The sequence below is a fragment of the Seonamhaeicola sp. genome (assembly GCF_028281565.1).
In the GTDB taxonomy this organism is placed as follows: Bacteria; Bacteroidota; Bacteroidia; order Flavobacteriales; family Flavobacteriaceae; genus Seonamhaeicola.
Genome location: NZ_JANQJQ010000005.1, coordinates 57,672 through 173,014, shown reverse-complemented (window position 1 = coordinate 173,014; position 115,343 = coordinate 57,672). Strand labels below are relative to the sequence as shown.

Annotated in this window: 87 protein-coding genes, 1 CRISPR repeat array and 1 riboswitch (2 of these 89 cut by a window edge); of the genes, 35 read left to right on the top strand and 52 right to left on the bottom strand. The window is 37.6% G+C overall.

The genetic code is table 11. From position 1 onward, the window contains the following. On the bottom strand, positions 1-552 hold the 5' end (the start) of the coding sequence (locus Q0983_RS01765; protein ID WP_299547835.1) for a hydrogenase small subunit. Its footprint begins 573 nt before the window's first position; the window shows 552 of its 1,125 coding nt (coding positions 1-552); it begins with the start codon at positions 550-552; its stop codon lies off the left edge, out of view. A gap of 169 nt (positions 553-721) precedes the next feature. Between Q0983_RS01765 and hypA the strand changes: the two genes are divergently transcribed. The 10 genes from hypA to Q0983_RS01715 all read left to right on the top strand — a co-directional run bounded on the left by hypA (position 722) and on the right by Q0983_RS01715 (position 12,110). Beyond that, positions 722-1,063, top strand: coding sequence for a hydrogenase maturation nickel metallochaperone HypA (hypA, locus tag Q0983_RS01760; protein ID WP_299547832.1), 342 nt, complete (start codon positions 722-724; stop codon positions 1,061-1,063). Between the two features lie 169 nt (positions 1,064-1,232). Beyond that, entirely contained in the window at positions 1,233-3,056 is a 1,824-nt protein-coding gene (locus Q0983_RS01755) for an NAD(P)H-dependent oxidoreductase subunit E (protein ID WP_299547829.1), read from the top strand. Then, positions 3,049-4,314, top strand: a complete 1,266-nt coding sequence (locus Q0983_RS01750; RefSeq protein ID WP_299547826.1) for a 2Fe-2S iron-sulfur cluster-binding protein — start codon at positions 3,049-3,051, stop codon at positions 4,312-4,314. The genes Q0983_RS01755 and Q0983_RS01750 overlap by 8 nt, the downstream gene beginning before the upstream one ends. Positions 4,315-4,325: 11 nt before the next feature. Beyond that, entirely contained in the window at positions 4,326-5,774 is a 1,449-nt protein-coding gene (locus tag Q0983_RS01745; protein WP_299547823.1) for a Ni/Fe hydrogenase subunit alpha, read from the top strand. A 314-nt stretch (positions 5,775-6,088) separates the two neighbouring features. After that, the gene (locus tag Q0983_RS01740) at positions 6,089-7,816 is read left to right on the top strand and encodes an NAD(P)H-dependent oxidoreductase subunit E (RefSeq protein WP_299547821.1); all 1,728 of its coding nucleotides are present in this window, start codon (positions 6,089-6,091) and stop codon (positions 7,814-7,816) included. Between the two features lie 17 nt (positions 7,817-7,833). Further along, positions 7,834-9,096, top strand: a complete 1,263-nt coding sequence (locus Q0983_RS01735) for a 2Fe-2S iron-sulfur cluster-binding protein (RefSeq protein ID WP_299547818.1) — start codon at positions 7,834-7,836, stop codon at positions 9,094-9,096. Between the two features lie 16 nt (positions 9,097-9,112). Continuing rightward, a complete protein-coding gene (locus tag Q0983_RS01730) occupies positions 9,113-10,564 on the top strand; it encodes a Ni/Fe hydrogenase subunit alpha (protein WP_299547815.1) in 1,452 nt (483 codons plus the stop codon). Then, positions 10,548-11,003: a hydrogenase maturation protease gene (locus tag Q0983_RS01725; protein WP_299547812.1), complete on the top strand. Its 456-nt coding sequence runs from the start codon at positions 10,548-10,550 to the stop codon at positions 11,001-11,003. Before Q0983_RS01730 ends, Q0983_RS01725 begins: the two co-directional genes overlap by 17 nt. 19 nt (positions 11,004-11,022) lie before the next feature. Continuing rightward, entirely contained in the window at positions 11,023-11,841 is an 819-nt protein-coding gene (hypB, locus tag Q0983_RS01720; protein ID WP_299547809.1) for a hydrogenase nickel incorporation protein HypB, read from the top strand. A 5-nt stretch (positions 11,842-11,846) separates the two neighbouring features. Further along, positions 11,847-12,110, top strand: coding sequence for a HypC/HybG/HupF family hydrogenase formation chaperone (locus tag Q0983_RS01715; RefSeq protein ID WP_299547806.1), 264 nt, complete (start codon positions 11,847-11,849; stop codon positions 12,108-12,110). 264 nt (positions 12,111-12,374) lie between these two features. On the opposite strand, the gene Q0983_RS01710 is transcribed toward Q0983_RS01715, so the two are convergent. From Q0983_RS01710 to Q0983_RS01665, 10 genes are all read right to left on the bottom strand, one after another. Beyond that, positions 12,375-12,632 carry a hypothetical protein gene (locus tag Q0983_RS01710; protein WP_299547803.1) on the bottom strand — a complete coding sequence of 86 codons (258 nt, stop codon included), beginning with the start codon at positions 12,630-12,632 and terminating at the stop codon, positions 12,375-12,377. A gap of 46 nt (positions 12,633-12,678) precedes the next feature. Continuing rightward, positions 12,679-14,073 carry an FAD-binding protein gene (locus tag Q0983_RS01705; protein ID WP_299547800.1) on the bottom strand — a complete coding sequence of 465 codons (1,395 nt, stop codon included), beginning with the start codon at positions 14,071-14,073 and terminating at the stop codon, positions 12,679-12,681. A gap of 191 nt (positions 14,074-14,264) precedes the next feature. Then, complete coding sequence (locus Q0983_RS01700) at positions 14,265-15,512, bottom strand: Nramp family divalent metal transporter (RefSeq protein WP_299547797.1); 1,248 nt, start codon at positions 15,510-15,512, stop codon at positions 14,265-14,267. Between the two features lie 113 nt (positions 15,513-15,625). Continuing rightward, positions 15,626-17,587: a hypothetical protein gene (locus Q0983_RS01695; RefSeq protein WP_299547795.1), complete on the bottom strand. Its 1,962-nt coding sequence runs from the start codon at positions 17,585-17,587 to the stop codon at positions 15,626-15,628. Beyond that, a complete protein-coding gene (locus tag Q0983_RS01690) occupies positions 17,587-18,381 on the bottom strand; it encodes an SDR family NAD(P)-dependent oxidoreductase (RefSeq protein WP_299547792.1) in 795 nt (264 codons plus the stop codon). The genes Q0983_RS01695 and Q0983_RS01690 overlap by 1 nt, the downstream gene beginning before the upstream one ends. A 1-nt stretch (position 18,382) precedes the next feature. Next, a complete protein-coding gene (gene kduI / locus Q0983_RS01685) occupies positions 18,383-19,228 on the bottom strand; it encodes a 5-dehydro-4-deoxy-D-glucuronate isomerase (protein ID WP_299547789.1) in 846 nt (281 codons plus the stop codon). 9 nt (positions 19,229-19,237) lie between these two features. Continuing rightward, positions 19,238-20,344, bottom strand: a complete 1,107-nt coding sequence (locus tag Q0983_RS01680; protein WP_299547786.1) for a glycoside hydrolase family 88 protein — start codon at positions 20,342-20,344, stop codon at positions 19,238-19,240. A 174-nt stretch (positions 20,345-20,518) separates the two neighbouring features. Beyond that, entirely contained in the window at positions 20,519-22,198 is a 1,680-nt protein-coding gene (locus Q0983_RS01675) for a RagB/SusD family nutrient uptake outer membrane protein (protein WP_299547783.1), read from the bottom strand. A 12-nt stretch (positions 22,199-22,210) separates the two neighbouring features. Continuing rightward, positions 22,211-25,339 carry a TonB-dependent receptor gene (locus Q0983_RS01670; RefSeq protein ID WP_299547780.1) on the bottom strand — a complete coding sequence of 1,043 codons (3,129 nt, stop codon included), beginning with the start codon at positions 25,337-25,339 and terminating at the stop codon, positions 22,211-22,213. A 538-nt stretch (positions 25,340-25,877) separates the two neighbouring features. Continuing rightward, on the bottom strand, positions 25,878-26,771 hold the full coding sequence (locus Q0983_RS01665) for an AraC family transcriptional regulator (protein WP_299547777.1): 894 nt from the start codon (positions 26,769-26,771) through the stop codon (positions 25,878-25,880). 121 nt (positions 26,772-26,892) lie between these two features. Here Q0983_RS01665 and Q0983_RS01660 point away from each other — a divergent pair, with 121 nt between their 5' ends. Then, positions 26,893-28,104 (top strand): DUF4861 family protein, encoded by a 1,212-nt coding sequence (locus Q0983_RS01660; protein ID WP_299547774.1) that lies wholly within the window; start codon positions 26,893-26,895, stop codon positions 28,102-28,104. 4 nt (positions 28,105-28,108) lie between these two features. Next, a complete protein-coding gene (locus Q0983_RS01655) occupies positions 28,109-28,795 on the top strand; it encodes an RraA family protein (RefSeq protein WP_299547771.1) in 687 nt (228 codons plus the stop codon). A gap of 94 nt (positions 28,796-28,889) precedes the next feature. On the opposite strand, the gene mnmE is transcribed toward Q0983_RS01655, so the two are convergent. Further along, positions 28,890-30,287, bottom strand: coding sequence for a tRNA uridine-5-carboxymethylaminomethyl(34) synthesis GTPase MnmE (gene mnmE, locus Q0983_RS01650; RefSeq protein WP_299547769.1), 1,398 nt, complete (start codon positions 30,285-30,287; stop codon positions 28,890-28,892). A 129-nt stretch (positions 30,288-30,416) separates the two neighbouring features. Here mnmE and Q0983_RS01645 point away from each other — a divergent pair, with 129 nt between their 5' ends. Then, positions 30,417-31,595 (top strand): HYR domain-containing protein, encoded by a 1,179-nt coding sequence (locus Q0983_RS01645; protein WP_299547766.1) that lies wholly within the window; start codon positions 30,417-30,419, stop codon positions 31,593-31,595. A 144-nt stretch (positions 31,596-31,739) separates the two neighbouring features. Here the strand turns inward: Q0983_RS01645 and Q0983_RS01640 are convergent, their stop codons facing one another. From Q0983_RS01640 to Q0983_RS01620, 5 genes are all read right to left on the bottom strand, one after another. Further along, positions 31,740-32,576: a S1-like domain-containing RNA-binding protein gene (locus Q0983_RS01640; protein WP_299547763.1), complete on the bottom strand. Its 837-nt coding sequence runs from the start codon at positions 32,574-32,576 to the stop codon at positions 31,740-31,742. Between the two features lie 202 nt (positions 32,577-32,778). Continuing rightward, on the bottom strand, positions 32,779-33,117 hold the full coding sequence (locus Q0983_RS01635; protein WP_299547760.1) for a DUF2853 family protein: 339 nt from the start codon (positions 33,115-33,117) through the stop codon (positions 32,779-32,781). A 95-nt stretch (positions 33,118-33,212) separates the two neighbouring features. Then, entirely contained in the window at positions 33,213-34,970 is a 1,758-nt protein-coding gene (locus tag Q0983_RS01630; RefSeq protein ID WP_299547757.1) for a thiamine pyrophosphate-binding protein, read from the bottom strand. A gap of 412 nt (positions 34,971-35,382) precedes the next feature. Next, positions 35,383-36,522 carry a chorismate-binding protein gene (locus Q0983_RS01625; RefSeq protein ID WP_299547754.1) on the bottom strand — a complete coding sequence of 380 codons (1,140 nt, stop codon included), beginning with the start codon at positions 36,520-36,522 and terminating at the stop codon, positions 35,383-35,385. Between the two features lie 5 nt (positions 36,523-36,527). Further along, positions 36,528-36,953: a hotdog fold thioesterase gene (locus tag Q0983_RS01620; protein ID WP_299547751.1), complete on the bottom strand. Its 426-nt coding sequence runs from the start codon at positions 36,951-36,953 to the stop codon at positions 36,528-36,530. Between the two features lie 190 nt (positions 36,954-37,143). On the opposite strand from Q0983_RS01620, the gene Q0983_RS01615 reads away from it, so the two are divergent. Further along, positions 37,144-37,716: a GNAT family N-acetyltransferase gene (locus Q0983_RS01615; protein ID WP_299547749.1), complete on the top strand. Its 573-nt coding sequence runs from the start codon at positions 37,144-37,146 to the stop codon at positions 37,714-37,716. A 20-nt stretch (positions 37,717-37,736) separates the two neighbouring features. Here the strand turns inward: Q0983_RS01615 and Q0983_RS01610 are convergent, their stop codons facing one another. The 5 genes from Q0983_RS01610 to Q0983_RS01590 form a co-directional block, all read right to left on the bottom strand. Next, positions 37,737-38,630: a M48 family metallopeptidase gene (locus Q0983_RS01610; RefSeq protein WP_299547747.1), complete on the bottom strand. Its 894-nt coding sequence runs from the start codon at positions 38,628-38,630 to the stop codon at positions 37,737-37,739. Positions 38,631-38,832: 202 nt separating this feature from the next. Further along, a complete protein-coding gene (locus tag Q0983_RS01605) occupies positions 38,833-40,590 on the bottom strand; it encodes a serine hydrolase (RefSeq protein WP_299547744.1) in 1,758 nt (585 codons plus the stop codon). A 130-nt stretch (positions 40,591-40,720) separates the two neighbouring features. Next, positions 40,721-41,362: a DUF1080 domain-containing protein gene (locus Q0983_RS01600; RefSeq protein ID WP_299547741.1), complete on the bottom strand. Its 642-nt coding sequence runs from the start codon at positions 41,360-41,362 to the stop codon at positions 40,721-40,723. Positions 41,363-41,386: 24 nt separating this feature from the next. Then, positions 41,387-42,694 (bottom strand): hypothetical protein, encoded by a 1,308-nt coding sequence (locus tag Q0983_RS01595; protein WP_299547738.1) that lies wholly within the window; start codon positions 42,692-42,694, stop codon positions 41,387-41,389. After that, positions 42,669-44,447, bottom strand: a complete 1,779-nt coding sequence (locus Q0983_RS01590; RefSeq protein ID WP_299547735.1) for a DUF885 family protein — start codon at positions 44,445-44,447, stop codon at positions 42,669-42,671. The genes Q0983_RS01595 and Q0983_RS01590 overlap by 26 nt, the downstream gene beginning before the upstream one ends. A gap of 121 nt (positions 44,448-44,568) precedes the next feature. On the opposite strand from Q0983_RS01590, the gene Q0983_RS01585 reads away from it, so the two are divergent. Continuing rightward, complete coding sequence (locus Q0983_RS01585) at positions 44,569-45,429, top strand: AraC family transcriptional regulator (protein ID WP_299547732.1); 861 nt, start codon at positions 44,569-44,571, stop codon at positions 45,427-45,429. A gap of 77 nt (positions 45,430-45,506) precedes the next feature. On the opposite strand, the gene Q0983_RS01580 is transcribed toward Q0983_RS01585, so the two are convergent. Next, positions 45,507-45,995 carry a PAS domain-containing protein gene (locus tag Q0983_RS01580; protein ID WP_299547729.1) on the bottom strand — a complete coding sequence of 163 codons (489 nt, stop codon included), beginning with the start codon at positions 45,993-45,995 and terminating at the stop codon, positions 45,507-45,509. 109 nt (positions 45,996-46,104) lie between these two features. Beyond that, a riboswitch (cobalamin riboswitch) is annotated at positions 46,105-46,233 on the bottom strand. A 172-nt stretch (positions 46,234-46,405) separates the two neighbouring features. On the opposite strand from Q0983_RS01580, the gene Q0983_RS01575 reads away from it, so the two are divergent. Together Q0983_RS01575 and Q0983_RS01570 are read left to right on the top strand one after the other, a co-directional pair. After that, positions 46,406-48,472, top strand: a complete 2,067-nt coding sequence (locus Q0983_RS01575) for a DUF3857 and transglutaminase domain-containing protein (protein WP_299547726.1) — start codon at positions 46,406-46,408, stop codon at positions 48,470-48,472. Between the two features lie 126 nt (positions 48,473-48,598). After that, complete coding sequence (locus Q0983_RS01570) at positions 48,599-48,955, top strand: hypothetical protein (RefSeq protein ID WP_299547722.1); 357 nt, start codon at positions 48,599-48,601, stop codon at positions 48,953-48,955. On the opposite strand, the gene Q0983_RS01565 is transcribed toward Q0983_RS01570, so the two are convergent. Next, on the bottom strand, positions 48,944-49,891 hold the full coding sequence (locus Q0983_RS01565; RefSeq protein ID WP_299547719.1) for a nitronate monooxygenase: 948 nt from the start codon (positions 49,889-49,891) through the stop codon (positions 48,944-48,946). The two genes, Q0983_RS01570 and Q0983_RS01565, sit on opposite strands and share 12 nt — an antisense overlap. 180 nt (positions 49,892-50,071) lie before the next feature. Between Q0983_RS01565 and Q0983_RS01560 the strand changes: the two genes are divergently transcribed. Beyond that, positions 50,072-50,572, top strand: coding sequence for a nicotinate-nucleotide adenylyltransferase (locus Q0983_RS01560; protein WP_299547716.1), 501 nt, complete (start codon positions 50,072-50,074; stop codon positions 50,570-50,572). Here the strand turns inward: Q0983_RS01560 and Q0983_RS01555 are convergent. The 7 genes from Q0983_RS01555 to Q0983_RS01525 are packed head-to-tail and all read right to left on the bottom strand — an operon-like array spanning position 50,569 to position 57,343. Next, complete coding sequence (locus Q0983_RS01555; protein WP_366140978.1) at positions 50,569-51,789, bottom strand: class I SAM-dependent rRNA methyltransferase; 1,221 nt, start codon at positions 51,787-51,789, stop codon at positions 50,569-50,571. The two genes, Q0983_RS01560 and Q0983_RS01555, sit on opposite strands and share 4 nt — an antisense overlap. A 2-nt stretch (positions 51,790-51,791) precedes the next feature. Continuing rightward, positions 51,792-52,859 (bottom strand): AMP-binding protein, encoded by a 1,068-nt coding sequence (locus tag Q0983_RS01550; protein ID WP_299547713.1) that lies wholly within the window; start codon positions 52,857-52,859, stop codon positions 51,792-51,794. Next, the gene (locus Q0983_RS01545) at positions 52,849-53,823 is read right to left on the bottom strand and encodes a CPBP family intramembrane glutamic endopeptidase (protein WP_299547710.1); all 975 of its coding nucleotides are present in this window, start codon (positions 53,821-53,823) and stop codon (positions 52,849-52,851) included. Before Q0983_RS01545 ends, Q0983_RS01550 begins: the two co-directional genes overlap by 11 nt. 10 nt (positions 53,824-53,833) lie before the next feature. After that, entirely contained in the window at positions 53,834-54,877 is a 1,044-nt protein-coding gene (locus Q0983_RS01540; RefSeq protein ID WP_299547707.1) for an o-succinylbenzoate synthase, read from the bottom strand. Continuing rightward, the gene (locus Q0983_RS01535; RefSeq protein ID WP_299547704.1) at positions 54,878-55,555 is read right to left on the bottom strand and encodes a metal-dependent hydrolase; all 678 of its coding nucleotides are present in this window, start codon (positions 55,553-55,555) and stop codon (positions 54,878-54,880) included. A 44-nt stretch (positions 55,556-55,599) separates the two neighbouring features. After that, a complete protein-coding gene (gene menA / locus Q0983_RS01530) occupies positions 55,600-56,502 on the bottom strand; it encodes a 1,4-dihydroxy-2-naphthoate octaprenyltransferase (RefSeq protein WP_299547701.1) in 903 nt (300 codons plus the stop codon). A gap of 1 nt (position 56,503) precedes the next feature. Continuing rightward, complete coding sequence (locus tag Q0983_RS01525) at positions 56,504-57,343, bottom strand: 1,4-dihydroxy-2-naphthoyl-CoA synthase (RefSeq protein ID WP_299547698.1); 840 nt, start codon at positions 57,341-57,343, stop codon at positions 56,504-56,506. Positions 57,344-57,606: 263 nt separating this feature from the next. Here Q0983_RS01525 and Q0983_RS01520 point away from each other — a divergent pair, with 263 nt between their 5' ends. After that, complete coding sequence (locus Q0983_RS01520; protein WP_299547695.1) at positions 57,607-57,786, top strand: hypothetical protein; 180 nt, start codon at positions 57,607-57,609, stop codon at positions 57,784-57,786. Positions 57,787-57,807: 21 nt separating this feature from the next. On the opposite strand, the gene ung is transcribed toward Q0983_RS01520, so the two are convergent. Next, positions 57,808-58,473: a uracil-DNA glycosylase gene (ung, locus tag Q0983_RS01515; RefSeq protein ID WP_299547692.1), complete on the bottom strand. Its 666-nt coding sequence runs from the start codon at positions 58,471-58,473 to the stop codon at positions 57,808-57,810. A gap of 73 nt (positions 58,474-58,546) precedes the next feature. Between ung and Q0983_RS01510 the strand changes: the two genes are divergently transcribed. After that, the gene (locus Q0983_RS01510) at positions 58,547-60,040 is read left to right on the top strand and encodes a YfcC family protein (protein ID WP_299547689.1); all 1,494 of its coding nucleotides are present in this window, start codon (positions 58,547-58,549) and stop codon (positions 60,038-60,040) included. A 4-nt stretch (positions 60,041-60,044) separates the two neighbouring features. On the opposite strand, the gene holA is transcribed toward Q0983_RS01510, so the two are convergent. Then, positions 60,045-61,049: a DNA polymerase III subunit delta gene (gene holA / locus Q0983_RS01505; protein WP_299547686.1), complete on the bottom strand. Its 1,005-nt coding sequence runs from the start codon at positions 61,047-61,049 to the stop codon at positions 60,045-60,047. A gap of 129 nt (positions 61,050-61,178) precedes the next feature. Between holA and Q0983_RS01500 the strand changes: the two genes are divergently transcribed. The 3 genes from Q0983_RS01500 to Q0983_RS01490 all read left to right on the top strand — a co-directional run bounded on the left by Q0983_RS01500 (position 61,179) and on the right by Q0983_RS01490 (position 63,555). Continuing rightward, positions 61,179-61,625, top strand: coding sequence for a type I restriction enzyme HsdR N-terminal domain-containing protein (locus tag Q0983_RS01500; protein WP_299547683.1), 447 nt, complete (start codon positions 61,179-61,181; stop codon positions 61,623-61,625). Then, entirely contained in the window at positions 61,622-62,611 is a 990-nt protein-coding gene (locus Q0983_RS01495; protein WP_299547681.1) for a glycosyltransferase family 2 protein, read from the top strand. The genes Q0983_RS01500 and Q0983_RS01495 overlap by 4 nt, the downstream gene beginning before the upstream one ends. Before the next feature lie 104 nt (positions 62,612-62,715). Next, complete coding sequence (locus Q0983_RS01490) at positions 62,716-63,555, top strand: OmpA family protein (protein ID WP_299547678.1); 840 nt, start codon at positions 62,716-62,718, stop codon at positions 63,553-63,555. Positions 63,556-63,649: 94 nt separating this feature from the next. On the opposite strand, the gene Q0983_RS01485 is transcribed toward Q0983_RS01490, so the two are convergent. The 8 genes from Q0983_RS01485 to Q0983_RS01450 all read right to left on the bottom strand — a co-directional run bounded on the left by Q0983_RS01485 (position 63,650) and on the right by Q0983_RS01450 (position 80,732). After that, positions 63,650-65,569 carry an OmpA family protein gene (locus tag Q0983_RS01485; protein WP_299547675.1) on the bottom strand — a complete coding sequence of 640 codons (1,920 nt, stop codon included), beginning with the start codon at positions 65,567-65,569 and terminating at the stop codon, positions 63,650-63,652. A 29-nt stretch (positions 65,570-65,598) separates the two neighbouring features. Beyond that, the gene (locus Q0983_RS01480) at positions 65,599-66,513 is read right to left on the bottom strand and encodes a type IX secretion system membrane protein PorP/SprF (protein WP_299547672.1); all 915 of its coding nucleotides are present in this window, start codon (positions 66,511-66,513) and stop codon (positions 65,599-65,601) included. A gap of 36 nt (positions 66,514-66,549) precedes the next feature. Continuing rightward, on the bottom strand, positions 66,550-67,821 hold the full coding sequence (locus Q0983_RS01475; RefSeq protein WP_299547669.1) for a gliding motility-associated C-terminal domain-containing protein: 1,272 nt from the start codon (positions 67,819-67,821) through the stop codon (positions 66,550-66,552). A gap of 4 nt (positions 67,822-67,825) precedes the next feature. Continuing rightward, positions 67,826-71,242, bottom strand: a complete 3,417-nt coding sequence (locus Q0983_RS01470; RefSeq protein ID WP_299547666.1) for a hypothetical protein — start codon at positions 71,240-71,242, stop codon at positions 67,826-67,828. A 780-nt stretch (positions 71,243-72,022) separates the two neighbouring features. Then, a CRISPR array of direct repeats spans positions 72,023-73,879; the repeat unit is 36 nt; unit sequence GTTGTGAATTGCTTTCAGTTCCTTAATTTTATGGAT. A gap of 118 nt (positions 73,880-73,997) precedes the next feature. Next, entirely contained in the window at positions 73,998-74,342 is a 345-nt protein-coding gene (cas2, locus tag Q0983_RS01465) for a CRISPR-associated endonuclease Cas2 (RefSeq protein ID WP_299547663.1), read from the bottom strand. Positions 74,343-74,356: 14 nt separating this feature from the next. Continuing rightward, positions 74,357-75,277, bottom strand: a complete 921-nt coding sequence (cas1, locus tag Q0983_RS01460) for a type II CRISPR-associated endonuclease Cas1 (protein ID WP_299547660.1) — start codon at positions 75,275-75,277, stop codon at positions 74,357-74,359. Further along, positions 75,274-79,590 (bottom strand): type II CRISPR RNA-guided endonuclease Cas9, encoded by a 4,317-nt coding sequence (gene cas9 / locus Q0983_RS01455; RefSeq protein WP_299547657.1) that lies wholly within the window; start codon positions 79,588-79,590, stop codon positions 75,274-75,276. Before cas9 ends, cas1 begins: the two co-directional genes overlap by 4 nt. A 521-nt stretch (positions 79,591-80,111) precedes the next feature. After that, a complete protein-coding gene (locus tag Q0983_RS01450) occupies positions 80,112-80,732 on the bottom strand; it encodes an L-threonylcarbamoyladenylate synthase (protein ID WP_299547654.1) in 621 nt (206 codons plus the stop codon). Positions 80,733-80,778: 46 nt separating this feature from the next. Here Q0983_RS01450 and Q0983_RS01445 point away from each other — a divergent pair, with 46 nt between their 5' ends. From Q0983_RS01445 to Q0983_RS01435, 3 genes are read left to right on the top strand one after another with little or no spacing between them, the layout of a single operon-like run. Further along, the gene (locus tag Q0983_RS01445) at positions 80,779-81,651 is read left to right on the top strand and encodes an alpha/beta hydrolase (RefSeq protein ID WP_299547651.1); all 873 of its coding nucleotides are present in this window, start codon (positions 80,779-80,781) and stop codon (positions 81,649-81,651) included. Between the two features lie 44 nt (positions 81,652-81,695). Continuing rightward, complete coding sequence (locus Q0983_RS01440; protein WP_299547648.1) at positions 81,696-82,658, top strand: hypothetical protein; 963 nt, start codon at positions 81,696-81,698, stop codon at positions 82,656-82,658. Positions 82,659-82,666: 8 nt separating this feature from the next. Beyond that, a complete protein-coding gene (locus Q0983_RS01435) occupies positions 82,667-83,623 on the top strand; it encodes a hypothetical protein (RefSeq protein ID WP_299547645.1) in 957 nt (318 codons plus the stop codon). Between the two features lie 211 nt (positions 83,624-83,834). Here Q0983_RS01435 and Q0983_RS01430 read toward each other — a convergent pair whose 3' ends face one another. After that, positions 83,835-86,165: a UvrD-helicase domain-containing protein gene (locus tag Q0983_RS01430; RefSeq protein ID WP_299547642.1), complete on the bottom strand. Its 2,331-nt coding sequence runs from the start codon at positions 86,163-86,165 to the stop codon at positions 83,835-83,837. 148 nt (positions 86,166-86,313) lie between these two features. Here Q0983_RS01430 and Q0983_RS01425 point away from each other — a divergent pair, with 148 nt between their 5' ends. Both Q0983_RS01425 and Q0983_RS01420 read left to right on the top strand, forming a co-directional pair. Continuing rightward, on the top strand, positions 86,314-87,888 hold the full coding sequence (locus Q0983_RS01425) for an FMN-binding glutamate synthase family protein (protein ID WP_299547639.1): 1,575 nt from the start codon (positions 86,314-86,316) through the stop codon (positions 87,886-87,888). Between the two features lie 5 nt (positions 87,889-87,893). Then, positions 87,894-88,415 carry a hypothetical protein gene (locus Q0983_RS01420; protein ID WP_299547636.1) on the top strand — a complete coding sequence of 174 codons (522 nt, stop codon included), beginning with the start codon at positions 87,894-87,896 and terminating at the stop codon, positions 88,413-88,415. A gap of 135 nt (positions 88,416-88,550) precedes the next feature. Here the strand turns inward: Q0983_RS01420 and Q0983_RS01415 are convergent, their stop codons facing one another. After that, positions 88,551-89,465: a patatin-like phospholipase family protein gene (locus Q0983_RS01415; protein WP_299547633.1), complete on the bottom strand. Its 915-nt coding sequence runs from the start codon at positions 89,463-89,465 to the stop codon at positions 88,551-88,553. Positions 89,466-89,650: 185 nt separating this feature from the next. Here Q0983_RS01415 and Q0983_RS01410 point away from each other — a divergent pair, with 185 nt between their 5' ends. Together Q0983_RS01410 and Q0983_RS01405 are read left to right on the top strand one after the other, a co-directional pair. Continuing rightward, positions 89,651-95,731, top strand: a complete 6,081-nt coding sequence (locus Q0983_RS01410; RefSeq protein ID WP_299547630.1) for a PKD domain-containing protein — start codon at positions 89,651-89,653, stop codon at positions 95,729-95,731. Between the two features lie 5 nt (positions 95,732-95,736). Then, the gene (locus Q0983_RS01405) at positions 95,737-96,735 is read left to right on the top strand and encodes a PorP/SprF family type IX secretion system membrane protein (protein ID WP_299547627.1); all 999 of its coding nucleotides are present in this window, start codon (positions 95,737-95,739) and stop codon (positions 96,733-96,735) included. 153 nt (positions 96,736-96,888) lie between these two features. Here Q0983_RS01405 and Q0983_RS01400 read toward each other — a convergent pair whose 3' ends face one another. The 5 genes from Q0983_RS01400 to Q0983_RS01380 all read right to left on the bottom strand — a co-directional run bounded on the left by Q0983_RS01400 (position 96,889) and on the right by Q0983_RS01380 (position 102,754). Beyond that, entirely contained in the window at positions 96,889-98,865 is a 1,977-nt protein-coding gene (locus tag Q0983_RS01400) for a M1 family metallopeptidase (RefSeq protein WP_299547624.1), read from the bottom strand. A 216-nt stretch (positions 98,866-99,081) separates the two neighbouring features. Beyond that, entirely contained in the window at positions 99,082-99,246 is a 165-nt protein-coding gene (locus tag Q0983_RS01395) for a hypothetical protein (RefSeq protein ID WP_299547621.1), read from the bottom strand. A 97-nt stretch (positions 99,247-99,343) separates the two neighbouring features. Further along, positions 99,344-99,841 carry a hypothetical protein gene (locus tag Q0983_RS01390; RefSeq protein ID WP_299547618.1) on the bottom strand — a complete coding sequence of 166 codons (498 nt, stop codon included), beginning with the start codon at positions 99,839-99,841 and terminating at the stop codon, positions 99,344-99,346. Positions 99,842-100,091: 250 nt separating this feature from the next. After that, positions 100,092-100,658, bottom strand: a complete 567-nt coding sequence (locus Q0983_RS01385; protein ID WP_299547615.1) for a response regulator transcription factor — start codon at positions 100,656-100,658, stop codon at positions 100,092-100,094. Positions 100,659-100,666: 8 nt separating this feature from the next. Continuing rightward, positions 100,667-102,754 carry a histidine kinase gene (locus Q0983_RS01380; RefSeq protein WP_299547612.1) on the bottom strand — a complete coding sequence of 696 codons (2,088 nt, stop codon included), beginning with the start codon at positions 102,752-102,754 and terminating at the stop codon, positions 100,667-100,669. Between the two features lie 191 nt (positions 102,755-102,945). Between Q0983_RS01380 and recG the strand changes: the two genes are divergently transcribed. Beyond that, positions 102,946-105,051 carry an ATP-dependent DNA helicase RecG gene (gene recG, locus Q0983_RS01375; RefSeq protein ID WP_299547609.1) on the top strand — a complete coding sequence of 702 codons (2,106 nt, stop codon included), beginning with the start codon at positions 102,946-102,948 and terminating at the stop codon, positions 105,049-105,051. Positions 105,052-105,120: 69 nt separating this feature from the next. On the opposite strand, the gene Q0983_RS01370 is transcribed toward recG, so the two are convergent. After that, positions 105,121-106,224 (bottom strand): DUF2911 domain-containing protein, encoded by a 1,104-nt coding sequence (locus Q0983_RS01370; protein ID WP_299547606.1) that lies wholly within the window; start codon positions 106,222-106,224, stop codon positions 105,121-105,123. 176 nt (positions 106,225-106,400) lie between these two features. On the opposite strand from Q0983_RS01370, the gene Q0983_RS01365 reads away from it, so the two are divergent. Further along, a complete protein-coding gene (locus tag Q0983_RS01365) occupies positions 106,401-108,557 on the top strand; it encodes a DNA mismatch repair protein MutS (protein WP_299547603.1) in 2,157 nt (718 codons plus the stop codon). A gap of 12 nt (positions 108,558-108,569) precedes the next feature. On the opposite strand, the gene Q0983_RS01360 is transcribed toward Q0983_RS01365, so the two are convergent. Both Q0983_RS01360 and Q0983_RS01355 read right to left on the bottom strand, forming a co-directional pair. Beyond that, positions 108,570-109,490 (bottom strand): leucine-rich repeat domain-containing protein, encoded by a 921-nt coding sequence (locus Q0983_RS01360; protein WP_299547600.1) that lies wholly within the window; start codon positions 109,488-109,490, stop codon positions 108,570-108,572. Positions 109,491-109,628: 138 nt separating this feature from the next. Continuing rightward, a complete protein-coding gene (locus tag Q0983_RS01355) occupies positions 109,629-111,206 on the bottom strand; it encodes a thiol-activated cytolysin family protein (RefSeq protein ID WP_299547597.1) in 1,578 nt (525 codons plus the stop codon). Between the two features lie 308 nt (positions 111,207-111,514). Between Q0983_RS01355 and Q0983_RS01350 the strand changes: the two genes are divergently transcribed. From Q0983_RS01350 to Q0983_RS01340, 3 genes are all read left to right on the top strand, one after another. Continuing rightward, positions 111,515-113,404 carry a tetratricopeptide repeat protein gene (locus Q0983_RS01350; protein ID WP_299547594.1) on the top strand — a complete coding sequence of 630 codons (1,890 nt, stop codon included), beginning with the start codon at positions 111,515-111,517 and terminating at the stop codon, positions 113,402-113,404. An 18-nt stretch (positions 113,405-113,422) separates the two neighbouring features. After that, complete coding sequence (locus Q0983_RS01345) at positions 113,423-113,842, top strand: DCC1-like thiol-disulfide oxidoreductase family protein (protein ID WP_299547591.1); 420 nt, start codon at positions 113,423-113,425, stop codon at positions 113,840-113,842. Between the two features lie 139 nt (positions 113,843-113,981). Continuing rightward, positions 113,982-115,202 carry a tRNA modification GTPase gene (locus Q0983_RS01340; RefSeq protein ID WP_299547587.1) on the top strand — a complete coding sequence of 407 codons (1,221 nt, stop codon included), beginning with the start codon at positions 113,982-113,984 and terminating at the stop codon, positions 115,200-115,202. On the opposite strand, the gene Q0983_RS01335 is transcribed toward Q0983_RS01340, so the two are convergent. Next, a protein-coding gene (locus Q0983_RS01335) for a tyrosine/phenylalanine carboxypeptidase domain-containing protein (RefSeq protein WP_299547585.1) crosses the window boundary here: on the bottom strand, positions 115,194-115,343 show its end. The gene runs 1,011 nt beyond the window's last position; only the last 150 of its 1,161 coding nucleotides appear in the window; the start codon falls outside the window, past its right edge; the stop codon is at positions 115,194-115,196. The two genes, Q0983_RS01340 and Q0983_RS01335, sit on opposite strands and share 9 nt — an antisense overlap.

Genomic DNA, 115,343 nt, shown 5'->3' with positions numbered 1-115,343 from the left:
ATGTATTGGAGTTGCATTGGTAGGATTTGGTTTTGCTGATTGCACACACCCACTGGAAGCACAACTTCCCCAAGCAATAATGGCCTTGGCGCCTTCAGCTGCCTCTAACAAAATATCCTTGGCAGAACGTCCGGCTATACAACAGTAATTACCATCATCTCCTAACGGAACAGATCCTTCTACACAAAGTATATATTCCCCTTTATTTTCTTCCATGGTCTTGTGCTTGGCGGCTTCGGCCTGATGACCAGAGGCTGCCATTAATGTCAAGGTATAATCCAATGAAATCTTGTCTAGAATAATATCTGCCACAATGGGGTGATCAGATCTAATGAACGATTCGCTACAACAGGTACATTCCTGGAAATGTTCCCAGATAACTGGTAATCGTTTGGTGGTCTCAAGAGCATTAGCAACTTGAGCAACCATAGTAGATTCCAATCCCATATAGGCCGCAATAAAAGCGGCAAACTTCATAAAATCTCTACGACTGTGCCCCTGCTTTATGATACTCTCATAATAGGTTTCTGTTGACTTGTTATTAGAATTCATAACTGGAAATATATTTCTGTGTTATTTGGTAAGTATTGCACTTTTATTTAGAAAAAGTACTAGCTTTAAAGATAGAAGATGCGCCTCAGTGTAAACATGAGAAATGTCATGTTTGAAAATCAACAAAATTCATATATTTATTAATTAGTTTTATGTCACTTTTCAATATATGCACGAATTGTCCATCGCATTAGGAATCGTTAAAATTGCTGAAGATGAAGCAGTTAAAGCTAAAGCTTCTACAGTTGAATCCATTGAGTTAGAGATTGGTATGCTTTCAGGAGTGGAGTTGGATTCGCTGGAATTTGTATGGCCTTCTGCAACTAAAGATACTATTCTTGAGCACTCCAAAAGGATTATTAACACCATTGAGGGAAAAGCCAAATGTATTGATTGTGACACCATTTTTTCTCTAAATGAGTACTATGATTCCTGCCCAAAATGCCAAAGCAACTTTAAAAATATTCTCAAAGGAAAGGAGCTAAGAGTAAAAGCTTTAGAAGTTTCATGAGCAAACTCTGAATTATTATTTGCATTTTATACCATTTAGTTCATTTCTTCTACTCTACCCGGGGGCATTTGTTCGTTTTTTAAGCAATTCGCAAAAACGATCATTCATGACTTAAGTCATAGTTCAAAATTAGAAGATTTCTATCTTTTGTTACTAAATTCTTCATTAGATGAAAACCTTCACAAATAACTCTCCAAGAACCTCTTTGATGGGTGTCTTATGGGACATTCAAAAAAAAAGAAGGTACATCGGTCATGACGATATGACCAAGATCTCTAAGACCTTCAATATCTCCAGAATGGAGCTAGAAGGAGTCATTTCATTTTATCATTTCTACCACCGCAAACATGCCGGTAAGTACACTATTTATCTCAACAACTCTATTATTTCTAAACACAAGGATTTTATGGCAGTACGTACTGCTTTTGAAAACGAACTAGGTATTAAAATCGGACAGGTTACTGAAGACCAACTCTTTGGTCTTTTTGAAACATCCTGTATTGGTCTCAGTGATCAGGAAACCTCAGCCTTGATTAATTTTAGGGCATTTACTGATCTTACTCCCGATAAGGTCAAACAAATCATCTCGGATCTAAGAGAAGGTAAAAGCTTAGAAGCACTCAGTGACTATCCAAGAAATAATATAAGATACACACCACCTCCCGAAAAAACCATCTTTCTAAAACCCTTTATGCGTGGTTCGGTTATGAATATACTTAAGCACAAATCTCCTCAAGAAATCATTGATCTGGTTAAAGATTCTAAATTAAAAGGAAGAGGCGGAGCATTTTTTCCAACTGGAATGAAGTGGCAGTTCTGCAGAGATAATAAAGGGACTCAGAAATATTTAATCTGTAATGCCGATGAAGGTGAACCCGGAACATTTAAAGACCGCGTACTTATGGACTCTCTAACTGATCTTCTCATTGAGGGCATGGCTATTAGTGGGTATGCTATAGGTGCCACAAAAGGCTTTATCTATTTAAGGGCTGAATACTTCTATTTAAAAGACAAGCTTGAAAACACCATTAAAGAGTATTACGATGCCGGGTTGTTAGGACAAAATATAAATGGTATTGATGGATTTAATTTTGATCTCTCGGTTTACATGGGGGCCGGAGCCTATGTATGTGGTGAAGAAACTGCCTTAATTGCCTCTATGGAAGGCAAAAGAGGAGAACCAACTACCAAAGAACACTTCCCGGTTGAAAAAGGATTTCTTGGAATGCCAACCGTGGTAAATAATGTAGAAACCCTTTGTGCAGTCCCTAGAATTCTGGAAATGGGTGTAGATAAATATTTAGCTATAGGCACTAATGCCACTCCGGGAACCAAATTAATGAGTGTATCTGGCGATTGTAACAAACCTGGTATTTATGAAATAGAATGGGGTATGAAAATGAAAGATTTTCTAGACCTTATTGAAGCAGATGATCCTCATTTTATCCTATACAATGGTTTTGCGGGAGAATGCTTGTCCTCTCAAGATTTCGACAGGGAAATATCTGGCGAAAATTTATTGGCTGAACACATTCAATTTGATTATCGGGATCCTATAGAATATGCTCGTAAAATGAGTGCTGTTGGATTAAGAAGTGGTGGTTCGTTTATGGTATTTAACAAGAATAGAAACCTGATGGCTATTCTTAAGAACATCTCTGATTTCTTTGTGGCCGAATCTTGTGGTATCTGTGTGCCTTGTAGAACCGGAAACTTCTTACTCAATAAAAAGATCAACAAAATCATGCTTCGTCACGCAGACGACCATGATGTGACTGAAATAGAGGAATGGAGTTCCATTATTAAGCAATCCAGCCGATGCGGATTGGGAAAGACATCAACAAATTGCCTGTTAACCGCCATGCTAAAATTCCCTGATGAATTTAAGGAATACTTAAATGCCAGAAGCGATATCAACCATGCCTTTAATCTAGAAAAAGCAGTTAGTAATTACAATCTTATCATTGAAGAAATAGAAACCAGTTATGAATAAGTTAGTCAACATTACCATTGATGGTCAGAAATATCATGTACAGGAAGGAAAAAATCTAGTAGATGCTGCAAAAGAGAACGGGATTTATATCCCAACACTTTGTCATTTCCATGGCGTAGATCATTCTCTGGGTACCTGTAGAATATGTACCGTTGAAGTTAACGGAAAAACCACCACAAGTTGCACTACTAAGGTGCATGAAGGCATGCAAATAGAGGTGAATACTTCAGAACTTCAAAATACCCGAAAAGCCCTTATAGAAATGCTTTATGCAGAAGGCAACCATTTCTGCCCTTCTTGTGAAAAGAGCGGAAATTGTGATATGCAAAATCTAGGGTACGACATGGGAATTACGGTTTCCAGATTCCCTCATGTTTATAGCAATAAGGTGGTAGACTTCAATTCAGATCGAATGATCATGGAGTCTAATCGTTGTATATTATGTAAACGCTGTGTGGAAGAAGTAAAAACCAAAGAAGGTAAAAATGTATTCTCATTTGTAAAACGTGGCGTTAACACCAGAGTACAAATAGATTATGAAGAAGAAGCCAAATTAACCGATGCTGAAGCAATCCACGCTATGAATCTATGTCCTGTAGGCGCTATCCTGGTAAAAGGAATGGTTTACGAACAACCTTTTGGCAATAGAAAATATGATTTTAGCGGTGATTTAAAACTCCCTGATGTTGAAGAATTAAGGTTGAAAAGACAAAAAAACAAATACATTGTTGCTACAACCTCACTTGCGGGCTGCTTTGGCTGCCATATGTCTCTGTTAGATATTGATACCGCCATAATTGATATTCTTGAAGTTGTAGAATTCAACAAATCACCATTAACAGATATTAAGAAGTTCAGCAAACACTGTGATGTAGGACTTATAGAAGGTGGTTGCTGCAACTCCGAAAACATTGAAGTACTTAAGGAATTTAGAAAAAAATGCGATATCCTAATTGCATTTGGCGAGTGCGCTATCATGGGAGGAATCCCTGCCATGAGAAATTTTGTACCGCTCAAAGAGTGCCTGGAAGAAGCCTATGTTCATGGCTTAACCAGCGAAATTGGAGCCAACACAATTCCTAATCACGAGGACATTCCAAAGTTGTTAGACAATGTATATCCATGTAATGAAATCGTAAAAATAGATTATCATATTCCCGGATGCCCACCAAACGCCAACCATATCTGGAAGGTGGTTAAAAACATTCTTCTTAATGAAGAATCTACAGTATCCCATGAAGAATTTAAATATGATTAACCCCTGCAATTATGAAAAAAATAGTCATTGATCCCGTAACAAGAGTAGAAGGACACGGAAAAGTTACTATAACATTGGATGAAAATAACAATGTTCAAGATTCTCAATTTCATATTGTAGAATTTAGAGGTTTTGAACGATTTATTCAAGGGCATCCTTATTGGGAAGCTCCGGTGATGGTGCAACGTCTATGTGGCATTTGTCCTGTAAGCCATCATTTAGCTGCTGCTAAAGCCATTGATCAGATTGTTGGACTAGACCCTGATGATCTAACCTTACCGGCTCAAAAAATTAGAAAACTGTTGCACTTTGGACAAGTATTCCAATCCCACGCATTACATTTCTTTTACCTGGCGTCTCCTGATTTATTATTTGGAGTTAATGCTGATCCCGCAAAACGTAACGTTGCTGAAGTAGCAATTGAGCATATGGATTTAGCGAGAAAAGGAATCCTGATGCGAAAATTTGGACAAGAGGTTATTAGAGTCATTGCAGGAAAACGCATCCATGGTATTTCAGCCATTCCAGGAGGGGTGCACAAAAAAATCCTTCTTCAGGAAAGGGATTATTTCTTAAACAGCAAAGAAATACCTTCTGTGGATGCGATGATCAACTGGTCCAAGGAAATTATCGATTTTATGAAGGATTATCACGACGCTAATAAAACCTGGCTGGATTCATTTGCTAAATATCCCTCAGGTCATTTAGGGTTGGTGAAAAAAGAAAATGGTTTCTTAGAGTTATACGATGGAAACCTACGAGCCTTAGATGGAAACGGCAAAGTGACCTTAAATGATATTCCGAACGAAGATTATATACAATACTTCAGTGAAGGTGTTGAAAAATGGTCTTACCTTAAGTTCCCATACTTAAATCATATTGGGAAAGAAACCGGTTGGAACCGTGTGGGGCCATTGGCCCGTCTGAATGTCTGTAACGGTATTGAAACGCCATTAGCTGAAGAAGAACGTATTATCTTTAAACTTTCCACCAATGGAGAAGTAAACAATATGACCATGTATTCTCATTGGGCGCGGTTAATTGAAATGCTTTACTGTGCTGAAATGATGAAAAAATTACTCAACGATGCCGACATACTAAGTAATGACCTGGTAAGAAAAGGTGAAAGACGAAATGAAGGTATTGGTATCATTGAAGCTCCCAGAGGTACGTTAATACACCATTATCAAGTAGATGACAAAGACCGAATCACCAGATGTAATTTAATTGTTTCTACAACCCATAATAATGAAGCCATGAACCAAGCTGTGAAATGGGTGGTCCAGAATGAAATAAATGGTAAAAAAGCTATTACCGAAGGCATGCTTAATCAAGTAGAAGTTGCAATTAGAGCTTATGACCCTTGTTTGAGCTGTGCTACACATGCACTTGGACAGATGCCATTAGATGTTTTGATATTAGATCATACCGGAACACAAATTCAAAAAATAACAAGGTAATATCCAGAAATACCAATGGCAAGATATGATCTGTTTTTCTCTGTTTTCTTTTAACCACTTGATATTTTAGTCGGGTTATTTTTATAATAAACAGTAGAATAGGTAGTTCATTTAAGCTTTAAAATGATTATTTATCAATCAAACCCAATATTTCCTTATTTTAATTACGGATTTATTGGGTTTTAATGTGTTATATCCAGAAGTAATCGCAAAACCTTAAGTAATTCGTAAATCGACCAAAACCTAACCAATTTCAGCTTTTTAGCCCTATAGATTTCGCAATTTTATAACTGATAAATTTCAAAGCAAAAACTATGGATAGGACGCATCTTTTAAACAAACTTTGGGAACATCAAAACAAAGACGGATTCATTTCTGACAAAGCTGTTTCGAAAATATCCAAAGAACTAAAAGTTTCCAATGTCGAAGTAGAAAGTGTAGTGTCATTTTATCACTTCTTTCATAAGAAACCCACCGGAAAACACACCATATATTTAAACAATAGTATCATCTCAGAAATTAAAGGGTTTGAAGATGTTAAAACAGCCTTAGAGAAAGCCACAGGGTGTACTTTCGGCGAAGAGGGAAATGGTGATTTCTCACTTTTTGAAACTTCCTGTATTGGTTTAAGTGATCAGGAACCAGCAGCTTTGATTAATTTTCAACCATTTACAGACCTAACCCCAAGAAAAGTAAATCTAATCATTGATAAGATTAAAAATGGAGAAGATGTAAAAGATTTTTCAAGTAAAACCATCAGTAAAATCCAACATATACCTGAAGGCGATAAAGCCATTATTTTCAGACATTATGAAATGGGTAAGAGTATTAGAGAAGGATTAAAGTTTACAAAGCAGGAAATTGTTGATAAAATTTCCAAATCGAATCTTTTAGGTTTGGGTGGTGCATTTTTCCCCGTAGGCTACAAATGGCAATCGTGTAAGAATAATGAGGATGATGAAAAATTTATTATATGCAATGCCGACGAAGGCGAACCGGGTACTTTTAAAGATCGTGCTGTACTTCAGCATGTACCAGGACTGGTTTTCGAAGGAATGATACTAGCCAGTTATGCTACCGGTGCTAAGGAAGGTATTGTATATCTGCGAGCAGAATACCAGTTTTTCAAAGACCAACTTGAGGCTTTATTACAAGAATTTCGTGATGCCAATCTACTAGGCAAAAATATACAAGGTGTTAAAGGATTCGATTTTGATATTCGAATTCAACTGGGAGCAGGATCCTACGTTTGTGGTGCCGCATCAGCATTAATAGAGTCATTAGAAGGCCGCAGAGGTGAGCCTCCCGTACGTATGTGGTCTGCTACAAAACACGGATTTAAGCACAAACCTACTATAGTTAATAATGTAGAAACATTAGCATATGCATCACGTATTATAGAATTAGGAGAAGATCATTATTTAAGCATGGGTACAGAAGGTTCACCCGGGACTAAGCTTATTAGTATTTCTGGTGACGTTGCTAAACCCGGCATTTATGAAATTGAATACGGAATGCCTATTCGAGATTTATTAACCATGGAAATGAGTCAGGCTACAGCCCCTTATTTTGTTCAGGTTAGCGGTCCTTCCGGTGAATGTGTTGGTCCAGATGAATTCCATAGACGCATCTGTCAGGAAGATATTCTATGTGGCGGATCTTTTATGGTTTTTAACCGTACGCGGGATATTCTTCAAATTTTAAGGAACTATATGGAATTCTTCAAAGAAGAGTCGTGTGGTGTATGTACGCCTTGCAGGGCTGGTAATTTTATCCTTACGGAAAAGGTTAAAAAAATGCAGCGCGGATTGGGCTCCCTGGAAGATGTTGATGAAATTAAACAGTGGGGAAATATTATTAAACTCTCAAGTAGATGTGGTTTAGGTAAATCATCCCCTAACTCATTAATATATGCCATAGACAAATTCAAAGATTACTTTAATGTAAAGATTGCTCCAACTAACGAATTCCAGAACGTAGAGTTTGATATGGAGGAGGCTGTGCAGGAGTTTGATACTTACATTAAAGATACACAACTATAGATTTTAATAAGACTGATATGAAAAATGTATCATTTAAAATAGATGGAAGAGAATGTACCACTGAAAAAGGGCAAAATCTCATTGAAGCAGCAAAACAAAATGGTATTTTCATTCCAACCCTTTGTCATTTCAAACATCTAAACCCCTTAGGTAGTTGTCGCGTTTGTACAGTAAAGAATAATGGCCGTGCCATAGCAGGTTGTACCGTTAAGGTAGATGCAGGAATGGACATTGAGGTTAATACAAAAGAGCTTCTGGATAATCGAAAAGCTATTTTAGAAATGATGTTTGTTGAAGGGAACCACTTCTGCCCTTCTTGCGAAAAAAGTGGTGACTGCCAAATGCAAAATTTAGGATATGAAACAGGAATTAGATATACCCGTTTCCCACGGTTATTTGTAGATCGCGTAGTAGATGCCAGACCAGAACGTATTGTAGTCAATCAAAATCGTTGTATAAAGTGTAAACGTTGTATAGAAGAAATTAGGACTAATGATGGTCATAAGGTCTTTAGCTTTACCAACAGAGGAAATCAAACCCTGGTTTCGGTTGATTACGAACAAGAAGCAAAACTCTCAGAAAAACAAGCAGAACATGCCATGCGTATTTGTCCCACAGGATCTATTCTTGTTAAGGGCAAATCATTTGGTAAGCCGTTTGGTAATCGTCAATACGACTATGCTAAAAAAGGTAACATTCCACTAGATGATATTAAAAAACATAATGGTACTAATAGAAAGAAAAAGCGTGTAGCCACGGCGTCATTGGCAGGATGCTTTGGATGTCACATGTCCATGTTAGATGTCGATCTTGGTATTATGGATCTCATCGATGTAGTTGAGTTTAACAAATCACCACTTACAGATATTAAGCACTTTGAAGAACGATGCGATATAGGCCTGGTAGAAGGAGGTTGTTGTAACACTGATAATATTGAAGTGCTCAGGGAGTTTCGCAAACACTGTGATATATTAGTCTCTGTTGGTGAGTGCGCCATTTGGGGCGGTGTGCCTGCTTTAAGAAATACATTTCCTCTGGAAGATTGTTTAAAAGAAGCGTATATTGACTCAATAACCAGCGAAGACAATGAAACCATCATACCAAATCATGAAGATATCCCTAAAATCCTTGATAAGGTATATTCTAATCATGAAGTGGTTAAGATAGATTATCACATTCCGGGTTGTCCTCCAAATGCCAACCATATTTGGAATGTAGTAAAAAATATTCTGTTTGATGAAGAATATTCAATTACCTATCCCGAATTCAAATACGACTAGTTAAAAAAACGGAACGATGAGCAAGAGAAAAATAGTAATAGAACCAGTAACACGTGTAGAGGGTCATGGTAAAGTGACTATCAAATTAGACGAAAACGGAAAGGTTGATGATGCCTTTTTACACATAGTAGAATTTAGAGGGTTTGAGAAATTCATACAAGGGCATCCGTATTGGGAGGCCCCTGTTTTAGTACAGCGCTTATGTGGCATATGTCCTGTGAGCCACCATGTGGCAGCGGCAAAGGCCATTGATCAATTGGTTGGTGTTGACTCGGAAAATCTATCTCCAACAGCAACCAAATTGAGGAAGCTGTTACATTACGGACAAGTATTTCAATCACACGCACTACACTTTTTCTATTTAGCTTCACCTGACTTGTTATTTGGAGTTGACGCTCCCGCAGAAAAAAGAAATATTGTAGCCGTTGCTACCGAAAATCAAGCACTTGCCAAAAAAGGTATTTTGATGCGAAAGTTTGGTCAGGAAATGATCAAAGCATTAGCGGGTAAAAAGATTCATGGAATTTTAGCAGTTCCCGGGGGTGTTCACAAAACCTTTACTAAAGAAGAACGCGAGTATTTCTTAGATGGAAAGCAAATCCCTAATATAGACACCATGATTAACTGGTGTAAGGAGATTATCGATTTTATGAAGACCTATCATACGGACAACGCGAATTGGATTGACAATTTTGCAGCTTATCATTCTAATCATTTGGGATTGGTAGATAAAAAGACAGGAGCCTTAGAATTATACGACGGACGCCTTCGGTCAATTGATGCTCACGGTAATGAACTGATGAATATTTCTGATAATGAATATGGCTATCATTTTAAGGAAGCAGTAGAACCCTGGTCCTATCTTAAATTTCCCTATATGAAAGACCTTGGTCGTGAAAAAGGCTGGAATAGAGTTGGTCCTCTGGCACGTATGAATGTATGCTCGCATATTAAAACGCCATTGGCAGAAACCGAGCGATTAATTTTTAAGGCATATACGCATAATAAACCCAATAACATGACCATGCATACGCATTGGGCCCGTTTGATTGAAATGTTGCATTGCGCTGAGTTAATGAAAGAACTATTAAACGATCCTGAAATTTTAGGAAGCGACTTATTAAGAGAAGGTGTAAAAAGAAACAAAGGTATCGGCATAATTGAAGCACCTAGAGGAACTCTAATTCATGAATATCATACAGACGATAAAGGGTTGATTACAAAATGTAACCTTATTGTTTCAACAACTCATAATAACGAGGCAATGAATCGTGGCGTGAGAGCTGTTGCTCAGGAAGTTCTTAATGAAAAACCGGAAATAACAGAACCTATGCTTAATCAGGTAGAAATTGCCATTAGAGCTTATGATCCTTGTTTGAGTTGTGCAACGCATGCACTTGGACAAATGCCACTGCATGTAACAATTGAAGATGCCTTTGGAAATATTGTAGATGAAAAATACAGATAAAAAAACAATTATTATTGGTATTGGCAATAATGGCAGACAAGATGATGGTTTAGGTTGGGCGTTAATGGACTATCTGGAAACCCTTGACCTTAATCTGGATATCGAATACAGATACCAACTTCAAATCGAGGATGCCGAATTAATGTCCCAATACGATCAGGTCATTTTTGTGGATGCCACAAAAGATGAAACTATAACATCGTTCTCTTTTGACAAGTGCGAAGGATCTGAAGCGTATAGCTTTAGCACCCATGCATTGATGCCGGAAACTGTGATGTTTCTCTGTAATAACGTTTACAAAAAATATCCCGAGGCTCATATACTAGCCATTAAGGGTTACGAATGGGAACTTCAAATAGGATTAACCCCTAAAGGTGAAGTAAATCTGGAAAAGGCAAAAAATTATTTTAAGGAAACCATAGTAAATACGTATCTTTAATCAATTAAAACCTAATACTATGTGCGGAACTTGCGGTTGCGGAACAGACGGAAATGGTCCGGTAATTACATCTCCTGGAGAACATACTCATGATCATGGACACCATCATCACCATCATCATGAACATAACCATGATCATCATCACGGACATGATCACGGTCATCACCATCATCACCACGACCACGATCACAGGAGCAAAGTATTAGAGGTGGAGCAAGATGTGCTTCAACATAATCAAATTCTTGCTGCTAGAAACCGGGGGTATTTTGAAGCGAAAAATATTTTCGCACTAAATTTAGTTAGTTCTCCGGGAAGTGGAAAAACCTCAATTTTAGAAAGAACACTTTCTGATCTCAAAGAATCCATTCCATTTTATGTGATTGAAGGTGACCAACAAACCCTTAACGATGCTAACAGAATAGATGCCTTAAATATTCCTGTGATTCAGATCAATACTGGAAAGGGTTGTCATCTTGAGAGTGATATGATTTATGATGCTGTTAAGAAGCTAGAAATGAATAACGATTCAATCTTAATGATTGAGAATGTGGGGAACCTGGTTTGCCCTTCTATGTTCGACCTTGGCGAAAACAAACGCGTGGTCATCATTAGTACTACTGAAGGCGAAGATAAACCTGTGAAGTATCCGGATATGTTTCATACAGCTGACATATGTATCATTAATAAGATTGATTTGTTACCCTATGTTAATATTGACATTAACAAACTTAAGGAGTATGCCTTACAGGTTAACCCTAACCTAAAATTCTTTGAAATGTCTGCCACCAATGGTCAAGGTATGGAGCAATGGTACAACTGGTTAAAATCTAATATTTAAGACTTATGTGCCTATCAATCCCGGGAAAACTTATCGAAATTACTGCTGAATTAGACGAAACCTTCAGAACCGGTAAAGTCTCCTTCGATGGCGTTGTGAAGGAAGTGAGTCTTACATTGGTCCCTGAAGCCAATGTAGGCGATTATGTTTTGGTTCATGTAGGTGCTGCTATCAGTGTAATAGATGAAGAAGAAGCTAAAAAAACATTTGAACTCTTAAAACAGCTAGACGAACTTCATGAATTGGATGATTTAGAATCATCTGATTAATTTAGTCTCTATTTACCCAGATCATTTCGAAAATCCACAATTGATTTGTTAATTGTTGAATGGTTGAGGTTACTTCCCGATACAACATCTAACTTTCCTTATTTTACAAGAGTTCATGAAGTACGGGATGTAAATGTTAGCCATAAAAATAACCTCTATTTTTTTATTCAGTAATAATTTCCTCTTTTTCATTGTTAATAAATATACATAATCTTAATTAACACTTTAGACAAAAGATTTGTGATGATTTATTACCAACCAGGTCTAATAATTTAATAGGGAAGCCGGTGTCCGGAGCGACACAACACGCCCGCCATAATTGGTAATTTGACATACCAGGCCATTTTTGTTTTTTAGAGTGAATAGTCTTACGTCTTGATCTCCAATGGTTTTTTGAAAATTACTTTCAGGAAATAGTATTATTTCGGATTTGCGGTCTGAACAAGTGAATAGCGCTAATACTGCTAAAAATAAGCATAAGATGTTTATGTATTTATTTATGGTATTCTTTCTTTTCGTCATAATACTCCAAATTTCTACGTTCTTGTAGATAACAGAAATTTTATGTTTAAGAATAAATATTTGAGTCTAAATAAGCGTTCTTAAAATGACCCTTGGGGTCATAGGTTTTTAATAATTCCAGGAAATCAGGGAACTTTTTATATGATTTTTGAAGCGTTTTCGGGTTTATTGTGAATAGTTTAGCCCAGTGTGGTCGTACGTCAAACGGTGCAAGTGCGGCTTCAAGCTCCGGTAATAACTTTTTTACTCCTGGCCAATCAGATTTCCATGTAAAATGAAAGGCTACGCTAGTCCTTTTGTAAACCTGGCTCATCCATAAATTGTCGGCGGCAACAGTCCTAACCTCGGAGATGTACAGATAGGGGAGTATTTTTTCACCAAGATTGGCAATAGCTCTCATAGCTTGACCGGCATGTTCAATTGGAACAAAATATTCTGATTGTAATTCATCCCAGGCGGAAGGCATGGCATTGATCTTAAAATGTGGCAACCTATCATACCATGGACCGGCCACTCCCATTTGGTCGGTACAAGATTCTGCGGATAAGTCAATTATTGGATGAATATTTCTGTCGCTAGCCTTTCCTCCAAAAAAATCCGTTCCCAGATTATCAACAGGTTGGTCAACACGTCGTTTGATCCAAACCTGATCAACAATGTCGCTTTGCCATTTAGTAAAAAGACTCACACTATAGCCGCTGGACATAATTTGGTCAAAATTCTCTATGACATTTTCCAATGGTAAATCCAGAAAAATGTCCTGACGTGCTTCGTATGCGGGTTGGATGTCTAATACCATGCTTGTGATAATTCCAAGACCTCCCATACTTATAACAGCTCCATCGAAAATATTCGGGTTATTATCACGACTTAGTTTGACCAGTTGACCGTCAGCCAAACAAATTTCCAGACCTCTTACTGCCGTTGAAAGATTCCCGTTTTTCGTTCCGGAACCATGGGTCCCTGTAGAACACGCACCGGCAACAGTTACTTGTGGTAGAGACGCCAGGTTGTGTAATGCAAACCCTTTCTCATATAATTGAGGAACCAGTTCTTCGTATTTGATGCCGCCTTCTATGGTTACTGTTTTGTTGGTTTCTTCAATAGAAATTATTTTGTTGAGTTTCCTAAGCGAGATCTGTGACATGGGACTATCTGCAATATCGTTGTAACTGTGCGTAGAACCAAGTGCCTTTTTGTTACCTGCCTTGAGCATTAACTCCTGAACCTCCTGGACCGTGGAAGGATGTTCAAGGTGTTCAGCCCTGAAAATAATATTCCGCCCCCAGTTTCTTCGCTCTATGCCTGTTTTCTTTGAAACAGAATAACCGGGTTTTTCAGGATTTCTCCCTGAGCGGTTTAAACAGCCTACTAATGGAGATGTAAGGATGGTTCCCAGAGTAAACGCAGAGGTGGTTTGTAAAAATTTCTTTCTTTTCATTTCTCGTTAAATTTTAACTATTAAATATATGTCTCATTAAAAAACCAATTAATTCATCCTAGAACATACAAGATATGCTAAAACCACTTTCACTAATTTTCAATTTGGACTAGTGCTTTTTTTATGCTGTTCACTTTGGCCCTCTCTGTGGATTCATTCCATATCAAGAATGAATAGGCTTGGTTGAAAAATTATAGTTTTGACAAATCACTTATCAAGCCTTCTATACCAAGACTACTCACATATAGTGTAAAACCCATTATTAGAATCAATATGATGATATCATGAATTTTATTTACATATTGATCCATAAGTGATTTTTTACAGGTCAAATAAAATACCGACCCTATAGTAAGTGGTAACACTATAGCTATACTGGCTTGAGATAACATCAAAATGAATACAGGCCTAAAACCAAGGCCTATGCCCAAAATACTAGATAAGGTTAAAAACAGCACAATTAAGCGAGAACTTATGGTTTTTGTGTTCCTTTCTTGTTCTTTGTAATCTATTATCAACCAAGGAATTACTAACGTGTTTGGAAGGTGAGAAGATAAACCCGCTGCAAGAATACCAATTACAAAAACACCAAGAGCGGCTTTACCAGCGATAGGCTCCATAAGTGGAATCATTTCGGCAACATTATTCAGGCTTAACCCTTTAACATTTAAAGTTGAAGATGCTGTAATTAATATAGCAGAACTAATTATAAACATTAAAGCGGCGCTTACAAAAGCATCACGTTTTTGAACTTTATTATCAGACATATCCCAACCTGTATCTTTAATTATTTGAGAACGTATGATAAAGGCAAAAACAGAAACTGTAGTTCCTACCATACCGGCAATAATGATGAATGGACTATTGTCACTGCCTTCAGCAGTTTCCGGAAATTTTGGAATATATCCTTTCCCTAACTCTGAAAGTGAAGGAAAATTAATAAACATGGTCGTTATAAAAGCCAGTGCCATAATAGCGACTAAAACAGCTAATATTTTTTCAAATAAATCGTAATTACCAACCCAGATTAGGGCATAAATTAAAACACCAAAGAAAATAGCCCAAGCTAAAGATGAAATATGCCAGGGTAAAGCAGCTTCAGACCACTCCGACATAACATCAGCCATAATACCTAATAAACCTGTAAGAGCACTAACAATAATAGTTGATAAAGCGACAATCAAAATTATGGCTAAAGCAGGATGAATATGTGTTTTAATACCCTGAATTACCGTTTCCTTAGTAACCATAGTGTAACGGCTGAAAAGCACGATTAAATAATAGGTCATTAAACAGCTTACCAGAACCGTCCACAATAGGTCTAACCCAAAATTAGCACCAGCCTTCGACATTGAAGTAACACTTCCCGTGCCGACATTATAACCAATTAAAAAAATTCCAGGCAGTACACTTATTAGTAATTTCTTAAATTTTGACATGAACACATTTTTTACTGATTTATTTATTATCTAAAACGTCTGATAATTTTAAGTTAAACGGAGCCGATTTAGTTAATCGACTCCAGATTAAACTAAAACTAACTCAAAACAACTTACTCAATCAAATTGCTTTTTTCAAGACTGTATGCAATGCTCTCTTCATTGAACTTAACGTATACAATTTCCATAATACCATTTCTATGATCAAATTGCTCATAAGATCTTACCAACTCTATATTTTCGCGCGATATAATGGATAATTTAACCCCTCTTCCATCAAGAGATAGTGATGCTTCTTGATCTTTTAAGTGAACCTGGACATCCTTCATGCCATCATTAACTAATATGGGCCACGCCAATTTTTTAGCCCCTTGAATTCCTATAAACTCATTATGTATAGTAATTATATCGTTATTAATAGTAATGGTCTCAACTATTTTAATGTCTCTAATTTGGTGTGTAATACTAAATTCAACGGTTGAGTCATTTTCTTTAAGAATGGTAACCTTAGGGCTTGTATTGTTTTCTTTGGCCAAAGAAACCCAAACCCCTTCATCGTCTTTCCACAAGGGACCTAAAGCCATGACATTATTTTCACCTCCAAAATACTGAGCTATACCATCGGAAGGTCCAAGCTGTGGATGCCCCCCTTTTACGTGAACACGAAGAATTCCGGTAGGGTTATATTTTTGATCTCCTTTAGTGTCATATTCAATGTAAGTCCCATTGGAGTTAGCAAATACTTTATGGAAAGGTTCTAAAACTGGTAATACAAAACCACCTGTATCGGCTGGAGCGGGAAGCTCATTCACCGCACTATCTGAAAATTGCCATGCTTGGGCCAACATGGACATAGCCAACATGTTATAGCATGTATGAACAGAATACCTTTCGTAAGCATGTCTTTTTTCAATTGGGAACCTGTTTTTAACAATAAATCCAGAACCATCTTCACGGATCCAATCCTGCATCGAACGTAGCGATATCATAGCTGCTCTTTTAAAGGCTCCAGCCTCTTTTTTAAGGCCAAGTTTGGCGTAAGCAGCCGCGTAAATCTCAAAAACCACACATTGTTCTGCTTCATTCCATATATGATGGCTACTTCTATATCCGGTTGGAAGCTCCCCAACAGGAGATTGCATGAATAAGGAGGTCCAGGCACCTTTCCAAAGTTTATCTTTAAAACTCAGTACCTCTCTTCCCTTATATCCCAGTTGTAGCATACCAGAAAGATAATGTCTTGGAAAAAGATCATATGCCAGCGGGTTTCCGAATTCGTTATACATACCGAGCTCGGTGAAATTTTTAAGCTGTATGCCCAGCATCTTCTCTACATAATTAAAGTTGGTGAAACCATTTTTTGCCCTTAAAAATTCTCCTGCGGTATGGACAAGGACCCAATTATTTTCATCTGGATTGTCATAAGTACGGTATAACTTATCTATTTTAACGGCATGTATTTTGTCTTCCCATGATTTTAATTGCTCAGAACTTACATATGGCTTATAAGTTTCATAGGCAAGCATAACCGGCCAGGTATAAAAATCTCCATGGTCTCCATTAACTGAGGCATTGACCATATCAGTCAAAGAAATATCCAACGCCTTTATACCCATTTTTGCCAAATGGTCATCAATAGAAATGGAGGCGGAAGCCACCAAAGCTCCCACTGCATGTGCAAAACAGGGGGTAGTATAATATTTCTCAACTTTATCAACCGGATCAATGATCCTGCCTTCCTCATTCTGATATTTCAACATGGCCCTTACCTGACCTTCAATTATTTTCAAATAATCAGTTTTTCCTAGATCAGTAGGCATAAACTCATTAAAACGGGGCTGTCTTTCAAGAAAGGCTTTTATTTTATCAGAAAGAGGATGTGTTTCCTCAACCAAGAGATCCGTTCTAATGGCCCGTGAAGGTATAAGCAAGGTATCTCCACCTGACAACGCAGGGCTTTCATGATTCCCGGCACCTTTTTTTGAGTAAGAATTACAACCTGCCAAACCAAATAATATTAAAAGAGTTATCATTTGAACACATATACCTTTGTTTATAATATTATACTTTTTCATTATTCACCTTTTATGTATCCAAAATTTGAGGTTATGCCGCCGTCAACGTAAATGATCTGACCATTAATAAAAGAACCAGCTTTAGAAGCAAGTAACACCCCTAAACCACAAAGGTCCTTGACTTCTCCCCATCTTTTTGCCGGGGTTCTAGTCATAATTAAGTCGTTAAAAGGATGGCCATCTGCTGCCAATGTCTTTGTTTTAGCGGTTTTAATATAACCCGGACCAATGCCATTTACCTGAATGTTATGTTTGGCCCATTCAACGCACATGTTTTTGGTTAACATTTTTAACCCTCCCTTTGAAGCTGCGTATGCCGAAACAGAATGTCTTCCATATTCGCTCATTAATGAACAAATATTAATGATTTTACCTCCTCCCCTTTGTATCATGGAAGGAACCACCGTCTTAGATACCAAAAAAGCGGCGCTTAAGTTTACGTCCAACACTTGTCTGAAATCCTCAATATCCATTTCTAAAAGCGGAATTCTTTTAATGATTCCCGCACTATTTATGAGAATATCAATATTTCCAATCTTGTCTATCAAACCTTTAACTCCCAACTTCACCTGTTCCACATCGCTTACATCAAAACAAGCAGTAGTAACTTCTATTCCGGAACTTTTTAGTTGTTCTTTAGCTGCTTCAAGTTTTTTGGGTTCTCTACCATTGATACATATATGGGCTCCTGCCTGACCCAAGGCCAAGGCCAGCTCTTTTCCAATACCATCGGAGCCGCCAGTAACCAGTACTACTTTTCCATTTAACTTAAAGTCATCCAGTATGGTTCCCATCCTACCTTAATTCTGTCTTTTTTATAACATCCATATCAGTAAAATCCAAGTTTTCGCCGGCCATACCCCATAGAAAACTATAATTAGATGTGCCCGCCCCAGAATGAATTGACCATGGCGGCGATATTACAGCTTGATTATTTGCCGTCCAGATATGACGTGTTTCATGACCTTGTCCCATAAAGTGACATACTACATGATCATCAAGTAAATCAGTATATAAGTATACTTCCATTCTTCTGTTATGTGTATGGGCGGGCATGGTGTTCCATACACTTCCAGACTTTAACTTTGTCATACCCATTTGTAACTGGCAAGTTTCTACAGTTGCCGAAACAATATATTGTAATATCTGGCGTTCGTTAGCATCTTCTTTATTTCCTAGATCTAAATAAATTATGTCATCTAAGGTTATTTTTTTAGATGGAAATGCATGATGCGCCGGTGCAGAGTTTAAATAGAATAAGGCAGGAGTGATTTTATCTGTACTTTCAAAAACTACTGATTTAGAGCCCATACCAATATATAAAGCTTCATTCTTATCCAAAACATATTCGCTTCCATCTACGGCTACAATTCCTGAACCGCCAATATTAATGACTCCTACTTCTCTTCGATCACAAAAATGTTCTGATTTCAGCGGATCGATGGTTTCTAAGTTTAAAGCATTGTCAATAGGTACTGCACCGCCAGCAATAAATCTATCATAGTGACTGTACGTTAAAGAAATCTTATTTTGAATGAATACTTTATCTATTAAAAAATGTTCTCTTAATTTAGTGGTATCATAAGATTTCACATCTTCTGGATGCGCTTCATAACGTTCATCATATATGGTCTTTGTCATATTTATTTATTAATTGTTATTTAAATTCATTTTATACATTTCACTGGCAGCCAATAAGAAGGTTCCTGTTACATACTCATGAGAATCATCCTTAGAAAGGTTTACCGGTTGATCACCTACTAATTGTCCCCATTGAACTTTCCCTTCTTTACTTATTTCATCTGTAACCGATTTCCATGCTTTTTTCACAACGGGCAAGTATTCATTCTTATCAAGAATTCCATTATTTATACCATAAGCAATACCATAAATGAAGAAGCTAGTTCCACTTGTTTCTTTAAAAGGCGCGTCGTCTGGGTTTGCTAAGTTTGGATACCAAAACCCTTCTTCTGTTTGGCATGCTTTTAAAGCTGCCGCCATATTTTTAAGAACAGACTCATAGCGCTTATAGTTACCATGCTCTATAGGCAAATACTCCAGAATTCTTGCAATTCCGGCAATGGCCCAACCATTTCCTCTAGACCAAATAATTTGTTTACCATCTTTTGTTTTTTTAGAAGGAAAAAAACGTTTATCACGATAAAATAGATTTAAATCTGTATTGTATAACTTACCGTAAACATCCCAAAACATGGCATCCATCCAATCTGAGTATTTTTTATCTCCAGTAAGGTTATATAGCATTGCCAAAGTTGGCGGTCCAGTAAATAAGGCGTCTACGTACCTCGTACCATTTTCATAATACCATTGATGTGGATTACCCTTTGGGTTTCTAAAATTCGGATTGTCCAGATGGTCTATAACGCCTCTTATCTTACTCTTTTCTGGCTTTGCCATATAAGACTGAATCATTGCTTGTCCGATAGTTAACAAATTAGCTCCACTAGCAGAATGCACAGGTGGTAACGTTGGCACTTTCCAGTTTAAAGATTTGCACAACTCATCGGTTTGCTGTAAAAAAACCTTATCTCCTGTAGCATTGTAACATGCCATTACACCTGCATAGTAAGTACCTCGGATCCAATTGTCGTCATATGCTCTCCACGGGTTGTCTAATTGATATTTATTAGTTCTGTGCATGAACTCTTTTATGGTACTTCTGTCAAAAATGGATTGGGCCTTTATGCTTAGCGAAACCGCCAAAATAGCCAATAGTGATAGGATGCTTTTTTTCATGATCATAGTCGATTATTTGATTAATTACTCTTTTATTGAAGTAATGAATATAAGTTAATATTTATTGGGTCATTACAAATAAGATGTTTCTTGGTAAATGTAACGCCTACTTACTAATTTAATTAACCAACTCCCTTGATTTTAGGAGCTGGCTTTTACTTGGATTGCTTTTTTCTAATTTATATAACCTGGATTTTGTTCCAGCGTCACTTCCGTGTTTAATTGTATTTCGGCAAACGGTATTGGAAATAGGTTATTAAATGTTTCAATGGTTGTTCCTGCAAATGGGTTCCCTAATACTGTCCTATCATATACCATACCCAATCTTGCCAGTGTTAGCCTTCTGTCTTCCTCATAATTCAATTCGCGCATACGCTCATCCAGAATATAATCAATATCTACTTCTCCAGGCGTTACTGGAATAGCTTGAGACCTGTTCCTTAGCATATTAATATCATCGGCTGCAGCGGTTGTGTTATTCTGCGCCAAATAAGCTTCAGCCCTAAGTAAATAAGTCTCTGCAACTCGCACCAAATACCAATCTGTAACGGTTTGTCCAGAAAAATTTGCCATTTGCCCTGTATCGGGGTTAGCTAAGATTTCATCCGGATGATCATTATAAGTTGATATTTTGGTTACGTTTGGATAGAAATCGCGCAATGTATCCTGAGCTGACAACCCATCGAACCAAGACTGTGGAAAATCACTAATGTTTTGTCCAAAATATGCTGAAGATGGATTGTCTGATACCCAATCCCTTTGAATATTCCTATTGTTATTTCTTAAATCAATATCCCAATTGCCGCCTCCCCAAATGGTGTGCGTAAAATATGGTGTAGGTCTAATAAAACCAACAGGTCTGCCTCCATTTTGAGTACTTGCTCCAAAGAATATTTTTTGACCATCAGGATCGTTTAAGAACCAATAGAGGCAGCCATAATAACGCTCATATCTTAAAGGGAAACCGTTCCATTGCTCAATAGCAGTTCCTCCCGGTACATTGAATTCCTCTTGAAGAATCAAAATACCTTCTGTATTGCCTGTGTTTCTATTTTGGTTATTTCTCTGAAACAAATCCCAATAAGGATCTCCAACATCACCTGCTCTATTACCAAAACGAGATGTCATTAGGCTAATTGCGGGGTTGTCTATTACCGCATTAGCGGCAGAAACTGCACTTGTATAATCACCTGTTGCAATATAAAGTTCTGCTAAATAATGGTTAGCTGCCGCACTATTTAATTTTCCCTGTGCCGAAACTTGGGTGACATCAGGTAAATTAGCAGCTGCAAATTCCATGTCGGAAATTGCTTGATTTAAAGTCTCTTCTTTAGAGGCCCTAACAAAGTCTCTTTGAGGTCCTGAAATTTCCTCTAGTACTATAGGTACGCCTCCATACAAATATCCTAAACATCTGTAAGCGTATCCTCTAAACCATCTGGCTTCAGCAATATGCGAGTCTTTTTCTGATTGAGTGGCATAAGTAATGTTCTCAATTCTACCAAGAATGATGTTTGAGTTTGCAATTATTCTATAATAACGCCTCCAAAAATATTCAACAATACCAGATGAAGGTAATAATTCAACTCTGTAATCGCCTAAACCACTGGCTGCCGGGTTTCTAGCAGACATACACAAATCTGTTCCCGAATGCATCAAATTATTATTAACACCATCATGCACTTCCCTCAAGATACTGTAGTTTGCAACAAGAGCAGTTTCAATATCTGCAGGATTGGTATATGATATTTCCGGACTTAAAAAGTCTAAGGGAGTTTCGTTTAGGCGCTCTTCATCGCAGGCTGCTAACGATATCAGTAAGCAAGCTAAGATTATATATTTATAAATTTTCATAATACTATTTTTTTAAAAAGTTAAATTAATACCCAATGAATAACTTGTCATAACAGGTCTAGCGCCTAAGTTAAAACCAGCACCTGTTTCAGGGTCTATTCCTTCCCAATTCGTCCATGTGTGTAGATTTTTACCAGTGGCAAAAACACGAAGTTGATTGACGAATGTATTATCCAATAAAGATTTAGGGAAGCTGTATGAAAGCCTAACATCTTGAAGTCTTATAAAACTTCTGTCGGACCATTTATGACTTGTGGTTAAATTTCCAGGGTCATCAAAGAGAATACCTGCATGGGGAGCATTTGGATCTACGGGTGACCAGGGTCTGAATTCTCTAACGATATTGTAGGTACTGGCATTATCACTGCGCCACCTGTATTCGGTCGCGGTTGGCGTATTTTGTCCTAAATATCCATCTTTGCCTCCTTGAATAGAATTAATAAATACACTTAAACTTAAATTTTTATAAGTGAATTCATTGAAAATACTAAAACGATAAGCGGGTTCTGTCCTACCCAAAATTCTACGGTCTCCATCTGCCGAAATAGCCCCGTCACCATTTAAATCTTCGAAAATACGGTTACCAGGATTAAACCCTGCAGGGATATTGTCTCCTAATTGATAAACACGCCCAGTATCTACATAGCCATAAACAGCACCTATAGATTCTCCAATAAATAAATTGTTTTGTATTAAATCGTCTTCAACACCATCACCATCATCATCTTTTCCTAAAACACTAACAACTTCATTTTTGTTTGTTGAAAAATTCACGGTGCTTTTCCATTTAAAGTCCTCTGAATCAATATTTAGACTTGATAGAGATACCTCAAGACCTGTATTAGCTACTTCCCCTAAGTTGGTCCAAATATTCTGAAAACCTGTAATCCTTGGGATTTCAACAGCATATAGAATGTCCCTGGTAGTAGTATTATAATAATTGATACTACCGCTTAACCTGTTTTTCAAGACAGCAAAATCCAAACCAATATTGAGCCCTGTAGTAGTTTCCCAGGATAAATCATTATTTCCTAAGGTTGAAATGAACTGTGCGTAGGCCGAATTATTTTCAAAAACATATGAGAAACCTGTTTGGGCCCTGGCCAAGGTTTGATATCTACCAACTGTTCTATTTCCTGTTTCACCGTAAGTAGCTCTCAGTTTTAAATTATCAACCCAAGGTAATGCCTTTTGAATAAAGGGCTCTTCACTGGCTGTCCATGCAACCGCTACCGAAGGGAATGTTCCAAATTTGGTATTGGTACCAAATCCAGAAAAGCCATCTCTTCGAACCGTAAAAGTCAATAAATATTTGTCGTTATACTTGTAATTAAGCCTACCCATCTGATAGATACTACGTTCATCCCATGCACCTGAAAAAACCAATTGTTGATCCAGGTCTCCTGCTTCAAGAGAATTATAACCTAATACACTGTTTAAAAAGGTTCCTGAATTAGCACTTGTGTCCTCTCCTTCTCTTTCCTCATACCCATATAAAAGTGTAACATCTAAATCATGAATATCATTGAAAGTTTTACTATATGTTAATAAATTATCAGTAGTTCTGTCAATGGTATATGAATTATATTTTGATGCTGTTCCAGTAAAATTATTTCCAATGTCATTAAACCTATAATCCCTTCTGGTTCTATAACTCACTCCATGGTTAATCCTGTACTTAAGCCCTTTTATAGGGAGTTTGATAGTGGCGTGAAAGTTTCCAAACAAGTTTAAACGCTTGTCTAATTGATCTATTTCCAGTGGCAGTAAAGGACTTCTATCAATTCCGATAGGGTCGGTTGCCAACGTACCGTCATCATTGTAAGGAGCAATGAGAGGTGAATATAAATTTCCTAAAAGTAAATTGGCCTCAATTCCAGAGTAATCTCCTATGGCCAATGATGTCTCCATGCCCAAGGTTAACCAATCTGTAACCTTATTTTCAAAATTTGCTCTTAAATTTGTTCTTTTATATTTATCGTTTCTTACGTATCCATCTTGCTTTGTATGGCCCGCAGATAAAAAGTAACTCGTTTTATCTGTTCTTCCAGACACATTTATATTAATGTTATGAATACTAGCATCCTGAGTAACTAGGTCTAACCAGTTAGTATCTGTACCATTGTTATATCCATCAATGATAGACTGATATGGAAAGTTTCCTGCTTCATCAAAAGCTGGGTTTGGTTGTGTGTAATCCGGGGCCAGAAAAGCATCTTCATAAAACCTTTTATACACATGATCAATAAAACCTTGCCTCCCTACAGGGTGTAATCTGTTCGCAGGTGAATCAAAAGAATAATAGGTTGAAAAGTTTATCTGTGGCTTCTCACCTCTTTTCCCTTTCTTGGAGGTAACTAGTATAACGCCATTAGCAGCTTGCGAACCGTATATAGCCTGCGAACTTGCATCTTTCAGGACATCAATGCTCGCCACATCTGCAGGGTTGATATCGGCCAAACTCCCTCTGTAAATAACACCATCTAAAACAATTAAAGGACTATTACCTATAAGTTGATTAGAATCATTAGGGTTGACTGCAAACGTATTCCTGCCTCTAACCTCAATTGAAGGCGACCCTCCTGCACTATTAACAGCTCCAACATTTAAACCAGCTACGGATCCCTGTAATGACTGCACAATACTTGTATTAGGTTGATCGGCGAATGCCTCAACATCTGCACTGGCAACAGACCCTGTAAGATCAGATTTCTTTTGCGTTCCATAACCAACAACAACAACTGCTTCTAATTGAGCAACATCTTCACTTAAGATGATATTAAGTTGTGATTGATCATTAATTACTACTTCTTGGGTTACGAACCCAACATAGCTAAAAACAAGTGTACCTCCCTTAGGTACTTCTATAGAGTAATTACCATCAAAATCTGAGGTTGTTCCTGTTGTTGAATCTTTTAACAGGACAGAAACCCCAGGTAACGGAACTCCAGACGCATCTGTTACTTTACCCGTAACCAACTTCTGAAAATCTAATGAAACAACTTCATTGTTTGTATTAATTTCAGAGTGTACATCTGTTAATGCTATCGTCAATTGAGAACAGAGAAATAAAAGAATTAACCAGATAGTCGTCGACTTCCATTTGAAAGAATGTCGATCTTTGTTGTAAAGTTTTTTCATAAGTTTAATTTGTTTAGATTGATTTAACTAAATAACACACAAGCACACTTATTAAATTATAACCAAAACCCTATATTTTTTATAGAATTAGTAAAAAAAATCTTTAATAATATTAATTTGCTCATTATTATGGGTGTAAAATTATATTTTATCAAATATTCGATTATACTAATCTTGATTATTTATATATAAATATTTGCATTATAAATACCTTATATCTCTATAATGATAATATTAACACACTTTTTCTTATTATAAAACACAGTTAATGCTATACTGATTTTATAATTATTAGTCTTAAGATTAAAGGAAAATGCTAAAGGCTTTAAAAACTGGTGCTATAGCCTCTATATAAAAAATGTGCGCTTCTTAGGGATAGAATGTTATTGTAAATTAAAACAAGTTTTAAGCTTATTTTGATCAGGTTTTGTAGAACTCCTAAAACAGCAGACCAAGGAATTCTCTTCTATTAAAGTAGCTAAAAATGTAATTTTTCGCTTTAATTATAAATTAGGTTTGCTTATAATTTCATGTTAGGTCAGCTATATTGCTTCTCTTTTTTACGAATAATACTATTATTTTTTCTGTATTTATTAGGTGAAACTCTCTTAATACGCTTGAATATTTGTGAAAATGAAGAAGGGTTATTAAATCCAGACTCATAACATATTTGAGTCATTCCCAAATCATCTTCTAGTAGTAACTTACAGGCATACTCTACGCGAATCTCATAAAGAAACTCCACATAACTTTTCTTAACTGTATTTTTAAAATATCTGCAAAACGCGCTTTTTGATAAATTGGCAATATTAGCTATTTCTTCCAAAGGGATGCTCCTTCTAAAATTTAAAGTAGTGTGTTTTATAATTCTATTCATCCTATCTTTTTCCTTTGGATTAGTTGACTTATGTAAGTCATAGTTAGATAGTACAAACTTCTCCTCTGTTTTTGACATTACATTTAGAATCTGCATTAAAGACAATATTTGCTCCAACGGAGATTGTTGGAGCATTTCTTTTAAAATACTGCCGATCAACTCATTTGCTTTCCCGGTAATTCTTAAGCCACCCGAAGCATCTCGAAGCGTTTTTAATATGCCATAAGCCTCCGGTAATCTCAAAAAATCCTTTCCGGCAAAATCAGGGAGAAACTTAACAACAATAGCTTGGGTGTCTAATTCATTATCTTCATAAAATATATCATCACTCATCCATACATGGGTAAGTTGCTCTCCAACTAAAACCAAATCTCCTTTTTGATAGGATTTTATACTGCTACCAACATACCTTGTTCCAAATCCCTCAACAATATAAGCCAGCTCAAGCTCTTTATGGTAATGTAATGGATTAGGAAAGTACTTTACATGCTGATGTTTTATGGTTAAGGCACTCCCGGGTTCATAACCCATAGAAAGAAATTTAGCTTTACTCATTGCACTAATTTTATCAAAATAACTTATTATCAACTTAATAATGCAAATATACGTATAAAATAAATCAATATTAAAATACAATGTTTACAGCCTATTACCTTACTTTGAAAAAAATCTAATTATGTATTCTAAATTTCACAAGTTACTTTGGTTTTTTAATGGCTGTTTTCTAATCATGTTTTTTTCCTGTAAGCGAACTGCTGAACCTTTTTACACGGTTTCAGTAACTAATGATTTAGACATTTCAAGATCTAATGAATCTATAGAAATATGGTTGGACCAGTTAGACATCCAATTCAAAAAAGTGGAAGAATATAAGGTGCTTGACAAGCACGGTAAAGTTGTACTTTCTCAAACGGTCGATATAAATTCTGATTCCATTGGAGATTACCTATTGTTTCAAACTCATATTGATGCCAAAGAATCAAAAACATTTACTTTGAAAAGGGTTCAAAATCCAGATGTTAAAATCGATTATTCAAATTATACTTACTCCAGATTTGTACCTGAACGGATGGATGATTTTGCCTGGGAAAATGATAAAGTAGCCTTTCGAACCTACGGTCCCGAATGTCAGCGTCTATACGAAGCTGGTGACGCTTCAGGCCTCATTTCCAGCGGAATTGATTGTTGGTTAAAACGTGTTGACTACCCTATTATAGATGCATGGTATGCCAATTACCAAAAGGGGATTTCATATCATGAGGACCGCGGAGAAGGTCTGGATAATTATCATGTAGGGACAACAAGAGGTTGTGGAGGCACCTCATTAATTTGTGAAGGGAAAAGTATATTGAGCGAAAATTTTGCTTCGTGGAAAATTATTGCCAATGGACCAATCAGAACAATTTTTGAGTTAAACTATGAGCCCATTGATGCCTGTGAAAATAAGGTCTCTGAGAAAAAAACAATTTCAATTGATTTAGGATCTCATTTTTATCATTGTGATGTTTCATATACTTCAAATATAGCATTGAAAGCGGCATCCGCCGGTATCACTCTACACAAAGGAGCTGGAACTATAAAGTTTGACAAGAAAGAAGGCTGGATTTCCTATTGGGAGCCTTTGGATGATTCTTTTTTAGGAACAGCCGTATTACTTGACCCAAAATCAGCTTTGAACTATGATTTGGACACAAGCATACATGAAGATGAGCGTCTTAATAACATTAATATTTACAGTGTGCTAACCAATAACGGTTTTAGTTATTGGGCTGGTTTTGGCTGGAAAAAACAGGGTGATTTCACCGATTATGATGATTGGACCAAACATCTTAAGGAGACCTCATTAAAAATGAACAACCCCTTAAAAATAGAAATTATAAAAGAATAGAGTTATGTGGCAATCAGACGACGAATTATTTGAAATAGCAAGAACTGAATTGTTTACAGCCTTAGTAGGCGATATACTTGATAAAATGGGCTATGAGCACCAGTTTTTGTCGCCAAATATAAAGCCTGTTGAAAAGACCATGATAGTTATTGGCAGGGCTATGCCAGTATTAGAAGCCGATGTTTTCGCTGAGTCTGTAAAGAATTCAAAGAACCCAATTATGGAGAAACCTTTTGGCATCATGTTCGAAGCTTTAGACAGCTTGAAAAAGAATGAGGTATATATTTGTACAGGATCTTCTTTTAATTATGCGCTTTGGGGAGGTCTAATGAGTACCAGAGCGATAAAGCTTCAGGCAAACGGAGCAGTAGTTAATGGTTACTCTAGGGACACCAATGAAATTGAGAAATTAAATTTTCCAACTTTTTCCATCGGTACATATGCTCAGGATCAAGGACCACGTGGAAAAGTTATTGACTATGGTATTCCTATAGAAATTAACAACATAAAAATAGACCCCGGCGATATCGTTTTTGGCGATAGAGATGGGGTGCTTATTATTCCTAAGGATGTTGAAAAAGAGGCTTTTGAGGGTGCTATTGGGAAAGCTAGAGGAGAACAGCTTGTAAAAGAGGCCTTAGAAAATGGAATGAGTACCGTGGATGCTTTTGAAAAATTTGGGATTATGTAAGGATTCTTAGGGAAAAATATAACTTTTGAAGTTATTAACAAGAATTTGATTGACATCCAATTGCATTCAAATGAAATCAAATAAAAATTACTGTCTATTTGCCGATACAAAAATTGGCAAAGATATTCCCCAAAAGATCATCAGAAGATATCTCACCTGTGATCTCACCAAAATGATACAAGGCCTGGCGGATATCAATGGCGAGGAGGTCACCGGATAATCCGGTTTCAAGTCCATCTTTAACTTTTGAAACCTCTTCCAAAGCTTTTAATAAAGCATCATAATGCCTGGTATTGGTGACAATGGTATCGTTGTTCTTCAATGCGCCTGTATTGACAAAACTTAACAGGGTGTTTTTGAGTGCTTCAACCCCTTTTCCGGTTTTTGCAGAAAGGAGTTTAATATCCTGAATACCCATAGTAAGCTCCCGTAACTCCTTTTCTGAGATCGCATCAATTTTATTGGCAATAACCACTAAGGGCTTTTGAGGGTACTGGTTCTTAATTTTTTCTATCTCAACAGATATCGCCTCAACCGACGACTTATGGGCGAAAATGGATTCGGCATCAAACAAATAAATAACCACTTGCGCCTGTTCTATCTTTTCAAAGGTACGTTTGATACCAATGCTCTCCACCACATCTTTAGTATCACGAATACCCGCCGTATCAATAAAACGGAAACCAATACCGCCGATGGAAATCTCATCTTCAATGGTATCACGAGTGGTTCCGGCTATATCAGATACAATAGCGCGCTCTTCATTTAATAACGCATTTAGCAAAGTGGATTTCCCCACATTAGGTTCCCCTACAATAGCAACCGGAATGCCATTTTTAATCACGTTACCAACAGCAAACGAATCGATCAGCCGCTTTAAAACCAACATAATACGGTCAATCAGATCTTTGAATTGGGTCCTGTCGGCAAATTCCACATCTTCTTCAGCAAAATCGAGTTCCAGTTCGATTAAAGAGGCAAAATTTAAGAGCTCTTCACGAAGTTTTGCTATCTCGGATGAGAATCCGCCACGCATTTGTTGCATGGCTATTTGATGGGAAGCTTCATTATCACTGGCAATCAAATCTGCAACCGCCTCCGCCTGACTTAAGTCCAGTTTCCCATTTAAAAAAGCACGCAAGGTAAATTCGCCTGCTGATGCCATCCGGCATCCTTTTCTTAAGAATAATTGAATAATTTCCTGTTGAATATAATTGGAACCATGACAGGAGATCTCCACCACATTTTCACCCGTATAAGAATTCGGGTCTTTAAAAACTGAGACCAACACTTCGTCCAACGTTCTGTCACCGTCAATAATATGCCCCAAATGAATGGTATGTGTAGGTTGCTTTGACAATTGCTTACCGGAAACCGACTTAAACTGTTTATCCGCCATGACAATAGCCTCTTTTCCCGACAAGCGGATCACAGCAATGGCTCCTGCCCCGAAAGGCGTTGCCAAGGCTACTATGGTATCATTGTGAATCATAAGGCAAAAATACACAATTTGAAATGCTCCGGCAGGTATAATTCATTTGTTTCAGCTTAATGGACATCTGTAGCATTAAAATGACAAAATATGACAGAAATTTGCAATACCCATTTAAAATAGCATAGCATGTTTAAGTATAAATTCGCTTATTTCTCTTGTTTAGTGACCTCACTGTTTATAATGACTTGCAGTAGCAATAATGACGATGACGAAAAAGAAGCGCCTGTAGTGGATACCATAGATCCAAGCATTAATTGTCCGTCCGATATTAATGTGACTGTCGATATTTTTTCCACGGAAATTGAAGTCTCCTATACAGCACCTGTTGGTACTGATAATATAGCCGGTGCTGTAACCACCCAAATTGCGGGTATAGCATCCGGAGCACTATTCCCCATAGGCACCACTACCAATACATTTGAAGTAACGGATGCCGCGGGCAATAAAGCAACCTGTAGCTTTGATGTTATTGTAACCCAAAACGGCCCCTCTGAGAATATACCTTATTTTGTAGAGACCAATCCAACACCTTCAGGTAAAAAATGGACCAGAGTGGATACTATGTCGGATGAGTTTAACACCAATACTTTAGATGAGACTAAATGGCTAAATACGGATCCCAGTAGATGGATTGGCAGACCGCCAGGGCTTTTTAAGAAAAATACCGTGTCAGTTGCTGACGGTAATTTAAGACTTACGGCCGACGAGCTACCGGCACCGGAAATTGTAAACGGCCATACGTTTACACATGCGGGCTCTTCTATCACTTCCATAGCTCCCATAGGACCCGGCCATTATTTTGAATGCAGAATGAAATCGAGCCAAACCTTTATGTCATCTACTTTTTGGCTCATCAATAGGAGAAGCGATGGTACCGGCTGCGATGTGCGTGTTACAGAATTTGATATCCAGGAATGTGTTGGCGAAATAACCACAACTGCCAATTGGGCACAATCATTTAATAGCAGTATGCATTCTAATACACATAGCAGAAATACCGCTTGCCCGGAAACACCAACGGGCTCGCAAGGTAATACGGCCTCCATCAATGGAAAGACCTATGACGACTACCATGTTTACGCCGGTTGGTGGAAAAGCCCAACAGAAGTAGAACTGTATTTAGACGGTAAAAAAGTAGGTACCGTAACACCTCCCTCTGAGTTTGATTTACCTATGTATCTGAGAATGGTTGTTGAAACCTATGATTGGAATCCGGTTCCCGATGGTGGCGGTATGAGTGGTACTGAAGCAGAACGCACTACCTATTATGATTGGGTAAGAACCTGGAAGTTGGAAGATGAGTAGAATGTGAGTTTGATATAATTACCAGTATGTAATGTTAGTGATCAATAATTCCATTTTGTCAGATTGAGCCTTTCGACTGCGCTCAAGGTGACAGGTCTGAATTTCATTAAGAAAACGACTTTAAAGTTGAATTTTTTACGCTAATCAGGAATTAACAAGGTAAATACCATCAGGTTTTAATTCAATTTTACGCTGTTTATATAGCGTTCCCACTGCTTTTTTAAAGCTCTTTTTACTCATTTGCAATTGGTCCTTAATGGCCTCCGGATCTGATCGGTCCGTAAGGTTTATATAGCCGCTATTATCTTCCAGCGCTTCTAAAACACGTTTGGCATTAGGCTCAATGTTTCTGTATCCTATTTGCCCCAAAGTAATATCCAGTTTATTTCCCGGACGGACCTTTTTAATAATCCCTTTCAGTTTATCGCCCACACTGACATCGGTAAATATATTATCCTTATAGATCAATCCGGTATGGGTCCTGTTCACGATAACATTCCAACCAATGTCTGAGGGATGTGAGACGATCAGATCTACCTCATCAAACGGTTTAACAGTTAAGTCTTTATTGCTTAAAAACCGGTTTGTTTTACTTGAAGCCGCTAAGCGTTCGGTTTTTTCGTCTAAATAGCAATACACCAAATACCAGCCACCCGGTTTCATTTTAAAGGCCTGTTCTTTAAACGGACAAAATAATTCCTTGACCAATCCCCAGTCTAAAAACGCGCCATAATCGTTTACCTGGTTGCAGCGCAACAACGCAAAATCACCCAACATGATATAAGGGACATCCGTAGTGGCAACCAGGCGCTCCTCGTTATCCAAATAGACAAAAACGTCTATTTTATCCCAAATTTTAAATGATTCCGGTACATAGCGATTTGGAAGTAATACTTCGTTATTTTCCTCATCAACCAGATAAATGCCGTGGTCTGTCTCACGGAGTATTTCCAAGGTGTTTATTTGCCCTAATTGTATCATCGGGCAAAGGTACAACTATCTCGCAAAGGCGCAAAGCTATTAGAAAAGGCATTAAAAAGAAGTTCTATTGGTGCCTGAGGCTCTCGAAGACACAAAAAAGATTACTGAAATGAATTCGGTGTGAGATCCTGAAATAAATTCAGGACAAGAAAAAAGCGCTACGATAATGGCAGCGCTTGACTATATAATGAACGATAGATCCCTAATAGGCTGATTCCTTACCAAAATGCTTGGTCAACAAATAATACACTACAACACGATATTTACTTCTGTTAGACCGACCATACTGATCCATTATAGCAGCAATACCTTCATCCAGATCATCACCGGCACTTAAACCCAATTTTTTAATTAAGAAATTGTTCTTTACGGTTTCTAACTCAGACTCATCCGAACCTGAGACCGTAGAAGAATCTGCATTATAAATGGATGGGCCGCAACCTATGGTCACTTTGGTCAACAAATCCATATCTGCATCAACACCGAATTTATCTTTTAAATCTGCAGCGTATTTTGCAATGAGTTCGTCTCGTTTATTCATGATAATACTTGTTTAATTGTTAATGAATATTTTTATTGATAGCTGTTCTAAAGATACCATTTTTTGGACACGGCACTTTCCGCAAAGTCTTTTTTTTATCCGATAAATTTAAAATAGTTTAAAAGCACTTCATCATTCAAATGCTTGGGTGTAAACACCTCCAATAATTTGGGCCGATCTCCTTCGGAATAAAAGGTTTGCAGGCTTTCTTCTAATTCTGAATCGTTTGAAGCCGTACTATAATCCAACCCAAACATGTGGCACAAGTGTGCTGCTGTCAGGGTATGGTTGGTTTCAAAATAAGTGTCGAAATTCTCTGTATTCTTATGACCCGGTAAAATTCTGAAAATACCACCGCCCTGATTATTAATAACGATGATCCTGAAGTTATTGGGGATATGATCATTCCACAGTCCATTGCTATCATACAGGAAACTTAAATCGCCAGAAATGAGCGTTACCTGTTTATTGGCCACCACAGCACAACCTACTGCTGTAGAAGTACTGCCGTCTATACCACTGGTACCTCGGTTACAATATACTTCCAGTGTTTTGTTTATATTGAACAGCTGTACATACCGTACCGTGGAGCTGTTTCCAAGTTGTAAAACGGTATTATCAGGAATGGCCTTTAAAATACTATCAAAGGCTTTTAAATCTGTAAATGCAATAGTATCAAGATATTCCGAATGCCTTGCTCTTCGATGGTTTTTTACAGCATCCCAGGCAGACCTGTAATCACTTGGGACGTTTTTAGCATCCGGCAATAATTTAGAGAAAAAGTAATTAGCCGGTGTTTCTATAAATCTATTTAAACTGAAAAACGTGTCGTTCGCTTTTTTAACATCCACATGCCAATGTTGCCCGGGATTATAAGCTCTTAGGAAAGCCTTGATCTTCTTTGAAATAATGAGTCCGCCAAAAGTCAAAAGAATATCCGGTTGCAGGTTTTTAAACCCTGTATCATCCAATGGAGCAATAATCTTATCGACACTTGGAAAAAAGGCATCATGATGAAGATTCGATGTCGTTTCAGTAAATACCATCACACTGGCATCATTTGCCAAAGCATCCAGCCATTGTTGCTCTATTTGATCAGGTTGATTGACACCTACCAGGATCATTTTCCGTTTGGCTGTGTTCCAGTCGTCTATACAATCGTTTAGAATGGACGGATCCAATTCTGGCAATCGTTCTTTTGGCTGTTCTACCTCGGGATTAACTGATAATGCTTCAACCCTTTCGTATAAGGGCTCATCAAAAGGCACGTTGATATGTACGGGGCCGCTCTTTTGCAAAGCCACATTGATCGCTTTATTTATTTCCGATTCATTAAACTCCTGAATGGATTGTTTTAAGCCCAGTAAGGTTTCCAGTTTGTTCTCCAGGTTCTTAAAAATAGGAAGTTCCTCCGCTGCCTCATCTTCTTCTTCTTCTCTTAAATCTAGTTTTAAATTTGCCGAATAAAGAATATGATTATCAAAAACATTTGGTTGGTTAATGGTTTGCCCGTCGCCCACACCAATTAAATGTTTGGGCCTGTCAGCCGAAATAACTACCAACGGAATATCACTATAATAGGCCTCGGCCACGGCCGGATAATAATTCAACAAGGCACTGCCCGAAGTACATACCACCACGGTGGGTTCCTGCAACTGCTGGGCTATTCCCAAAGCGAAGAAAGCGGCACAACGCTCATCTACAATACTGTAACACTTAAAATGATCATCATTGGTAAAACCAATAGTCAAGGGCGCACTTCGGCTACCTGGAGAGATCACAATATGCTTAATGCCTTTAGCTTTTGATAGTTGAATGACCGTTTGTGCGAGAGGGATCTTTGGGTATATCATTATACTTATAAATATAACTGCTAAAGTAAGAAATCCGTGTAAAATCACCGCATGACTTCTCAATACAATTTTCCGGGCTTCGACTGCCAACTGAATTCCCTCGCTAAGACGCAAAGACTCCAAGCCGTCTTAAATCTCAAATCACAAAACCCAAATTCCAACTTCTGTCTTCGGTCACTGGTCTTGAATCCTCTCGCGAAGACGCAAAGGCGCCAAGGTTTCAAATAACAATCCCGATAGCTAACGGGACTAAATTTCAAATTTCAAACAAAACGTGGGGTCGCAACTGCCTACTGAATACTGCGACTGCCAACTGAATTCCCTCACAAAGACGCAAGGTCTCCAAGATATTCCAACTTCCAACTCCCAGCTTCTAACTTCTACCTTCCGTCTTCAGGCTTCTTTCTCCAAGCTACAGGACACTTTTAATAACCAGAGACTTCGACACCGTTTCCTGCCATTCCTTTTCAGCATCCGAGCTTTGGGTAATACCGCCTCCGACATATATTATAGCCTTAGCATCTTTTAATTGCATGCAACGCAAGTTCACATACAATTGGGTACTGCTTCTATTAAAGGCGTAGGCCCTGTTCTCTATATTTCGTTTGCCGGAACGTGGAGACGCCACCGTCTTTAAATTCAGTTCGCCTAAAAAACCAGTGTAGAATTCCCGATTGTAGTTTTCATGCTCTAATATAAAATCTTTGGTCGTTTGCTTTGGCAAACCACAAACGGCCGGTGTTGGATGAATAGCAGAGAGTACTTTTTGTAAATTAGAATCCGGTTTTAACTGAGCCGAGATCATGGTTTTTAAATGCAGCAAATTACCTGCTTTAACGGTATTGGTATCCGATACTTTAATACTTTCTGCTGAAGGTTCCAGACTATCCACAATAAAATCGGTTACAAACTTCTGTTCCTGCTTTTCTTTGTTTTGCCAAACGACATCCAAAGTGCCGTTATAATCCTGGGTGCCTGCCAACGCCATAATTGAAAACCGATTGCCTTCAATCTTTATAAGCGTTTCGGGAGTGGCGCCTAACCACAACCCTACTTTAGGGTGATACCAGCAATACACAAATGCCGAGGCATATTTCCCTAATAATTTTTGAAAAATAGTAACCGGATTCGCTTCGGAAAGAGCAACTACTTCCTGTCTGGACAACACCACTTTTTTAAAGGCATCATTTTTAATGGCTTCCACTCCTTTTTTAACCAGGTTGATGTGGTGTTCCTTCCCTTCTGAATCAGTTTCAATAGCTTTTAAGTGGATTCCTGCCTTCACTTCGACAAGCTCAGTATGATACTCCGGAATGACAGACGAAATTCTTATGGATTCTGAGATTTCCAAAGGCATTAAAACGGTGTCTTCCCTGTCATCAAACGGTGAAAACACAAAGCCCTTTTCAGTAAAATCAGTAGTAAAATGTAAATCGGACGTTTGTTGCAGTATCCCTTTAACCTCAGTTTTATTGGGCTTTCTGTAAACTACAAACGGTAATTGCTGCTCGTACTGTATTGCAATACGCTTAAAAAAATCTTCCAATGTCATGTGGTTTATTTGGTTCTTGGAAGTGAAACAGTAGTTAATTTACATAATGAGATCAAATGATCGTCATCATTGGTCACTCTGATTTCAAACAGTTGTGTGGTACGCCCTTTATGAATAAACGTAGCTTTGGCATATACATGGCCGCTACGCACACTTTTTACATGATTAGCTGAAATCTCTATACCACGTACAAAAAACTGTTTGGTGTCCAGCAACAACTCCGCTGCAAAACTACCGGTGGTTTCAGCTAAGGCCACGGTGGCACCACCATGCAATACGCCATCCGGCTGATGTACTTTTGGAGTCACGGGCATTTTTAAAATTAAAAAGTCATCATCAAAGTCAACCATTTCAATATTAAGCGTTTCTATCAAGGTGCCTCTTGTCATCTCCCGAAATCGCTCTATCATAACTTCTTTAGATAATTGCATAGAAATAACTACTTTTAAAATTGCAAACAAAAATACAAAATGATACAGTAATGATGAGGTCACTTCGAGTGATTTTCTTTAGAAAATAGTATCTACAAGCCCCTATTTAAAAGTTCTCGATTTTATACTGAGCTTGTCGAAGTACATTCCGATTGTATCGGAACACTCGAACTGACGAAACAATAATTGTATGACTATACCAACCCTTGAAGATAATCGTGTAAAACTCACCTTATTGGGTATGAGTAATTATAAAAAGCTAATGGATATTGCCCGGGAACCTGACCTGGTGCAATACTCGCCCGGTAAAATTGATACACCGGAAGATTTAAAAGCTTATGTGCAAACGGCAGTTGACGACTATTATAACCGAACCGCTATACCGTTTATAATATTTGACAAACAGGCCAATGCCTATGCCGGTTGTACCCGTTTCGGACACATGAACCGACACAGCAAAGTACTACATATAGGTTGGACCTGGATCGGGCGCGCGTTTCAGGGTACAAGGCTTAATAAACACGTGAAATTCTTAATGTTGCAATATGCTTTTGAAACCCTAAAGTTTGACAAAGTTGAATTTAGAGTGGATGAACGCAACCTGCGTTCCAGGAAAGCGGTTGAAAAACTGGACGCCAAACTGGAAGGTATTTTACGAAAGGATACCCTTATGCCTGACGGTTTTAAACGTAATACCTGTTGCTATGGCATTTTAAAAGAGGAATGGCACGGGATCAAAGCACATGTTTTTGAAGGGTTTTAAAAAATGCGCATCATTATATCTCACCCATAGTAAGGCAATATCCTGAATAGGTTATGTTTTGTCTCGTTATCAAAATTTGTAATGTAATTTTCAAATTGTTCGGGAAATTCCTTGCTCGCATAGGCCAACAAGTTTAAATAACGACTTACCAAATGCGGATGAGACGAAAAAGCTCTGGCCATAAATGCAAAGAAAGGACTATGCTTTAAATCACGGCCCTGTTCCAATATACCTTTAAATTGTATTTTAAATGACAGATCATTTCCTACCATTAACTTATTAAATGCAATAATGGACTGTTCCACATTTTGTGTTACCATCATTCCGATATTATCCCCCGTGTACTGCGTGGCTCTTTCGTAAGGCAAAAGGAAAAAATTAAATATTTTGATCTTTTCTATATTTTCAAAGATCAATCTCAATATAGTGGTTCTAAAGTGTTTTGCCTTTAGTGCTCCAATAAACCGGGCAATAATCCATTTCATTTGAATACGCTGATCATCATTGGATATCATATCTTTAACCAATTCAGAATTTAACACAATAAACCGGGTCTTAAAGAATTTAGCCAGGAAGGCATTTACGGAACCTTCTTCAACTATATAGATCTGAATGTCTTTAGTATAAGATAAGGCTTCTTTCACTTCCGAATAGATCTTGAGTATCTCGGGGAAATTATGGTTGGACACTTTTACAGAATTACCAATAAGGTGCATTTTTGCAATGCTCAGAGAAAACCAAACAATAAACACAATGATCCCTACATATATTAATATTAATCCAAAAGAAGCAATAGTCAGTATTAAACCTATGATTGCAATTGGTATGCCTGCAATCATAGCCAGGTTAAAACGGTTGTCTTCTTTTGGGTAAGTTGCCTTTCTAATTTTTTCAGTTATTGTAATTTCCATCATAGATTATTTAAATGAATGTTAACGATTTAGGATAAAGTTCGTTTCAATACTAAAAATAGATTCAGCGCATACAACTGAAATTTAAAGTTTTATCACTGGAAAATCAATACGTAGATATACGTAATTTTTGAGTAGCTATAAACAAAAAAAACACCTTCCATAAAGGAAAGTGTTTATGTTACTTTTGCTAAGTAAATCCCGATCATTCAACCATACGTTTACCCGTAATTTTTTGTCCGCCTTGTAACAAGGTAAGGCTTTCAATATGTCCCTCCTCATTTTTATTAAAAGTGATTTGTGCCTTCACCACTTTCAGGTAAAATTCGTTTTCAGATTTCGGAAATATATCAAACTGAGGTTGCCCCGTAGCCTGGGCTTTCATTTGTTTGTCCACTTTGGTAACGGTAATGATGAAGTTAGGCATGAGCTGGTATTTACCCACATAACTTTCTAAAACAGTATCGGTTATTGTGATCTCTTTTTCAAATTCGCTGACATCGGCACCAAGTTTCTTTAAGTGTTCAATAGCGGCTGTATTACTGGGATCCATGGAGACCGACTTCTTATAATTCTCTATTGCGCCTTCATTTTGTCCTAATGTCATTAAAGCCTCGGCATAACTATCATACACGTTAGAGGATTCCGGAAAGGCCTCTATATTTAATTTAAACACCTTGGCTGCTTCCTCTGCTTTATCAGATTGTAAAAGCTGGTATCCAATACCATTCATCTCCCTTTCATTTAAACTAAACGATTTGGAATCTTTAATGTCATGATACCTTGCAATGCCGGCGTCAATCCCTTTACTTCGGATCACCTCTAAGACCTCTGTAGCCACTGACTTTTTAGGCATATTATAATCTTTGTCATTTAAAATACCCCTTATGGAACGCGTCATCTGATTCAGAGGGGCACCGCCGGTATTACTAAATAACACGACCAAGGACTTATCTGAAGTGGCCCTGGAAATGATGGTGTTAAAACCGTTAATACCACCGCCATGCTGAATCACATAAATGCTGTCCTTGGAGGTTCCAATGCGATCATAGCCAACCCCCCAACCATAAGCATAATGATTATTACCAAAAGCCTTGATATAGGGTTTAAAATACAGGTCCATAAATTCTTGTGGCAATAGTTTATTGGTGTACAAGGCCTGATCCCACAGATACAGGTCCTCAACGGTTGAATACATAGAGCCTGCCGCATATGGAATGGACATATCCAGGTACCTGGAATTAACATAGGTATTTCCCCGTTTTTCATAACCTGTAGCCCTGTTCTTTATAATATCTCCGTGATGGTCATATCCGGTATCCTGCATGTTCAGGGGTGTAAATATCTTTTCCTGAAGCAGGTCTTCATAGGTCTTACCGGTTAGCTTTTCAACAATCACCCCTAAAAGGAAATATCCGGAATTGCTGTAGCTGAAACGCGCTCCCGGTTCAAAATCCAGGTCTTTATTGGCAAACTTTTCAACAAAGGCTTCCGGTTCGTAAGGGTCCCTGGTATCATTTTTCATAAATCCCGGAAAGGCTGTGTAGTTGGGAATCCCTGACGTATGCGTCAATAAGTGATGGGTTGTTATTTTGCCTCCTGTAGTCTTTGGGTAATCCGGTAAGTAGGTTGTAATGGGGGCTTGCAAATCTAATTTACCATCCGCTGCTAATTGTAGAATAAGCATGGCGGTGAACTGTTTGGTAATAGATCCTATCCTGTGTTTTGTGTTGGACTGATTAGGAATATCCCATTCCATATTGGCCATGCCAAACCCCTTTTTGTAAATAACCTGCCCCTGATCTGCCACTAAAACAGAGCCGTTAAATTTTCCGTATTCGGCATATTTACCAACTAGTTTATCTATTTCTTCAACTTTGTCCTGAGACAAACTAATACTGCTAACTAATAAAAGGCCCCATAAAAGTATACCCCTTTTAAACCATGAATGATGTGATTTCATATATAGAATTTTGATTGATTTGAACTTTGAATACCGGTTTGACGACCTTAATCCTCCATTTGTTACATAAGGTACAAATAAAATGACTATTTAACAGATCAATTAGCCTACTTAGCCCAAAGTTCTTATATCAATCTAAAGGCTCCACCCATAAATTCCGGAACTGGATCTTTGAACCCTCAGCCTGCAATCCTATATTGCCCTTTGTTACCGTACAATTGGTGGCTGTATTCTGAAGTATCCCGTTTACCATTAGCTCAATGGTATCTCCTTTGCAGGTAATATCATAGCTATTCCATTCCCATGCCGGATTTTCGCTTGAAGCTTGAAATTTAGGAATAAGCGGTTTATTGCCTTCCGTAGATGTATAGGTACTATCTCCCAGGGTAGCACTTCTTCCTATACCGTGAATGATAAAATCACCGGCGCTTTGATGTTTTAACTGCCCCTGGTAATGCCCTACCCAAATGAGATCGGATCCGGTTGTATGCACAAAAACACCACTGTTTGTCGGTACTTCAGGGTAACGCCATTCCACATGCAGTTTGTAGTTAGCATATGCCTTAACCGTTCTCAGGTAACCAACGGGAACACCAATCGTTTCAATCATACCCTCATTTACGTAAAAAAAGTCATTTGGGTCAACCGTTGGATCACTCACAAAAATGGTCCAGCCATCCAGGTTTTCACCGTTAAACAGGTATTCCTTTTTAGGGGTACTGCATGAAACTAAAAGTACAACCAGTATGGTCATAGTAAAAAAAGCTTTCATTATATTATGAGTATTAGGGGTTTGCTATTCTGAAATTAAATCGTTAAACCATTTACGTAATGCCATAGTGGATGGCCTGTCATCTAAAAACATATCACAGGCATGGGCTTTTAAGCCCGAGTTCATATAAATAACCCCGGTATCAACAGAACTTAGCAGTTCTTTTAACTCAGGTGTGCTGTTATCGGTTTGAAATACCTTGATATTTCCCAAACGTTGTAAGCGTTCTATGGCCCCCTGTTTATCGGCACCACCCCAACCATCGCCATCGTAATGCTGGCAGGTATGCATCCCTTTCCATAAACCGGCAATGGTATCGTTACGCAAGCCAATAAAACCACAGGCAATGGCCCCTCTTGAAAAGCCTGTAACTACCATATTTTCTCTGTCACCATGAAACTTTTCAATGATCTCATTTACGGTTTTAACCGTATAGTCTGCTGTATCGTTGGGGTTCCCCCAACCGTTTTCGGCAATAGTCCCGGTTTTATAATTCACAAAAGGCATGCTAATCCAAATAGCATTGTCACCTTTGCTCATACCATACCCTATAACACAATGTTCCGGCCTTCCTGTGGAATAGCAATTACGGACGTAAAAGATATTACCCGGATATTCTACAATGACCGGGTATTTTGTTTCACTGTCTTTTTTCCAATGGTTTGGTAAATATAATACACTATACAACTGAGAATTTGGATCGTTCTGTAACTGATAGTGTACCCGGTGGCCCCCTTTGGGTTCTGTATGAGTCATTTCAGGAACATCCAATCGGCCTTTAGGTCGTTTCCATTCAGAAACTTTTCCTGTGGTTTTAAGGTTTAATAAACTCGCATTAACCTCAGCTTTCGGCCTGTCAAACATAAGCTGAACTTCATAAACGTAATTGGGATTTAATTTGGGCGTCCCGTCCGGAAAGGTTTCTCGCAAATGACACCGCATTGTTTTTGTTTCCCCGGCATGAATGGTAAGCGTATCTGCTACGGAGTTCCAACCCTTGTTGGAGTTCACCCAAAGTAATGCTTTCAGTGGATCCTTCCCTTCATTCTTTATGGTCGCTTCAACAAACTCAGCAGTATTCCATGTATATTGTTCCGAAGTTACCGGAATACCAACCCAGGACCACCTGCCTGCTTTGGTTTTCGGGCTATCCGTAATTTTTAAAACCCTTTCACTGGTTACAATGTCAACATGAAGTCCTCGTGTATTGAGTAATTGTTCCTTACTGGTAATATGCTTTAATAAATCTTCGCTTTGGGATACACAGTTTAAAAAGCAAAAAACTGTTAGACAAAACCCAATCCACTTATTTATTGCTCTCAATCCAGGCATGTATTTTGTTCTCTAAAAGCTGTAATGGAATGCAACCGGTTTCTAATACCTGGTTATGAAATTCTTTGATATCAAAGGCTTCACCAAGCTCAGACTGTGCTGTTTCCCGTAACTCTATTAGTTTTAACTGACCGATTTTATAAGATAATGCCTGTCCGGGATTCGCCATATAGCGCTCTATCTCACTGATTATTTTGGCTTCAGATTCTGCCTCGTTTTCCAATGAATACTGAATGGCCTGCTTTCTGGTCCATCCTTTTGCATGCAAGCCCGTATCTACCACCAATCTGATCGCTCTATGGATCTCAGCACTTAACATACCGAAATATTGGTAGGGGTCTTTATAAAGCCCCAGCTCTTTTCCCATGGCCTCGGTATATAGCGCCCAACCTTCACCATAAGCACTATACCATAAGGTTTTTCTAAAATCGGGTAACTCTTCATTTTCCTGGGCAAGCGATATCTGAAAATGATGCCCCGGTATAGCTTCGTGTAAAAACAGATCCTCCTTATCAAAAATATTATAGGCTTCCACATCCGGAATGGGGGTATAAAAAATACCCGGTCGGGTCCCGTCCAAAGACCCTGAAGCATAATTGGCTGCTGCAGACTTCTCCCTGAAAGGCTCCGTTCTTCTAACTTCGAAAGGTGTTTTAGGCTGTTTCCCGAAAAGCTTGTTGATCTGAGGTTTCATGACCTCATGAATACTGTCATAGAAGGCTATAACCTGAGAACGTTCAGTAAACGGCATTAAGTCTTTGTTGGTTCTGACGTGGTCAAAAAATGCATTCAGATCGCCTTTAAATCCTACTTGCTGCTTGACAGCTTCCATTTCACCTCTAATACGGGCTACTTCCTTGAGTCCTAATTCATGAATGTCATCAGCTGACATAGACGTGGTGGTATATTTTTTTATTTGATGATTATAATAAGCATCTCCCAGAGGCGTTGCATTAATGCCACTGGATGTTCTTCCGGCAGGTAAATAGTCATGCTTTAAAAAGGCCACCATATCTTTATGAGCCGGTACAATTTTTTTCAATACCATGTCTGTATATGCTTCTCTTAATGCTTCCCGGTCTTCCTTTGTAAATGTTTCGGGCATTAGCTTAACAGGAGCAAAATACAGGTGTGTTTCCACGTCTTCACCAATCAAACTTTCAAACTGCGGGATCACTTTTACAATTAAAGGTTTTGGCAACACATAGCCGGTTTTCATACCTTCCCGCATGTTCTTTTTTGCAGCTTCCAACCAAATTAAATAGGCATCAACACGCTTTAACCAGTTTTTATAATCGCTTACCGTTTTAAATGGCTGGGAGGTGGTTCCGCTTGCCAATTGATTAAAATCTAAATTTTTAGACCACATCTGATCTATAGGCATCAGATCTTTTTTAAAGGTCAGAGCCTCAATATTAATATTACAGTCCCAGTTTAATACCGCCATGCTCATTTTTTCCGTGTCTGATAATGCCGAAGTGTCCAGTTTGGTAAGTGCCTCCTTGTACCTGGTATAATAAGCTTGCTTTTTAGCTTTATAAGCTTCGGACAAAAAATTTGGAAATTGATCATTATACCTGTGATCTCCTGCCTCAGTAGCTTTAGTGGGGTTCAAAACCAGCCTTTCTTCATTATAGGCCTCCAGCAATTCTGAAAACGCTTTGCTTGTTTCATTGGCAGCATCAGGATCATTTTTAACCGCTTGTTTACAGGAGCACAGTAAAACAAGGCCTATCAGGAACGCTCTTTTCATAATGTTATGATTTAAATGTCACTAAATATAAAAAGAAAACTATTACAAAACATGATTTAGCAAGTTTGGAAAAGTTAGTATCTTTTTTACCCAATACTTTTGTAGTATCAATACCTTAAAAATGAAAGTGAAACAAAACAACAAAGCGTTTTATCAGGAAAGACTTCATGTTATTATGGAATACATACACAATAATTTGGATCATCCTATTGACATAAAAACGCTGGCGGAGCTCTCTAACTTTTCACCTTTTCATTTTCATCGTATTAGCAGAGCGCTTTTAGGCGAACCCATTGGAGCATACATTTCCAGAACACGTATAGAAACTGCCGCAAAAATGATCCGGTATACCAGTTTAGACATGGAAAGTATTGCTTATAATGTTGGTTTTGAAACGCCATCATCACTTTCAAAAAAGTTTAAATCGCATTTTGGAATATCGCCTACAGCGTATCGAAAAAACAAAAGTTACACTTTAAAACCCGTTAGCCAGATGGAAACAACTTTAAACATTAAAAAACCAAAATTTATAGATTTAGAAGACAAACAATGTATGTATTACCGCATGCAGGGTGCCTATCAAACTTTAGATTATGCCGGTGCCTGGGAAAAACTTTGGGAACAAGTAAAGGAACAAAAGCTCTTTACAAAAGGTATTGAACTTATTGGAGTACCTCATGACGACCCTAAAGTCACTGAAGATGATAAAATACGCTACGATGCCTGTTTAGTAATTCACAAAGATGCCAAACCAATTGGTGATATAGGAGTTAAAACACTTAAAGGCGGTAAATTTGCCGTGTTCTTATATCAGGGGTCATACAAATATTTTGAACAGGTATACAACTATATGTTTAACGACTGGCTACTTAACAGCGAACACGAATTACGCGATGTACCTGTTAGAGAGCGCTATATAAGTCATCCGGATAGAGTGGCTGAAGATAAATTAAAAACCGAATTCTATATTCCGATAAAGTAACTCTTAAAATAGTATAAAGAAGTAACACTCCAAACTTCTTTATACTATTTACCATCTGAAAACTCAATAAAAAAGCATTAGCTAATTTGATTTTCCAAGGCCAAAAGATGCCTAATGGTATTTGTAGTATCTTTTAGTGGGAATATATGTATTGCGCAATTGTAAGGCGCTCTATTTTTGCGATAGTTTACAAGTGTTTCCTTGAATTCTTTACCTTCTTTAAGCTTTTTTCTAATGCGATCCAGACTTTTTTCTGAAGTAGCTTCTCCCTGCAAAAAATTCGGCTTTTTTCCTTTGGCATAATTAGCAGGATAACCGGTCATTTTGGTAAAGCCTTTGTTTACCCACTCTATTTTCTGGTTGGCATCCGTAAGTACCAGGGCTTCAAAATCATACTTAGTCAATATTGTATCCAAATCTAAGAGCCACTCAAATTTTCTTTTGTATCCGTTTAAAATTTCAATTTCAACCTGTTTATTGAAGTTTTTGGATTGATGAAATAAGTACATCCCATAAATATCCCAGCATAATAATGGTGCGCTTTGTATTTTGCTATTGAATTTCATTGCTTCTAATTTTTAATGTGCAGATAAAAAGAAGCAAGTACAAGCATGTGTGTATGTAATACACGAAAGGCATACTTAATCTTGACTTAGCTTTTTATCGCGAAAGCTTGTTTGTCATTCTTTTCAAGGCTAGTATCTGGCTTGTAATACAATTACTTACAGTTGCGCGACAGCTTGTGATTCTCACACAATTCCTATTTACTTAGCGTCATGCTAAACCTTAAAAGTATATGCCAAAGGTAGTATTATTATTTGTATTGACTCCGGTACATTCATAGAAAAGATTGTTTATAGTTTTCCTTTGACTGTCTTTATAATCTGTTTTCTCATAAATTATTTGGACTTTCATCAATTAAAATTTGTAGGTAAATTACAATCCGTTACATTTACTGAAGAAATACCTCCAGTTTATGAGAAACACTTTTATCGGCTTACTTGTTACTTTCTGTTTTTCTCTTCAAATACATTCCCAAGTAATCAAAGCCGCGGAACCTACCTGGATTAGCAAGGTCCAATATTCAAATTCAGAAATAGATATAAATGATGTAGAAGCCGGTACATATACCCTGCTTTTTGATAGTCAGGCAAATATTCCCATGCAAACTGTTTATCATCGTTTTGTAACCAAAATAACTGATAATGTTGGTATTCAAAATGCTTCAAATATTAATGTTAGCTATGACCCGACGTATCAAAAACTAAAATTTCATAAAATAAATATTATTAGGGGGGATGCCGTCATAAATAAGTTGAATGTATCTAACTTTCAGGTCATGAGACGTGAATTGAATGCTGAAAACCACCTTTATGATGGTTCCCTTTCTGCAGTCATGAATATTTCTGACGTTAGAACGGATGATGTTATTGATTATGCTTACTCCATTACCGGTTTTAACCCTATTCATAAGAACAAATTTTCACATAGCTTTTATTTGAGTGATTTTGAATCGGTTGGGAAAGTAAATGCTACTTTACTTTCTAAGAATGAATTTGACTATAAGTCTTTTAACACGTCTAAGGAACCGGCAATTTCAAAGGAAAACAATCTGTATAAATACCAATGGGTATCAACAAATACCAAAGCATTAGATTATGAAGACAATACGCCTTCCTGGAAGCTGCTTTATGAAACTATCATTGTTAGTGAATACAATTCCTGGAAAGAAGTTGTTGATTGGGGTCTTGATGTTTATCATATAAAGGACAATATTGATGCTGAACTGCAAGCCAAAATTGATGACATTGATTCGGCTAATAAAGACATTGGAGATAAAATAAAAGCTACTTTAAATTTTGTTCAAAACGACATTAGGTATTTAGGCCTGGAATCCGGTATTGGGGCTTACAAACCGTTTTCGCCAAACCAGGTTTTTAAACAGCGCTTTGGAGATTGTAAAGACAAAAGCCTGTTGATGACAACCATGCTTAAAAAAATGGGCATAGAAGCGTATCCGATGCTTGTAAACACCTCTTTAAAACATACCATAAAAGAATTTTTACCGTCGCCTAAGTTCTTTGATCACTGTGTGGTAAAAGTTATTAAAGATAAAGTGGGGTATTATTATGATCCAACCATATCAAATCAGGGAGGCGATTATGATAGTACGCATTTTCCGGACTATGGTTTCGGATTAGTCATTAAAAAGGATAATGAAGGTTTTGACGAAATTAAAACAGCTTCGGAAAACAAAATTGAAATTCAGGAGGAATATACTATTATGGAAGTTGGTAAAGGTGCCAATTTAAAAGTGACCACAACGTATTACGAATCTGAGGCGGACAATATGCGTAATTATTTCAAAAACAATAGTATTGGCTCCATTAAGAAGGAGTACGAACGGTTTTATTCAAATTACTATTATAATGTATCCTCCGTAAATCCTCCAAAGTTTGAAGACAACACCTACGGAAACGTCTTTAAGGTATATGAAGAATATCTGTTGGATAGTATATGGCAGCCTATGCCGGAAAAAGAAAACCACATTGCAGTGAATTTTATTCCAAGTAGTCTTATAGGTACTTTATATGTTCCCACTAAGGATCAAAGAGAAGCCGAAGTATCTATGATCTACCCAATAATAAGAGAGCATAAAATCAATATTAGCCTCCCTATGGACTGGGGCATTGAAAATGATAAGTTATTTGTGAACTCAGACGGTTTCTACTATGAATGGAAAGTAGGGTATGATAAAGCTAAAAAAGAGATTGACCTTTATTATTACCTGGAAACTCAAAAAGACCACATAACTAAAGATGAATATAAACAATACATTCAGGATATAAAAAAAGTAGATCAAACTACTGGGTACTATATCTTTATTCCTGAAAATTATGCCGCTCTTAGCCTTTCAAGTAAAAACGGGGATGTTATTTTTAACGGCATCATTGCAATTGTGAAAATCCTGCTGATTATCGGTGTTATAATTGTTATCACCCTATTTGTATTCTGGTATGTAAACAAGAGAAAGGCCCACTAAGATGATCTTATTTCTAAGTTGGTAAAAACTTCTTTTAATCAAAGAAACACGTAATTTAACAATTATATAAGGTTTGTAGTACAATTTTTACTTAAACTTGCTGCGTTAACTAAAATCCTATACCTTATGAAAGTCCTAGTAACAGTTTTAATCTTATCATTTACAGGTTTATGTCAGGCACAATTTATTTCTAATGACGGTGAGTATCATTTTGCTGCAGGCGCAGTTATTTCAGCCGGTACTTATGCCATAGTTTATGCCACAACCAAAGATAAAAAGAAAGCTTTCTGGTATGGTTTAGGCGCTTCAACTCTGGCAGGTATTACTAAAGAAGTTATTGATAGCGGTAAGGAACTTAATAGATTTGATGCGGGGGATATGGCGGCTACTTCGTTAGGAGGTTTAACAGCAAGTGTTACATTAAGCTTATTTGTTGGAAAGAAAAAAGCAAAAAAACGTCAGAAGGCCATGCTAAATTATTAGTTTTTTTACAATATCCTTAGTAGGTAAAATGGCTTTGGTATGTTCTATACTGGGGCCGGCTACCCAAACGGTTTTATAGGTAGCTTTGGTAGCAGCGTTTTTCGTGGCGTTCATGCCTATTGAAAAACGAATCATTTTAACCCATTTTTTCAATTTTCGGTTTTTGTTAAGCAGGTTTTCTATCCACGTAGCTTTGGTACCAATTTTTTGAACATATGGTGTGTTTATCACCGTGCATGGTGTCCCGGAAATACGCTCAGTCATTACAATATCATCGGCTCCATAATCCACGCAGGCCTGCTTGTATTCATCCGTAACATTGGCTTCAACAGATGCAATAAACGGACTGCCCACAGAAACTCCGGCTGCACCATACCTAAGCATGGTATCTACATCTGCCTTGCAACCTACACCTCCGGCTGAGATAATGGGAATTTGACAATTAGCTACCAATTGGGTTATTAAATCTTTAGGAGACATGGCACCCCTATGTCCTCCAGCCTCATTATTAACTGCAATAACGGCATCGGCTCCCAGCCCTTCTACTTTCTTCGCAAATTTTAGATCTACTACATCACAAAACACCTTTATTCCGACTTTATGTGCCTGCTTAATGGTTTCTTCAGGACTTCCCAACGACGTTATTATAAAATCACAACCTTCTTCGCATAAAACCTCCAGTTGCCCTTTGTATTTAATATTCGACTTATTGACTATTAAATTAAACCCAAACGAACCCCCTTCAACTTTTTCCCTTTTAAGTGCCCTGGCAGCTAAACGCAGTTCATCCAGTGTTCTGTAATTCAATGCCGGAATACAACCGGCTATACCGCTTTTCATTGCTTCTGTGACCATGTCTACATTGGATACCAAAAACATGGGGGCCTGAATAATGGGATGCTTAATGCTTAATAATTCGGTAAGTTTTTCAGCCATCTGAACGATTAATTTTCACAAATATAAAAATATTATGCACGCATAACAACTAATAATCAATCAGTTACAAAATTCAGTCGCTAAAATTGAGTTAAATATCTGGTTTTATGACGTTTATCATTGTTTTATTATGCATGCATAATTAATTTTGAATTCATTAATTTTTAAACCTTTTCAATCATGAAAAACATATTGTTAACCTTACTTGCTCTTATAATTGTTTCTCAATTACAAGCTCAAACTATTGAACTGCCAAACACAGTAATCTCTGTAAATTATAAATATTTAAATGCTACGGATTCTGATGATGCCCCGGTTCGCGTCAAGCAGTTGGAAGAAGCCGTTTCAAATTATGATAATGCTGAATTATCAGAACTCTACGATGATGAGTATGATACCTACAAAGTGTCATTCTTTATCCCGGAAGGGAAAATTGTAGCCGCCATTGATAAAAACGGTAAAATTATCAGAACCATAGAAAAATATAACAATGTCAGATTGCCATTAGCCGTTATGCAGGCCATATCCAATCGTTATCCAAATTGGGCTATTGTTGAAGATGTTTATTTTATAAAATATCATTGTGAAGCAGATGACCTAAAAAAGGAATATAAAGTCAAAATTAAAAATGACAATAAAATAGTCACCGTTAGAACTAACGAAAAGGGAGACTTTATTTAATCTTTAAAACGATAATAGGCACATTTTAAATAAGCGCCTTCCGGAAATGTTACCAGATGGTCTATATCATGATGGGTGTTTAAAATATTTTTAAACACCCTTTTTTGTCTTCGTAATGTTTGAAGGTTTATATCAAAAAAAGATCGTGCCAGCACCCGGGAAGAACAGGATGCCAAAACTAAAAGGCCATTTTTTGCCGTGAGTTTTTCCCCCAGTTCAGCCAATTGTGCATATTTCTTTTTGGCCAACTCAACTTCCGACTGTTGTTTGGCGAAACTTGGCGGGTCTATTACAACTACATCAAAGGTTTTATTCTTACTTATCAGTTTTTTAAGTACTTCAAAAGCATCCCCGGCCATGGTTATATGCTTGCCTGAATATGCGTTCAACTTGCCATTTTCATAAGCCATTTCAAGGGCTTGCTTACTTATATCCAAGCTTGTAACTTCTTTGGCGCCATTATATAATGCATGCACTGAAAAACCTCCTGCATATGAGAATACATCTAAAACGGTTTTATTTTTACTGAATGCTCCAACCTGTTTTCGGTTATGCCTGTGATCTAAAAAATAACCGGTTTTGTGCCCTTTTATGACATTAGCCGAAAATTTTACATGGTGCTCTACAAATTCAACGACTTCATCTTTTAAATTCCCATAAACAACCGTTCCATCCACTAATTGGTGATTCTCGGACTGTTGCAAACTCCTGCTTAAACGCATTACAATGGTTTCCGCCTTTGAAATTTTTAAAAGGCTTTCTAAAATGGTTTCCAAATACGGGAGCCATATCTCCGAATACAATTTTACTACCAAAACAGTAGCATAGACATCCGCTATAAGCCCCGGAAACCCGTCATTTTCACCAAAAAGTAACCTGTAGCTATTGGTATTTGTTTTAAGTAACTCAAACCGTTTTTCAAAAGCTGCTTCAATCTTGTTTAAAAAGAACGTTTCGTTAATTTCCGATGCAGAAAAATGAATCATTTTGATCCTGATAGGAGAATCGGCATCATATAAGCCCAGGCCAATGACTTTATTTTTGCGTTTACTAAAAATGATGGCTAAATCCCCAGTATTGGCATCATTATTAATCTTTACAATACTATTTGAAAATACCCAGGGATGTTTCTTTAAAACGGACTGCTCGCCCTTTACACTAAGTTTTACTGCTAAGCGTTTTGGTTTGTACGTGTTTTTAAATTGATCTGAAAACACAATTAGTTATTCAACAATTCTAAAGTCTCTTTACGTTGAATTTTCCCTGAACCAGTTTCAACGAACGCTTTGACCGTGTAAACTGCTTTAGGTTTTTCGTATTTATCCAGATTATCAAAAGCTGAATTATCCAATGGGTCAGAATCGCCCTCAAGAACGAGAACAACCTTGTCACCCAGGGTCTCATCAGGTTCGGAAGCAATAAAAAAGCGTCGGTCTATAGTACTTCTGAGCTTTTTCTCTATCTGTTCCGGAAATACCTTGACCCCTCCTGAATTGATCATATTATCAAATCTGCCTAACCATTGAAATTCGGTTTTGGAATACAGTTTAACAATATCATTGGTTACCACCTTTTCATTAGCCAGATATGGAGCATCTATGACCAAACAAGCCCTTTCATCCTGAGATATTTCAATATTTGGAAGTATTTTAAAATAAAGGTCATGCGGCCTTCCAATATTATTAAGCTTTTTTAAAGCAATATGGGTGACCGTTTCAGTCATCCCGTAAGTAGCATACACCTTACAAGGGCTTTTTTCTATTTGTTTTAAAAGTGCTCCTGAAACGGCTGCCCCGCCGACAATAATAGTTTTAATATTGCTGCAATCTTCAATAGCATTTTTAAGCTGCATAGGGACCATAGCACAAAAATCGTATGCTTTATTGGTATTAAAAACCGGTTTGGAAGCAGGTTCTATTAAATCTATTTCCAGCCCAAGCATGATAGCTCTAACAAGCATCATTCTGCCCGCAATGTAAGTTGTTGGCAAACAATGTAACGCTTTATCGCCAGGCTTTAAATGGAAAAAATCTCCGGTTGCTATGGCAGAATTTACCATAGACTGTTTTTTTACCTTTATAAGTTTAGCGGTTCCTGTAGAACCTGAGGTCTTAACCGTAATGGTGTCGTGTTGATCTAACCAATCCAACAGAAAACTCCCAATATCCCGTTGGTAAGGTTCGCCTTCCTTAACGTAGCTGTAAGCTACTTCCATAAGGTCTTCGTATGAATAATAAATACCGTTTAGTTTAAACCTATTGTGGACTTTATTGTAACTAGGATTCATTGCCAATATCTTCTAAAATTTTATAATCTTCTTTTGGTGGAGGCACAACAGCTCCGAATAATTTATCTTTCCAATGGGTCCATTTATACTTTCTGGAGAGAATAAAAAGCAGTATGGGAAATACAACAAACACCGGAACAAATATTTCCATAAAACCTATTTTTTCAGGGTCTGACATATCTTTTAAAACCGAATGCGTCTGAAAGGCGGTCCAATCGGCCGTTACTAAAAGTGCTGTAAACAAATTATTCGCCGCGTGAAACCCAAGTGCCAGTTCTATACCTTCATCCATTAACGTCATAATACCTAAAAACAAGCCGGTTCCAATATAATAGACCATAACAACGTATCCCAGTTGCTTGACTTCCGGATTGGCAATGTGTAATAAACCAAACACTGCAGATGTAACGATTAGTGGCACCCACTTGTTTCTAACTATGACGCCAATACCTTGCATTAAATAACCTCTAAATAAATATTCCTCAAAGCTGGTCTGTAACGGCACCATGATTATAGCTATTACACACAGAATCAGAAACGGTACCAAATTAAAGTTAAGCTCATAATCTTCCGGCGATATATAATACTCAACTACTATAAAGCCACTGGACACCACGCCCCAAAGAATAAATACAAACCAAAAACGTTTCCAGTCTATCCGTTTTCTGGCTGTGGTTAAATGCGTTAGGGGTTGTTTGTGTAAATATTTAGAAACTAACAAGACAGCTACTAATCCAACGGCAAACGACAATAACATTAAAAATAAACTCAAATTGGGTTCTAAAATCGATAACATTTTAGTTTCGTCTAAGCCGGTCATACCCTCTCCACTACTTACTGCCTTTGCTATAACCGCTACAGTAAACGGAATTTGCCCGATAATAACAGCTATAACTACAATTACAGTACCCACTAAATACCGCCACCAATCGTGTAATACATTAAATGCCTGAGCTATATACATTCTAAAAGTTTTAAGTTAAAAGTTCTAAATTCCAAACCTGCTTTTTATTGTACCGCAATGTACCATTTTTTACTTGTAATGGACTATCAAAATTGTTAGTAAATAAACTACCGGTTCCCAATCCCTGAGGCAAACCGCTCTGTTTCATATACGTGTATTGCGCTATGGCATTGAGTCCGATATTACTTTCTAAAGCACTGGTAATCCACCAACCTGCCTGATTTTGTTCAGCTATTTCTATCCATTCGTCACTACCTCCAAAACCGCCTACCAAACTGGGTTTTAATATAATAAATTGCGGATTTATGGTTTGTATCAATTCACGTTTTTTTGTTACAGAAAAAACACCTATTAATTCTTCATCCAAAGCAATTGGTAAGGGGGTGACTTCACAAAGTTCAGCCATGTCTTCTATTTGTCCTTGTTTTATAGGTTGTTCTATGGAATGTAAATCGAAATCAGCCAGTATTTTTAGTTTCTCCAACGCTTCAGAGGGATCAAAAGCACCATTGGCATCCACCCGCAATTCTATGTCTTTTGAAGTGAACGATGCCCGGATGGATCTTAAAAGATTACACTCTGCCTGAAAATCAATAGCACCAATTTTCATCTTAATGCAACTGAAACCGGCAGCAATTTTGTCTTCAATCTGTTGTTTCATAAAAGCTTCTGAGCCCATCCAGATCAATCCGTTAATGGGAATAGAAGCCTTACTTTGCGTAAATTTAGATGGAAACAGTTCAAAACTGTCCTGAGCATTTAAAGACCGGAACGCAATTTCCAATCCCAACTGAATACTTGGCCATTCTACAAGCTCAGGGACCAAAATATCCAAACCAAGGTTTATATTTTCGCAAGCCCATTTAAGTTTTTTTTCATAATTGGGCCTGTCATCAGTAGATAGCCCTCTGAAAAGTCCGCATTCACCGATACCTTGTTTACCATCTGAATTTAATATAATAAACCAGGTTTCCTTGGTTTTCAGAATACCCCTGGAGGTACCACTGGCCTGCTTGAAATTAAGAATGTATTTTTTATAGGATGCTTTTATCATTTACAGCTCAATAAAGGCTCCTATATCAAGAAGCATCAGATCTTTGCCTTTTTCAAAGAATTTTCTTTTTGCTGCATCATGGTCAATTTCAATATAACCAAAAGTATCATAATGATATCCTAATATTTTATCACACTCAATAAAGTCACTCGCTATAATGGCGTCCTCAATACCCATAGTAAAGTTATCGCCTATGGGTAAAATGGCTAAGTCCAACTTGGTTTGCATTGGGATTAACTTCATATCAAAAGTCAATGCCGTATCTCCTGCTATATAGATATTCTTATGTTCGCCTTCTATTACAAAACCACCTGGTTGTCCGCCGTAACTTCCATCCGGGAAAGAAGAGGTGTGAATGGCGTTTACATATTTCACGGTGCCAAAATCGAAATCCCATTGCCCCCCATGATTCATGGGATGGCCTTCTATGCCAAGATTATTATAATGCGTGACAATCTCGTAATTAGAGATTATTTTAGAACCATTGTGTTTTGCAATAGCTTCCACATCTAAAATATGGTCCTGATGTGCATGGGTAACAAGAATATAATCGGCTTTAAGTGCTTCAATATTGATATTTGAAGCTTTAGAGTTTCCAGTTATAAAAGGGTCTACAAGTATGTCAATTCCCTGTACATGAATGGCTAAACTTGCGTGACCTAAGAATGTGATTTTCATTGTATTCAAAGTTTAAATTTGATACAGAAAATTACAAAAAAAATCTACAATAAATGTCCTATTCCCATAAGAATTGCCAACAATACCGTTGTTAATGCCAACTTTTTTAATTCGGGGTCCAGTAGCTTAGGGTCTGTGGTTTTATCCACCTTAACCAAATGTAGTATTAATGGAATATAAGCTACCATAAAAATCAGGTTGTAAAGCGATGTATAATATAATATTCCAAACAATCCTGATAAAACAATAGCTAAAATAATTAAAGCAAAATGATATCGTTGTACCCCTTTTTGTCCCAATTTAACTGCCAAAGTCATTTTGTTGGATTTTTCATCGGAAACTTTATCGCGCATGTTGTTCAAATTAAGCACGGCGGCACTTAACAAACCAATGGTGCATGCCGGCAGAAAAGTAACATGGTCTATGGTTTTGACATACAAAACATAACAACCGCAAACACTCACCAAACCAAAAAATACGAAGACAAAAACATCCCCTAATCCTTTATACCCGTAAGCATTGCCTCCAACCGTATAGCGAATGGCTGCCACAATACTTATGATACCCAGTACAAAGAAAATCAAGGTAAGTAAAAAGTGATGTACACCAAAAGCAGTAAATATCAATGTAAGCGCTAAAGCAATAGAGATCAACACATTTAATTTGATGGCATTGAACATGTCTTCCGGAGAGATCTTCCCGGTTTGAATAGCTCGTTCCGGACCAATCCTATCATTATTATCTGTTCCTTTAATACCATCGCCATAGTCATTTGCCAGGTTTGACAGTATCTGCAAACTTAAGGTGGTTAAAATAGCCAGGACAAAAATTTTCCAATTAAAACAGCCGTTATATTCGGCTAAACAAGAAGCAATAATAATCCCTGAAACTGATAAAGGCAATGTGCGCAAGCGCATGGTTGAAATCCAAACTGAAATATGCCTCATATTATGGAATCCATTTTTTTTCAAAGTTAGGAGGTCTTTTTTCTAAAAACGCATTGCGTCCCTCTTTGGCTTCCTCTGTCATATAAGCCAACCTGGTAGCTTCTCCTGCAAATACCTGTTGCCCTACCATACCGTCGTCTGTTAAATTCATGGCGAATTTAAGCATCTTGATAGAAGTAGGTGATTTTGCCAATATCTCCTGAGCCCACTGGTAAGCAGTGTCTTCTAACTCTTCATGAGGCACAACCTTGTTGACCATTCCCATTTCAAAAGCTTCCTGTGCTGAATAGTTTCTCCCTAGAAAGAATATTTCCCGCGCCTTTTTCTGTCCGACCATTTTGGCCAGATAAGCTGATCCATACCCGCCGTCAAAACTGGTTACGTCGGCATCTGTTTGTTTAAAAATAGCATGCTCTTTACTTGCAAGTGTCAGATCGCAAACTACATGCAGACTATGACCGCCACCAACTGCCCAACCCGGAACCACAGCGATTACTGCCTTCGGCATAAACCGGATCAACCTTTGTACTTCTAAAATGTTTAAACGGTGATACCCATCTTCCCCAACATAACCCTGATGCCCTCTGGCTTTTTGATCCCCTCCACTACAGAAAGCATACACCCCGTCTTTGGTTGAAGGCCCTTCGGCAGAAAGCAATACAACACCAATATTTACATCTTCATTAGCATCATAAAAAGCATCGTAAAGCTCGCTGGTTGTTTTCGGCCTGAAAGCATTCCTAACATTGGGGCGATTAAACGCAATGCGGGCCACCCCATTGCATTTTTTATAGGTAATATCTTCATAGGCTTTGGCAGTTACCCAATTAGCTTTTTCCATCCTGTTAGTTTTGTTGGTCAAAAATAAATTTATTTAAACAAATAGTTCACTATTAGCTAAATAATTTTTATATCAAAATATTAACAGCATGTTTGGAATATTAAGCCAACATTAAATAACGATCAAAAAATGAAAATAAGTAGCAAACACTTTGCTTTGTAGTATTTTTTTTAATATTTTCGCTTTTGATTTACATAAAATCGGAATAATTTGCATTTTAGCGATTTAAAATGTATTTTGCCGATAACATAACCCCAACCCTTATGTTATTAACAATAGTACTTTTTGTTTCAGCACTAGTTGTAATTAATTTATTGTTGCTAAAATTTAGTGTTAACAAAACTAACAAGCCTTCAAAGGTTAACAAAAAACCAATTGTACTTAATCCGGATATTTCAGTAACTACCGGTTCTGAAGAAAAATTGGCCCCAACAGGAAGTTAATTTTTAAGGCTTACATTAAAATCACCACTGAATTGGAGGAATCCCTAAGCCTCCCAGAATAGTATTCGCTCTACTAAAATGCCTGTTCCCAAACCAGTATCCCCTGTTGGCACTTAACGGTGAAGGATGTCCGGAAGTTAAAATATGATGCTTCGTTCCGTCAATCAATCTTATTTTCTGTTTGGCAAAACCGCCCCAAAGCATGAATATAATATCAGATTTATGTTCACTAATGGTCCTTATAACAGCATCAGTAAAGGTTTCCCAACCTTTTTTTTGATGGCTCCCCGCCTGATGCGCTCTTACCGTAAGTGTTGCATTTAAAAGCATAACACCCTGCTCAGACCAACGTAATAAATCGCCACTTTCAGGGTAAGGATTTTTTAAGTCCTGCTCAATTTCCTTAAAAATATTTATTAATGATGGCGGATGTTCTATACCGGCATTCACCGAAAAACACAAACCATTGGCTTGTCCATAACCGTGATAAGGGTCCTGACCAATGATTACTACTTTAACATCATTAAAATGACAGTGATTAAAGGCGTTAAATATCTTTTTCCCCGGTGGGAAACACGTGTGATTTTTATATTCAAACTTTACAAAATCAACTAAATCTTTAAAATACGGCTTGTTAAACTCCGGTTCTAAATAAGGTTTCCAACTTGGGTGAATCTCTACATTCATAATATTAATATCTAATATCAAACTAAAATAATATTATCTTCGGTGGAAATAAAAATTTTTTAGATTGAAACGTGTGAAAAAATTAAAGTTTCCTACTGCACAAACCATTTTACTTAGTATTGCCGCTTTAACAGCTGTTCTTACCTGGTTGGTTCCGTCAGGTAAATTTGATACCTTAACCTATAATAAAGCCGAAGATCATTTTGTCAGAACCAGTTTGGACCAAACCAAAACTTTAGAAGCCTCCCAGGAAACTTTAAATACACTCGAAATTAAAATTCCTTTGGAAAAATTCACCAATGGTGATATTTGGAAACCCATTAGTATACCCAATACCTATAAAAAGGTAGCAGCAACGCCGCAAGGCCTTATAGCCTTTATTAAGTCACCTATAAAAGGTATTATTAAAGCTTCTGATATTATTTTCCTGGTGCTATTTATTGGAGGCCTTATAGGCATCATGAACCATACCGGGGCCTTTGATGCCGGTATCTCATGGCTTGCAGCCACCTTAAGGGGCCATGAATATATTTTAATTATTCTGGTTACAATGCTTATTGCTGTTGGCGGAACAACGTTCGGACTTGCTGAAGAAACCATTGCCTTCTACCCTATTTTGATCCCGATTTTCTTAGCTGCCAAATATGATGCTATGGTGGCTCTGGCCTGTATTTATATAGGCTCCTCGATTGGTACCATGTGTTCTACGGTAAATCCGTTCAGCGCCATTATCGCTTCTGATGCTGCAGGCATTAACTGGACAACCGGTTTAACCGCGAGAATTGTTATGTGGGCCATTGGATTGGCTACTTGTATCCTATATATTTTAAGATATGCAAAACGCGTAAAAAACGACCCGACAAGATCTGTGATCTATGACCAAAAGGAAGCCATAGAATCTTTATTTAAAAATAACATTAGCGCATCTAAAAAGCTCACCTCTCAATTAATAGCTATATTAGTTGTATTCGCCTTGTGCTTTATAGTGATGGTGGCCGGTGTATCTCTTTTAGGCTGGTGGTTTGAAGAAATGATAGCTGTCTTTTTCGTTGGTGCTATTTTGATTGGAATCATCGGACAAATTAAAGAATATACTTTTGTTGAAACCTTTGTAAAAGGTGCCGGTGACTTATTAGGAGTAGCTATTATTATTGGAATTGCAAGAGGGGTTTCAGTACTCATGGACGACGGCCAAATAAGTGACACCATGTTATATTATGCCAGTACCGCTACAAACGATATGAATAAAGGCCTGTTCATTAATGCCATGCTATACATTTACGGGGGGTTATCGTTTTTTATTCCATCGTCCTCAGGCATGGCCGTTTTAACCATGCCAATAATGTCACCCCTGGCCGATGGTGTTGGCATTGGCAGAGAGTTGATTGTAAATGCCTATCAATACGGCATGGGCTTATTTGCTTTTATTAACCCAACCGGATTGATCTTAGCATCATTGGCTATCGTAAAAGTGGGTTATGACAAATGGTTGAAGTTTGTTATGCCTTTGGTCATTATCCTGGTCATTTTCACCATGCTGGTATTAACAGTTTCCGTTTATTTGTAGCTAACTAGTTTAGAATATTTGAAAGCAATTCTTTTAACAGGTCTCCTTGCGGAACGGCATTGGCACCAACGCCTTTACTCTTCACGTCAAACCTGCGCAACGTAGCAACCACCGCACTTACTTTTCGCATGGGATAATTTTTTGCTGCGGTGATATACTCATTCACAAAGTATGGGTTTACTCTTAGAGCCGACGCCACATTTCTGGGGGATTTATCGTTTAATCCGTGAAAATGAAGTAACTGTGAAAAGAAGTTAAACAACAATGACACCGTAACTACCATAGGATTGTCCTTTGGATTTTCAGCAAAGTAATTGACTATTCTGTAGGCCTTAACTGCGTTCTTTTCTCCAATGGCTTTGCGTAATTCAAAATTGTTAAAGTCTTTACTGATACCAATGTTTTCTTCAATATGCTCCGGCGAAATTTGAGTGCCTTTGGATAAGATAATTTGAAGTTTTTCCAGCTCATTATTAATCTTACTCAGATCGGTTCCCAAAAACTCTACAAGCATTTGGGCAGCTTTAGGTGAAATGGTATAGCCTTTGGGTGATAAAACCCGGCGTATCCAGTCAGCTACCTGGTTTTCGTATAGTTTTTTGCTTTCATAAACAACACCGGTTTTCTTAAGGATTTTATACAGGGCCTTTCGTTTGTCAATTTTCTTGTACTTATAATTAACCACTAAAACCGTTGTGGGTTGCGGATTTTCTGCGTAGGCAGCCAACTTCTCTATGGTACGCGATAAATCCTGGGCTTCTTTTACAATAACCACCTGATGTTCTGCCATCATCGGAAATCGTTTGGCGTTTCCAACTATATCTTCAACAGACACATCGCGCCCATACAAAACCATTTGGTTAAACCCCCGTTCTTCTTCTGCCAGCACATTATCTTCAATAAAATCCGAGATCTTATCGATATAGTATGGTTCTTCGCCCATTAAAAAATAAATGGGTTTCAGGTTTTTATTTTTGATATCGGTTACTAATTGTTTGACTTCGTCCAAAGGCTCAATATTTTATTGGTGTTGTCAGTTCGAGTTATGTTCTTTAAAAGAACGAAGTATCCGGAACTTCCCGATAATATTTTCTTTCGAAAATCACTCGAAGTGACATTATAATTCTAAATTTGTGTGGTGCAAAAACTAAATTTCCCTACATATTCGTTTCGATTCAAAAATAACGAAAATAAAGTTTCTATTTTCGATGGCATCCGTAAAAAGTTCGTGGTTCTCCAACCTGAAGAGTGGGTGCGTCAGCATTGTGTTCAGTACCTGATTCATGAAAAAAAATATCCTAACTCGTTGATCAATGTTGAGAAAGAACTGACCGTTAATGACTTAAAAAAACGCTATGATATTGTTATTTTTAATACCGATGGCAGCATTCATTTAATTGTTGAATGCAAAGCTCCAAAAGTTGCTATCAATCAAACCACATTTGATCAAATTGCACGATATAACCTGGTTTTAAATGCCAGCTATTTAATGGTAACTAACGGATTAAATCATTATTATTGCCAAATGGATTTTGAAAATGAGCGTTATAATTTTTTAAAAGATATTCCTGAGTACTCTAAATGAACATAGCCGTAGTCATATTAAACTGGAATGGTAAAAACTTGTTAGCACAGTTTTTACCTTCGGTTATAGCACACTCTAAGGAAGCTACTGTTTATGTTGCCGATAATGCTTCCACTGACGATTCAGTAGCTTTTGTTAAATCAAACTATCCCTCGGTCCGGATCATTCAAAATAAAGAAAACGGCGGTTATGCCAAAGGTTACAATGATGCTTTAAAAGATTTAAACGAAGATGTTTTTTGTTTGCTCAACAGTGATATTGAGGTTACTGAAAACTGGTTAGCTCCTGTCATTGAAATTTTTAAGGCAGAACCAAACACCGCTATTATTCAGCCAAAATTATTAGACTTCAAACGAAAGGACTATTTTGAATACGCCGGGGCCGCAGGTGGGTTTATTGATAAATATGGCTATCCCTATTGCCGTGGCAGAATTTTTAACACCCTGGAAAAGGACACCGGACAATACAATAATAACGCCGCTATTTTTTGGGCATCCGGAGCTTGTCTATTTATAAGAAACCGGGTATTCCATGAACTTAACGGATTTGACGAAACCTTTTTTGCTCACATGGAAGAAATAGACCTTTGCTGGCGTGCTAAAAACTCAGGTTACTTTGTTAAGTATACCGGTACTTCAAAAGTGTATCATGTGGGTGGTGCCACCTTAAAAAACACGAACCCCAAAAAGACATTTCTCAATTTCAGAAATAGTTTATTCGCCTTAACTAAAAATGCCAAAGGGGCTTTGTTTCCACTCGTTTTTATTCGACTCATTTTAGATGGTATTGCCGGTATAAAGTTTTTGTTAGAATTCAAGCCCAGGCACACATTTGCCGTCATAAAGGCACATTTCAGTTTCTACAATAATTTAAGACTATTATTAAAAAAGCGAAAATCTGTAGAAAACAGGATAAAATATTATCAAAGAACATCCATTGTGATTGATTATTTCGTAAATAACAAGACCAATTACCACAGTTTATAAATACTTAGCAAAAGTTTTGTTAACATTAGTAAATTAAGTGGTTTTTTGCATATTTTTGCACAATCAACTAAATAAATTAATCCGTAATTTTCTTATAATCCATTATGAAAAAACTTTTATTATTCAGCTTATCATCATTATTAGTGTTAAGCTCATGTGTTTCTAAAAAAGAATTCACCGCGCTACAGGAAAAACAAAAAGAAACTCAAGATTTATTAAATTCTGCAACCGTTAAATTAAACTCTTGTTTAGAAGAAAAGGCCTCGGCAACAGCTAAAGCAGAAGTTCTGGAAGGTCAGGTAGACGGCTTAAAAAAGCAAATTGACAATTTACAAATCATATCTTCTAAAAGTGCAAGCAGTATAGAAAAAACGCTTGAAAGCCTTCAGGAGAAAGATCTTAAAATTACGCGTTTACAGGATGCCATTACCAAAAAAGACAGTGTTACTTTAGCTTTGGTAACCAGCTTAAAACGTGAGGTTGGAATTAACGACCCGGATATTGAGGTTAGTGTAGAAAAAGGTGTTGTATTTATTTCTATTGCAGATAAATTATTGTTTAAAAGCGGTAGTTATAATGTAACGTCTCAAGCTAAGGACGTACTTGCCAAAGTAGCTAAAGTTATAAACAGCAAGCCGGATTTTGAAGCTATGATCGAAGGTCATACTGATAATGTGTCTTACAGAAAAGAGCCTTTATTGGATAACTGGGATTTAAGTGTTAAGCGTTCTACATCTATCATCAGAGTGCTACAGGAATTAGGTGTGAACCCTAAACAACTTATTGCTGCCGGTCGTGCAGAATTTGTACCTTTAGTAGATAACGATACTGCCGAAAACAGAGCTAAGAACAGACGTACACGTGTTGTTGTATTACCAAAAATCGATCAGTTCTATGACATGATTGAAAAAGAAATGAAAAACCTTTCTGCCGCTGGTAACTAATCAGCACTTCAAATAAAAAAATAAAAAAGCTCAACCTAAGGTTGAGCTTTTTTATCTTCAAGTCGCTATCAATCAATTTCTGACTATAACAAAATTATATAGCAGATATAATAAATTCACTTCTTCTATTCTTCTGATGTTCGGCGTCTGAACATTTTGTGTTATTATCACAATTATTCAATAGTTGCGTTTCGCCATAGCCTTTTCCGCTAAGCCTATCTTCATTAATACCTCTGCTAACCAAATAATCTATGGTTGCTTTCGCCCTTTTGTCAGAAAGAAGTAGGTTATACGCATCATCGGCTCTACTATCGGTATATGAACGCACATCTACTTGTAAATTGGCGTGTTGCTGCATGGCCGCAACGACCTTTTCCAATTCCACCCTGGCATCATCCCTGATCACAGCACTATCAAAATCAAAATATATGTGCTGGATGTTTAGCATTTTAGCCAAATCTGCATTCTCACTTAATTCAAACACGTTACGCGTCAACTGAAAATCCGCCTGATAACTATCCTGTCCTTTGCCAATAAATTTATCTGTTGTATCATACCCTTTTTTACTTATCCTAACAGTATGGGGTTCAAACTTGTTGATAATGGCCATATACCGTCCGTTTTCGTCGCTTTTTATTGTTTCGGACAAGCCGGTATCTTTATTTATTATCTCTATGGTAGCGTTCGCTATAGGGTCTGCTGATTCTTCATTAGTAATTTTACCACTTAAAGAGGCCTCTAACAGTTGACTTATCGGCTTTGTTTCCTTAAAGCTAAAAATATTGTCTATCTGGTCTCTGTTGGAACTAAAAAAACCTGTTTTATCTTCTGTATTGATAGAAAAAGCAAAATCATCTGCCGGCCCATTGACCGGTCCTCCCACATTAAGTAATTGCATGCCCTGTTTTTTCAGATCCATATAAAAGACATCATAGCCTCCAAGACCAAAGTGCCCATCCGAAGAAAAATAAAGCTCATAGCCATTTGTAATAAACGGAAAAGATTCCCTTCCCCTGGTATTTATTTCCGGCCCTAAATTTATGGGTTTCCCCAAAGATCCATTTTCATTTATGGCAACCGAAAAAATATCGGTTTGTCCAATAGAAGCAGGCATGTCGGATGCAAAGTACAATACTTTATCATCCGGGCTTAAAGCAGGATGCGCATTGGAATAATTGTCTCCATTAATAGACAAATCTTCTATATTAGTCCATTCACCGTCTACCTTGGTGGCCCTGTAAATCTTTAGTTGAACCTTTTCTTTTTTACTTTTCTTGATTCTAGGGGTATTGTTCGTCCTGGTAAAGTATAATGTCTTACCATCACTTGTAATGGCCGCGGAAGACTCATGAAATTTGGTGTTTACGTCTCCCTCAACCGGTTCAACCTCACCGTACGTTTTTCCCTCTCTATTATAGGCAACGCTATAAATATCTAAAAAAGGCTCCTTATTCCAGGCGTCAATTGCAGGCCTGTGCTTTAGGTTTCGGGTTGAAGCGAAATAAAATGTATCCTCATATAGGAACCCTCCATAATCCGTACCTTCAGAATTTAATGGTAAAGGTTCAATGTCATACCTATTACTATTTTCCCTTATGATGGTTAAGTAATCTAAGGACGAAGAAAACTCATCGCTGAGGACTCCTGATTTATTTAAATAGGTATCAAACATACGCTCAGCTTCCTTTTCTAAGCCTAAAGCTTTTAAAGATTGTGAATATCTGAGAAAGTATTCAAACTCAGAGCCACCATTATTTAATGCAAAAAGCGCCTTATACCATCTTGCCGCCTCCTGATAATTAGCCTTAAAATAATAGGTGTTTCCAAGTTTCTGAAATAGCTCTTCAGATTGGTACCCAGACTCTGCTACCTGCAAATAAATTGCTGCAGCATCTATATAAGCGAAACCGTCGTATTGTTTATTCGCTTTATTTAGTTTCCTTGTTTGTCCGTAACTTATTAGGCCTGCCAATAGCAGTGCACTAAATAATAATTTGATAAATCGTTTTTTCATCTGATCTTAATATTAAATGTCCACTTCATTTAGAAAAAGCGGGGTGATGTCCTGCCTTTTACTGCGTTGGAGATCTGAAACCTCAGAAATACTTCATGGGACCCCGAATTATAGCGGACCAACTCGGTAGTACCAAAATCATAGGCATAACCAATCATTAGGTTCCTGGAGATCTGAAAACCTGCCAAGGCACTCACCGCAGCATTTAAGCGGTAAGAAGCCCCCAACGTAAAGGTATCGTTCAGTAAAAAGTTAGCAGATAAGTCGTAAGCCAATGGCGCTCCGGAAACCACTTTAACCAATGTAGCCGGTTTGAATTTTAAACGGTCATTTAACTGAAAGACATAGCCTCCAATTAAATAGAAGTGCAAACGTTCTGAAGCCGTAGACACTGCTACTTGGTCATAGTGTTCCGTACGCAGCATATTAGGTACTGATGCACCTACATACCAATTATGGGAATAAATAAAGCTACCCAAACCTATTTGCGGTGCCAGACGATTTACATTTACCTGAAACTGATCATCAATGGGATCAAAGGTGTTTAACTTTGTATAATCCACTTGTAACGAATGTAACCCGGCACTGATACCAAATGCAAAGTCAACATCTTTGCTAATTGGAAGTACATAAGACATAGCCGCTGAGACATAAAGTTCTTCTGACGGCCCAATCTCATCATTAATAACAGTCAAACCCAGGGCGTTATTACTCTTCATTGGTGTGCTAAAAGTGAACACCTGTGTTTTTGGTGCGCCATCCAGGCCAACCCATTGTGTGCGGTGTAATAAATTAAAATTAAGTGTATTATTACTACCAGCATAAGCAGGGTTAAAAGAGGCCGTGTTATACATGTATTGTGTATACTGAGGGTCTTGTTGGGCCCTTGCCGTATACTGACATATAAGCACGATACCTATCAATATATATTTTATATTTTTCATGTTTTTAATTTTAAACTAATGATATTAAACAGAGATTTAATGATCATCTTTATTTATATACAGGTATCCTGCCTTTTTAACAGCCTGGGACGTGCTTCCTACCCCTGCCGTGTAATTAATAATATAGAAATACGTACCCGTTGGAAGTTGCTCATTTTTACTTATTGTTAATGAGCCCCTGGAGGTACCATCAAAAACATTATCAGAATTATTATAACCCGACGTTTCGAAAACTTTAGCACCCCAACGATTGAAAATCTGCACGGTATTATCCGGATGTCTTTCCAAACCATCAATTAAGAAGAAATCGTTGTCACCATCTCCGTTAGGTGATAAACCGTTGTAAATTACCACGCCTCCGGGCAATACCAGCTCTTCCTCTACCCTGGCCAATGTATAGACGCCATAGCCCGATACATTTGTTATGGTTGTAACGGTCTGGCTCAGGTCATCCACAATACCGCCTTCATCCACCCAAAACCCTTCATCGGCATCCCAGCGTACAATATGTATGGCCGAGGTAGGACTGGCAGAAATAGCTGCCGGTGTGGTGTCATCACTCCAGCCTAAAGTTAATACGACATCAGAATTACCCTGCTCCCTATTGAGTATCCAGTATTCGGCATCGTTTATTAATTCTATCACACCGGCTGTTAAGCTATGAGGATAAGCGGTATTACTATTTTCCAGAACGTATCTGGAAGAAAAAATATCCGTCGCGTTATCCGGTGCGGAAATGGTTGCATTCCTGTAAAAACCGCTGTCTCCAATAGGAAAATCAAATGTGGTATCACCTCTTTTATGTACCAGTCCGTCCACATGGCTATCATCGGATGTACTGACATGATCGGCCAGCTGCTCAAAAATAATGCTACCGCCAAACCCTTCGGTCCGTACGACACCAAAATTAAACTCAGCTTCGTTTACAACACTTATATGGCCACTTAACTCGAAAGCTGTTTGTGCCGTTCCATTATTAAATAAAACATTGTAAAATTCACTAATTTCACTACCTGTTATTTGCTGGACCGCCAGACCTTCAAAACGTGTGAATCCGTCGTTTGCCGCATCAACAAACGATATCAGCCCGTCATTATTAAAATTGGAATAGATGAAAAGTTCACCATCGTTCATCAGTGAGCCCGTTGCCGTGTTATTAAAATCACTTAGGGTAGAGACTTGGGTACCGGGGGTGATTACAAGTTGTCCCGTATTACTCACTTGAGCTTGTAGGGAGACCACCCCTGCCGCTGCAAGCAGCAGGAATGCACTCCATCCTTTTTGGACTATTATTTTTGGTATTTGCATACTACTAGTTTATTTTAATCCAAGCAGTTCCAGTACTTTGTACCCATTCTCTCACGCCATTTGCAATTGAAGCATTCGGTCCATTTGTTACAGTTACAGCACCCCCACTACTATTAATTAAAATATAAATTCTACCTTGATTTGCAACAGCGGCAACTGGTAATGTTACTGTAGTGGCTCCTGAATTAATTACAACCGTATAATTAGAAGCATCCAGGGTAATATTACTATTAGTAGATGTAATAGGCTTTGTATTTGCTTCACTTACCAACTCGTCTATTGCTGCCTTTACATTTGCTGCACTTAAACCTGAAGTAGTATTATCATAACTTACCTCTGCTGCTGTCTGATCATCTGTTCCTGTTCCATCCTGTAAGCTGGAAAGGTCTACCGTTTCGGAAGTACCGCCTTCAATACCTATGGTAAGGGTAGTACCGGAAAGTCCGGAACCACTGATATTCTGGTCATCCGTTCCTGCATCATCCAAGTGAGAAAGGTCAACGCTCTGAGAAGTACCATTCTCTATTCCAACAGTAAGAACATTCGTTAGATTGTTTACCGCAAGGCTCGCGATATTCTGATCATCGGTCCCTACAAGGCTGGAAAGGTCTACAGTCTCATTTGTACCACCTTCGATACCTATGGTAAGGGTAGTACCGGAAAGCCCGGAACCACTAATATTCTGGTCGTCCGTACCGGGATCATCAAGGTGAGAAAGGTCTACTGTTTGAGAAGTTCCATCTTCTATACCTACAGTAAGAACATTTGTAATATTGTTTACTGCAAGACTCTCGATATTCTGATCATCGGTTCCGGCATCATCCAAATGGGAAAGGTCCACTGTTTGAGAAGTTCCATCCTCTATCCCTACAGTAAGAACATTTGTTAGATTGTTTACAGCAAGGTTCTCGATATTCTGATCGTCGGTACTGTTTGTATTGAGTTCATCTATTGCTGCCTGAACGGTAGTGGCTGTCAACCCTGAAGTAGTGTTGTCATACGTTACCTCGGTGGCTGTCTGGTCATCTGTACCTACCGAAGTATCGGCAACCAGTAACCAATCCGTACCATTCCATCTCATGAGTTGTCCAGCAAGGGTACCGTTCGCCAATTTGGCCAGGCTAACCGCATCATTGGCAAGGTCTACTGCCTCAATGGTTGCGTTCAATATCCTGCTACCTTCAATTGTATTACTGGCAATATCACTGTTAGTGATCGTTCCATCGACTATTTTGGCGCTGTTCACCTGCGAATCTGCAATTTTAGCTGTGGTTACGGCAGTATTTGCTAATTCGGTGGTTCCGACGGCCCCGGCGGCAATGTCCAGAGTAACGTCGTTTAAAGTGGCATTGGTGCCTCCGGTTACTGTCAGATCATTTGAGGTAATGGAGCCGTCTCCTGTTAACCCGGCGGCATCCACAAAGGCTCCGCCATCGGTACCTGCTGAGATCAGGTTGCCCGCATTTGTACTGATGACGTCAACGGTGGTAGTACCACCATCTTCATCAGTATAGGTAATATCTCCGGTGGCATTGTTCTGACCCAAGCTTGTTATAGTCTCGTCAATTTCGGTAACGGTTCCATCGGCTTCGGTTATTGTTGCAATGAGGTTTCCGGCTATTACATCGGTAATGGCAATCCCGTTGGTGTTGATCGTTACGTCAGTCCCATCGTTATTGGTAAAGGTATAGGTGCCGTCTGCATTATCTGTGACGTCTGATTTATTTACCGTTCTGGCTGTCCCGCCCTCATCGGTATACGTAATGGTACCATCCGCATTATCTACAAATGTGGCTATGGTCTCATCAATTTCGGTAACGGTTCCATCGGCTTCGGTTATTGTTGCAATCAGGTTTCCGGCTATTACATCGGTAATGGCAATCCCGTTGGTGTTGATCGTTACATCGGAACCATCGTTATTGGTAAAGGTATAAGTACCGTCACTGTTATCTGTGATATCAGACTTGTTCACTGTTCTGGCTGTACCTCCTTCATCGGTATAGGTAATAGTACCGTCTGAATTGTCTACAAAGGTAGCTACGGTTTCATTAATATTGGTAGTTGCGCCTCCCTCTGCAGTATAGGTACCGATCAGGTTTCCGCTAACTGTTCCCGTTATGGTAGTAATGGTCTCGTCAATATCTACCGTAGTACCATCAGCCTCTGTAACGGTAGCTATTCTGTTACCGGCGATCACATTGGAAATAGCGACCCCGTTGGTATCGATGGTTACATCGGAACCATCGTTATTGGTAAAGGTATAAGTACCGTCACCGTTATCTGTGATATCAGACTTGTTCACTGTTCTGGCTGTACCTCCTTCATCAGTATAGGTAATAGTACCGTCTGCATTGTCTACAAAGGTAGCAATGGTTTCATCAATATCTACTGTAGTACCGTCGGCCTCAGTCACTGTAGCGATCAGGTTCCCGTTAATCACATTGGAAATAGCGATCCCGTTGGTATCGATTGTTACATCGGAACCATCATTATTGGTAAAGGTGTAAGTACCATCGCCGTTATCTGTGATATCAGACTTATTTACAGTGTTGGCCGTACCTGATTCATCAGTGAAGGTAATAGTACCGTCTGCATTGTCCACAAAGGTGGTTATAGTCTCATTGATATCGGTAGTTGCTCCTCCCTCAGCAGTGTAGGTAGCAATCAGGTGTCCGCTGACTGTTCCTGTTACAGTGGTAATAGTCTCGTCAATATCTACCGTAGTACCATCAGCTTCGGTCACTGTAGCGATTAGGTTCCCAGCGATCACATTGGAAATAGCGATCCCGTTCGTATCGATAGTTACATCGGAGCCATCGTTATTGGTAAAGGTGTAAGTACCATCGCCGTTATCTGTGATATCGGATTTGTTTACAGTGTTAGCCACACCTGCTTCATCTGTATAGGTAATAGTACCGTTCGCATTGTCAACAAAGGTAGTTACGGTTTCATTAATATCGGTGGCTGTTCCATTGGCTTCGGTTAACGTGGCTATTCTGTTACCGGCTATGACATTTGTTACAGTGGTGGTATTGGCATCAAAAATAAATTCCACACCATCCTCGTCGGTATAGGTAAAGGTACCGTCATTATTATTAACAAGTGTGGTCAGGACTTCCAGATTAAGAACATCATCAATATTCGTTAATCGCTGCCATTTGGTACCATCCCAATAATGATACCCGGGTGTTAGGTCACCGTTACTGGCCGTATTAAATACTAAAAGGCTTGTAACGTTACCATTTGCTATGGTAGAGGCGTCTGTAGACCCGGTTAATGCAAGCCTGGGGATTAACACCCCTTTATCGGTTGCAACCACATCGAGTTGAGCGGATTCATCAGGAAGTGGTGTTCCAACCCCAACCTGAGCATAAACTGTTCCCAAAGTCAGGAACGCTGAAATAACAAGTAGTTTTTTCACATTGATAGATTTAAAGTTAATATTCATTTTTTGGTTAATTCGTCTTAGTTCAACACACCATAGTATCCCTGCGGATATAAACGTGTTGGAAATTTTTAAAAAAACGCCAAGCAATACATGTACACATCAGTTACATGCTTGTTGTTTTTTTAATTAAAACAAAGGTTGGGGTTTGTTTTAATAAATTAAATATTTGGCTGAGAACACTCTAAAAAAACTTTCAGAGTGTAGAGAATGAGAGAGAATTCTCTGTGGCTAAAATAATATTTTTTTTATAACTGCCGCTTTTTTGATTTCATTTTTTGCTATCCTTAAAATTAGGCATTGTATATCTCAATAAACAATAAATATAAGTACTTGATTTTAAGTAAAATACATTCAATATTTTAATATTATAGTCCTTATTTAAGTTGTTTTGTTTCGGGTTTCAGTTCCTTTATTTTATGAATAATTCATGAGAAATAAGTTTTCAACAGACTTGTTAACAATGTTGTGAATTGCTTTAGTTTTGCTGAATTTCGGAGATTGCTCTTTACGTGTGCTCAGATTCTTGCAACGCGCTTAATAATGTCTGTACACTAATGACTTGTGACTTAAATTTCAGCTCCTTAATACTCGCTCTGAGGCACTCGAAGGGTTATGGATGATCACAAGATATTTTGTACACTTTTTTGTATACCTCTTATCATGAATTGCTTTAACTACACTGAATTTCGGAGGTTGTTCTTTACCCAGGCACAGGTCTTTGCAACGAGCTTACTAATGCCTAAACATAATGGCTTGTGACTTAAATTTCAGTTTACTAATTTTAGTGATGATTCACAGGAAGATTTGTTGTTAGTGTTGCAAAGCAATAGTTGTGAATTGCTTTCAGTTCCTTAATTTTATGGATAATTCACAGGCCATTAGCGGTGATTATGCACAAGAACCCGTTGTGAATTGCTTTCAGTTCCTTAATTTTATGGATGATTCACAGGAATCTACTTTAAGAGGGCTTGATTACCTTGGTTGTGAATTGCTTTCAGTTCCTTAATTTTATGGATGATTCACAGGGACGGTTCCATTTAAGAAGAACCCCTCCGCGTTGTGAATTGCTTTCAGTTCCTTAATTTTATGGATGATTCACAGGTTGCGGTGTATTAAAAGTTTATGAAACATAGTTGTGAATTGCTTTCAGTTCCTTAATTTTATGGATGATTCACAGGAGAAACACTCAACGTGAAATAAGGTTTTTAGTTGTGAATTGCTTTCAGTTCCTTAATTTTATGGATGATTCACAGGACAATTGATAATCGTCCTTCTTGAGAGTGGGTTGTGAATTGCTTTCAGTTCCTTAATTTTATGGATGATTCACAGGATACAAAGTTAACGGAGAAATACACATATCGTTGTGAATTGCTTTCAGTTCCTTAATTTTATGGATGATTCACAGGAATTAAACATCATGACCCAACAAGACATTGTTGTGAATTGCTTTCAGTTCCTTAATTTTATGGATGATTCACAGGGCTGATGATAAATTATATTTTGACAAACCAGTTGTGAATTGCTTTCAGTTCCTTAATTTTATGGATGATTCACAGGAGTATGCAGGTACACAGTTCACAGACCTATGTTGTGAATTGCTTTCAGTTCCTTAATTTTATGGATGATTCACAGGACAAGTTTTTTAAAGGTGTATCAGAACATCGTTGTGAATTGCTTTCAGTTCCTTAATTTTATGGATGATTCACAGGGTTTCTCCAAAAGCCTGTTCTTCTAATTTCGTTGTGAATTGCTTTCAGTTCCTTAATTTTATGGATGATTCACAGGAAATGGCAAAAGTGAAAAAAGGACAGTGGGGTTGTGAATTGCTTTCAGTTCCTTAATTTTATGGATGATTCACAGGATAAATGAAGGTTATTCCTAATACGATAAGGTTGTGAATTGCTTTCAGTTCCTTAATTTTATGGATGATTCACAGGGGTTCGGGATAGTTCAAGAAACAAATTTCAGTTGTGAATTGCTTTCAGTTCCTTAATTTTATGGATGATTCACAGGATTTTGAACCTCGTTGTACGCCCTGTCATAGTTGTGAATTGCTTTCAGTTCCTTAATTTTATGGATGATTCACAGGCGCCACCATCGGCACTTAAAAAGTAGATTGGTTGTGAATTGCTTTCAGTTCCTTAATTTTATGGATGATTCACAGGAACTTTCCCACGCGTTTAAACACCGCTTCTGTTGTGAATTGCTTTCAGTTCCTTAATTTTATGGATGATTCACAGGTGTTTTTTAAAGTATTTTCAAATTCCTTTGTTGTGAATTGCTTTCAGTTCCTTAATTTTATGGATGATTCACAGGTCGTATGAATTAGATATTGAACCTATTGTAGTTGTGAATTGCTTTCAGTTCCTTAATTTTATGGATGATTCACAGGATTAAGTTCATTTGCAACAAATAATCCATTGTTGTGAATTGCTTTCAGTTCCTTAATTTTATGGATGATTCACAGGTGTAAAAAGTGCCTTCAGTATATAGTAATAGTTGTGAATTGCTTTCAGTTCCTTAATTTTATGGATGATTCACAGGACGCCGAAGTGACGGGAAGAATTCTTTTCAGTTGTGAATTGCTTTCAGTTCCTTAATTTTATGGATGATTCACAGGATACTTGCTGTAACAGGCTGGTATCCTGTTTTTTATGAGGTTAGTTAAAATCCCAAAAAAGAACTGGTTCATTAAATATGGATTCCTACTTTCGCAGGAATGACAATCCTAAAATAATTCGAGTTGTTGACTTGGCGGTTCGGGTTCTACTTCTTTTTGGCCATGAAACAGTTCCATCATCCCGAATTGTTTATCGGTAATTTGCATGACACATACCTTTCCCTTTTTAGGCAACGCATTTTTAGTACGTTTGATATGGACCGCTGCGTTTTCACGACTTGGGCAAAACCGCATATAGATACTAAACTGGAACATGGCAAACCCATCATCCAACAAATTTTTTCTAAAGCGCGTTGCCGCTTTACGTTCAGTTATGGTCTCTGTAGGCAAATCAAAAAACACTAAAACCCACATACATCTGTATTGATTTAATCTTGTGAGATAAGACTCCATAGAAAGCTTTCATTTTAACCCACAAATGTTTGTAATGATGAGCGAAATTCCGGATAGAGTATCTTTCTGCGGGTGCCTTCAAAACATTCATAAAGACTCGCCGTTGTTCTGCTCATCGCATTCATCAATGGACTTTGCTTACCGTCTATCACAACATCCATAGCCGGGATCATTAACAGGTCGGCCTTGATATTTCTATTGAGTTCTTCAATGTTACAGCCACTTTCCACAATGTCATATACCATAGTGTCTACAAATGGCCGGTAAGGTTCCATGACATCATCGGCCAGACAAAAGGCATTGTATTTGTTATGGTGGAAAATGCCCACTGAAGGCAACAAGCCACTACTTACCAAAGCCCGGGCTGCAACGGCACGTAAAATAGCATAACCGTAATTGAGCAGGTTATTGGGAGGGATGCCCTTTTGATTCCGGCTGAACCCGTCTATATGAAACAAATTCTGAAAATAGAAGGCTGCTGCCAAAGCCTCCTGGTTACCCAGATCGCCACTTTTTACCGCTTTGGTATACCGTTTTAATCGTAATGCATTTTTCCCCCTGGACAGAAAATGACTGGCCTGGTTGTCTATTTTTGCGGTCACGGTTTGTTGCCATAAGTTCTTTTTTAAAGGGATACTGGCATTTAGTTGGTGACGCATCCGTTCGGTCTGTTCGGTATGGCCTATCAAAGGTTGCAATAAGGCACAAGGTAAATGCTGCTTATCACAGGTAATCACTGCGGTCTTGTTTTGCACTAATTTCATCAACAAGCCATTAGTAATAGTGATCTGAGGGTCTTCCAATACCACATAGCCCAGATCTTCAATCGGGATTGTCTTTTCGTCTTTACCTTCTTCAGGAAAGTTGACCACCAATTGTTGGTTTTTGGTGCTTAAATAGGCTGGGTTGCTGAAAAAGAGGGTGCGTTTTATCATTCTTTAAAAATTAATTCCCCTAAAATTGACAATTCAAAGTCCGTACCTTCATAAAGAAAATTCCAGCTTTTTGATGTATTGAGTTTAAGTAAAGGAGTTTCTCCTTCAATTTCAATGGTTGAGTTTACCTTTTTAAATTTGTCTAATTCCTTTTTAACTTCACTGGCTTTATCTTTTCCTATCTTATCAACCAAACGTTGTATCCTATAATCTTTCCAACTGTTTAACTTATATTTACGTCGTTGTAAATCTTCATTTCTAGTTTTGATATCTTCGATACTCTTATCTTCTACAACTTTTGGTAAACCAAAACTCTTTTCGTAGTTCCATAAAATTTCATCTTTCTTTTCTTTTACCAATGCGTCAATATTATCATCTGCCGTAGCCGTTAAGTGGTATTTTAACCAAAGACTACCATTATCGATTTTTATGATTTTATAAAGTCGATTTCCTTGAAATTCTGATTCTTTTCGTTGTTCATAATCAAAATCATCTTTTAGTACCAAAAGCTTTTGTCCTATTCTAAGCAATAGCTTTTTATACCTTGTTTTCCCGGGGAAGTATCGTTCAACAAAATATTCAATATCAAATCTCCGCTTAGCTCGAAACACTTCTGATACTTGATAGGCGTGTACCTGTAACAACTCACGTTCATCGTTTATGGGATTAAATAGCATTATTCCATATGGAATTGAGCCACTTTCTGCATAAAAGAAGTTCTTATAGTCTTTATCACTAAGGTAGTCTACACGCTTTTTGACTTGTTTGCCCGCTTTCTTTTTAATCCTGACATGGCGTATAGGATTACCCTGAAAATCTAATATTGGTTTATTTCCTAATTGACCTGCAATATGTTCTGCCAAATGCGGATCAACAATATCGTTTAGGTTTGCTCTTGAAATTTTTGAAATATCTTCTCTTTTTACATAAGAAAACTCATCATCGCCTGTTTTGTAAACCCAATCCGTATTCTCAATGTTTCGTTTTGGACTACCGTCTTCAAAACGTTCTACATTTTTTATTTTACCCAAGAATGAATCTTTAAATAAGGACGTGCGTATGGTATCACCTGCTTGCATCAATGGCTGGTTGTAGAGTTTATTGCCATTACTTTCTTTTTTGTACTGAATTTTGCCAGCATTTCGTACCTTTTTAAAGGTTTGCGTAACCACGTTGTCCTTTTTATAATTGAATATTAATGTATTATTTTCAATCTGATTTTTTACTTTTTGAGAATTAAAATGAGAGTGAGGTTTATAATCTAATTGATCCCCTATTTTGTCCTTTAAGTCATACATCTTTTTAATTAAAGTGTCTCTTCTACTTGCATTTGAAGGAATGTATGTTAATACTGCTGCGTCTACAGTATGATGTGTATGTTTTGCACGGCTCTTAGGATTCTCTTTATCTTCAAAGCCTAACATCTTCCTAAAATCTGAAGTAACCGAACCCTTTTGCACCGCTACTTTATTGAAATATGTTTTTAAAAACTCTCTAGCATATTTGCTTATGCTCTGTGTATCGGTAAGCTGGCGTCTTGCCCACTGGTCATTAACATCTGTTGCAGTAAAACGTTCTATTTTATCTTTCCAATAGTCATAGTGCATTTTGTAAAAATGCTTTTCCTGTATTCTAGTGTTTTTTGTTTTTTCATCTTCTACACCTTTAGGTTTCTGGCGAGTTTCAAAAGCCATCTTAAAACCATCTCTCACTTTTTCCCATTGAGCAAGTCTGGGCTTAATAGCTGTGCCAATACCGTCAACGTCTTTTTCATAATTGGGTAAATTAATTGGCAGCTCTCTGTTTTTAATTTTAGTGTTATAGTCAGCAAATGCTATGGTTTGATTTGCCAAAGTATTGTCGGGTAATAAAATTCTTGGAATGGTATGTTCTATATTGGTAGTTGATGAAAAAAGTTGACTAATGGAAATCATTTTGCCAGTATACATACATTGCCCTTTTTGTTCCATCCAAAGTTCATAGCGTTTTATGGCGCTTTTTTCCTTAAGTATTTCTTTTCGGTCAATGTTTAGTTGTTTTTTTCCCTTTTCATCATGGGTTGCTTCTAAAATCTGTTCATCCCACAACTCAAACTGTTGTATGCTTTCTTCTACATTAAGAGTTAATTTATTGTTGGCTTTGTACTCATGTAGAAAAGCCCTAATCATCTTGCGTTTGTTTTCTCTTTGCTTTTGGTAACGCTCTATGGCAATACGTTTGTTATTGTCATTCAATTCTCTGGCAATCTCAACAATAACCTCTGTGTATTCATCAACATCACCATTTACTATTAATGTATTTATAAGCTTCCGCAATACACTCATGGCTTTATTAAACATTGGGTTCTTAATAGCATTGGTTTGTGCCAAGGGAAGAATATCAATATCTGTATTTCGATATTTTATTGTGGCACCATAAAGATTATCTCTTTTAGAGTGATGATAAAGTGATTTCTTGAGAACTATGTTTTCTTGCCTCAATAATTCTTCAAAAATCACTTGAAGTGTTTCAAGTTTTCTATAATCACGATTAACATCAAAAAAGAACTCTTGATACTCTTTACCAACTTCGTTTATGAGTAGGTCTTTTTCCTGATAATTCTTCCATCTTGATTTTCCAAAGTGGTTTTCACAAGCATTCTTTATATCATAGTTGTCTGAATCTTGTAAAAGATAGGTAAAGTCTTTGTATCCGAAAATACTATCTTCATGTCCATTTATGAAAGCTTCAACTTTGCCTTTGTAGTCCTCTATGAGTTTATTTACAATTTGCACAACTTTTTTGCGGTGGTTGTATATTGAGTTAGCTTCATTTAACAAATCAGTAACCGTTTGTTTTTTTTCACTGTAATTCTCGCCTAAAGCATTAGGTAAATTGGCTAAAAGCACGGCATCGTTGTATAAGAATCCATCCTTTAGTAATGGAATTATCTTCCTAAGTACAAATTGACTCAGGTTACCATAGCCCTTAGGTAATAAATTCTTGAGTTCAACCAAAGGTGAAATGGCCCTCTCTACTCCTTTGTGTTTTCTTATTTTATCCCGAAGATTGAGTTTATTTTTACCAAATTTTACAAGGGCATCTTCATCAAATTCTGTTATGTTATGCCAAATATCAAGCAATGAATAGTCATTGTAGTGCTTAGACATTGAACCAATGGTAAATTTTTCAACTATGTTTAAATCTTCTTCGGCTTGATCTCCATAGAGTGTAATAATTTTTTTGCAAAATGGCATTCCAGCGACCGTAGTTTCATAGGTATTGGTCTTACTATTAATCGGATAATTGTAAGTTTTATTTTTTTGATAGAGCCTATCCAATGCCTTTCTAATAACTTCAAACTTAAAGTTAGCGTCTTTCTTTAAAAAAACGGTTTTAAAAAGCTTATTTCGGTATTCTTGTGAAATAAATTCATAATCATCTGATTCATTTTTCACCTTTATGGTATTGATGAATTGCCAAGCTCTAAAAATTTCATAAAGAGGATGTGATACGGCACATCTTTTTTTCTTGGGTTCAAGGGTGCATTTGCCAATGTTGCCCTTTTGAGTTTTGAGGGGCTGTTGCCATATAATCGCCTTATGAATACTACGAACAAAATTATCAACAAATTGATTTTCAGGGTTTTTACTAATTAAATAACCTTGGTGGTTTAGAATTTTTATCAGTTCATCTTCATACTCGTCACGATAGGGATAATTATCTCTTGCTCTTAAGTTTTTTGCTAAATATTCATTTTGTAAGGCATCTGCAATGGAACGATGTTTGTGAAGCGCTTCTTGAAATCCGCTTTCTACTCTTCGTTCAATTTGTTTTTTTGTTTCCTTATTGGTTTCGCCAATATCTTTAAAACCTCTGCGTTGGACTAAATGGTATAAGGTTCGACCAAGTTCCATAGGGCTAAGTTTTTGGTCAAGTGCTTTTACTCTGAGTTCATAAGGATTTTTATATAACAATCCGTTATCGAAGCTAAAATCGCACTGCAGCCATTTTCTAAAATTTTTGCTATTTGGAAATCGCTTTGGTTTTCCCTTTTTGTAGTTGATCCAATTTTCTAGTTCTGATTTGGTCAATGGTACCATTTTCTTTTCAACCAACACACTTAGTATTAATTTCTTCCTGTATTTGCGCGCTTTTATAGGATTTCTTTTTAATCTAGCTTCGCGTCTATCTTTGGTTGGTGAAGAATACCCCGACGTACCCTTTACCATTCCAGAATCAAATATTACCGTTCCAAATTTTAAAATCTCTTCACCATCACGTAAAAACCATCCTATGGAAGAACTACCTAAATCCAATCCCAGTTTTTTCATAATTTTTATTTTTATATATTTACAGTCCTGAAAGACAATTCACAATAAGGCCATAGAGCCACAGAGAAAATCTAGACCACTGCTTCGGTAGTGGTTTCTTTTATTTTAATATCTAACTCTTATCTAAAATTACATTACGGAAACCCGCATTTTGTTAATAATTTATTTTTCATCTATAGGAAAGATTATTCCGTTGTGAAAACATTCAAGGTGGCAGGTTAATTCTTGTCGCCTTTTTTATTCTTGAATGTTTCACGAGTTTCTATATAAAAAATTATCAAACTACGAGCTAAAACATTTAAGCCGCCTCGTCTTACAATACGGGGCATTTTTATGTATTTAAATGTTTCAACGAGTCCATAAAAATGAAATCGCCGAGTGAAAACATTTAAAGTAACTCCGCAGCATCGCTTCCTTTTTATTACATAATTATAACAGCAAAAGGTATTGTATAATTCTTAATGGAGAGAGCTTAAATATAAGAATTATCTTATTATAATTGTATGATAAAAATCAAATTTTTAAAAGATTTCCAGGCTTCCTTTCCCTTCCCTGACAATTACAGGGGCATCATCAGATAAGTCAATCACAGTAGACGCTTCATTACCGCCATAACCACCGTCAATGACCAGGTCTACCAGGTTATCCCATTTCTCAAGAATTAATTCCGGGTCGGTGGTATACTCAATCACTTCATCTTCATCATAAATAGAGGTAGAAATAATAGGATTCCCCAACTGTTTTACAATTTCCAAAGCAATGTTGTTGTCGGGCACACGAATACCAACGGTCTTTTTCCTTTTAAAAGGGTTTGGTAAGGATTTAGATCCGGGAAGAATAAACGTGTAGGGTCCGGGAAGTGCCCGTTTTAATATTTTAAAAACCGAAGTATCTATTTGCTTTACATAATCGCTCAAATTACTCAGGTCATGGCATACAAATGAAAAATTGGCTTTTTCCAGCTTAACACCCTTAATCTGTGCCACGCGCTCCAAAGCTTTTATATTGGTAATATCACACCCTAAACCGTACACCGTATCCGTAGGATAGATGATGAGTCCGCCTTTTTTAAGAATAGCAACCACCCTGTCAATCTCTTTAGGGTTGGGGTTTTCCTCGTATATTCTTAAAAATTCAGCCATAATAAGTATATTGTGATAGCGTTTACAAAATAAACATTATTTTTTTATGCAATTACTGAGATTTATCATCTTAAATATCCTTTGGATCAGTATTACTTATAACTGTTCCAACGAACAGGTAGATTCCAACAACAATAACACGCCGGATGCTATAGATCCTACAAAAGCGTACCAGGAATTAAATATTTCATACGGCAGTGATACTGACCAGACTTTCGACCTGTATTTACCTGCCAACAGAACTTCTGACACCAAAACACTCCTTTTAGTTCATGGCGGCGGATGGACATCGGGTGACAAAAGCTCCATGAACTACCTGAAAGATCTGATCAAAACTGAAATTCCCGAAATAGCGATAGCCAATATAAACTATAGGCTGGCTGATGATTCAAATCCGCCTTTCCCCATGCAAATAGATGATATTACCAGTATTATTGACTACTTAAAAACAAATAAATCTAAATATACTATTTCAGAAAAAACGGGGTTTATCGGTAGCAGTGCCGGTGGTCATTTGTCGTTGCTCTGGAGTTATGCTTTTGACACTGACTCTAATGTAAATATGGTTTGCAGTATTGTAGGCCCCACCAACTTTACGGATCCGCATTATCTAAACAACACAGATCCCAATCTACAGGAAATTATTGATATTTACGGCGAAAACCCATCCACTGCTTTTTTAGAAATGTTAAGTCCGTACCATAGGGTAACTGCCAGCGCCCCGTCAACTATATTATTTTATGGCGGTTTAGACCCCCTGGTACCATCAAGCCAGGGCACTGCTATGCGTGATAAATTAGTTGCCCTGAACGTTCACCATGAATTTACTTTATATCCCAACGAAGCCCATGGCTGGACAGGAGCCAATCTTTTAGACACTTGGTCAAAACTTAAAATTTTCATAATTAACAATTTATAAAGAAAACCTGTAACATTTCATTTTTAAATTAGTCTTAGTAATATATGCTAAGATCTTTTATCATATTATGTCTTGCTTTAAGCACCCATTTAGCCTTTGCTAATACCGGTGCATTAAACCCCATTCTCTTTTCCAATGCCGAAACAGTGAATCAATATACTACCAGGATCCCGTTTAAGCTGGTGGATCATTTGATGGTGGTTGAAGCCGAATTATTGAACCAAAGAGGCAATTTCATTATTGATACCGGTGCGGAAAGTATGATACTCAACAAAGTACATTTTCCTGATTTGTATGAACATCAGAGGAAAAATCAAAGTACTTCTGGTGTTTTGCATTCGGTTGAAGATCTGTACGAAAAGCAAATTAAAGAATTCATCCTTCAAAATTTTAGGTTGGAAAACAAAACCTCTGATGTCATCAACCTGTCTCATATAGAAAAGACAAAAAAAGTAAAGATCCTGGGCATTATTGGTTATAATATCTTAAAAGATTATGAAGTCTTTGTAGATATGCATCTTAATCAGATCACCCTGTCTAAAGTTGATGCGTTTGGAAATACCCTGGATAAACATGTATATTTAGAAAAAATAGTTGATAGTTTAGATTTTAATTTAAAAAACCATACTATTGTGGTGAACGGCACTGTCAATAATCAAAAAATAAAATTTGGGATTGATACCGCTGCAGAGTTTAATCAGATAAACAAGCGCATTAATAAAGACGCTTTAAAGTATTTTATTCCTAAAAAGCGGTTGATTTTAAGAGGCGTCAGTAAACGACGTGTTGAAGTTTTGGCAGGAAAGTTGCACCGTGTTAGATTAAGTGAGTCCATCTATTTTGGCCCTATGTATACTGTTTTAACCAACCTGAGCAAAATGAACGAAGCTTTTGGAACCGATCTGGACGGTATTTTAGGTTATGAGTTTTTTGCTCAAAAACGAACTATTATTAATTATCAAAAAAAGAAATTATACTTTATAAATTACCCGATAAACTACAAGTGAAACCACTAATGTCACATATCACTTTTATCGTTATGGCTTTTCTAAGTCTAACTGTGTATGGGCAAAAAGACACCTTTAAAGGCTATAAAATTGAAGGTGACTCTGTAGTTTTCACATTTGATGTCAGAGACTATTCCAAATTCACCCAGGAGTACACGGGTCAGATCCTGGAGTTTGAAGATTTCGATATTGAAAATGTGGTGGTTGCCGGTGAATTCAATTTATGGTCCAGGGACCACTGGAAAATGAATAAAGTAGCTGATCACATTTACCAGTTGAAAAAAAGCATCGCTGATTTCACCGATGCGTTCTCCTATGAATTCAAATTTGTTATTAACAATGCGTATTGGGCAGAACCCTCAAAGCGAGATCCCAATATTACCAAGGCCATTAAAAATGGCAAGAAACTAAGTGGTATCTATAACCTGAAAATGTACACGGCACACCCTAGTAAAGATGGCAATGCTCATTTTAAACTTCAGGGCTACACTAAGGCTAAAAAGGTCATTTTAGCCGGATCATTTAATAAATGGCACGAGTCCCTTTTTAAAATGAAAAAGGCCTCTGACGGCTGGGAATTAACATTACAAATGAAGCCGGATGTGTACCAATATCGCTTTATAGTTGACGGACATTGGATGGAAGATCCGCATAACCCGAATAAAACCCCTAATGAATACGGTGAGTATAATTCGGTGATCGATATAAAGGAATACACTGCCTTTAAATTAAGGGGATATACCAACGCGAAAAAGGTCATTCTGGCCGGCTCGTTTAATGATTGGAATGAGCATAAATATGAAATGCGCAAAATGGACTACGGCTGGAAATATGTAGTGCCTTTATCCGGTGGAAAACACCATTATAAATTTATTGTGGATGGCAAATGGATCACCGATCCAAACAATGACGTTAGGGAATACGACGGCAAAGGCAATATAAACTCGGTTTGTATGGTGAAGTAGAGCTCTTCACAGAGTTCTAAATTCCAAAACAAAATACCAAATTCCAAAACAACATACCGGGAATTGCAACTGCCAACTGAATTCTCTCGCAAAGGAGCAAAGGCGCAGTGATGGTTCAAATTCCAAATTCCAAAACTGTATACCCGGAATTACAACTGCCAACTGCCTACTGCCAACTGAACACTGAACACTGTGACCGGCTACTTAAAAACTAACCAACAACCTCCAATTTAGCGAATCTTAGCAAAAGTTTCTTAACACCTCCGGTATCGAACTTAATTTCGGCTTTCATATCTGCTCCATTACCTTCAATTTTTAGAACTTCACCGGTTCCGAAGCGCAAGTGTTTTACCATATTACCAACGGCTAATTTACTATCAAATAAATTAGTGTTTCCGTTAGATTTAGAAACAGGCTTTAGATTTTTAGGTGTAGTCACCTGAAATTTAGCAGGTTCTTTTTTTGCAGTACCTTTTTTAAACGTGGACTGTTTTGCCGGTTTAAACCTGATTTTATCAGGCTCCGGATCACCAAAAATACCGGCATCCAACATAGGATTGAATCGGCGCTCTTCGGGAGGTGTAAGAATATCCAAATATTGATCGTCAATCTCTTCAATAAACCTGCTTGGCTCGGAATCTATCAGTTTTCCCCAACGATAACGTGATAACGCATAGGTTAAATACGCCTGTTTTTCGGCACGTGTTAAGGCTACATAAAACAAACGGCGCTCTTCTTCCAATTCGCTACGCGTATTCATACTCATGGCACTGGGAAACAGGTCTTCTTCCAAGCCAACAATATACACATACGGAAACTCAAGGCCTTTTGCCAAATGAATGGTCATTAAAGCCACCCGATCGGCATCGCCTTTATCATTATCCAAATCGGTTGCCAGGGCCACATCCTCCAAAAACTCCGCTAACGATCCGGTAGCATCTGCCAGCTCTTTTTGGCCTTCAACAAAATCCTTCATACCGTTTAAGAGCTCTTCAATATTTTCCATTCTGGTAATGCCCTCAGGCGTCCCATCTTTATTAAACTCCCGTATCAATCCACTGGATCTGGTAACATGTTCAGCCAATTCAAAAACATCCGCGGTCTGGTTTAAAACCTGGTAACTTTCAATTAAGGTTACAAAATTTTGAAGTTTGGTTTTGGTACCGGAACTAATCATGACCTCGGTTTTATCAATGTGCTTCATCACTTCAAAAATGGGTTTGTCATACCCATTAGCTGCCACAATGAGTTTATCAACCGTGGTCTGCCCGATACCCCGTGGCGGAAAGTTGATCACACGCTTTAAAGCCTCTTCATCTTTCGGGTTAATTACCAATCTTAAATAGGACAACACGTCTTTTATCTCCTTTCGCTGATAAAATGACAAGCCACCATAGATCCTATAAGGAATATCCCGTTTACGCAAAGCATCCTCAATAGAACGCGACTGCGCATTAGTACGATACAAAATAGCAAAATCACTATGCTGCAACTGATGGTTCATTTTATTCTCAAAAATAGTACTGGCCACATAGCGCCCTTCATCAGCATCGGTTAAAGAACGATGGACTTTAATTTTCCCGCCTTCTTCATTAGCGGTCCAAACCACCTTTTCCAACTTGGTCTGGTTTTTATCAATGACCGAGTTTGCAGCATTCACAATGTTCTTTGTAGAGCGGTAATTTTGCTCCAGCCGAAACACTTTAACATCGTCATAATCCTTTTGAAAATTCAGGATATTGTTAATATTTGCCCCCCGGAACGCATAGATACTTTGGGCATCATCCCCAACCACACAGATATTCTGAAACTTATCAGACAAGGCTCTAACGATCAAATATTGGGAATGATTGGTATCCTGGTACTCATCCACCAAAATGTATTTAAAGCGGTTTTGATATTTTGCCAATACTTCCGGGAAACGTGTTAAAAGCTCATTGGTTTTCAATAGCAGGTCATCAAAATCCATAGCACCGGCTTTAAAACACCTTTCCACATACTCCTTATAGATATCCCCCATTCTGGGGCGACGGGCCATGGCATCTGCTTCAATCAATTCGGGATTCTGAAAATACGCCCTGACCGTGATTAAACTGTTTTTATATGACGAAATCCTGGAACGGATCTGTTTGTATTTATAAATATCCTTGTCAAGATTCATTTCCTTTATGATAGACGCTATCAATCTATCCGAATCCTGGGTATCATAAATGGTAAAATTACTTGGGTAGCCCAATCTATCAGCTTCAATACGTAAGATTTTGGCAAACACGGAATGGAAGGTCCCCATCCACAAATTCTTCGCTTCTCCGTCTCCCACAATGGTAGCAATACGCTCTTTCATCTCACGAGCCGCCTTATTGGTAAAGGTAAGCGCTAATATATTAAACGCATCAATCCCCTGGCTCATCAAATAGGCAATCCTGTAGGTTAACACCCGTGTTTTACCGGAACCCGCACCCGCAATAACAATCATAGGGCCTTCCTTTTGTAAAGTAGGCGCCAATTGCGCATCATTTAACTGGCTTAAATATTGTTCCAAATCATCTTCAATTTTATCATGTGAAAATAACTATTGTTTCGCTTTTAATGGAAGGGTTTTATTAATAATTATAAACAATTAGTTCTTATACAAAATTTAAATATCTTTAACTTCAAATGTTTTACTTAAAACTACTATACTAATTTTAATGGATTCAATTTTAACCGCACTTTCAAACCTGCCCTGGTGGGCCTGGGTTTTAATTGTTTTAGCGCTCGTTGCCATTCGCGATGTATTTTTTCAAAGGAAGCACACCATTAGCCATAACTATCCCATAGTTGGGCACTTACGCTATTGGCTGGAGAGTATTGGCCCTGAAATGCGCCAGTATTTTGTAGCCAATAACAGGGAAGAATTGCCTTTTAACCGCATAGAGCGTAGCTGGATTTACGCCTCTGCAAAAAAGGAAAATAATTACGAAGGTTTTGGAACCGACAGAGATATTTACGAACACCAGCATATTTTTGTCAACAATGCCATGATACCCTTTAAAATTAAGGCCAATCACCCCAACGCCACAGATAAAACCTTTTTGCCTTGCGCTAAGGTTATGGGACTCTATAACAAGCGAAAAAAACCTTATAGACCGGCCTCTATAATTAATGTGTCTGCCATGAGTTTTGGTTCGCTTTCGGCTAGGGCTGTAGAATCTTTGAATAAAGGTGTAGATCTGGCAGATGCTTACCACAATACTGGAGAAGGTGGTTTATCACCTTACCACTGTCACGGTGGCGATGTTGTTTTTCATTTCGGTACCGGGTATTTTGGAGTTAGAGATGAAAACGGGCATTTTTCTATGGAAAAGATGGTAAAACTGGTAGAAAACAATCCGTTCATTAAAGCTATAGAAATCAAATTATCTCAAGGGGCTAAACCCGGAAAAGGCGGTGTTTTACCCGGTAAGAAGATCTCCAAAGAGATTGCCGGTATTCGAGGGGTTGAAGTTGGAAAAGATGTGTTATCGCCTCCAAATCATTCGGCATTTTCAAATGTCCCGGAACTGGTTGATTTTATTGAGGCCATCGCAGAGAAAACCGGTTTACCGGTGGGTATTAAAGCCGCTATCGGCAAATTAAACCAATGGGAGGCATTAGCAGATATTATGTTAAAAACCGGTAAAGGCCCGGATTTTATCACCGTTGACGGTGGTGAAGGCGGCACCGGTGCAGCACCGCCCAGTTTTGCAGACCATGTATCATTGCCATGGGTATATGGTTTTAGTGATCTATACAAACTCTTTCAAAGTAAAGGCCTGACAGAACGTATAGTATTTATTGGCAGTGGGAAATTAGGCTTCCCTGCCAAAGCGGCTATGGCCTTTGCCATGGGTGCTGACTGCATTAATGTAGCCCGGGAAGCTATGATGAGTATTGGCTGCATACAGGCCCAGATATGTCATACCAATCGTTGCCCGAGTGGTGTGGCTACCCAAAGCAAATGGTTGCAAAGTGGGATTGACACATCGCTAAAGTCGGTTCGATTGGCACAATATTTTAAAACGTTCAGAAAAGAACTTATAGAGATTACCCATGCAGCGGGTTATGAACATCCCTGCCAGTTTACAATGGGCGATATTGAAATGAATGTTGACGACCATAATCTATCTAAGGAACTGAACAGAACCTATATGTATGAAAAGGTTTCCGTGCCGTTTACTGGCATGCAGGATTTAAAAGAATGTGTATATTTGGGAGGAAAACATAACGCCCAAACCGAAGCATAACTACTATGGATGTATCTCGAATTATCGACCTTTTTTTATACACTGTTCCTGCCGTAATCACCGGAGTAATTGCCTATTATTTTTTTAGAGAACATACTAAAAATGAAGATGGCAGAAGACGTTTTCTATTGAAGAAAGATCTGCAGGTTAATGCGCTTCCCTTACGTTTACAAGCCTATGAAAGAATGGCTTTGTTTTTGGAAAGACTAACACCTTCGAAATTACTGGTAAGAGTCACGCCAATATCCTCCAATAAAGAAGATTACGAATCTTTACTTATACAAAACATTGAACAGGAATTTGAGCATAACCTGTCCCAGCAAATCTATGTAAGCGACCGGTGTTGGAGCATTATCATTGCTGCTAAAAATGCTACCATTCAGCTAATCAGAAAAGCAAGTTTATCTGAAAAAACGGATACTGCCAATAAGTTAAGAGAAGTTATTTTAACCGAAATGATGGAACGCAAAGCACCAAGTGATGCCGCACTTTCTTTTATAAAAGAAGAGGTGGCTGAGTTGTGGTAGTGCAGTGTTCAGTGGGCAGTATGCAGTGGGCAGTCTCAGTGTTCAGTTTTTGGAATTTGGTCTTCTGTCCTGCGTCTCCTGTCTTTGGTCCTTGACCCTCTGGTCTTAATCACATGGATGCCATTCAAACAAACTCTAATATTCCTCCCTCAACTCGTTAGACCTGGCTTCCTCACACTTAAATTTTGCATAATCGAACCCTTGTTGCCACCAGGAAGTCATTAATTTCTTATCAAATATCAATGAGTTCTCTGTGAGCTTTGATGGTGTATAATACAAATTGAGTTGTACATCATTTGTTTTAGCTGCCAGCTTGCCAATAGTCACATCATTACGCTCCATTCTATCCAACAAATGCCCAAACAGACTCACCATTAACGAAAAAGGGTTTTGCCCAAGCACCTTGGTTTGATCTAAGGACGCCGACTTTAGAACAATAGCATCTACCTCTTTAGCGCCTCTTAATATCGCTTCACGTATTGGAACTATGCACCCCAAGCCTCCGTCGCCATACTCATGGCCATTTTTAGTTGCCAAAGACATAAACGGAATATAGTTGCAGGATATCCAAATCCAATCGCAAAATTCATCATAGGTACATACGTTAATAGATTTATACTCAACCCTGTTTTTAGATAAGTTAGAAACCGTAATTACCACATCATCTTTGGTCTGCTTTATTAAATGATACTCTTCTTCTGTAAATTTTCTTCTAATCAGTCTTCGCAACGCCTTACTTTCTCCAAAGGTTCGTTTCATTCGTATAAATTGCCAAAGTGTATTAATGAAGTCAATGGAAACAAACTCACGCCTGCCCTTTTTTCTAATCACAAAAGGGTTTACACTAAAAATATCATTTTGACTTACACTGGTATACACCTCATGAAGCTTATCTATTCTACCCGCCGCTAAATGAGGCACCAACAAACTGCCCGTAGAGGTTCCTAAAAACAGATCGTAATCCCTTTCGTCTTCTTCAATAAGATACTGTGCCACACCACCGGCATAAGCGCCTTTACTCCCTCCTCCGGAAATAACTAATGCTCTCATTTAATCGTTTTTATACATAAATATAATAATTAGACTTCATAATTGAACTACTAAACAATAATAATTGAATCGCCTGTTTAATACTTCGTGTTTTACAGAAAAAAACTACTTTATTTCGAATTTTATTACATCAGCTTAAAAAGAATGTATACCTTAGTATTGCTATTAATTTATTACCATAACTTATGCTAAAGAAGTTGTTTCTTGTTGCATTATTTTCTATCCTAATAATTGCATCTTTATTTGCTATCAATCATACAACTTTTATTCCATTTCCCCTTAACTTCGGGATATCTTCAAATTTACCTCCCAATGCTTCTATTTCCGGCACCACCGATGTTTGCTTAAACAGTTCTCCAAATCCGGAGATTACATTTACAGGCTCCGGAGGAAGTACGCCATACACGTTCACCTATTCAATTAATAATGGAGCTAACCAAACAATTTCTACCACGGGGAACAACAGTTCTGTGACACTCCCGGTTAGCACAAATAGTGTTGGCTCCTATGTTTATGAACTTATTTCCGTGACGGATGGCAATAATGATACGACCACTGAAAATGGTTCCGCAACTGTTACTGTAAATGATCTGCCAACGGTAGATTTTAACTTTGACAATCCCGGGGCCTGCTCCGGAACTTCGGTTAACTTCACACCTAATATAACAGGAAGCGCTCCGTTTACATACAATTGGAGTTTTGGAGATGGCACAACCAGTACTACCAGTAATCCATCCCATATTTTCACATCCATTGGTTGTGGATTTCAAAACTCAAATGTTACCTTAAGCGTTACTGATTCTAACGGTTGCACCAACTCTATTACTAAAGCTGTTTCCGTACAGCAAAAACCTCGATTAGAATTTTACGATATTGACAATCGATTTGATCCCTTTAACAATTGCGGCAACAATACTCTGGACCCCTCCTTCACTATTAATGTTGGTATTGACAATGTGTCTGCATCCTGTATAAACTCATACGATGTAGATTGGGGAGATGGAAGCCCTGTGGAAACTAACGTCACCTTTCCAGCCACTCACACCTACACGCAATTAGGGTCTTTTAATATGGAGATCACAGCCAGAGGCACTAACTGTGATAATTCGGTTATCTATCTTGTAAAGAATTCCAGCAACCCTACAGGAGCTATTGTAAATCCCGGGAATACAGTGAATTTATGTACCCCTGTCAACCCTATAGAATTTGCCATAGGGGCATGGGCTACCAACCCCCCGGATACTAATTATTATATTGATTATGGCGATGGCACTATTGTAAACTATTCACAAGCACAATTAGAAGCTTCCGTATATTTTAATGCTGCTGACCCTGTGAACTCACAAGATTTTCCAATACCACACACTTATACGGAAACCAGTTGTCCTGATAGCTACACTGTCTTTTTAGCCATTACAACCTCTTGCGGTCAGACCAATTTAACAGCGGGCCCTATAATTATATTAAGAAAACCTGAAGTGGACTTCGAAGCCCCCCCCACCAGCTGTGTCAATACACCTGTATTGTTTGAGAATACCTCATTAGATGGTTATACCAATAATTGTGCAGTTAATGATGGCTACTATTGGGATTTTGGAGATGGCAATATGTCAACAGATAGAAACCCTACTCACACCTATACTTCAACAGGCACTTTTACCGTGTCCCTGTATGCTGAAAATTCCTGTGGCGTAACAAATACCATAACAAAAACAATATGCATTGAACCTAATTTAATTGCTGATTTCACCTTAGATAGCAATAATGGATGTACCCCCTTAGCAGTTCAAACCACAAATACTACGGATTTAAGCAATAGCTGTGATGGCGTAACCTATCTTTGGGAAGTTGCTTATACTCCTGGATTTTGCGGAACCGGTCCGGGACAATGGAGTTTTACAAATAGTTCTGATGAAACCTCCGCCTCACCATCATTTGAATTTATTAGTGCCGGAACGTACACCTTAACACTTACAACAACAAATACCTGCGGTAGTGATACCACCTCTCAAACCATTGAGGTTAAACAACCACCAATAACATCAATAAATCCTATTGCAGACTCATGCGGTACGGCTACCATTACCCCTTCCGCTAATTTACAAACCTGCGCACCTTCAACTGAAAACATTATTTATCTTTGGGATTTCCCGGGAGGCTCTCCGGCAACAACTAATTCTCTTAATCCGGGAACCATTACATATAGCACACCCGGTACATATAACATTTTATTTCATGTTACAACAAGCTGTGGAACCACAGTCAGCTCACAGACTTTCACTATAAATGCCCTGCCATCAATAACCAATACAGATCTAACACAAACCATATGTTCGGGAACAGAGACTACTGAGGTAAATCTGACCTCAGATATCAGCGGGACCACATATTCATGGACAGCTACAGCACCTGCCGGTGTTACCGGTTTTATTGCTAACGGCACTTCCAATACAATTCCTGTTCAAACCATATTCAATTCTAACACAACTTCTGAAGATGTTACTTACGTTATCACGCCATCAAATGGAAGTTGTGTAGGCACTCCTGTAAATTTAGTAATTACGGTAGACCCCGCTCCTGGATTTACCAGTCAGCCACAAAACGAAACCATTTGTTTAAACGGACCTGTTACACCGCTGTCCGTTACTGTTAATGGCCCGGGCACTCCAACGTATCAATGGTACAGTAATACGGTTAATAATACAACTACCGGCACAGCCATTGCAGGTGAAACGAATGCTACTTTCACACCACCAAACAATCCTGTAAGCATCACCTATTATTATGTTATTGCTTCTTTCGCTTCCGGTGCCGGTTGTGATGAAATCGTATCAGACGTGGCACGCGTTGAGATCGTTGATGGGATCCGGATTGATACAAACCCTTTAGCAACACAGAGTATCTGTGTTGGCGGCTCAACAAACCCCGATTTGGAAGTGACGCACTCCGGGGGTACCGGTACGGTTACCTACCAATGGTATTCCAATACCGTAAACTCCAATACAGGAGGGACCCTCATTCCGGGGGCTACAGCCATCAGTTATGGGCCTCCGGCATTTACAGTACCGGGAAATTATTTTTATTACGTTGAAATCTCTGTCAGCGGTAGCGGCTGCAGTGCCATTACCAGTGAAGTCGCCGAAGTTGTAGTGGTAGACGATCCCATAATCACTAGTCAGCCCATTATATCACAAACCCTTTGTCAAGGCGTTGCTCCACAAGACCTTGAGGTTACAGCTTCCGGAGGCCTTGGCACAAACTACAATTATCAATGGTACAGCAATCCAACAAATTCTAATACGGGAGGCACTTTAATTCCTGGGGCTACAAATGCCATATATACACCACCCACATCAAACGTAGGCACTCAATATTATTATGTGGTCATAACGCAGGCCAATCCCGGGTGTAGTGTTGTGAGCAACACTGCTGAAGTCATTATTAACCCAGCTCCAACTATTACCAATCAGCCGGTTTCGGAAACCATATGTTTTGGGGATATATTTAACACCTTAACGATTGCCTATGCGGATGGGGTGGGCATCCCGACTTATCAATGGTACAGTAATACTATCAATGACACCAATACAGGTACAGCAATAATCGGTGAAACCGGTACAAGTTATACGCCACCTTCCGGAACAGTCGGTACTATGTTTTATTATGTTATCATTACATTTTCATCCGGAGGCTGTACCGAAATCATCTCGCAAGTAGCTGAAAACACTGTAAATGAAACACCGGACATCAGCAATAAATCCGATATTATTTGCAGTGGCAATGCATTTTCCATCACACCGGATAATTCCGGAGGGGACATAGCTCCCGCTGGGACAACCTACACCTGGTCAACCCCGGCGATCAATCCTGTTGGAGCCATAACAGGAGCTTCTCAAGAAACTGCACCTCAAAATTCAATTTCACAAACTTTAACCAATACTACCATAGCACCGGCTACGGTTACCTATACAGTTACACCTACATTAGGCACATGTATAGGGAATACCTTTGAAGTTGTAGTTACTGTTAATCCATCTATCAGTATTACCACCATACAATCCAACAGCCTTTGTTATTTGGATAATGGGGGCGCATTGGATATTACCATTTCCGGTGGCGTGCCGTTCCCTACCGGAAACCCATATCAAATCAATTGGACCGGCCCAAATGGCTTTAACAGTTCAAACGAGGATATTTCTAACCTTGCTCCCGGCACTTACACAGTCTCTATTTTAGATGACGGTGGTTGTCCATATAACGAAACTTTTACAATTACCGAGCCTGATGAATTAATTTTCAGCACCATAGATTTTGACCCTGAAACCATTTCTTGTTTTGGCGCTAATGACGGTAACATTAATATTGAAGTTTCCGGTGGTACGGAGCCATACACATATAACTGGACGAGAAATGGCTTAATTTATGACACCTCTCAGGACTTAGCCAACCTCGCATCGGGAGATTACGAAATAACTGTAACCGATGCTAACAATTGTGCACCCATTTCACAGAGCTTTACAATTGTTGAGCCACCAGAATTACAGGTTAGCTTAGATTCTAAAGTAGATGTCATTTGTTTTGGGGAGGCTACAGGTAATATCAACATCAACATCACAGGCGGAAGGCCTTTTGAAGTGTCTCCGGGTGTTTTTGATTACACTTACAGCTGGACAGGACCGAATGGTTTTACAAGCACAAATCAAAACTTAACCGGTCTTTTTTCAGGCACCTATAATTTAATTGTTACAGACCGATCAGGATGTACGGACACTTTGGAGGTCATTATCAATCAATCTGATGAAATCATTATAGATTATACCGCTACAGAAATTGAATGTTACAGTGATAATGATGCCTCTATTACAATAAACAGCATTACCGGAGGCAATGCACCCTATACAGTATCCTGGAGCAATTTAGGCTCCGGATTGGTACAAACCAATTTATCACCGGGCACCTATGTAATTACGGTTACAGATGCCACCGATTGTGTAAAATCAGTCACCGTTGAAATTGCCTCACCTCCTGTCTTTAGAATTTCCCCGGAGGTTGCCAATGTGTCGTGCCATGGAGCAAATGATGCCAGAATAGTACTGAATCTGGAAGGAGGCATTGACCCTTTAGACTTGAATTGGGATGATGACCCAACAGCAGGCATTGAACGAAATAATATTGGACCAGGAACATATACGGTTACAATTATCGATGGAAAATCATGTGTAATAAGTGAAACCTTTGTAATTACAGAACCTGATCCATTAGAATTAACTGGGGTCAAAACCGACGCTCTTGATTGTGACGACGCCAACACAGGAGCTATTAATGTTATTGTAACAGGCGGAACATTACCATTAACCTATAGATGGTCTAATGGTGCCGTCACTGAGGATTTGAGTAATATCCCGCCCGGGAATTATACGCTAAATGTTACGGACGCCAGCGGTTGTGAAATCTCTGAAAGCTTTATTGTCAATCGTTTTGAACCTTTAGCAATAGAAGTCGATGTGATTACAGACCACAACTGCGATACCAAAACCATAGAACAATCTTTTGTAGCAAATCCAAGTGGTGGCGTCCCTCCCTATCAAATTACCTGGTCCAGCGGCACCATAAGCGGAGCTAACGGTGAGATCATGCAAACCGACCTGAATGGACTGGTAACTATAGATGTGATTGATAGTTTAGGATGTAACACATCGTATTCCTATAATGTAGATATTCCGGAATTAGGTGACCCTGATTTTGATATAAGCTCAAATGCTTTTATCAACTACGGCTTTTATTCTATTGAAGACCCTATTCAATTTACTAACACCTCTACGGGAGATTTTATTGGAATATCCTGGGATTTTGGAGATGGTACATTTTCAAGTGAAGAAAGCCCTGTTCACATATACAAAGAGGTAGGCACCTATGTGGTCACACAAACTGTAGTATACCCTTTTGATTGTGTGTATACCAAAACAATTACACTTAATATTCAAAAAGGTTACAGCCTGATAATACCAAATGCATTTACCCCAAATAATGATATACTAAATGATTTTTTCCTGCCGTCACAGATCGGATTATCTAATATGACATTTGAAATTTACGATACCTGGGGTAGTATGGTTTTTTCCGAAGAAGGCGATAGCCTGCGTGGTTGGAATGGAAAAATAAAAGACACTAACGCAGAAAACGGCAACTATTACTTCACTTTTTCCGGCGTAACGCTTTACGGGGAAATCATAAAGTCAAAAGGTGCTTTTGTCCTAATTAAATAAGCATAATGAAAATAAGAATATACTTTTCAATAATTATCAGCAGTTTTTTGTGTCATCAAGTTACAGCCCAGGACCCCGTATTTAGTCAATATTTTCAAATTCCGGAAACTTTAAATCCTGGTTTTTCCGGCTTTGAAAACGCTTCGTATTTTGGGTTAATTCATAGAACCCAATGGCCTAATTTAGGTTTACGGGTAGATACTGACTATGTGTTTTTCAATACCTGGGTTGAAACTATTGGCGGTTTGGGTATTAGTATTTTAAATCAACACGAAAACAACACTAAATACAACCACCTGCAAGGAAATATCAATTACTCGTATCATGTAAGATTGGCAAACGAGTGGTATTTCAGACCGGCAATTGAGGTCGGGTTTGGAACAAAATCATTCAACTTTAGCAACTTGGTTTTATCCGATCAAATAAATATCTTTTCAGAAACCATAAACCCAAATACATCAGACGCCTATTTCTTAAACGCTAACAGGAATATTACTTTTTTTGATTTTTCGGCGGGATTTGTCTTTGATAAAAAAAATGCCCGAAATGGCACGGACCTATGGTTAGGAGCCACAATCAAACATTTAAACAGGCCTAATATTTCTTTTGTTGAAAACAATAATCTGCCACTGGATATTTTTTATTCCATACATGCAAACTATAAATTTCCCTACTATGATTATAACGACATTATGTTATCAGTCAATTATATGCAACAAGGTGAATACAACAGACTGGACCTGACGTCCATGATAAAATTGGAGAAGCTCTTTTTGGGAGCTACTGCTGTTACTAATCCTGCAAAAAACAGTAATAACAGCCATTTATTAACGTCCGTTAATGCTTTTGCCGGTTTAGAGCTTGAACAATTGCGCTTTGGATTTTCTTATGACTTTAACACCTCTAAAATTGGCAGGACAGATGGTGTTTACGAGTTTTCCATAACCTATCTTGCCAGTTGTTTAGTCTGCAGAAATCCTGCCAGGTTAGAACGCAGAAAATAGTCACAGTCCCAGTATTCAGTCATCAGTTAGCAGCTGAAATCCGCTAACTTTGCTTTTTTGCGTCATTACGAGGAGGAATCGACGAAGTAATCTCATCATTATTTATGATGCAAGCACCTGGATTGCTTCACTCCGTTCGCACTCACACCAATGTTATTCCTGAGTTTCCAGAAGTGCCTTAGCAAACTTTTTAAAGCGCCAGTTATGATGTGTTGTAGCTTGTTTTAAATTGTCTTCACAAGTCTTATTGCAAGCCTGTATTTGATTTAAATACTGAAACGCGTTTTGCCGCACTTCAAAACCGTATTCAGAACCTGTATAACCAATTAATTCATCAAAATAAGCCTTTTTATTTTCAACTTCAAAATCTTCGGTTATTAAGGCCAGCGTCAACCAAAGGATCCTGACATTTTTATCATTAAAACCAACAACATCTTTGGTTTGAGTCAGATATTTTTCTCTATCCTCAGGGAAATTACGCCATAAGCTAAACAAAGCCGATTCAATGGTCCTGTAGGACTTATCATTTAAAAGCGATTCGTAATCAGCTTTTAATTCTGATGGTATATCTGTTAAACTTTGAGCTATAGCCTGCCTGACTTTTAATGGGTTTTTAAAAGCTTGCTTATTGATAAGCTCAGGTGATTGAAATACAACTTTTGATTTAGCCTCATCAGAGATCCAGGACGACAAATACTCCTGACACTTAGCGGTCTGTGCTTCACAATCCGCCATAATATATTCCTGGATAAAAACAGATCTTTTAAGACTCTCCAAAGCCTTATCATACATAAAAGTTTGAGTGTTTAACCAGTTTTCAGTAAAAGCATCCAAATCCTTCACACCAGCCTTTTCAACTTCACTTATAAAATCATTAGTCTCCACATTTTTAAGCTGATGTTTCAACAAATAGCGCTTTACCGCTTCTTTAAAAGCCTTATTACCTACTTTCTCACGCAACACATGTAATACCCAGGCACCTCTCTTATAAAAAGTAGTACTACTGGATTTTGGGTCCAACAACGAAGTACTTTGCCCTGCCCTATTTTGCTCCAGTAGCTCCCGGGCATATTCATACAACCTCCAATAGTAATAATCTTCCCCAAAAATGTCTTTTTCAGCTAATAAGGCATAATAGGTAGCAAAACCCTCCTGTAACCAATGATGCGTACCGGAGGTTTCCGTTACCAAATTGCCAAACCATTGATGCGCCAATTCATGGGCATTCACATTTACACAATTCTTGTCTGCAAACCCAATGGAATCAATAACATAACTGTCTGAAAAAATAGTTGTTCCGGTATTTTCCATACCGGCGTATAAAAAATCCTTTACTGGTACCTGCTTGTAATTTTGCCATGGATACGGCACACCTATTTCTTCCTCTAAAAAATCAAACATCCTTTTTGTGTAACGGTAGGTAGGTTCAAACTTTAGCGAATCTTCCGGGTAATAATACATTTCCAAAGGAATACCACTTTTAGAGTACTCGACCTTTTTATCATATTTCCCAATGGCTAAGGCCACCAAATAACTGGACATGGGTTTTTGCATATCGTAATGCCAGGTTATTGTCGATTCGTTTATTTGTTTATTCGTTAGCTTACCATTGGCAATAACTTTATAGTCAGAATCAAATGTTATTGATAAATCGAACTCAATTTTATCATTCATATCATCAATACTAGGCAACCAGTTGCTGGTATATTTACCCTGACCCTGAGTCCAAACCTGCTTTTTCTGGTGATTGAAGTTCTCGAAATCACCTTCTCCCTCATCCCAACCAATAAAATAAAAGGCCTTTTTGGGCTGAGTCACAAAACCAATATCCAATTGATGCGTCTCTCCTTTTTTGAATTCATGTTTTACAACAAAATATTTTTTATCATAATCATGAAATATCGTTTCGTTTAATAAACCTTCTACATGCAAAAAATTATTGGCGTTTAGATAAATGGAGTCTATATCTTTTAATACTTCGAAAGTATAAACTACATGACCTCCTACCTCGCTGCTATTCGGTTTAATGGACAGGTCTGCATGGGCCGTTTTAAAATCTACACAATCCGTTTGCTGGGAAAACCCTGAAAAAGCTATAAAGAAAAAGAAAATGAGGCTCAATAATTTCATCTGTTCGAAATCTTTCGTTTAGAATTTTGAAGAAACAAAAGATTTCTTCTCATTCAGTAATTCGCATTAAAATTTTACCATTTGCGACAATTTAAATGATAAAACTTATTAATGCTCATTTCATATAACCAATATAGCAAACTTTAGTCCAAAAATGCCACAAACGCAAAGAAGCCATTTAAATTAATTCAAATGGCTTCTTAAAATAAAAAGGAATTACGCTCTTCTTTCTAGCTTAGCTGCTTTTACTTCGTCAGCTGCTGCAGACCGTTCATATTGCGCAGCCCTTACTTCATTACCTCTTTTTCTAAGTTTTTCTGCTTGTAGCCTATACTTTGCTGCTCGCTCCCTATATTTAGCAGCTCTAACTAAATTTGACATATCTCAAGTTTTAAAAATTAAACACTATATTCTGATATTTTCTATTTATTCCTTGACAACTTTTAAAAATCTACTTGGCAATTAATCTGCTCTTTTATCACTGATTTGATCTTCTCTGCATTTCTATATTGGAAGAAATAATTTTACCTTCTAAATAAGCGTCTATCATTTCTTTATTATTTGCATACAGCAAACACGATAAACACAAACCAAAAGACAACATAAATGATACGAATACCGTAGTTGTTATAAACCAACTCTTCTTTATTTCTAAAAGTTCTATTGATAAAATTTGTTTTAAACCTTGATTACTCGGTGTCAATTGGTTATGCCATATCATTATTGGCAATGAACATATCTTTACATAATTAAAAACATATGTGTTTACAATTTCCTCTATAGCTTTGTTATAATCTTCTTTTAAAACCGTTCCACTGATAAAAGAGTTAATTAGAGCTATAGTATAAATAATAATGATGCGTGTTAGCATCAAAACCAAATAAACTGTCCCAAATAAAAGCCAAAACCCAGTTATTATAGCTGCTACTAGAAATAAAAATAACGTCACTATGACTTTAACAATAAATGTGACCATGTTTGTTTAAATTTTAATCTTTTTGCCAATACAGCTTCTTGATTTTTTTGTTTGCTGTAAATTTAAATGGAAAACCACCTAACAATATTGATAACTCTGAGAGTTTTAGTACTCAAAATTGAGAGTTAAGACCAATGGTAAAAAGTATAGATAAACGGAAAGATAAAGTGTTTGTTTTCAAAGATTAAGTAAAATAGCCCTGGTAACTGAGTAATCCAAAAAGAAATATACTTAGCAACCGAATGACTATTTAGATTAAATGATTCCTGGTTGCGTAACTGATCAACTCAGCAGCATTTTTGCAACCCGTTTTTTCAAGAATGGTACGCCTGTAAGTATCAACTGTATGGCGACTTAAAAAGAGTGTTTCTCCAATAGCTTTACTGTTCAAGCCTTTACCTATTAAACGAATGATCTCAAATTCACGTTTACTCAGATTAGACAGTAATTTGGTTTTAAAACGTTCTAAGGTTGTTTTAAGCTCGTCAATATTTACGGGTTTTAACAGATAGTCAAAGGCATAGGTCTTTATAGCTTTTATGGCATAGTGATCATAAGCCGTGATATAAATGATTTTAGTATCCAAATTATTCTTATTGATGTCCTCGGCCAGTTCCAAACCTGAACGCCCGGGCATCTCAATATCCATAAATACCAGATGTGGTTTATGATATAGAATAGCACTAAATGCTTTTTCGGCATCATCAATCAATTCCAATATTTCAACATATGGAAAGTTATTCAACAAAATTTTCATGCGGTTTAAGGCTCTGGTTTCGTCATCTACCACAATTACTTTAATCGTTTTTGTTTCCATACGTTTAATTAATTTAATATTTTAATTTCCACTCTAACACCCTTATTATTGTCAACCTTATCTTTTAACTCAATCATATTATGGATAATTTTCTTTTTATTGAGTTTTGCATACAAATCAAATATCTTTTCCATTATAAGTAAACCACTACCGGTAGAATGCTTATTATTAGCCTTACTCTTCCTTAAACCAACACCATTGTCCTCCACCGTCAATAACATACCTTGTTTTTGTTTCTTAACTTCAATTTTAAGCATGCCTTTAATTGGATTTAATGTCAGTCCGTGCTTAATGGCATTCTCTACATAAGTAAACAATACATGTTTAGGTATTTTTGTTTCTGTATTTATAGCTGAATCAACACTTATATCGTAATCAAAACTATTGTTATGGCGTATCTTTTGTAGTTTAATAAAGTTCTCTGTATACTCCAGCTCCTCTTTTAAAGTGGTCATTATCTTATCAGAATTTTGCAAGGTATCCCTCATAAAGTCCGAAAAACGACATATAAAGTTATCTGCTTCTAACTTATTATCCGCCAAAGTCATTTCGCTAATTGTATTAATCGCGTTAAACACAAAATGGGGATCTACCTGATTTTTTATAGTCTTGATTTGCAACTCTGCAATTTCGCTTTCTATAGCCTGTTTTTTGGCCTCCCTGATGCTCTGCCCTTTAAGAATCAAAAAAACCAAGCCCAAAATGCCAAAGTATATAGCAATATAAATACCGTATTGGTATATATATAATGGGTTTTCGCGGTAATCGCAATACATTAAAAACTTATCTTTTTGAAAAAATAGCTGGCGTTTATTAGTTCTTATTTCTCTAAAACCTAAATTAACCCGGGCTTCTTCAGGTCCACTTAACTCAAAAGTAACCGGCTGTTTAAAATTGAGGGTATAAATGGAAACATGTTTGTAGTCGTTATGCATCACTAGCCATTCTTTAGTTTCATCTCCATTCACATCATACAAATAAGCATACCTAAAAGGTTCTGTTGTTATTTCTTTTATTAACTTCAAATTATTATCGTAGACACGAAACACACCTTTATCATTATTAAAAATTACAAATTCAGTGTCATTTACTTTTACCAATACTTGTTTACCACTTGGAACCAGGGCTTCGCCTTCTATTTTACCATCTATGGATAGTGTAAGGAGTTTGGAGGTCTGTTTTTTATATTGCCTGGATCTGAAGAGCGCAATTACTTTTGACGCTTTACCCTTCTTAAATTCATAGCAGTATGTCGATCCCAGCCCCTTAAATCCCACAGGCTCAAATAAAAAGCTTAAATCATCATCCAACACCGTCAACCACGTACTATAATCCGAACGTTTTGAATAAACACTTTCTATGGCATTCCCATAAGCAGAGCCATGCAACAGGATTTCATTCCTTCCATCGGCATCCAAATCATACGTTTCTTTTAGGGCTAATGAATTGGTTAGATGAGGCGATTTTATTATTCTATTATCTTCAAGGTTATATTTGTATATATTACGTGGATTAGCAGCAAACCCAGTCAAAATACCAAATACCACTTCATTCCCGTTGCTACTTTTTTCCAGATCTATGGAAGATGTGCCAATCCAAAATTTGTGTTCCCCATTAAACTTACCAATGGTGTCAATAAATATATTGTGAAGCTCAATACCATGATCGACAAAAAGCTCTATTATATTTAAAAAAATAGAATCTGCTCTTTGAGTTATCAAAAAAACTTCTTTATGCCCATTACCATTAATATCACTAAACGATAGGTTTCTGGTATCTTTTTTTGGTCTAAACGGCCATTTGCTGTTAAAATTAATTTGGTCTACAAAATCATCGTTGGAATGATAATACAAAAAACTGGCATTACCCAAAGTATTGGTCTGTGCTTCTATACGTTCACTCAATCCATCACCGTCAAAATCGTGATGATACACCTTACTTGTTAAAAGGTTACTATAGTTTTTCGTTTCTAAACTCACCTCATACCTTGAAAAAGAATCAGGAATACCAGCAATAATTGCAACAGACACCAGTAAGGCAACAATATAAGGGTTAAGCAATATAGAAATAATGCGTTGGCTCACTTTCAGAGACATGGTTGGTTAGGTTGCTTTTGAGTATGTAATTTATCAATTTTTCGTAATAATATACACACAACACCAAATAAAAAGAGGAAAATTTCACACACATACTCAAAATTAAGTACAACAACTACTCATTTTAGTTATTTTACTCTAATAGCATTATTCTTTTGACGTTTTTTCATGAAAGTCATAATTTAGCTTTTATGAGCGTGAATCTCCAAACTCCCATAGACTATCTCAAAGGCGTTGGCCCCAATAGGGCCGATCTACTTAAGAAAGAATTGCGTATTCACACCTATCAGGATTTACTAAACCTGTTTCCAAACCGTTATATTGACCGCACCAGGTATTACAAGATCAACCAAATACAACAAAGCAATGCCGAAATTCAGGTTGTTGGTGTTATCACCGGATTCAGGGAAGTGGCTCAAAAAAGAGGCAAGCGGTTAGTGGGCACGTTTCAGGACGAAACGGGTACTATGGAACTGGTTTGGTTTAGAGGACAAAAATGGATTCGTGAAAGCCTTAAACTCAATACGCCTTATGTGATCTTTGGTAAAGCCAATTGGTTTAGTGGAAAATTCAACATGCCTCACCCGGATATTGAATTACTGGAAGACCATAAAAAAAGCTTACGCTCCGGTATTCAACCCATTTATCCGTCTACAGAAAAATTATCAAACAAAGGCATCAGTAACCGGGTTGTTAGTAAAATTGTGCAACAACTGTTTTTAGAAACCAAAGGCAAATTTTCTGAAACTTTATCTCAAAACTTACTTTCAGAATTACAGTTGATTTCAAAAAGTGACGCCTTACTGAATATCCATTTCCCCAAAAATCAGGACTTGCTTTCCAAGGCACAATTACGACTAAAATTTGAAGAATTATTTTTTATTCAATTGCAATTAATTCTGAAAAATTTAATTCATAAATCAAAAATAAAAGGACACACCTTTGAAAAAGTCGGCAACTACTTTAATACGTTTTTTCAAGAGCATTTGCCCTTTGATCTGACCCATGCACAGAAACGTGTGTTAAAAGAAATCCGATCCGATTTAGGGAGTCATGCACAAATGAACCGGCTTTTGCAAGGTGATGTAGGTTCCGGAAAGACCATAGTAGCGTTTATGTCAATATTAATCGCACTTGACAACGGTTTTCAGGCTTGTTTAATGGCTCCGACTGAAATTTTGTCAGTTCAACACTATAATGGATTATTAGAATGGTGTAATAAATTGAATATCAGAATAAAACTATTAACTGGATCAACTAAAACTTCAAACAGACAAGAAATTCACAAATCTTTGGAAAATGGCGATTTACAGATCTTGATTGGCACGCATGCGCTTATTGAAGACAAGGTGAAATTTAAAAACTTAGGGCTCGCTATTATCGACGAACAACATCGTTTTGGAGTTGCCCAAAGAAGTAAATTATGGCATAAGGGAGGCTCCGCACCTCCACACATTTTGGTTATGACCGCTACTCCTATTCCGCGCACTTTAGCTATGTCGGTTTATGGCGACTTAGACATCTCAATCATTGATGAATTACCTCCCGGAAGGAAGTCTATCAAAACAGTACATCGGTACGACAAAAACCGACTAAATGTTTTTCGTTTTATCAGGGACGAGATCAAAAAAGGCAGACAGATCTACATTGTATATCCGCTAATTAAAGAAAGTGAAAAAATGGATTATAAAGATCTGATGGATGGTTACGAAAGTATTGCCCGGGATTTTCCACTTCCGGATTATCAAATCTCCATAGTGCACGGGAAAATGAAACCCGCTGATAAAGATTATGAAATGCAACGCTTTATAAAAGGAGAAACTCAGATTATGGTAGCTACTACCGTTATTGAGGTGGGCGTCAATGTCCCGAATGCTTCAGTAATGATCATTGAAAGTGCCGAGCGTTTCGGACTCTCGCAATTACACCAGTTACGTGGTCGTGTGGGTCGTGGTGCAGAACAAAGCTATTGCATTTTAATGACCAGCCACAAATTAACAAGCGACAGTAAAACCCGCTTAGAGACCATGGTTAAAACCAATGACGGCTTTGAAATTGCAGAAGTTGACCTAAAACTCCGCGGGCCCGGCGATGTTATGGGAACACAACAAAGTGGCGTGTTAAATCTCAGGATTGCAGACATCGTTAAGGACAAAGACCTTTTGCAACAAGCACGCTATTACGCCAAAAAGATCTTAAAAGAAGACCCTTCACTTTCAAGCACTGAAAACGCAGCTATTTTAAATACCTACAAAGCACTGTCAAAATACAAGAATATCTGGAATTACATAAGTTAAAAACCCGATCAGAAATCTAATCGGGCATCACATAGTTGTTTGTAGTTTGATTGATGTTTGGCGTGATTTTCAATTTATATCTATTCCTTTTTCCAGTTTTTCTATATTGGCCTGAACCCTACCCCTACTTGCATCATTTGGCGCATTACCTAAAGCTATTTTTAAATGTTTTAATGCCGTTTTATAATCGCCTTTAGCCGAAAGCGCCCTTGCCAAACCATAATGTACCGGCCATTGGCCTTTGTTGTTTTTAGCATTCATTTTAAAGACTTCCATAGCTTTATCTTTTTCGCCTTTAGCTATTAAAGTCCTTCCGTACTGATGCACCTGAAAAATGGTTGCTAAAGACAGTGCTTCGTCCATTAAGTTAGAAGCCTCATCTGCTTTTCCTAATTTTTCCAGGATTTGCGCTTTTATCTGAAGGTTATTAAATGTTTTCTGGCTATAAAAATTCCCGGCGATCGCACCATCAATCCATCCCAGAGCCTCATTCAAATCCCCATTATTATTAAGAGCATAGTTGGCAGCCTGCTCCCAATTTTGCCTCATAAAACCCAAGTTCCCTTTAGATTTCGACCTAAAATCAGATAACACCAGGTTAGAAACATCAAAGGCTACCTTAAAAGGTATTTCTTTTTTCTCCCAAACAAGGGATACAATAGCAGAATTCGCATCAACAGTATTCACTTCGTAAGTCAATAACTCTTTATGAGGAACATCATTCATCTTTACCCCAACCTTCAAAGCATCCTTTGCCTCATCATAAAAATAACTTCCCCAAGAGTCCGTATCATAGGACAAAATAATATTTGCATTGTTTTCATCTACCACTTCAATATGCAAACCGTAAGTACCGGCCTTTATTTCTTTTCCTTCTAATTTAGCGTCATGAGTAAAACTAATTATAGTGTTTTCATTAGCTCCGGCCCGCCAGGGAGCCGCTTTCGATGTACCAAACCCCAGATCATTCATACCGAAAGGCACCAATTTACCCCAAATTTCTCTTCCGTTAACACTTGGCCTCGCATAAGTGATACTAACATCTGAAATACCGATACGCTGAGAGACGGATGCCTGCTGACTTGCCCTGGGCAAATTTATCTGAGCGTCTAAATTATTACCAAAAATTAATAAGAGAAATAACAGTGAGTTGATAAGGTAGTTAGTTTTCATTTTAGTTTGTTTTATTTTGATTGCGTCCTTAAGATAGACACATTTAAGATCGGGTAACGTTAGAGTTTTGTTAAAGAATTTAGCCCAACTGTTAATTAACATTTCTGTTAAGAATACTTTAACACAGTAAGTATCTACTTAGAATGTTTAAATTTGCTTTCTCTTTTAGCATCAAAATGATACATATTCACGAAAAGACGTTGCAAGATTTAGAATTCCCTACCGTTTTAGAACAGGTTAGTGAACACTGCATTACCCCTTTAGGAAACGAACGCGCTTTACAAATAACACCTTTCAAATCTAAAGACGATATTCTGAAGGCTCTGGAACTGACCAATGAATATTTATCCTCTTTTTACAACGAAAATAAGATCCCGAATCACAGGTTCGAAACTATAAATAAAGAGTTGAAGTTATTAAACATAGACAATACGTACTTAGAGGTTTACAGTTTAAAAAAAATAACTTCCATTTCAGCAACGACTAACGACATTGTTCTTTTCCTAAAAAAGTTCGAGGAATACTATCCGCAACTAAATAATTTTGCTTCCAACATAGAAGTTACCAAAGAGATCATTGAAAAAATAAACCATATTGTTGATAGATTCGGTGATATCAAAAACAATGCTTCAGACCTGCTTTATCAGCTAAGGCAGTCCATCAATTTGGTCAAAGGAAAAATAAACCAAAGCTTCGCTACCGCTCTCAACCTGTATCACAGCCATGAATATTTAGACGATATCAGAGAATCTGTTATTGATAACAGACGCGTATTAGCTGTTAAAGCTATGTACAGACGTAAAGTGAAAGGTTCCATAATGGGTAGCAGCAAGACCGGTAGTATTGTTTATATTGAACCCGAAGCTACCCTTCAGCATACCAGGGAACTAAATAACCTGGAATACGAAGAGAAAGAGGAAATCATCAGGATCCTCAAGGACATTACCAACTTTATAAGGCCGTTTACACCGCTTTTAAGAGATTCCCAGGAGTTTTTAATTCAAATGGATGTGATAGCTGCCAAGTCCAAATATGCGCGTTCTATGGATGCTATTCTACCTGAGATAACGTATGAAAGCAGTATGTTTTTACGGGATGCCTACCATCCGCTACTCTATTTAACCAATTTGGAAAAGCGTGAAAAAACCTTTCCTCAGACCATTGAATTAAAACAGGATAGCAGAATTATTGTTATTTCAGGGCCCAATGCCGGTGGTAAAAGCATTACCCTTAAAACCATCGGATTACTGCAGGTTATGTTGCAAAGCGGCCTCTTAATTCCGGTACATGAGCGCAGTAAAGCTTGCTTGTTTGACAGGATTTTAAGCGATATTGGCGATAATCAATCTATTGAAAATCATTTAAGCACCTATAGCTACCGCTTAAAGCAAATGAACTACTTTTTAAGAAAGTGCAACAAAAACACGCTTTTCTTAATTGATGAATTCGGAACCGGTAGTGATCCGGAACTTGGTGGCGCACTGGCCGAAACATTTTTAGAAGAATTCTATCACCGGGAAGCCTTTGGCATTATTACCACGCACTATTCAAACTTAAAAATATTGGCCACAGAATTGCCTTGTATGGTAAATGCTAATATGCTCTTCAATGAACGTACTCTGGAACCTATGTTCAAATTGGTTGTTGGCCAGGCAGGTAGTTCTTTTACTTTTGAGGTAGCTCAGAAAAACGGCATTCCGTATAGTTTAATAAACCGGGCTAAAAAGAAGATAGAGCGCAGCAAAGTCAGGTTTGATGCCACAATAGCCAAACTTCAAAAAGAGCGTTCCAGGTTAGAAAAAACCGGGCAATCCTTAAAACTTAATGAGAAAAAAACAAGTGAAGAAGCCGATAAATTAGAAGAGATCAATGCGAAAATCCAAAGGAAGCTGGAAAGTTACCAGGAGCTGTATGACAGCAACCAACGCCTGATCTACCTGGGGCAAAAGGTGAATGATCTGGCCGAAAAGTATTTCAATAATAAACAAAAGCGCGAGTTAATGTCTGAGCTGTTCAAAGTGGTTCAAATTGAAAACTCCAAGCGTAAAAAAGTTTCAGCTAAACAAAAAAGAGTTGAAAAAGCCAAAGAGAAACAGGTAAAGCAGGAGGTTGAAAAAAAGGTTGAAGTCATTAGAAAAAAGAAAAAAGCCGCCAGGAAAAAAGCTGTTGAAGCACCAAAACCAAAGCCTGTTTTAAAAGTGGGTGACCGTGTCAGACTGGAAGACGGGCGCTCCATAGGCACCATTGACAAGATTGAAAAAAACAAAGCCATAGTGAACTATGGCGTATTTACAACCAAAGTTAGTCTGGAACAGTTAGAATTGGTAGATTAAACTATAATGCTCCTACTCTTTTATAAATTTTAAGGTATTTCCATTTTTTAACTTTAAAAAATACAATCCGTTTGTTAATGTACTCATGTGAATGGGGTTTTCATTTTGAACCGAACCACCTGCTACATGTTTTCCAATAACATTATAAATAGCATAGGTTTCAGGTTGTTTTAAACCGGAAATACGCATCCTGTCTTTAACCGGATTTGGGTATAGCCTTAATGCTTTGTTTTGTTCAACAACATTTACACTTAATGTGCCATTTATAGCTCCAAAGCCCTGCCAAACAGATGCCGAAGCATACGCTGTCTCACTTCCCGGAGGCACATTTAAAACCATTTGAGATATATCAAGATTGAAAAATACTTGCGATGCAATATTTATTGGTGTATTTATATTTACGTTTACTGCAGTTAGTTTGAAACAACTACTAAACGCGTAGGTACCTATAGAAGTTACAAGCTCAGGTATAGTAATGGATGTTAATTCACCACATTGAGAAAACGTGTGCATTTTTATCGTTGTCACAGCATTGGGTATGTTTACGGAGACTAACTCCGTACAGTACAAAAAAGCACCTTCCCCTATGTTTGTAACCGAATCCGGTAATGTTATGGTGGTAATATTTCTACAGTCTCTAAAGGCATAATCTTTAATTTCTGTAATTGAATTTGGCAGACTTATGCCGGTTACATTTAAGCAGGTTCTGAAGGCTTCATATCCAATAGCAGTGACATTGTAAGTAGTTGAAGCATAATCAACTGTGGCCGGTATGGTTATGTCCCCGGTGTAACAACCCGATTTGCTGGTTGCTTCTACTTGGGTAGCATTTAGGACATTATAATTAATACCGTCTACTTCAAATGTTTGCGCAGGCAAACTTTGTAAACTGATCAGGGTAAAAAATATGTAATAATATATTGGTGTTTTCATTCTTTGAATTTTTAATTGACCTTTAATTTATGCACTATGGAGCATCCTTTTTTGACAGGAATAAACAGCCAGCACCAAGTTGTTGAATCTACAACTTTAGGTGCCGACTGCTTCATTGACTAATAGCATGGTTCTGCCTTAATAAATACGCCAAACGTAAAAATACGTTCGCATTTCATCTGTGTCGTTCTTTAAAATAATACGGATATAGGGCTCCTTGGTGTTTTGAACGTTCTTCAATAGGATTTTTTCCGTTCCGTTTCCAAAATAAAGCGGAGAAAAGGCCCCGTTGGCTTCATAAAATGACGAATACAATTCAATATAATCTGTCTCCAAGTCGGGCTTATACAGTTCAACCTCTGAACTCGAATCTGGGGTTTGAATTTCGAAAAAGGTCCGTTCATTGATATTCATGGATGGATTGGCACCATGATGCCACTTAATTTCTTCCTTTTTATTACCGTCCTGATAAACTCTTATTCGCATATCGCCATATATTTCCAGGTTGTTCTCTCCTACCACGTTCCATGGATTAAACCCGTATAGTTCTATTCCGAATTTTTGATAGGCTTCATAGCAGGTTCTGATATTGTATTCACTTGCCAAAACCACATTGGCAATAGGAAAGCCTTCACGTATGTATCTAAGGGTATACCCAAGTGGCGCGCCCGGAGAATCAATTGAATATTCGCCGCCCTCGGTGATATAATCGTATACGCCTTGCGGACCGGTAACTACCTTGGCGGCATCACCGGAGGAGCCTCCTATAACCAGGGCCTTCACTGTAGAACTATTCCAAAAACTCTCATGTTCTCCCGATCCACCGGCCGATCCGTTTGCAAAAGCGGCATTAAAGGCGGCATGGGTATCAGACCAGTTCTCGTTAGTCTCAACTGTGTACAACAACATGCGTCCATACTTAACAGATGATACAATCACCGGACTTGTACTATTAAGCTGCGGAACTTCTGTGAATAATTTTCCGGGGTTTCTTGAATCTTCAATGGTCAGGTCGATGGTGTAGTAAACCTGTAAATATTTAACAACGTACTTGTACTTCTTTTCGGAACTACTAAAGTTAAAAGATCCTGAAACACTGTTTTTACCTTTGGTGTAACTTGCTCCAAGGGCTATATTCAGGTGTTCCTCGGAATACACTTCCTCAGTGGTAAAATTAACCTTGGCCGAAGCAGACCCCGTCACGCCTTGTTGAAGCATCTCTTTAACACCTTCTCTAACCGTACTGATGTTCGGATTTTCAATGACTACCGAAGGTTTTCCGTTTAAACTCTCCAGGGATACGGATAAGGTGATGGGCGCCCTGCCACCGGTGATCCCTATATACTCTCCTGTTGGAATGGATTCTCCCTTTAACATAGCTCCGGGGTAAATAACATCGCTTGTGGGGTCCAGCAATATCATCTCACTGAAGCCGGGCGCCATTTTATACTTTGATACCGTGCATTCGTCAGTATTGCCTTCCCGCTCTTTACTAACCTCTTCAACAAACGCTTCGGTCGGTTGCTCATCAGGCTGTATAAAATTGCTAAGGCTTGCCAAAAAGGCATTTATTTCTTTTAAGGTGTCTTCCGAAATGATCTCATTATTATCATTATTATCTGCATTTTCCGAACTGCATCCGTTACAGGAAAATAAAATGGTCACTAATACCAGTACATACCATACCGGTTTCATTGTTAATAGCTGGGTTTTCATAATTTCTGATTTTTTGTAATTCAACACTTCAAAACTAGATAGCAACGCAGCTAAAATCTAATTTTGAGCATGGACAAAGCATGGACATCATGCAGTGAAATCGCCGAAAACCAACATGGACACTTAGAAATCACCAGAATCAGAAAACAATATCAACCATCTGTTTTTCAGCATATTAACATCTATCCAAAGTACATTTAACAATTAAAAACCATAGATTTTCCATGGACAAGTGCGTTTTGTGTTTCGGACAAGGTTGAATTCTGAATGGATATAATACCTATCTTAGAGCAACAAAACGCCAATCTATGAAACCTAACTTTTTATTCTTTTTGCTAGTAGTTTTTGTTTGTAATTCGGTAATGACTCAAAATCAGAAATTTATCGATAGCCTAATAAATGATTATGAGAATCAAAAGAATGATACGCTCAAGATAAAAACATTGAATTTGCTTCATGCAAAACTAATGTTTAGTAAGCCTGAGGAATCCAAAACATTTGCAGAAAAGTCTTTAGACTTATCAAAAAAACTGGATTATACCTTAGGTATTGCAAATGGAAATAGACAAATGGGAAACTATTTTTACAACCGCTCAGAGTTTGATTCCGCAAAACACTACTACAACATTGCTAAAGAAAAATACATTCAACTCAATGATCAAACCGGTCTTATTAGATTGAACCACATCCTCACTGATATTAAAAGGCTAAATGGAGATTTAGAAGATGCACTGTCTCTTTCATTAGAAAATATCGCATTACTTGAGAATACTAGTAATACTAATCTAGAGAACAAGTTCTTAGGTGCACTTTATGATGGTTTGGGAAAGATTTATATGGATATGGGGAGTTTTAATTTGGCTTTAAAAGAAACGCTAAAGGCTGTAAAGTTTTACGAAAAGAACAATGATAAGGTGAGGAAAGCGGACGCTTTAAAGCAAATGGGAGATCTCGATCAAGCATTAAAAAATCATGAATCAGCAATAAAAAACTTTAATACTGCAATTAAAATATATGATGAATTCAATGATAAAATGTATAAATCATATGCCTTAAATTCCGCGGGATTGGCTTATCAGGATTTGAACAAGTATGACAAAGCCATACAATACCAAAAAGAAGCTATACGCCTAGGAGAAGAAGTTGGTAATAATGCCGCTCTTATAAGTGCGTTAAATAGTTTAGGAGATTTATACATTATTAAAAAGGACTATTCTCAAGCCAAGGAGTTGTACCAAAAGGCCAAAACTATATCCGAGGGACAAGGAATGAAATTCAATACAGCCCACTCCCTGTTAGGGCTCACAAAAGTTGAATTTCTTAGTTCAAATTACCAAAAAGCGTTAAATATTCTCGACTCGCAAATCAAAATATTAGAACCTATTGGGGCTTTAAATAGACTCATGGAATCTTATAACTTACGTTCTGAAATTCTGGAAGCTTTAAATAGAAATTCCGAAGCAATTATCTATTTAAAATTACATAAAAAAACTACCGACAGTGTGTTTTCCTTAGAGAAAAACAAACAAATTGAGGAACTTAAAACCATATACGAAACCGAAAAAAAAGAAGCTCAAATAGCCTTGCAAAACGAAGCGATCAAAACCCTAAATATACAAGCCGAAAACGATAAGCTTACTAAAACCCTATACGGTATTGGCATGTTCTCCTTTATAGCTATAGCCGGATTACTTTATTTTGGTTTTAAACAACGCATAAAAAAGAACCGGATGGCACGCGAAAAACAGGAAGCTATCTATAAACAGGAAATAGAGTTTAAAAAGAAAGAACTGGCAAGCCAGACCCTGCATTTGGTACAAAAAAGCACCTTTATCCAGGAACTAAAAGAGAACCTGGAAAAGATCAAAAGATCACCGGAGTTGTTTAAAGTGGAATTCAGGCGCCTGGTCATGCTCCTTAAAAAAGAAAGCGCGGAAGATAAAGACTGGGAAATCTTCAAATCTTATTTCTCTGAAGTACACAACAACTTTGACAATAAATTAAAAGCTATTTACGCCGAGATCACGGAAAAGGAAATCAGGCTCGCTTCTTTTCTACGTATGAACCTCTCTACCAAAGAAATAGCTTCCATGCTTAATGTACTACCGGAAAGTGTTTTAAAAAGCAAGTACCGGTTAAAAAAGAAACTAAATCTTGACAAGGAGACCGACCTTAATTCCTTTCTCAATAGCATGTAAAGCCGTATCTTTGTAAATATGAAAGTAACGGTCCCAAACGATAAAAAACTCATTCTCTTTGACGGGGTTTGTAACCTTTGTAACAGCTCGGTGCAATATGTTATAAAGCACGATAAAAAGCACCTGTTCCTGTTTGCGCCCTTGCAGGGTAAGGCCGGACAAGACGTTATTGATACCCATAATATTGATACCTCCAAAACGGACTCTATCCTGCTTTATACGCCCGGAAAAGGCATTACTTATAAATCCAGTGCAGCTTTAACAATAGCCGGTCATTTAGGATTTCCAAGAAATTTAATGCGTATATTCTTTGTCATACCTCCCTTCATTAGAAATTGGGTATATGATTATATTGCTAAAAACCGTTACAAGTGGTATGGAAAAAAAGACGCCTGTATGATCCCGACACCGGAATTAAAGAGCAAGTTTTTGGAATAATTAAAACCACTTAATATTTAATTAATTGGGTAATACTGATCTCAAAATTAAATTATTACATTATAAAAAAAAACTTATAGTTTTTTAACGTATATTCTTATAAATATTTAAATTTGCGTGATTCATAAAATTCAGTATAATGAAAAAAGCGAATTATATTTATATTATTGCCTTCCTCTGCTTTAATTTAAATGCCCAAATTTCTTTTGAAAAAGGATATTACATAAACAACTCCAACGTTAGGATAGATTGTCTTATAAAGAACATGGATTGGTTGAACAATCCGGATCAATTCTCTTTTAAGTTATCAAATGATTCCAAAGAAAGACATTTAGATATCGGGCATGTCAAGGAATTTGGCATTCATGGTGTGTCAAAATATGTAAAAGCAAAAGTAAACATTGATAAATCAAGTGATAATAAAAACAGCTTAAGTAGTATTAAAAGCCCTGTTTTCAATGAAGAGATTCTCTTTTTAAAAGTTCTTTTCGAAGGAAAAGTAAATTTATATTCTTATCAAAAAAGTGGTTTAAAGCGGTTCTTTTTTTCTGAACAAGATAAGGACATTAAACAATTAGTTTATAAGAAATACCTGGTTTCTAACTACAATATTGGAACTAATAATCAATTCCGACAACAGATCAAAACCGTTTTGGGATGCCCAGGTATTAGTCTTAGAACAATTCAAGATTTGCAGTATAATAAGGCTAGTTTAATTAGTATTTTTAAAAAATATCATAAATGTATTGATTCCTCATACAATAGTTATGAAAGCAAAGAGAGAAAGGGGCAGTTCAATTTAACCTTAAGACCGCGTCTCAATAGTTCTAATTTAAATAATATAAGCAAGTTATCTTCTGCTTTTCAAGATTATGACTTTGAAACAAAACTAAATTTTGCTTTTGGTATTGAATTGGAAAATATCCTGTCGTTTAATAACAATAAATGGTCTCTTATAGCAGAACCTACCTACAGAAGTTCCAGTTTTGAAGGGAGCGTAATCAGAAACCCATTTGATCTTATTGTAGGTCAGGAAATCTCTTTAGAATTGGATTTCTCCTCCATTGAAATACCTTTAGGCCTAAGACACTATTTTTTTCTTAATGCGGACTCAAAGCTCTTTTTAAATGCATCTGTTGTAATTGATATAATTCTAAACTCAAGCCTTTTAGTGAACAGTGCAGAATCGGAAATAAAAAGCAGCCCAGGTATTGCCTTTGGGTTGGGTTACCAAATTCACAACAAATATAGTTTGGAGTTTCGCTACCATGAACCTAGAAATTTAACTGATTCTTTAGGCATTGGAATTTTAGGTGATTATGAAACAATATCCCTGATTTTTGGTTATAAGTTATTTTAAACTTCTTAAAATAAACTCCACGGTTTTATCAGTGTTGCTATTCTCGGTATATGCATCGGTGATATATTTTGCAGGCACTGCCAATCCCTTTTTCATAAGAGCTTCTATGTCTTCGGCATATTCTAAAGTTACTTTTCCGGT

Excerpts from the sequence above, each read along its gene's own strand:
- Q0983_RS01435 (WP_299547645.1), top strand. The coding sequence starts at position 82,667 with ATGTCACATATCACTTTTATCGTTATGGCTTTTCTAAGTCTAACTGTG.
- Q0983_RS01740 (WP_299547821.1), top strand. The coding sequence starts at position 6,089 with ATGGATAGGACGCATCTTTTAAACAAACTTTGGGAACATCAAAACAAA.
- Q0983_RS01360 (WP_299547600.1), bottom strand. The coding sequence starts at position 109,490 with ATGAAAACACCAATATATTATTACATATTTTTTACCCTGATCAGTTTA.
- Q0983_RS01585 (WP_299547732.1), top strand. The coding sequence starts at position 44,569 with ATGAAAGTGAAACAAAACAACAAAGCGTTTTATCAGGAAAGACTTCAT.
- Q0983_RS01600 (WP_299547741.1), bottom strand. The coding sequence starts at position 41,362 with ATGAAAGCTTTTTTTACTATGACCATACTGGTTGTACTTTTAGTTTCA.
- Q0983_RS01640 (WP_299547763.1), bottom strand. The coding sequence starts at position 32,576 with ATGATACAATTAGGGCAAATAAACACCTTGGAAATACTCCGTGAGACA.
- Q0983_RS01495 (WP_299547681.1), top strand. The coding sequence starts at position 61,622 with ATGAACATAGCCGTAGTCATATTAAACTGGAATGGTAAAAACTTGTTA.
- Q0983_RS01350 (WP_299547594.1), top strand. The coding sequence starts at position 111,515 with ATGAAACCTAACTTTTTATTCTTTTTGCTAGTAGTTTTTGTTTGTAAT.
- Q0983_RS01590 (WP_299547735.1), bottom strand. The coding sequence starts at position 44,447 with ATGAAAAGAGCGTTCCTGATAGGCCTTGTTTTACTGTGCTCCTGTAAA.
- Q0983_RS01545 (WP_299547710.1), bottom strand. The coding sequence starts at position 53,823 with ATGTATATAGCTCAGGCATTTAATGTATTACACGATTGGTGGCGGTAT.
- ung (WP_299547692.1), bottom strand. The coding sequence starts at position 58,473 with ATGAATGTAGAGATTCACCCAAGTTGGAAACCTTATTTAGAACCGGAG.
- Q0983_RS01405 (WP_299547627.1), top strand. The coding sequence starts at position 95,737 with ATGAAAATAAGAATATACTTTTCAATAATTATCAGCAGTTTTTTGTGT.
- Q0983_RS01705 (WP_299547800.1), bottom strand. The coding sequence starts at position 14,073 with ATGAAAAGAAAGAAATTTTTACAAACCACCTCTGCGTTTACTCTGGGA.
- Q0983_RS01565 (WP_299547719.1), bottom strand. The coding sequence starts at position 49,891 with ATGGCTGAAAAACTTACCGAATTATTAAGCATTAAGCATCCCATTATT.
- Q0983_RS01695 (WP_299547795.1), bottom strand. The coding sequence starts at position 17,587 with ATGAAAAAGTATAATATTATAAACAAAGGTATATGTGTTCAAATGATA.
- cas1 (WP_299547660.1), bottom strand. The coding sequence starts at position 75,277 with ATGATAAAACGCACCCTCTTTTTCAGCAACCCAGCCTATTTAAGCACC.
- Q0983_RS01580 (WP_299547729.1), bottom strand. The coding sequence starts at position 45,995 with ATGAAATTCAATAGCAAAATACAAAGCGCACCATTATTATGCTGGGAT.
- Q0983_RS01645 (WP_299547766.1), top strand. The coding sequence starts at position 30,417 with ATGTTTAAGTATAAATTCGCTTATTTCTCTTGTTTAGTGACCTCACTG.
- kduI (WP_299547789.1), bottom strand. The coding sequence starts at position 19,228 with ATGACAAAGACCATATATGATGAACGTTATGAAGCGCATCCAGAAGAT.
- Q0983_RS01655 (WP_299547771.1), top strand. The coding sequence starts at position 28,109 with ATGTGGCAATCAGACGACGAATTATTTGAAATAGCAAGAACTGAATTG.
- recG (WP_299547609.1), top strand. The coding sequence starts at position 102,946 with ATGAGCGTGAATCTCCAAACTCCCATAGACTATCTCAAAGGCGTTGGC.
- Q0983_RS01665 (WP_299547777.1), bottom strand. The coding sequence starts at position 26,771 with ATGAGTAAAGCTAAATTTCTTTCTATGGGTTATGAACCCGGGAGTGCC.
- Q0983_RS01715 (WP_299547806.1), top strand. The coding sequence starts at position 11,847 with ATGTGCCTATCAATCCCGGGAAAACTTATCGAAATTACTGCTGAATTA.
- Q0983_RS01425 (WP_299547639.1), top strand. The coding sequence starts at position 86,314 with ATGGATTCAATTTTAACCGCACTTTCAAACCTGCCCTGGTGGGCCTGG.
- Q0983_RS01630 (WP_299547757.1), bottom strand. The coding sequence starts at position 34,970 with ATGATATACCCAAAGATCCCTCTCGCACAAACGGTCATTCAACTATCA.
- Q0983_RS01725 (WP_299547812.1), top strand. The coding sequence starts at position 10,548 with ATGAAAAATACAGATAAAAAAACAATTATTATTGGTATTGGCAATAAT.
- Q0983_RS01385 (WP_299547615.1), bottom strand. The coding sequence starts at position 100,658 with ATGGAAACAAAAACGATTAAAGTAATTGTGGTAGATGACGAAACCAGA.
- Q0983_RS01520 (WP_299547695.1), top strand. The coding sequence starts at position 57,607 with ATGTTATTAACAATAGTACTTTTTGTTTCAGCACTAGTTGTAATTAAT.
- Q0983_RS01410 (WP_299547630.1), top strand. The coding sequence starts at position 89,651 with ATGCTAAAGAAGTTGTTTCTTGTTGCATTATTTTCTATCCTAATAATT.
- Q0983_RS01575 (WP_299547726.1), top strand. The coding sequence starts at position 46,406 with ATGAGAAACACTTTTATCGGCTTACTTGTTACTTTCTGTTTTTCTCTT.
- Q0983_RS01525 (WP_299547698.1), bottom strand. The coding sequence starts at position 57,343 with ATGGAAAAAGCTAATTGGGTAACTGCCAAAGCCTATGAAGATATTACC.
- Q0983_RS01710 (WP_299547803.1), bottom strand. The coding sequence starts at position 12,632 with ATGACGAAAAGAAAGAATACCATAAATAAATACATAAACATCTTATGC.
- Q0983_RS01620 (WP_299547751.1), bottom strand. The coding sequence starts at position 36,953 with ATGCAATTATCTAAAGAAGTTATGATAGAGCGATTTCGGGAGATGACA.
- Q0983_RS01440 (WP_299547648.1), top strand. The coding sequence starts at position 81,696 with ATGCTAAGATCTTTTATCATATTATGTCTTGCTTTAAGCACCCATTTA.
- Q0983_RS01380 (WP_299547612.1), bottom strand. The coding sequence starts at position 102,754 with ATGTCTCTGAAAGTGAGCCAACGCATTATTTCTATATTGCTTAACCCT.
- Q0983_RS01635 (WP_299547760.1), bottom strand. The coding sequence starts at position 33,117 with ATGAATAAACGAGACGAACTCATTGCAAAATACGCTGCAGATTTAAAA.
- Q0983_RS01345 (WP_299547591.1), top strand. The coding sequence starts at position 113,423 with ATGAAAGTAACGGTCCCAAACGATAAAAAACTCATTCTCTTTGACGGG.
- Q0983_RS01390 (WP_299547618.1), bottom strand. The coding sequence starts at position 99,841 with ATGGTCACATTTATTGTTAAAGTCATAGTGACGTTATTTTTATTTCTA.
- Q0983_RS01420 (WP_299547636.1), top strand. The coding sequence starts at position 87,894 with ATGGATGTATCTCGAATTATCGACCTTTTTTTATACACTGTTCCTGCC.
- Q0983_RS01485 (WP_299547675.1), bottom strand. The coding sequence starts at position 65,569 with ATGAAAAAACGATTTATCAAATTATTATTTAGTGCACTGCTATTGGCA.
- Q0983_RS01610 (WP_299547747.1), bottom strand. The coding sequence starts at position 38,630 with ATGATGGAAATTACAATAACTGAAAAAATTAGAAAGGCAACTTACCCA.
- Q0983_RS01445 (WP_299547651.1), top strand. The coding sequence starts at position 80,779 with ATGCAATTACTGAGATTTATCATCTTAAATATCCTTTGGATCAGTATT.
- Q0983_RS01755 (WP_299547829.1), top strand. The coding sequence starts at position 1,233 with ATGAAAACCTTCACAAATAACTCTCCAAGAACCTCTTTGATGGGTGTC.
- Q0983_RS01540 (WP_299547707.1), bottom strand. The coding sequence starts at position 54,877 with ATGATAAAAGCATCCTATAAAAAATACATTCTTAATTTCAAGCAGGCC.
- Q0983_RS01415 (WP_299547633.1), bottom strand. The coding sequence starts at position 89,465 with ATGAGAGCATTAGTTATTTCCGGAGGAGGGAGTAAAGGCGCTTATGCC.
- Q0983_RS01490 (WP_299547678.1), top strand. The coding sequence starts at position 62,716 with ATGAAAAAACTTTTATTATTCAGCTTATCATCATTATTAGTGTTAAGC.
- Q0983_RS01550 (WP_299547713.1), bottom strand. The coding sequence starts at position 52,859 with ATGAATCCTAGTTACAATAAAGTCCACAATAGGTTTAAACTAAACGGT.
- Q0983_RS01675 (WP_299547783.1), bottom strand. The coding sequence starts at position 22,198 with ATGAAAATTTATAAATATATAATCTTAGCTTGCTTACTGATATCGTTA.
- Q0983_RS01370 (WP_299547606.1), bottom strand. The coding sequence starts at position 106,224 with ATGAAAACTAACTACCTTATCAACTCACTGTTATTTCTCTTATTAATT.
- Q0983_RS01365 (WP_299547603.1), top strand. The coding sequence starts at position 106,401 with ATGATACATATTCACGAAAAGACGTTGCAAGATTTAGAATTCCCTACC.
- Q0983_RS01355 (WP_299547597.1), bottom strand. The coding sequence starts at position 111,206 with ATGAAAACCCAGCTATTAACAATGAAACCGGTATGGTATGTACTGGTA.
- cas9 (WP_299547657.1), bottom strand. The coding sequence starts at position 79,590 with ATGAAAAAACTGGGATTGGATTTAGGTAGTTCTTCCATAGGATGGTTT.
- Q0983_RS01450 (WP_299547654.1), bottom strand. The coding sequence starts at position 80,732 with ATGGCTGAATTTTTAAGAATATACGAGGAAAACCCCAACCCTAAAGAG.
- Q0983_RS01730 (WP_299547815.1), top strand. The coding sequence starts at position 9,113 with ATGAGCAAGAGAAAAATAGTAATAGAACCAGTAACACGTGTAGAGGGT.
- Q0983_RS01480 (WP_299547672.1), bottom strand. The coding sequence starts at position 66,513 with ATGAAAAATATAAAATATATATTGATAGGTATCGTGCTTATATGTCAG.
- Q0983_RS01400 (WP_299547624.1), bottom strand. The coding sequence starts at position 98,865 with ATGAAATTATTGAGCCTCATTTTCTTTTTCTTTATAGCTTTTTCAGGG.
- Q0983_RS01670 (WP_299547780.1), bottom strand. The coding sequence starts at position 25,339 with ATGAAAAAACTTTACAACAAAGATCGACATTCTTTCAAATGGAAGTCG.
- Q0983_RS01570 (WP_299547722.1), top strand. The coding sequence starts at position 48,599 with ATGAAAGTCCTAGTAACAGTTTTAATCTTATCATTTACAGGTTTATGT.
- Q0983_RS01605 (WP_299547744.1), bottom strand. The coding sequence starts at position 40,590 with ATGAAATCACATCATTCATGGTTTAAAAGGGGTATACTTTTATGGGGC.
- menA (WP_299547701.1), bottom strand. The coding sequence starts at position 56,502 with ATGAGGCATATTTCAGTTTGGATTTCAACCATGCGCTTGCGCACATTG.
- Q0983_RS01395 (WP_299547621.1), bottom strand. The coding sequence starts at position 99,246 with ATGTCAAATTTAGTTAGAGCTGCTAAATATAGGGAGCGAGCAGCAAAG.
- Q0983_RS01340 (WP_299547587.1), top strand. The coding sequence starts at position 113,982 with ATGAAAAAAGCGAATTATATTTATATTATTGCCTTCCTCTGCTTTAAT.
- Q0983_RS01615 (WP_299547749.1), top strand. The coding sequence starts at position 37,144 with ATGACTATACCAACCCTTGAAGATAATCGTGTAAAACTCACCTTATTG.
- hypA (WP_299547832.1), top strand. The coding sequence starts at position 722 with ATGCACGAATTGTCCATCGCATTAGGAATCGTTAAAATTGCTGAAGAT.
- Q0983_RS01745 (WP_299547823.1), top strand. The coding sequence starts at position 4,326 with ATGAAAAAAATAGTCATTGATCCCGTAACAAGAGTAGAAGGACACGGA.
- Q0983_RS01700 (WP_299547797.1), bottom strand. The coding sequence starts at position 15,512 with ATGTCAAAATTTAAGAAATTACTAATAAGTGTACTGCCTGGAATTTTT.
- hypB (WP_299547809.1), top strand. The coding sequence starts at position 11,023 with ATGTGCGGAACTTGCGGTTGCGGAACAGACGGAAATGGTCCGGTAATT.
- Q0983_RS01750 (WP_299547826.1), top strand. The coding sequence starts at position 3,049 with ATGAATAAGTTAGTCAACATTACCATTGATGGTCAGAAATATCATGTA.
- Q0983_RS01625 (WP_299547754.1), bottom strand. The coding sequence starts at position 36,522 with ATGACATTGGAAGATTTTTTTAAGCGTATTGCAATACAGTACGAGCAG.
- Q0983_RS01660 (WP_299547774.1), top strand. The coding sequence starts at position 26,893 with ATGTATTCTAAATTTCACAAGTTACTTTGGTTTTTTAATGGCTGTTTT.
- Q0983_RS01690 (WP_299547792.1), bottom strand. The coding sequence starts at position 18,381 with ATGGGAACCATACTGGATGACTTTAAGTTAAATGGAAAAGTAGTACTG.
- Q0983_RS01595 (WP_299547738.1), bottom strand. The coding sequence starts at position 42,694 with ATGCCTGGATTGAGAGCAATAAATAAGTGGATTGGGTTTTGTCTAACA.
- Q0983_RS01560 (WP_299547716.1), top strand. The coding sequence starts at position 50,072 with ATGAAAAACATATTGTTAACCTTACTTGCTCTTATAATTGTTTCTCAA.
- Q0983_RS01535 (WP_299547704.1), bottom strand. The coding sequence starts at position 55,555 with ATGAAAATCACATTCTTAGGTCACGCAAGTTTAGCCATTCATGTACAG.
- Q0983_RS01735 (WP_299547818.1), top strand. The coding sequence starts at position 7,834 with ATGAAAAATGTATCATTTAAAATAGATGGAAGAGAATGTACCACTGAA.
- Q0983_RS01680 (WP_299547786.1), bottom strand. The coding sequence starts at position 20,344 with ATGAAAAAAAGCATCCTATCACTATTGGCTATTTTGGCGGTTTCGCTA.
- Q0983_RS01475 (WP_299547669.1), bottom strand. The coding sequence starts at position 67,821 with ATGCAAATACCAAAAATAATAGTCCAAAAAGGATGGAGTGCATTCCTG.
- cas2 (WP_299547663.1), bottom strand. The coding sequence starts at position 74,342 with ATGGAGTCTTATCTCACAAGATTAAATCAATACAGATGTATGTGGGTT.
- mnmE (WP_299547769.1), bottom strand. The coding sequence starts at position 30,287 with ATGATTCACAATGATACCATAGTAGCCTTGGCAACGCCTTTCGGGGCA.